We start from the raw sequence: 87224 nt of genomic DNA, 5'->3' as shown, positions 1-87224 counted from the left end.
TAATGGCAACTCGGATCCAAATGTTTCTTTAAACCTCCTGTTGTTCCGGCGCAGTTTGGTATCAGATCAAACGGATAGATATTTCCAAAAGCATCTTTAATCTCAGTTCTTGTTTTTGTGCGGTCTCCATCATCATCAACATCTAAAAAGTTGGGTATACCGTCTCCATCTGTATCATCATCATAATAATCACCGTTTCCATTTAAATCTTCTAAATACGACAAGATTCCATCTCCATCATTATCAGCATATTTTACCATATGCAGATTTATTGTAAATACCAAAGGCGAATAGGAAGACAATCCTGAACCCGCTGGTGCCCCATTAAAATAACCTAAACCAGAAGGTACAAATACAATTCCTACGCCATAATCTGTCAATAATGTTCCACCAGGATTAGACGGATCATCAACCGCATTGCCTGATTTAAATTCTGTCATTATATTTCTCCATCCGGAAACGACACTTTCCTGAGAAAACCAAACCGGATTTGGTCTGTAGTCAAACTGTGTTCCATCTAAAGCATGACCCCTGTAAGTCACCAAAGTAGAATCTACTCTTGTTGGAGATTGCCCCACACCTTCTCTTAATTTTATATAGTATAATTTATATTCGACCGGATCATTAATTGGCTTCCCTACAATAGGATCTGCATTCGTATAGGTTCTTCCATCATTTTTGACCGTCTTAAAATTCAGTGGATAGTCCTGCTGGTCCCATATAGAAACCTGGGTTCCTCCCTCAGGAATCTGAATAATGGTAGGTACCGGATTGTTATTGGCATCCATAGTAACGGTAAGATAATGCGTCTTTAAGTAGGTTTCGATATCCTGTATGTCTGATGCATATTGAGTCGCTCTGTCTCTTGGAGGAGCTACTTTTGAAGAATCATCGTCTTTTTTACAGGAAAAAAGAACCGTACTTGAAACTATAGCTATTAAAAAAAGCTTAATTCTGGTCATTATTATTGATTTTAGAGGCGCAAGATACAATTTTGATTTATTTTTGTAAATAAATTAACGTAGATTTTAGTTTTAAAATGAGAGTAGACAAATACCTCTGGTGCGTTCGATATTACAAAACACGCAACATGGTTACCGAAGCTTGCAAAAAGAACCATATTACTGTAAACGGGCAGGTTGCAAAGCCTTCGAAAGAAGTATTTGCCACTGATAAAATTACCTTCAGGAAAGATCAGATTACGCATACGATTACCGTGTTAGACATTCCCCAAAACCGTGTGGGTGCCAAACTTGTTGATATTTACAGAAAAGACGAAACTCCCATTGAAGCTTTCCAGCATTTGGAGCTTTTGAAATTATCAAAGGAGCATTACAGAAAACACGGTGAGGGCAGGCCTACAAAAAAAGACCGCAGAGATATTGATGACTTTAACCTGGACTTTGAAAATGACGAGGACGAGACCGATTATTAAAATATAAACCGTCATATAGCACAAACAAACAAAGCGTTTTTTATCTTTGAAAAAAATAAACAAAATGAGCAAAAATATCATCCTCAATAACCAGGAAATCGAACACAAAATCCTGCGAATCGCTTATCAGATATACGAAACTTTCGTTGATGAAGAAGAAATTGTTATTGCCGGAATAGCTAAAAACGGCTATATTTTTGCTGAAAAAATTGCCCAGAAAGTCACCCAAATATCCCCCTTGAAAGTAGCCCTTTGCGAGGTCTTTATCGACAAACAGAATCCGCACAATGAAGTAACGACTTCCTTAGGCAAAAACCAATACGAAAATAAAGGGCTTGTCCTTGTAGACGATGTGCTAAACTCCGGCACTACCCTAGCGTATGGCGTTAAGCATTTTTTAGACGTTCCTTTGAAAAAATTCAAGACAGCGGTACTTGTAGATAGAAATCATAAAAAATACCCTGTAAAGGCAGATTTTAAAGGAATTTCACTTTCCACCTCTCTACAAGAGCATGTGCAGGTAGTTTTTGAAGCAAAGGAAGACTATGCTTATTTAAGCTAATATACGTTTTATTTCAGCCGATACTTCTTCTGGAGACTTGCCATCAACAGAAACAATATGTGTAGCCTGATTGTAATAATAACTACGATCAAAAAGGTGCTTTGCGATATATTCTTTCATTTCCTCTTCCTCCTGTTCTGCAATCAATGGACGGTTATCCCTGACAGAAAGTAATCTGCCATACAGTGTTTCTATCGAAGCTTTCAAATAAAAAGAAACCACTCCATCACCATTAAGCAATTCGTGGTTATTGGCATAACACGGCGTACCACCGCCCAGACTTAGGATCATTTCTTTTTCTGAAGAGATCAATTCTTTAAAAATCTGGTTTTCCAACTTCCGGAAAAAGACTTCTCCTTTCTGTTCGAAGATATTTTTTATAGACAATCCTGCTCTTTCTTCGATAATTTCATCCAAGTCAAAAGCTTCGATTTGAGTTTTTTCAGACAACAAATGGGCAATTGTTGACTTTCCTGAACCCATATATCCCAATAAAACAATTTTTATCATTAAAGTAAAACCTTATAAATTAAGGCATTATAAAAGATTAGTAAAAAAAGACAAATTTAAAACAAAATTGCTTTGAAAAATAAATAATAAGAACGTATATTTGCACCCGCATTCAAGAAATTAATGACTCGATAGCTCAGTCGGTAGAGCACATCACTTTTAATGATGGGGTCCTGGGTTCGAGCCCCAGTCGGGTCACTACAAAATTTTGAAATTTCATTGAATGCAATGACTCGATAGCTCAGTCGGTAGAGCACATCACTTTTAATGATGGGGTCCTGGGTTCGAGCCCCAGTCGGGTCACAAAAGTTATTCGCCAAGCGGGTAACTTTTTTTGTTTACGGCCACGTGGAGAAATTGGTAGACTCGCCATCTTGAGGGGGTGGTGCTGCAAGGCGTATGGGTTCGAATCCCATCGTGGTCACTTTAAAAAAGGGAGAAATCTGAATGATTCAGATTTCTCCCTTTTGAATTTGATAAAAGCATAACTTGCCAAATGTCAGCAGTTTTAAGATACTCTAACCGTTAAACAATTTTCTTCGCTTTATTGCTCTCCCTTTTCTAAGCTGTACCGCATGATATAATGAAGGAACATCATTTGTCCATTCTTTTAGCGTTAAGATAATGCCTATAATTTCAATTCGTGTAATCATTCCAACCCAAAAACACATTTGGAACAGATAAACCGATTGGCATTCCAGTATTACCTGAATCAACGTGCCGAAAAGTAGTAATGTCCAAAATTTTGCCCCAAGTGAATGCGTTGCTATTTCTTTTTTAAATTTTAAAAAACTGACTGCATAAGTCAGAATTTCAGTCCCAATAAGAATAGAAACCAATAATATATTATTTTTAAAAAACTCCGGACACTGGATATAGGTTGCCAACGCAACACAGATGAAAAAAATCTGGTCAATGGTAGAATCCAGCCTTCTTAGCAGTTGTGTAGAAATATTTAATTTTCTTGCTATGATTCCGTCAAATATATCTGTCAAAAGACCAATTGTTAGTAATGACACTGCTATTGGCTTGTAGTTTTCAATGTTTATACAACTAAGAATAACAATTAAAAATCCAATTACTAATCTGGAGAATATTAAAATTTTGGGAATTTGATTCTTCATTGATTGATATAAAAGTTAGCTTTTCAATAATTTTCTTTTTATGGACTTTTCGCCTCTGCGTCTTTGAGAATAATTTCATTTTTCCACAAAGACGCAGAGACGCAAAATATTAACAACGTTCCAACAATCGATTTAGTTTAATAGCGACACTAAAATTGGATTGAACCCGTGATTTGAGTTTTATTTTTTCCAAATAACTGATGTTATCTTCATTTTTGAACCCTAAAAAAAATTTGTTGCTTATTTAAGGACAACTCTATTTTTAATTACTGAACTGTTATTCTTTTATGATGAGTCATTCTACATTTCAGATTACACAACGTTTCAACTACTCAAAAACAATAATAATCAACAGTTTACATTACTACAAGTACTTAAAATTCATAAAATTTCACAAATCAAATATGGAATAGTACAACAACACACCAACTCCAAATTCTGAATTTTGACAATAAAATGTTTATCTATGTTACTATTAATCAAAGGAATGGTTTGTAATAGATGCGTCTATGTACTGGAACAGGAGTTCAACAACCTTGGTTTCATGGAGCCGGATATTCAACTAGGGCGTGTAGTTCTTAAAACCAGCGGGATTCAAACATCAGACTTAACTATTATCCGGTCAATGCTGATAAAAAATGGTTTTGATCTTTTATACAGTAGAAATCAGATACTAGTCGAAAAAATAAAAGTACTGGTTGAAAACGGAATCAACATACAGCTTACAACCAATACTGCTCTAAAGTTTTCAACATACATCAGTGATAAACTGAATAAAAATTACGATACCTTGAGTGCTATATTTTCTTCAATAGAAGGAAATACACTTGAAAAACATATCATCCTTCAAAAAATTGAAAAGGTTAAGGAATTGTTGGTTTACACAGATCAGTCCTTATCCGATATTGCCTTTGCTCTTGGCTATAGCAGCCCCTCCCATCTTTCCAACCAACTAAAAAAATATACCGGTTTTACTTCTTCCTATTATAAGCAAATCAGGCAGGATAAAATTATCATTCAGAAACAAGCTAACAAAAATTAGTCTTTATTTTTCAATGTTAATAACTCTATTTCAACGAGTTAATCTTTAAGCAATACTTCCATGTAAATTTCGCAATTCTTAGCTGTAATTGTGCTAAAACCGCCTCCGGTTCCTCTTCTACATTTGCCAATAAAATCAATTGTTTGTTACATAATTTTAAAAAAGGACATGTACAGAAACCATACACACAAATTAGGAATCCTGATTCCATTAGTAAGCATTTTGCTTACAGCATGCCAGAACAAACCTAAGGAAGCTGCGGCACCAACTGTTGAAAACAAACTCCCTGTAGACATTATCGTTGCGCAGGAAAAAGCACTCGACCAAAGGGAAATATTTGTAGGCACCATCATGCCTCTTCGTGAAGTGGCAATTGTAAGTGAGACAGCACAAAAAATAACCAAAGTGGCTTTCCAAGACGGCGGCTATGTCAGTCAGGGAGCTGTACTTTATACACTCAATGATGCCGACATCAAATCCAAACTCAGGCAGGTACAGGCAGAGTTACAGCTTGCCAGACTAAACAAAGACAGGATGGCCAACCTATTGAAAACCGAAACCGTAAAACAGTCAGAATACGACGAGGCGTTGATGCGTTTTACCTCGCTCGAAGCGCAGCAAGATTATTTGCAGACAGAATTGGCCAAAACGGTGATCAGAGCACCTTTCTCAGGCAAAATAGGTATTTCTCAGGTACATCTGGGAGCCTATGTCTCACCTGGTACACCGTTGGTAAATCTACAGGACCAAGGCAATATAAAAATCAACTTTACACTTCCCGAAAGATATCTACCGTTACTAACAAACGGTACTCCCATTAAATTCAGCACAGGACTTTCAGAAGAATATTATAATGCCACCGTTACTGCTACCGAACCCGGACTTGATGCCCAAGGCAGAAGTCTACTGGTACAAGCCACAACAAGCAATAACAGTGGTAAACTCCGTGCCGGACAATCTGTCAAAGTCTACTTCAGCACAGAACAAAATGGCGCAACAGGTGTCATGATACCTACTGAAGCATTAATGCCCGGCGAAAAAGGTTATAATGCCTTTGTCATAAAAGGCGGTATAGCCAAACCCATACCTGTAACTATTAGTAACAGGACCGAAACAGAAGCCATTATCACTTCAGGCATAAAATCCGGCGACAGCATTATTGTTTCCAATATGTTACGTATTGGTGACGGAACTCCGGTACAAGCTGTTGTAAAAAAATAATCCATCTCAATTTGCAATATCATGAGCATATCCTCTTTAAGCATAAAAAAGCCGGTTCTGGCCGGTGTGTTTTCCCTTCTTATTGTCATTTTGGGCATCGTTGGATGGAAACAGCTCGGAATTCGGGAATTTCCGCTCACCGAGCCACCTGTAATCTCCGTTATTACCTTCTATCCCGGTGCCAGTCCTGATGTAATAGCGTCCAAACTCACCCGCCCAATGGAAGAATCCATTGCTGAGGCAAGTGGTATACGCACCATATCGTCCGAATCTAGAGAACAGGTAAGTGTTATTTCTATAGAATTCAATCGTGAAATAGATATTGAAGATGCCCTGAACGATGTCAGAGATAAGGTATCCAAAGCGCGGAAACAGCTTCCGGCAGACGTTGACCCGCCTATTGTACAGAAAGCATCCTCAGCAGACAATCTTGTGGCTTTTCTTGAAGTAGAAAGCGACACTAAAGATATTAAAGAAGTAAGCCATATCGCTTCCACCGTCATCAAAGACAGGGTACAATCCATTCCCGGTATTAACAACGTAGCCATTGTAGGCGAGCATAAATATGCCATGCGGTTACGCTTTGACCCGGTAAAGCTGGCAGCCTATAAGCTAACTCCGGAAGACATTCGACAGGCATTACTCCGGGAAAACATTGACCTCCCATCCGGACGTATAGACGGTAACAGCAGCGAATTAAGTATACGCACACTTGGAAGGCTGACTACCGTAAACGATTTTGAGGAAATGCTCATCAAACAAACCGGCAATACTGTTATACGGCTCAAAGATGTAGGTTCGGCAGAACTGGGTGAAATGAATGAACGTACCGCTATCATCAACGAAACCGGAAACCTCAACCGTGTTGGTGTTGGCGTAGCTATACAAATACAACGCGGAGCCAACGCTATTGAAGTAGTCGACGAATTTTACAAACGTCTTGAGCAATTGCGTAAAGACATTCCATCCGACTACCGACTTATTGTTGGATTTGACTTTACACAATCCGTCCGTGAGTCTATAAAAGAAGTAGAAGAAACACTTTTTATTGCCTTCGGGCTTGTAGTCATTATCATCTTCCTGTTCCTGCGTGACTGGCGTTCTACTATCATTCCGGTAATTGCCATTCCGGTATCCATATTATCGGCCTTTTTCATCATGTATATCGCAGGCTTTTCCATAAATGTATTGACTCTTCTGGGGTTGGTACTCGCCATAGGATTAGTAGTAGATGATGCCATTGTGGTGCTCGAAAATATTTATAAAAAAATAGAAGAAGGCATGCCTCCTATACAGGCCGCCTTTAAAGGTTCCAAAGAAATTTATTTTGCCGTAATCTCAACTACCATAACACTGGCAGCCGTATTTCTACCTATTGTATTTATGGGTGGTATTAGCGGACAGCTATTTAAAGAATTTGCCATCGTCGTATCTGGTTCTGTATTGGTTTCGGCATTCGTTGCCCTAACGCTTACGCCTATGCTCAGTGCTTATTTCCTTAAAAAGAAAGAAGGGCCGGGTTGGTTTCATCGGGTTACCGAACCTTTCTTTGTGCGTATGAACAATGGATATGCCCGTCTGCTAACAACCTTTATGCGCTTCAGATGGATGGCATGGGTATTTCTGCTCATAACCTCCGGTCTCATTTACTTTGTTGGCCAAAAACTGCCTTCGGAACTGGCACCTGTAGAAGACCGTTCCAATATGAGCCTTATTGCCGTGGCCCCGGAAGGTGTCTCTTTCGATTACATGAAAAAACACATGATGGAAGTCGGTAAATATGTTAATGACTCAACAGACGGACTGTATCAGACTTACTCCATGGTGGCTATTTCCTTTATTCCAGCTCCGGCCCCTGTTAATGTTGCCGTACAGAGTATTTATCTAAAAGACCCTAAAGAAAGAAAAGCCAGTATACAGGATTTGTATAACCAATATGGTGCTGCATCTGCCAATTTCAGAGGATTCCTTCTGTTTCCTTACCTGCCGCCAACCATCGGTACGCGGTATGGTGGAGGTATGCCGGTACAGTTTGTATTGCAGAGCCAAAATCTGGATACCCTTACCGCTGCGCTTCCTAAATTTCTGAATGCCGTTCGACAGAGTAAAAAATTGATGTTTGCCGATGCCGACCTCAAAATCAACAAACCCGAAATAAAAATAAACATTGACAGGCAAAAAGCAGCCTTAATGGGCGTTTCTATGGAAGAAGTAGCCAGGACATTACAATTAGCACTTTCAGGACAACGTTATGGATATTTCCTGCGTAATGACAGACAATATGAGGTCATTGGACAAATGGAACGTGAATATCGAAATGATATCACAGACCTTAATTCCATTTACGTACGTTCTTCAACAGGACAACTAATTCCGCTAAACAATCTCATCGCTACCGAAGAAGCTGTAAGTCCGGCTGCCATATACCGTTATGATCAGTATACTTCAGCTACCATATCTGCAGCTCCGGCTCCGGGTGTGAGTCTTGCTGAAGGCATAGAAGAAATAGAAAGAATAAAAACCAAAGTATTAGGTGATAACTTCAAAACGTCATTAGCCGGCCAGTCTCGTGATTATAGAGAAAGTCAGGGCAATATCCTCTTTACTCTTATCCTAGCCCTGGTGATTATTTACATGATTCTGGCCGCACAATTTGAAAGTCTACGCGACCCGCTGACTATTATGCTTACCGTTCCGATGGCGGTTACAGGAGCCATCCTCAGCCTCCATTGGTTTGGTCAAAGCCTTAATGTATTCAGTCAGATTGGCATTATCACTCTCGTAGGACTCATTACAAAAAACGGAATTCTGATTGTGGAGTTTGCCAACCACCTGAAAGATACCGGACTCTCCAAATATGAAGCAGCCATACAAGCGGCAGAACAGCGATTCCGTCCTATTCTGATGACCTCTCTCGCTATGATATTTGGTGCATTGCCTATCGCATTAACCGCCAACAGCCGTCAATCACTGGGTATTGTTATCGCAGGTGGCCTTGTATTCTCAGGTATACTCACACTGTTCATCATTCCTGCCGTATACTCCTATCTGTCCAGTAACAAACGTAAAAAGGAAATTATGGAAATGGATGAGAGCGAAATAGCAACGGACCATCAATAATGACAGATATAAAAAAAGCCCATTTATCGCCCCGCAGTTGTCCCCATCCAACTGCACGGGTGATAAAAATGAAATTAGAAACAAATTTCGGCTAACCTTATATGATTATAAATATTTTTACGATGAAAAAAGCATCACATATACTCATAATAACGCTACTGCTTTTCATATGCAGCAGTCCATTATTCGCCCAGAAAAAAGAGCTTTCGCTACAGGAAGCACTGAGTATGGCAAAACAAGGAAACAAAACACTACAGGTGCAGGTACTGGAAGAAAAACATGCCATAGAACAGACACGGGAAAGCAGAGGCAGACTGTTGCCCGATATTTCTGCCGGGGTGGCCTATTCGCGTTACTTTGACCGACAAAATATCTTTCTTCCGGGGCCGTTTGCCGGAACTAATAAAGCTGTACAGGAAGTAGCCGTAGGTGGGAGAAATGCGTTCAACGGATTCGTATCACTGTACCAACCTGTTCTGGATATTGCTTCATACAGGCTGACAAAAGCATCCAAAATCAATGAAAAAATTCAGACCGAAAAAACAGAAGACCTAAAAAGCCAGGTGGCATTATGGGTGTCAACGCGTTATCTCGACATACTGATGATGAAACGCCAGCTCATTCTTTTACAACAAAGTCATGAGCGAAACGTACGTGCCTTAAAAGACTCCCGTGCTTTATTAGCTCAGGGCAAGGGACTGAAATCCGACACATTGCGGAGTTTTATAGCCGTAGAAAACTTAAAATCTTCTGTTTCCTATCTGAAAAACAGCATTGAAGTGTCTGGTATGGAGCTCAAAAGACTGATTGGAATGGAAGATGCACAGGAGTTGGAATTAACCGATGAACTGGAATCCGACATTCAGGCAAACCAAACCGAATTTCTGACCGTTAGCAAAGCATTGGAAATTGCCGAAACCAACCGTAATGACCTTAATGTACAGGAATTGACCCTCGAACTGCAACAGCAAAAATTATCAGCGGCCAAAGCAGCATTACTGCCCAAGCTTTCGTTAATCGGGCAATATCAGATACAGGCACAGGCAGATGATTTAAAACTTAATGATTATGTCTGGCCGAGGACTTCTTTCCTGGGTTTACAGGTTAGTATACCCATATTGAATGGCGGGCAAAACAAATCAAGAATTGGTCAGGCTAGAATTCTAGCACAACAGGAACAGATACGGCTGAAGGACCTGAAGGAAGAAGTAAAAACAACCCTGGCAAGTATCATCAGTAAATGGAAAGAAGCCACTTCTCAATTGGAAATCCAGATAACAACCGTACAATCTGCGGAACTAAATCACCAGATGACCGAAGACCGTTTCAAAAATGGATTAGGCTCCCGACTGGAACTCACAGATGCCGAACTGGCACTCACCCAGGCTAAAATCAACTATCTGCAAGCCATATACAATCTGCGTAGACTACATACAGAATTACAATATGCTTTGGGTGTGTTGGAGTTGTAGCAAATGTTTTCATTATTAAAAATGATTAACCCCGAAAAATTAAAATCTTTCGGGGTCTCCTAAAAAAGAGCAAACCAGATTATTGAAAATCTTTATCGCATTAAGATTATAATGACTGAAGGTTATAATTCAATCAAAATAAACTCATTATTTTCCGGCATATATATCATGCTGTTTTTACAGATAGTACTACAGCCGTCATCTTCAAGACAGTCATAAATCACGGAACCACATGAAAACTTACCATCACATTCTTTAGTCCAAATGTCTTTGCCTCCCTTAGTACAGGTTATCTTATATTTTTTTCCAGGTGCTATTAAATCCGGGTTTGTTGGATTTTCTTTACTTAACAACCTTTCAGATATTGGAAAAAAATCAAGTTCTTTTTCTACTACTTTAATAATCTCAATAGTTTTATTTTCTTTGTCCCATAAGTAATCAATATAAAAAGCATTATCCTCTTTTTGTGTTGTTACATTTTCTGCTATAACTTTCTCAAAGAATGAATCTATAGGAATTTTTTTATGCTGCATATTTTCCAATGTGGTATCCTCTTGTTGACAGCTTACTGTTATCAAACAAATTGCTAAGATTCCGTAAACATTGTTTTTCATGGCTTAAAATATAACGATTGATTTCTTACTCTTTTAAGGATTTTCGAATTATCCCAATAAAAGTTCGCTTTTTGATGTAATAATCTTCATTTACAAAAGATTAATTTAAAATTACTTATAAAAGAAATTATAGCCGCTACACAAAAGGATAGAATTTAAGTATATGTTTAAATTCTATCCTTTTGTGTAGTATTTAAACAACAATTTATATAGATCAAACACTTAGCTCTATGATTAAACGACGCCAAAATCAATGTCGCTACAGAGTGCTTAATTACCATTCTATCTTACCAAGTTACACTCTCTTGACTCAAAATTGTGGCGGTTATTTCTAATAAATGTTTTACATATAAAATATACCATAGAGCCAGTGAGTGGCAATATCGCTAATACAAAAGACCAATTTACTTTTTGTCGTTTCGTAAATGTTTTTTCCTTGTTTAAATCGTAAAATGAATACGCTATAAACAAAACTAATGTCACAAGAATTGTAATTGCCATTTTTTCACTATTTAGATGAGACTACTTCTTCTAATATTATTTTTTTCAATTCCTTTTCAGCCAACCTTTTCTTGGAGTAAAAATCAAAGCAAGACCATTGTAATTTCCTTTGATTGTATAAACTCCCGTTTTTGTCTGATTTTTATCTAAATAAAATTCATAAACCCCTGTTTTAGGATAGGATAAAAGTTGTGAATTATTAAAAAACTCTATCTGAAACAAGCCAATGTTAGTTTTATAATTCACTCCTAACGAAACATCCAACGAACCTGTTACTTGCTGTTCTGTTGAATTTACATTAAAGAAAATCCGTTCTTTTTGCTTACTATAATCAAATACAACAGCTGATAATTCATCATCCCCTCCTCCTCCTGTTCTTATATCCAAACTCATCCCTAAACCAACTGCAAAGTTTAAATTATTGCTCATGGGTATAAGGTATTCTGTCTTCACAGTTTGTGAAAAAATGAATTGATTTGCTATCTCAAAGCCGCTTAAATATTCAGAATAATTGTATCCTGCATTTAAATCTTCATTTGAAATTTTGATATTGAAGGTGGGTTTAAATGTTTTTACTATAACTCCTGCTTTAAAGTTAAAATTATTCTTTTGATAAAAATTATAGAAAAAACCAAATTGAGCTGAGAAATCCTTATTAAATGAGATACTGGGCGAGTTCCCTTCATAGCCAGCACCAACTTCGTATCCTTTCAGTAAGGAAGGCTGTAACACCAAACTAATTTTAGATAAATTTTCTCCAAATAATTTTTCGGCAGTTTGGGAATGTATTTTAGTAGGAATACATAATATAAAAATCAAAACGCTAATAATTCTAGTACATATCATAATAGTCTAATCTTAAATTTATAGAACCTTGTTTATGATAGCTATATGCTTTTTGAGGCTTTATCCCTATAATTAAGCTCGCCCCATCAAATCGCTGCCCTCTAATTTTAGCCTTCACCCTTCTCCTCCTCTTTTCTTTAACTTTGTGTTTTTCAAAAGCTATCCCACAATTTTGATACAAAACACTATTATTTGCTATATCGCTTCCTGTTACTCCGGCAGCAATCCGCGTTCTGGCTCTTTTCCATTTGCCATTTTTCTTTTTATAACCTACAGTTAGAGCCGATATTTTTCTTGCTCCCCAGGAATCATTATTAATGACTTTTGATTTTATTTTTATTCTATTCGTACCGTTCAGGTAATATCGTGTTTTTTTTATGTGTGTTTTACATTCTGCTGAACTTTGCAAATTTTCATTTGTTTTTATCTTCTTCACAACTATTACATTTGGATTATTGGTAGGTATTAAGCCTCTACTGACCTGTTTTATGGCATTTATGTCCCAATCATGAACCTCAATCCAGTTAAAATTGTCTATTAGTTTATAATAAATATATCCTGTCTTTTTTTCTCCAATGATAACTTCGTTATTAACACTAAATAAAGCTCTTTCCGTTTCATCATATATGAAATGATTGTCAGGATCTTCATTAATGTTCCAGTCGCCGTCTCCTTGAGATTCAATCCATTTATTTTCTAATATTTCTACTTTTTTGCGAAGAGAACAGAAGGCCAAATCATCCTCAAATCTTACCAAAACATTATCTTCATCAAATCCTGCAATATCTGCTAAATCATCGTACTTTTCATCGGTTATGTTATCAGGAATTGTGGCATCAAATAGGTCACACTCCTTATCAATCATTTCATCCAACTTATCTGCTGTTTCCCAAAGTTTTTCCCAAGATGGAAAAATTAAAATATCACTACCGCAATCACTGCCTTTATCTATTTTAATGGATTCAATATAACTAAACATTGAACTTCGTCTTTCTCTTCGTACAAAGGAATTATTATTTTCTACATTTTGTTTTTGAAATGAATCCGGATTATCACAAGATAAAATCGTAATGCCTACTAATAGCAGTAACTTTTTCTTCATGGCTTTTAAAATTTATTTTTTCTAAGGAGCTCTTATTACAGATGAGATAATTTTAATCATCATAACACAGAAATCCACTTTTTTTGATTTTTTTTAAAGTTATTTTTTAAGAAACAAATAACTGCTACACAAAAGGATAGAATTTAAGCTTAAATCTAAATTCTATCCTTTTGTGTAGCAACAGACATATCTTCAAAATCCATTTTAATCCTTTCATCTTCTTACCGACCTATTCTACTTATGCTTTTAAATTCAAATAAATTTTACAACACATAGCCGTAATTGTGCATAAACCTTAATGACAAGCACTTATACATTTGCCTATACAATCAATTGTTTTCAGCCTACAAATTATTTCAGGCAACTAACAATTAACAGACAAATTAAAACACTAACTAAAATAAATATGGAAACCAGTACTGCAACAGCACAGTCAACACCTTATAGCAAACGATGGGCGGCCCTTTTCTTATTATGCACCGCCGAGTTCTTAGTAATCATGGACACCTCAATTATTGGAGTAGCATTACCGGCAATAAAAGAAGATTTGGGCTACTCGCAAACCGGCCTGCAGTGGATTTTTAACGCCTATGTTATTCTGTTTGGTGGTTTTTTATTACTCGGCGGACGCCTATCGGATTTGTTTGGTGCTCGTAAAATATTTATGTGGGGCTTTGTCATATTGACCGCAGCTTCATTGCTGGCAGGTATGGCCTGGTCTGAATCCGCACTCAATACCGGAAGAGCCCTTCAGGGATTAGGTTCTGCATTCATTGCACCGGCAGCATTAACCTTAGTTATCTCCAAGTTTACAGACCCAAAAGAACTGAACAAGGCACTGGGATTTTGGGGAGCATCTGCCGCAGCAGGCGGTTCTGCCGGAGTTTTCCTGGGTGGTGCCATCACTGAATGGCTTTCATGGCATTGGATATTCCTTATTAATATTCCAATAGGCATTATTGTGCTGCTTCGCAGCCGGAGCCTGCTATTTACCGGTGATACCCGAAAGGGAAAAGTGGATATGGCAGGTGCAATTCTGGCTACAGCCGCTCTTATACTAATGGTATATGCTATAGTAGCGTCAGAAACCGCAGGTTGGGACTCGGTTCAGACTATCGGTCTTTTAATCGTATCATTGGCATTGCTATTTGCCTTTTATTTAACTCAAAAACATAAAAGCGAACCTTTGGTGTCGATGTCAATTTTCAAAGTTCCCAATCTTTCGGCAGGTAACATCGTGATGGGATTACTGGCAGCAGCATGGATACCGTTATGGTTTTTTCTTAATCTGTATTTGCAGCAAACCTTACATTATTCAGCATTCAACAGCGGACTTGCACTATTGCCGATGACATTGGCTATTATGTTCCTGATGGTTGGTGTTACAGGAAAACTGGTCGCGAAGTTTGGTTTTAAATCCAATATGATTGTAGGATTGCTGGTGCTTGCCGCATCACTGTTTTTATTTAGCATAGCCCCAACAAACGGAAACTTTGTAACTCATGTATTGCCTGCATCATTACTTGGTGCGATAGGCATGTCACTTACCTATATTCCCGGAACAATAGCCTCCATGTCTGGTGCAAAACCAGAAGAAACAGGATTGGCATCAGGGTTAGTCAACACGAGCTATCAGGTAGGTTCGGCTCTGGGATTGGCAATCATAGTAACCATTTCTGCCGCTAAAACGAATGCTCTTAAAATGGCCGGGGAAGTAGAAACCACAGCTCTCAATTCCGGTTTTCAAACGGCGTTTTTCTCTGCGGGAGTGGTTTGTATTGTCGCTGCTCTTATTGCTATGGCATATATACGTTCACCAAAACAGTAACCTGTACTTTTCTATATTTCAATCACCCTCACCATCTTAAGTTGCAAAACCCGCCTTGTAGGCGGGTTTTGTAGTTAAACTATATAGTTTTTCACTTAAATAAAATAAGCGATGCCAGTCATGATTTACATCAATTTGATAAATTGATAGTAACAAAAGATTTACTTTTTAGAATTTATTTTCTTTATCAGGAGTACTAACAAAAAGAAAATAATCAGGAAAATAAAGAATGGAAACAAAATATTTTAACTTTGAGAAGGGGGAATCAAATCTTTAATAAATGCTGCCGCTGATGCTGCCGCTCCTGCCAATACAGTAGCTTCGAAAGAAGCTGATGGATTTTTCTGTTTTTCTTCTTGATATGCTGCAGCATCTGTTTTCGCATATTCTTTGATTTTACACCAGGCACGTCGAAAGAATTTTCCTTCGCTACATCTCCTCTCTGATAAACCAATTGCGTTGCGATTGATTAATATAGTCCACCTTTCCAGATTTGTTGACCAATAAATAACTGAATATGAAAATACATCTGTATAATTTTGCCAAGCTATTAAATCATTCCTTTCTCTTATATATAGGGGCCTGTAGGATGAAACAAAATTTTTAAATTCATCTAAGTTTCTGAAATCAGAATTATCAAGTCTTCGATTTAAATTTTCTATTTCAAGATTTAATTGCCTTGAAAAATCATATCTCACATTTGGGGTATTTATTGTATATCTATATCTTTTTAATGCTAAATCATAATATTCAAATGCGGAAAAGAATTCTCTTGAATAAACATGAATATTTGAGGTATTTATATTTCCTCTTCCTCTCAAATAAGCATACATCTCATCTAAATAAGCATTATGCAGTTGTCCTGCGGTCATTGTAGACAATACTCTTCTTTCTAATTTAGAATCTTCCTTTTCATTAGAAATTGCCTTTTCTTCAATACTAGAATCAGAACTGTCACACGATACGAATGTAAGACTGCTAACTAAAAATAAAAACAATACTTTTTTCATGGCTTTAACATTTAAAATTGTTCTCTACTCTTTTTAAGGATTTTCGAGTACCCTCCATAACAGATCACGACTATTTTGCAATAATTATGATTTGTGCCTATACATTAGGCTTTAATTTTAATATTCATTCTAGAATAACAAATCGAGTAAAATAAATTCTGTAATTATTATTAAAGAATTCATTCTTTCTTTTGAAAGTATTTTTGGGACAGATAAGCTCCCATCCCTCCACCTATAAAAAAAGAAATTATTACAATTAATGTGGCGTTTATAGAATGCATAATTATTTAATTAGGGTATCTACCTAATTACTCTACATATCATAAAAATCCTTGTTTACAGTTATATTATACAATCTATGATAACTATATAACTTATTATCCCGTATTCCAAAATATTGTAAAGAAAAAAGAGGATTAGTTGTTTTAACGGATACTAAACGCCTTTTTTTCTCCTTAAAAAGATGAAGGGTTCGTTCCTGATTACAATTGGCATATGTTGTACCTGAAGTATTTGAACTTTGTCCATTAATTCCAACCGCAATCAATAACCTCCTTGGTCTCCATACTCCATTTATCTTTTTATAACCTCTGGTTTTAGATATAATCTTACTTGGGGAAAACCAATGAGGATGTTGTACCCTACTGCTTCTTTTTATTGCATAAAGACCTGAAAATTCATATGAATCTTCATAAACCATAGTTTTGCACCCATATGATGCTCTTGTTGTTCCAGGGGTAACCACTATTACATTTGGATTGTCTGTTGGAATTTTTCCCTGACTTACCTGGGAAATCGCTTTTAAATCATTATTGATGACTTCAATCCTGTTTCCTTTATCATTCAAGAATTTATAATATACATAACCTCTTTTTTCATCATTAACAATGACTTCGCCATTAGAGCTTAATAAAGCTCTTTCAGCCTGATCCTGAATAAAATGATTATCAGGATCTGCATTTGCATCCCAACCCCTATCACCTTGTCGACTCAACCAAACCCTTTCTAACGATTCAATTTTACTTCTTAAAGAGCAAAAAGCCAAATCTACTTCAAATCTGCGCAGTACGTTATCTTCATCAAAACCTGCAGCATCAGCTAAAGTATTATACCTGTCTTCAGATATATTATTTGGAAGATTTGAGTCAAATACATCACAATCCCTCTCTACCATCTGGTCTAATCTATCAACTGTTTCCCAATAATGATTCCAACTTGGAAAAATTAAAATGTTGTTTTCACAATTTACCCCATTATCAATCCGTGTTGATTGAATGTAGTTAAACATTGAACTTTGCCGCTGTCTTCGCATTAATGAATTATCATTGTTTGCATTTTGTTCCTGTGGCAAATCCGCTCGTTCACAAGAAACAGCCATTAATCCAACTAGAATTGATAGGCTTAAAATAATTTTCTTCATAAGTGTTTAATTAAATTTTGATAAAATTATTCGTAAAAGAGTTAATAGTCGCTACACAAAAAGGCAGAATTTACTTTCAAAATTGAATTCTATCCTTTTGTGTAGTATACTGATTAACAAAAATTAAGGAGAAAAAAAGGACGTCTTATAGACGTCTTTTCTTTAATTTTAATTACCTGGCATATCATAATAGTCCTTGTTTACAATTAAATTTCCTCTTTTATGATAACTAAATAATTTATTATCCTGTAATGAAAAATTGTATCTCCTTGGAGTCCCGACAGGAGCTATATTAGTTGTACTTTTTACAACAACCTTTACTTTACGCCTTTTTTGTTCTTTAAAATGACGAGGGTTATTTTCTTCAATACAATCTATATATGCTGAACCTGGAACATTAGGAGTTTGTCCATTAATCCCAGCAGCTATCAACAGTCTTGCTCGTTTCCAACCTCCATTTTTTTTCCTTTTATAACCATTAGTTTTAGAAACAATTCTACTCGCAACAAGACTTGTACAAGAATTATTTGAACATATTGTCCCAAAAGCAGGTCTTACCTTACTGGTTCTTTTTAATCTGTTAGCACCGGAAATTTCATAAGCATATTCTGTAACTTTACGTTTACATTTATTGGAATCACTTTCTTTCTCCGGACGAACAACCACAACATTTGGATTCCCTGTTGGGATTCTTCCACGACTCACCTGAGAAATCGCATCCCTATCATTATTGAGAACTTCGATACGGCTTCCTTCATCGTCTAAAAATTTATAATAGACATAACCTCTTCTGTCGTCACCAACAATAACTTCAGCATTAGGGCTTAGTAAAGTTCTTTCAGCCTGGTCATCAATAAAATGGTTATCCGGATCTGAATTAGCATCCCATTCCCTATCACCTTGACGATCCAGCCAAGCTGTTTCCAGCGATTCAATTTTACTTCTTAACGAACAAAAGCCCAAGTCGGTTTCAAATCTGCGCAATACGTTATCTTCATCAAAACCTGATGCGTCAGCTAGGATATCGTACCTTTCTTCAGATATATTATTAGGAACAGTTGAGTCAAACGCTTCACAATCCCTATCAACCATCTGGTCTAATCTGTCTATAGTTTCCCAATAGTGTCTCCAGCTCGGAAAAATTAAGATGTTGTTTTCACAATTAGCATCACTTTCGATTCTTGTAGATTGGATGTAGTTAAACATCGAACTTTGTCGCTGTCTTCGCATTAATGAATTATCATTGTCTGCATTTTGATCTTGCGGCTGGTCTGCACTTTCACAAGAAACAAGTACCAAACCAGCTAAAAATGATAGGCTTAAAATAATTTTCTTCATAATTTATTTAATTAAAATTTTGATAAAATTACCCGTAAAAGAATTAAAAACCACTACACAAAAAGGCAGAATTTACTTTCAAAAATAAATTCCACCCTTTTGTGTAGTATTTTGACTAACAATCAATTAAAACTATTTCTTTATTTTTGTAAAAAGCCCATAAAAAAAGCTCCTGACTCAAGCAGTAAGGAATATATGCACTTAACTTTTTAGCCATGCAAAACACCTATACTAAACTTAACCCTACAGAACAAGCTTATGTAAAAGCCTATCTTGAAATAGCCAAAGCTTTTGACAGACTCACCTATAAAAACATTTATATATTTGATTGCATTCAACGAAAAATTGAATATATATCCAATCATCGCTTTTTCTTACACAATCACACACCGGAAGAGATTATAGGAATGGGTGAAAAGTTTTTCCACACCTTTATCAAAATGGAAGACCAACCTATCGTAAGTCAGGCAAATAAAGCGGGTTTTGCCTTTTATGCCGAACTACCCGAATCTGAGCGCAAAAGCTATACATTGGCATATAATTTTCATCTGGTTGATGAAAACCAAAATGCTTTACTTGTTAACCACAGGCTTACCCCATTATTAATAACCAATGAAGGTAAGATATGGAAAACTTTAGGTATGATTTCATTGGCCACAAATAATTCGCCTGGAAACATAACACTTACCAAAGATGGAGACAATTCCATTCTGAAATATGATATGGAAGCAGACCAATGGATAGGCCATAGTAAAATAGTGCTTTCTGAAAGAGAAATCCAGATTCTTCGTTTTTATGCCCAGGGACTCACAATCAATGGAATTGCTTCTGTACTAAACCTGTCCGCCGATACCATCAAATTTCATCGCAGAAACCTGCTTCAAAAGATGGAAGTAAACAATATTAATAAAGCACTGGCATATGCGACGGCACGTAAGCTTATATGAAGATTATCCCAACAGGGCATCATCCTTATTTACTACAATCAGTAAATATTACAAATCTAATTAGCAATACCATAAGGATAAAAATTCATGATTACGGAAATTTGGCTATATAAAAAATCAAATTATGAATACACATCAGCACACAGCCAAACCGATAGTAAGAATTACTTCTGAGCCACAAATCATAGCCGCTGACGAACCGGCATTCTTTGTCATTTCGGTTACCGAAAATTATAAAAATATTCCTTTGGAAGAAGTACACACCATGAAAATGCATCTCTTGCTGGTAAACGAAGAATTAACATGGTTTGACCATATTCATCCCGAAGAACAGGTGGACGGAACTTATTATGTTTCCGAAACTTTTCCATCTTCCGGGAAATATCTTTTGTTTATGGATTACAAACCCATTGACCATCCGGCAGCTATTGCAAAACATACTATTGAAGTAGCTGGTAAATATCTTTACAAAAGGTCTGAATCGGATACAAAGTTGGCATCCGTTATTGATGGCTATACGGTAATCTTAGTCAATGGAAAAGACTTAAAAACAAATACCGGACAAAGTCTGCAATTTTCAATTGAAAAAGACAGTATCCTTCTTGAGGAAAAAGACATGCAACCTTATCTTGGAGCCAATGCACATATTGTAATGATAGGCAAAGCTGATAAAGATTTCCTTCATATACATCCCATGTCTGACAATCGCTTTCCAATCTATGCTGAAACCTATATTGAAAAAGCCGGTTTATACAGGATGTGGGTACAGTTTAAAATAGACGGAAAAATCCATACCACAGATTTTACAGTAGAAGTTTCAGAAGGTGATGAAACGGAAGGAAACCATAACAGCCACGGTGCTCATCATTAAGAAAAGAAAAGAAGCATCAACTCATTGGTGTACAAATTTCAATTAAAAAGCCATCAAGGTCTCTTAGATAAGCAACGATTTGTCCCCACGGTTTTGTTTTTGGATTTTCAACAACAGTGGCACCAGCATTTACAGCTTTTAAAATAGTTTCCTCTACATTTTCTGTTGTAAAACCAATTTCAATTCCAAATGGCCTTGTTGCTAAATTGCTTTCTATAAAACCATCTGTCAAGTTTGATTTTGCTAATACTGTTGAAGCAAACGAAAGTGTCGTTTCTCCAACTAAAAGTTCACCATAATCGTTTTCAGGTGACACAAATTTTCTTGAAAAGCCGAATGCGTCTTCATAAAACTCAATGGCTTTTGTCACGTCCTGAACGTATAAAATGGTGTAAGCAAATTTTATCATTTGTCGTTTTTATTATTTTTATTCGTTAATGTCAAAGCTCTGTATTGGTAGTTTGGTTGGTTAAAATTACGACTAATGGTTGTACCTTTGATGTAATAAATTTAGTATTGATTTTGATGAAATCCTACTTTCAAATTTGTACAGATGTTTTATAGGAGCATTCCCAAAATCGTGTTTATTATTGCTTCAATTGCCCTAATTTCTTTAGTATTTCGGTTAATTCATCGGGTTTATTTGTTCCTATGAGCAATTTCTTATTATCTGTAAATTCAAGTTGCAGGCCTTTGTTACCAGAAACATTAAGTGCCTTTCCTTTTCCCATAAAACCGTAACGCAAACCCCATCCCCCATACTCAGCAATGGGAGCATATTGTCTGACATAACATTTTGTCAATGTCTCCCAGGCATAATGCCGGAACTTTAAATGAAAAGGAAAAAAACGGACATAAATCCCGTCTTTCCTTATTATGGTCTCAAGCCGGAAGCTAACAAACAGAAAGGTAAGGAATACCGTTAGTGCCGTTGTTATTATAAGTCCTGTATTGCTCATCGGTTTGTCTCCATAGGGTTCTCCGCCAACAACCTGCTTAATTACACCAAACAAAAAAAGTCCGTTAATGCCTAACAGGATGAACCAAAGCCACCATTGCCTGAACCTTTGTCTTTCTGTAAATAGGATTTCATCTGCCATAGCTTTATTTAATATTCTTTTTTATTGCAATTGATTTTCAAAATAAATAGTACCTAAAAATGAAATATAAGATTTAAAAAGTCCTAGAAAAAAAGTTTTTCTTATCAGTTTGATCTGAATCTTTCAAACGATTGCCAATATTTATCTTTGTAAATATCATGTGTCAGATTTAAGATTCCAGAATAGTTTTTTTCTAGTTCATGAAGTACTTTAGAAGGCTTTCTGAAGTCTTTACATGCAAAATAAATTATTCTTTTACTATCAGCGGTTTGTCTTCCAATATTTAAATAACCTTCAAAATCTTTGAGTTCTGACAATATTTCATCTTCAAACCTGTCTAATAGTTCATGAGTACTGTCATCTGGCATACCCTTATTATTCCCATCAAATTGAACAGTAACACTTAAAATCCATGGATGGGATGCTTTGCTGTCCCAATCAAGAAGTGTTGTATTAATAATTGCTAATAAGGGAAGACCATTATCTAGTATTGCTTCAAAACCTGAGTAATTATCATTTTCTGTGTTATAACGAACTCCATTATATTTTTCAATAAATTCTTTTTCTCTCCAAATGAGATAGTCTTTTAATTTTGCAATCGGAATTAACTCTTTTTCTGCTTGGGCTTTTGAAATAATGGTTAAGTTATCAATAGTTGTGACAGCATTTAATTCTCCAAGATAATTGTCAAGGAATATGTAAACACCACTGGTAATAGTTGATATGTGTTTTCCTTTATAGTCATTATAGACAATGACTATGTCAATTTCATCAGGATAATTTTTATATTCAATTGAATAGAAAGATAAATTTTCAGTACTAAATGTAAAATCCTCCATTTTAATACTATTACTTCCCATACTTGTGGCAGGCTTTAATGCTGTAAATTTCCAATTTGGAATCATTGGAGCCATACTTACGAGTTCCTCAACAAATACAATGTTTTTTAATACTCCATCGGCTGTAAATATTAATTCAGCAACATTATCATCATACATGCCAGTTAGATAGAAAAATCCTTCTTTCAGCTCTCCAAGTTTTGGGGATAGCTTATTAAAGAATTTTTTTTCAATATTATCTCCTTTTCTTACAGATTTATAGAAGGTCATTTCGTTTGCCCGAAACCAATTCCAGAAATCCTCGTATGTCTGTATTTGCTCTTCTTTTTTACCAAAAATTTTATCCAGGAGTCCCATCGTTAGTATTATTTTTATATTTATAACCAAATATTTCGCAAATAAGAAGTTATACCTCTAATTTCTTTAAATTAAAGAAAATTCATGAGAAAAAATCAGATTTTTACTAAAGTCAAATTAAAGATTACCAATTCATAAATATTTACTACCCCCATGTTACCGCAAAACAACATTATTATAAACAGTTGCTTATTTGCTGTTTAATGTCTCATCCACAAATTTTATCCAATTGTATTCTGATACTGAACCGTCAATAAAATAATCCGGTTGTAAACCGATATCGTCTATGGCAAAATCCGGAATTCTGTAACTTCTTGACAAACCATAGTAAAGTTCAAAATCTTTACAAGGCGATTCAATAATGTTGACATTAGAAATATCCAGCATTCCGTGGGTAGTCTTTCCGTATAGCTTGACCTTCTTGCTTTGTTTTGCGGTCAATAAAAACTGTTCGGTCGTACTTCCGTTTTTTTCATTAATTACAATACCAATGTTTTCCGGGTATCTTGTTATTTCTTTACGGGTCTGTATAAAAACATCTTTATTAAAAATATCTACAAATTTTCCAAGTGATGCGTTTAAAGTCTCATAATATTTTTTGAAGCCTTCCTGTGATTCTTTGTCAAAGTCAGGATTTTGGGAAAGCTCCAGCATTCTCTGGTTATTAAGAGGCGTAGAATAAAACAGGGTACCCACTGTTCTTATTGGGTTGGTGTATAAAAATGGGATTAACGAACTGTAACTTGCATCGCTACCTCCCGGATTATTACGGACATCAATAATCAGGTTTTTTGTTGCCAAAATTATATCCTTGTTTTTCTCAATAATGCTGTCGATGTGCTTCTTTTCTGAAATTTCAAAATCAGGAATCCTCAAATAAGCAGTATTCTCATTTAATTTTTCAAACAGCGGCTTGGCAGTATCCAACCATTGAATTTCTTTTGAAATAGTAGCATTTTCCTTAATATCAGGATACTTCTTCTGTAAAATCGTGGTATTAAGTTTTAGATAAGTATTTCCTATGGTTGTAATTTTACTAATCTTTTGGGGAGACTTGTTTCCTAAATAAAGAGTTCCGTCATTTTCAGTAAAAACAGTTTTTACATCACCAACTTTCCAGTTTTTATTGGTGGAAGAAAGGATTGTGCCTATATATTCGTTGTTTCTGCGTTTTATTGCGATAACATAACTGCCAAAACTCCAAATCCCTTCATACTTATCCTGTGTCTTCTTTTTACTCAAATATTTTTTAAAATCTTTTTCATTAACGGGGATATTTTCAACCGTGAAATTGGTTTCCTGAACTGGCTCTTTTAAATATTTAATCCCAATATGTCCGTCACGAAAAAACCGAACCCATTTATCTATTACTATGGCACATTCTTTATCATTTGGAAGCTGTTTTGCTTTTTGCAAATACATTTGGCTATGAAGTTCATAAGCATCTCTTCCTTTTTTACTGATTATATATTCAAATCCTGCGTCGTTTTCTTCAAATGTTTTTTTCACCCAATTAAAATTGCTTTCACAATCACAGTTTTGGGCATAACTAAAGGTGGAAAAAGTTAATAATAGAAGTGGTAGAATTTTTCTTTTCATTATGATAGTATGTAATTTTTATATTCTGAACATGAATCTGCCTGGTGCAACGGTAGGATTGCATTACAGTGAAATTCATGGGGGTATTTTATTGTCTTTTTTGATTGTTTTTATAGTTTCTCACCAGGACATAGACTGAAAATAGAAAAGTAATGCTATAAATAACAGCTAAGCCTGTATGCTCAAATTTTAGTGTTTTAAAATCGAACTGTTTAAATAAGACACTTCCTAGAATGATTGCTATTATACCAAAAATAAACGATGACGCTTTGTTTTTTTCCATGATTTTCAATGTTTTATCAAATACCAATCAGGTACTCCGATTTTGTATCTAAAATACTTATTTTTAGCTATATTTTATTTCCGTTCTTATCAAAACTATCGGAACAATAAATGTTGCGACTGCAGTAAACCGGCTCTATTTCTGCACTGTGTTATAGCTAGCTTCTCTTTCTGTATATTTTGACTCCTAACCAAATAGTAATGCTGATGATTAATAGCAGTATAATTACCAAACCTGTCAGGTATCCTAAACCGTAATCGGTTAGGCGATTGTAATCACATATAAATATTCTCCCTATTTTATAAGTCAAGATTAGACCTATTATCAATAGAAGGAAAAAAAGTATTTTTCTCATTATTTTGGGTTTTATTTTAAAAATCGCAGAGAGGGGAAATATTTCATCCCACTCTCTGCTGGAATTTTCAGCTTACTTTTGAACTGTTGTAGTTGTTGGTGTGTAAATACCAAAAGTCAAACCAGCAATTAAACCGTTAATAAACGAATGTTTTGTAGTAACAGTATAGTCAGTTGCTCCTTCAGCCATTGCTTTAGCATCCGAAACTCCAACCGGAGCCAAACCATAAATTACATAGTGATTCCATTTTGAAACTTTTTGCTCTCCTTTAGCTCCTTTTCCTACCACAGTAGTGTAAGTATAGCATGAAGTAAATAGTGTTGAGCATAGCAAAGCTCCAACTGCCAGAGTGAAAACTCTTTTTTTCATAAATTATCTTTTAAGTTAAATTTCCTTACTCATAAGGCTTTTCAGTAACGCCCCGTTTTTTGAGTGGTTTCTGGTCTCCACTATATTTTAATTTATTACACACTTCGTTTTTCACAGATTTTTGATTACTGCCAATCCAATCTGATAACAAATTCATCCGAAAGAGAATAATTTTTGAACTTTTTTTACCTTGAACCTTTATTGAAATATGTTCATTTCTTCATTATAGACAGGACTCTGTATACCCAGGAAATTCAATACACTGTGAAACACGTGGTGTTGCGTTAGTGACTTGTTGGGCTTGAGTTGTTTTGAGCCGTCAGACACCCAAACCAGAAAAGGAATTTCATACTGTTCCTTTGGAGCAATGCTCATAGGCATTCCGTGCATGTACAGGTTTTTCTCTCCCAAGGATTCACCATGGTCTGAAACAAAAATCATCGAACTTTTATACTCTTTCAACTGTTTCAGGTTTTCTATCACACCGTTCAGAATATAGTCCGTATAGACGATGGTGTTATCGTAGGCATTGATAAGTTCATCCTTTGAACAGTTACCCAATTCGACACTGTTGCATACGGGCTTGAAATTCTCAAACCGGGACGGATACTTTTTACTATAAGTAGGTCCGTGACTTGTACTGGTGTGTAATACCACCAACACCTTATCTTTTTTGCTGGCAAGTATCTGTTCTTTCAACCCTGACAATAAAACTTCGTCATAGCCACATCCTTCACCCTGGCAATCCGGCAGGAGAGCATCACGCTTCTCGTAGTTTTTTATATGAACCGGAGGTTCTCCCCAATTAGTTGTTCTCCAGATGACCTCTGCCTTGTTCCTGTAAAGATAGTTTGGCAGTATTTCATACAGCTTTCCCGTATCGGCATGCTCCAGAATACATTTCACTCCCGCGGTAGTATAGGTGGCACAGGAAGTCGCTTCAAAATGGTAGAGGTTTTCCACTTTGGAAAGTAGCGGATTAGTATTTCTCGCATATCCATAGAGTGAAAAATTCTGCTTCCTTGCTGATTCTCCGATAACCAAAACCACAACCGATTTTTTGGTATCTTTTATAGTAGCATCCGGCAACAGAATTTCTTTCTTGTTCTTCTGGTATTTGTGAATATAAAACAAAGAGGTGTTTACAGTATAAGACCAGGGCATTGCAAGTCCTCCCAGTTGTTTTGAGTTTTTATCAATCCACAGCAAGTTACTGGCATTGGCAAATGCCATACCTACTATAAACAACAGTGTAAGAGACAAAGTGGTTAAAAATTTCTTCAGCGGCACACTTGCTATTTTTGTTTTGACAATAAAGACAGCGGGAATAATTCCTAGAAAGATGACATATAGCACCAATTTAAAAGAAAAAAAGCTGCTGGATTCTTCATAATTGGTATTGAGGACATTGCCAATCATACTTTCGTCTATAATGACACTGTAGGTATTGACAAAATACACTGCAACTGCGCTAATGATAAAAAATAAAACCAATAAAAATTTCCCGACCGGACGAGAGAGATAAAGTATCAGGTAGAAAGCAAAGGCATTGGCGACCAGCATCAGCACCACGAGACTTACAATCAGAAGAATGCCGTTTCCACTTTTGTAGTCAACATTATTAAAGACATAGCCATAGAATGGAAAATGGAAAAACACAAAGTTCAATAAACTCATCAGTAAGGCAAAATGGGCTAACTTCAGGTTATTTTTTATCTTTAACATAGACCGTGAAAATTTTATACAATGAGACAACTAAGCTAAGGAATGCGAGGTAAAACACTATCAAATTTTCATTAATTATTTTGGTAATTAATAAAATAGCACTAACCAGAAATAGAAGAAGAATGACGTGATAATATTTTTTATTGCCAATCCAGGACAGAATTTTATATTTCCGACTGATAAAAATACCTAAAAGCCCGCAAATATATCCCACAATACTACCTACAATGACATCAATCGGGTAATGGGCTCCTACTCCAACTCTTGTAAAAGCAAGCCCAAAGCCTATAATGATTAAGAAAAAAATCCATCCCATTTTGTACCATAATCTTTTAGGCATAAGAGCAAACATCAGCACGGTTAGAACTGTAAATACTGTGATAGAATGTCCGGAAGGCAGGCTGGTACATCCGGAGAGCCTTTTGCCAATGATAGTAAAACCCTCATTGTCAAATACTGCCGCTGGCCTGGGTACTGCAAATATATTTTTTAGCAAGCTGCAAAATACAAGTGAAACCAACGAACCGGATATTATCGCCTCCCAAATTTTAGGAGCATATAGAACAAAAATACCCAGAAGCGATAAAAAGACCAACGCATCCCCAAATTGAGTAAAATTATGCAGCAGGTTTGGGTATGGTGCCAGTTTACGATTAATAAAAAGAAAGCTGTTTTTCTGTATTTCCGCATATTCATTAATACACAAAGCATTCTGTCCATACAGAAACAAAACAATCAAAATCAGTAAGAAGAAAGGTAAAAGGAATACAGGTATTTTGAGCCTGGAATAATTATTAATAACTTTTGTGTTCATAAGCCCTATTTATTTACATACGAGCCTCACTAAAATCACTTCAGCAAGGACGGAATTAAAATTCAATTGGGCTTTTGAACGATTTGACTCTTAAAGTGTCAAATACGCTTTTTGGTAAAACACTCCATAGGAGTATCTTACCGATTTCTTTTATCGTGTTCTTTTATTCTATAAGTTTTTTTATTTGGATTTTTATTTATAAGATAGGTTCTCATTTTTAGGAAAAAGAATCTGCCTAAAAGAGAAACGAAAAAAATAATTGCAGTAAGAAACAATAACAAAAATTGCTTTTCCATAAGTTTTTTAATTGGCGTTTAAATTTGAAATACTACGTTTACAAAAATTGTATTCTCGACAAACATAAAAATTATTTAAACATTTACATAATCATAATTTACATTTCACTTAAAATTATTTTTTTTATAACATTTATTTATCATTGAATTATTTGCACTATTTTTATAAAAAATAAATTTGTTTGAATTAGATTTTTTTTTTAGATATAAGCCACTTAATTCAATTTTACTCATGGACCAGTTAAAAACACGAATCAAGAAATTCAATGAAATAATTGACCGCACATTTGATGACGATGAAGGAGAATCAGAATATCGAATAGAACAGGCAGAAACTTCCAGCAAGGAAGAACTTAAAGAACTATCAGCTTTTTTTGACGCTGAAATACCGCAGGAATTATTGGCATTTTATCTACAGATTGGAGGCATACGAAACCATGCATTTGATGTTTACGGTTTAAATATCCCGCCAGCTTATGGTTTACTTAAACAACTAAAAGCCGAACGGCGTTACGAAAAGCGACAATCTATGAGGCTTATTGATGGTATTAAGCATTCCTGGAGCAATGACCGTCCGGAATTTAGCCATATACCGGAATCTCAAATCAACTACATCAATGCCAATTATAAGTGCATTGGTTTGCATCATTACGATTGGCAATTTGAAGAAGCTTTTTATATTTATTTTGACAAAAACCACCAGTTTGGGCTGTTGCGTTACCATCAGGATAAATTTGACACTTTATGGCAGGAACATCTTACTCCCTTACTCACTGAAAGCCAGGCCAATCAAACTCTGGAACAATTGCTCATACAGGTTTTAGACCGATTGGAAGAAGGAATACTTAATGATTTCAATGGGAATTAACAGTAAACTTTATATGGTTTCATTCAATTTTATACATCTGGTTTCTACAATCCAAAATCATTTTTCGATTTAGAAACAGTTTATTTCCAATCATTCCCTGCATGCCTGAAAACTTCATCAAAAAGTTTTGCGCTTTGGATGTGCCTTCAATATAAGTCACTTCTGAAAGTTGTAACGTTTTGCTTCCAAATCTTATTTTTTGATGGGACGCTGCTGTCATTACCGTTAGTATTTTTCCCCATGAATTTCCTTTATCAATTTTTACTTCACCACCTTTTCTGTACTTTTCCCATTTATCCTTATTCATAATAAGTTCATAGCCACTTGTTCCGGAATCATACATCAGCTTCAGGTTTTCATTACCAATCACTGCCGGAATGAGAATCCTTCGTTTCTTAAATTCAAATCTTTCAAAACCACTACCTTCTCTTTTTTTAGAAAAGGAGCAGCGGCTGTTTTTAAAGTCCAATGTGACAATCCTTTTTTCCAACAAATCCGTTCCAAGGGTTCCTATTATATTTTGGGCATCGGGATTTTCAAAATCTGCTTTAGTTCCATAATCTAATACTTCAAAAAACTTTGATGAAACCTTCATATCCCGAAGCGAAAAATCCAGTGCTATTTTTCCTTTTTCTGTCTCTTCCGGAATCCTGTCAGGAAACCTGGCCTTTACAGATTGCAAAGAGTTCTTATAAAATACCGTTACAGGCGAACCCAAATCCAACTGCATATAAAACAACTTATCAATTCCATCAATTCTGACAGGTAAAAGAATGGCCCCATATGGATTTTCATCATTTCCCTGCCACACCATAGGAATACCTTCAGATAGGCCCGAAACGGTAAGATAATTTTGAGGTGGCGAGAATTTCTTTTCAAAATAGAAATAACCTCCAATTAACGATAAAGCAATAAGCGCCAATAGGCCCAACAGGATTTTTTTTAAAGTTTTCATTCCGATTTCTTTTTCATGCAAGATTCGGAATCAAAGTTGAATTTCACCCTAAAATCAATACGCCATTATTGTGACAATTTTACGACACAATCATAACATTCTTTATTTCAAATAAATACAAACCTTTTTCTTTCAAACACATGACTCAAAAATTATCTATTATTTAATGTGACATTCGCGGCTCTTCTTTATTTTAGTACTTTTATAAAGATTTTTTCTTACAATAAATAATCCTGACAGACTATTCGCGTTTTATATCCTGATGAAACCCTATTTCTTCCTTCTCTTCTTTTTTATGACGTCCTTTTCGTGGGCACAACGCGACAGCACCTATATCAGACCTTATGAGCATAATTTCTCGGTAAGGACCTATCTGGCCGTTAACTTTCTGTCGATGGAGCAACAAACCGGCACCGAGGAATATAAAAAATTCATGCCCAATAATCCTCCTAATATTGGTTTGGGATTCTCAATGAACAATACGATTGTAAATGTCAGTTACGGACAGGGATTCAATTTTATGAGAGATAAGGAAAAGGGAAGAACCAAGGCGCTGGACCTGCAAATACACAATTACGGAAAGAAATTCACCTTTGATATTTTTATACAGCGATACCGCGGATTCTATGCAGAAGACGAATCGGGTAATGTGCTTGCCCTTTATCCTGACCTGAAAATCCGGCAATATGGCGCTTACGGACAATACATCTTCAACAACAAAAAATTTTCATACAGGGCTGCCTTTAACCAAAATGAAAAACAGTTAAAATCGGCAGGAAGCTTTCTGATTGGCGGAGGTGTTTATTTTTCAAAGATTGAATCAGACAGTTCATTTGTACACAAAAAAAGAAATTCGCTGCATAATTTCCAATTTGGCGTAAGCGGTGGTTATGCTTATCTATGGGCAATCAACAAAAAATGGTTTGCGAGTATCTCGACTACTGTTGGTGTCAATATTGGTTCCGAAAAATTCAACACCTTTGGTAAAGAAAAAATCGAGGTCTATCCTACCTTATTTCCGCGCGTAGCTTTAGGTTATGATACTGAAAACTGGTCGGCGGGACTTTCATTTGTCAGCAATACCGTATTTTCGGCCTTTTCAGATAATGAGCATTCAAATGTAAGCCTGTTTTCCGGAAATTTTAAACTTTCCTATATCCGAAGATTCGATTCTTTTGACTTTCTAAAAAAGAAGAAAAAACAGATTGATTGATAGTAATGTCCTACTATAATAAGGTCTGGCATCTTTGCAAGGAAATAATTTCCCGCAAAGACGCCAGGCCACAAAGAGAAAGTAATTTGAAAAATCTTAAATCTTAAATCTTAAATCTTAAATCTTAAATCTTAAATTTTTTATTCACACGAAACAACCTTCACAGGCTCTGCTTCTAATTCCTGTTCTACTTCCTTATGCTTCTTCTCCAGTGTAATAAACGTAAATCCAAAAGCCAACAGCAATAACGGAACACTCAACCAAATAACTTCGTGCACGCCATACTGTGCTATGACAAAACCGCCAAGCAAAGTTCCCAATGTGATACCGGCATTAAAAAAAGAAGGCATCAGGCCATTTACACTTTCAAGTGCCTGTTCCGGAACACCATTTATGATGTGGATATTCGCAGCCAGGAAACCTCCCGTGTGAATGAAACCCCATATCGACAGAATAATGACCATCGGAACAAAAGCACCACCAAATTGATACGCCAATAAATGGATTCCTATCAGGGACAGTAAAAACAATCGGTTAGTTAGCATTACATTTTTGCTGAGTGCGATTCCCATAAGCCAGTTTCCAACAATACCGGTCACACCAAAAACAAGCAGCATAATGCTGATTTCCGTGCCATTCATATGCGAAATCTTATCCATATACTCGGCCAGATAACCATAAGTTGCAAACATTCCCGCCACTATAATCAAAGACGTAAAAAGCTTGAACCATACCTGAGGTTTGTCTAATACTTTTACCTGATTTTCTGTAGGCAGTTTTTCTTCCACAGGCATTGAAGGAACAAAAAGAGCTAGGGCTATAAAAGCGATAAGGTTAATGATTCCCGCCAAAGCGAAGGAAGCCCTCCAATCAAACAAATCTGCCATGTAAGTTGTTATTGGAACACCCAATACAGTTGCCACACTAAGGCCGGCCATCACAACAGAAATTGCTTTTGGAGCATCTTTAGGTCCGGCCTGTTTTGCTGCTGCCGACATAGATACTGCCCAAAAAACAGGATGCAAAAAAGCCGGAACGATGCGGGCAATCATTAGCATTGTGAAATTAGGAGAAATAACAGAAAGCAGATTCGATATTACAAATACAGCCAAAACGGCACACATTATGGTCTTGCGGTTAATCTTGGCCGTTAGCATTGTAGTAAACGGACCCGCTACAGCAACAGTCAGTGCAAAAGCACTTAACAGCCAGCCTGCCGTATCGATTGAAACCTGAAATTCTTTTGCCAGCGTTGGCAAAATACCTATAACTCCAAATTCTGTGGTAATAATACCGAAGGCTCCCAAAGCCATTATATAGATTGACTTATTCATTAATTCAAATATTTAAATGTTTCTATTAATAATAAAGGTTAAAAAATTCTGTAAGCAGGCAAAGCTAGCCTTTCAGGTTGTTGAGGCTGGCGATATACTCGTCAAGTACTTTTTGGTTGAGCGAATATTTTAGGTTTCTTCCTTCTTTTTCAGGAATAAGAAGGTCAGCATCTACCAATTGCTTGAGGTGGTGCGAAACAGAAGGTTGTGTAAGGTCGAGCATATCATTAAACTCGGCACAGTAAACACCATCATGCTTTTTTTTGAATTGCTGCAGAATAGCAATCCTGCTCACATCGCTCAGGGCTTTAGATATTTTCTCTATTTTTTTGTTATCCATCATAGCAATTATGATAACGATTCATTTGGTAAATCTGTTACAAAATTACAAAACATATAGAAACATATAAATATATGCATGGATAAATTTGATTTAAATATCAACAATATCTATTCTGTAAGGTTAAGCCCGCGGAGAAGTGACCTTTCCTGTTAACCTACAAACAGTTGATTACGGAACTTTCTTTAATGCTCCTGATAACAAAAGCACTTTTGATATTGGAAATAATTTCAAGTTTTGAGATTTTATGTACGGCGAAATTCTGATAATCTTCCATATCATCCAGTAAAAGTTTTAGGAGAAAATCATAAGTACCGGCTATATAGGATGCTTCCAAAACCTCATCAAGTCCTAAAACATACGATTCAAATTCTTCAAAAAGCGATTCCTGATGCCTAACAAGCGTTACCTGGCAATACACCAATAATTTTTTTCCCAAAGCTTTGGGGTCGATTATGGCAGCATAATTCTGAATGACACCTGCAGATTCCAACTTTTTGATTCGCTCATGAACCGGAGTAATTGACAGGTTTACCTTCTCTGCCAGCTGTTTTATAGATTGTTTTGCATCTTTTTGGAGTTCCAGCAGCAATTTTCTGTCGGTTGCATCTAATGTTATCATAGTATGATTTTCTATTTTGGATAAAAAGTCTAATACAAAACTATACAAAAATACTATTAAAAATAGATTAAAAAGAAAAACATACTGATTTTTATGTGTTTTACAGAATTAAAGTGTTTTATTAAATACATTTGCCACAGAAATACGGACTAAAAAATTTGATACCAATCAAATAATAAAATCTACCCAATGAATCAGTTTACAAACATCAGCAAAAACCCAACTTCAAAATCTAAAAACTTTTTTGGCTTTTTAGAATGCATGATGCTATGTAAAAATTGTTGGCATAAAGCCACAACCTGCTGTACAAACAGTACTTCAATGTATGGCGCATCAATGGATTATTGGTGCATGAACATTTCATAAAATCGTAAGACCTCGACTTTGTATAAAACAAAGGAGGCTTGTGCGAGCCTCCTTTTTTTGTGCCGTTTTTTATAGCAGCTAAAAAACGATACGTATAAGTGTATGCTGCTAAAATTAATCAAATCTTTTAAAAATGAAGAGTAAACTATCAAAAATTCTATTCGGATTTTTGCTTCTCAATGCGCTAATAGCAGCAGCGCAGGAAAAGGAAATTTCCGGATATGTTACTGATGCGAACAGTCTTTCGCTGCCCGGCGTTACCATAGCGGTAAAAAATACGACACTGGGAACCCAAACCGATTTCGATGGAAAATTCACCATCAAAGCGACCCCGGAAGACATTCTTGTTTTCACCTTCCTGGGATACAAAACCCAGGAAATTAAAGTAGGCACCCAATCCCATCTGACGGTACAGCTTTTGGACGAAAGTGTTGGTTTGGACGAAATTGTAATCGTTGCTTACGGAACCCAAAAACAACGTGCGGTTGTGGGTGCCATTGGAAAAGTGAGCAGTGAGGTTTTAGAAAAGCAGCAGGCCACTTCTGTAATTTCTGCCTTACAAGGTTCTGTTCCGGGTGTCAGCGTTATTAATTCCAGCGGTCAGCCGGGTGAAAGTCCAACAATACGAGTGAGGGGAATCGGCTCAATAAACGCCTCCGCTTCTCCGCTGATTATTGTAGACGGTGTTCCTTTTAACGGAAACATCAATTCCATCAGTTCCGACCAGATTGAATCTATGAACGTCCTGAAAGATGCAGCGTCAACCGCTTTATATGGTTCCCGTGGTGCCAACGGCGTTATTGTCATCAAGACAAAATCAGGCAAGAGAAATTCCCTGCCGCAGGTAAGTTTCAGGGTTTCTTCGGGAATCTCCGGTGATGCGGTAAAAACCCATGAAGTTTTAGGCACTAATGACTATGTAAAATATTTATGGGAAGCCCGAAAAAACACCTATCAGTATGTTCAGGGACAAACTCCTGAAAATGCAGCCAGCAATGCGGCTTCAGGATTGGTTAGCGCTTTGGGCTACAACCCATACAATGTTTCAAACATTATCGATTCGAACGGACAATTAAATCCGAATGCCCAATTAAACTGGGAAACGAATTGGAAGGACGAACTGTTCCGGAACCAAAGCTTTAGGAATGAGTACAATTTCAATGTGAGCGGCGGTAGTGAAAATACCACCTACTTCTTATCCGGAAATTACCTGAATCAGGACGGATTGGTCAAAACCTCGAAGTTTGAACGTTCCACATTCCGATTAAATGTTGACACTAAAGTAAACGACTGGCTTGAAGTGGGAAGCAACGTTGCCTATTCAGCCTCACGGCAAAACTTTCCTGTGCAATCCGGCACTTCCTTTACCAGCGCCATGAGTTGGATTTATGCCATGCCAAGCGTATACCCTGTCTACAGACGAAATCCAGACGGCAGTCTTGTATCAGGGAATATTTTTGACTACGGAAACACAACGCAATTGGTGAACGGAGTACGTCCTTTAATGAGTGGCGACAATGCTGTAGGTTCGCTTTATAACGACCAGAACCGCAACAACAGAAGCAATGTAAATCTTAACGGATATGCCAAGTTTTTACTGACGGATAAGCTTTCCTTCAAAACCAATCTGGCGTATGAGGATTATAATTATGATGCCAAAGAATATATGAACTCTGTTTACGGGCAGGCATCAAGCGTCAATGGAAGAGTGAGCCGTGAAAAGACCAGCACAAAAACCATAAATTTCATCAATGCATTACGCTATGACAATAATTTTGGAGACCATTCTGTTGGTGTTGACGTAATTTACGAAGCCTATCAATCCAAAAATGACCTGTTTGCAGCTTCATCGACCGGATTTTTGCCGGGCGTAACGGTTATAGGCGGCGGAACTACTCCTGAATCTGTAGATGGTTATGTTTTGGAAGACCGTTTAAACAGTTTCTTAGGAAGAGTGAGTTACGATTTTGCAAACAAATACTTTCTGGAAGCTTCCTATAGAAGAGACGGTTCTTCCCGATTTTCACAGGACGTACGTTGGGGTAATTTCTACTCGGTTGGAGCTTCCTGGATTATTTCGGATGAGAATTTCTTAAAAGACAGTAACGTGGTCAATCTTCTGAAATTAAGAGGTTCTTATGGTGAATTGGGTAATAACCAGACTTCTTCCTATTTCCCGTATATCCAGAGTTTTGAAACAGGTTTCAGCCAACTGGAAAATCCCGGCGTTTTGCTAGGCGACCGTGTTGATAAAAACCTGACCTGGGAAAAAACGGCATCGTTCAACATTGGACTGGATTTCAGCCTTTTCAACAGCCGACTGGAAGGTTCTGTAGATTATTACAACAAGAGTTCCATCGACCTTTTGTACAATGTTCCGATTCCGTCATCAACCGGAAATACAAGCGTATTGACCAATGCAGGTTCTCTAAGAAATTACGGTCTGGAGGTTAGCCTTACATCACATAACATCAAAACCGATAACTTCTCGTGGGATACGAATCTGAATTTTTCTTTAGACCGAAACAAGATTACGGAACTGACGCAGGATTCTTTTATCACAGGCCTGAATCGTTGGGAAGTAGGACGCTCGCTTTATGATTTTTATCTGAGAGACTATGCCGGTGTCGACCCGAATGACGGTTATGCTATGTGGTATAAGGATGTAGTTGATGCCAACGGAAATGTTACCGGAAAAGAAACGACTAAAAATTATGACGAAGCAACAAGATATTACAACAAATCGGCCCTTCCTGCAATCATTGGAGGTATTACGAATTCAGTACAGTTTAAAAGATTTGATGTAAGTGCCTTGTTCAATTTCAGTTTGGGCTCCTATGTCTATGATTCCGATTATGCAGCCCTGATGGGTGGTATTTCAAGAGGAAGGCAAAGCTCACCCGATATTGAAAACCGCTGGACAAAACCGGGTGATATTACCAATATTCCGGTATTGCTCAACTCGACCAATAATTTTGCGGCGGCTTCCACCCGATTCCTGTACAAAAATGATTATGTGAGATTGAAAGCACTGACATTAGGATACAGCCTTCCAATTGAAAGTATTCATAAACTGAAAATTAATCAGGCAAGGATTTATCTTCAGGCAGACAACCTGCTGACATTCCAATCGCATAAAGGAATCGACCCGGAACAAAGCATTAACGGAACAACCAATTTCAGGTCGCCGCTTTCAAGAACCGTGACATTAGGATTCAACCTTAATTTTTAACACCTAAAGACATGAAAAAAACATATATTTTACTCGTTCTTCTATCTGCAAGCCTTTTGCAGACCGGATGTTCTTCCGATTTCTTAGATGAGCCTAAACCTACAAATAATGTCACTCCTGATGTTATTTTCAGCAATCGCGCAGGTGTCGATGCTTTTATTGCAGGAATCCTTCGATTGAACCGCGGCCAGTTTCTAAACAATGAAGCAGCCGGCTTGCAGTCTATTTATTTTGCAAGAAGCGTTAGGGGCGAATCGTTAATCCAGAAACAGATTTGGTTTGGCGACGACTACGATTTCCAAAACCGGGAAGCAACTTACACGCGCCCCAATTTCACCTGGAGATTTTCCTATAAGATTATTGACCAATTGAACAACCTGATTAAAGGAATAGAATCAAGCAGCCAGCTTTCGGAACAGGACAGAAGGGAAACCAAATCACAGGCATTGGCATTGAGAGGATTTTATTATTTCCAACTGGCCCTGGAATTTGGCGATGCCTACCAGTCACCTAAAAACCTGCAATTCCCTCCTATTTATACAGAGCCTACTTCTGAAGGAAAAGGAATGTCGACAAAAGCTGAATTTTTCGGTCAGATTTTATCCGATTTAGAAACGGCAGTCGCCGGCTTGTCTGAAGAACGAATTGACAAATCGTATATCAACAAACAGGTTGCACAGGCTTTTTTGGCCCAGGTATATCAATATACCGGAGATTGGAATAATGCAAAAACAACTGCCCATGAAGCCTATGGCGGAAACACCAGTGCCGTTTTGGATGCGGCAAGCTATTCCAAAGGTTTTAATGATTTTAATGCCAGAGAATGGTTATGGGCATTGCCACAAACCGCAGACCAGAGCGCTTATTACATGTCTCACCCGCATGCCATGATGGACCATGTTGCCGTAGCCTATCACGGAACATTTATTAATGATGATTTTGTCAACCTGTTTTCCGGAACAGATGTCAGAAATTTATTTTCAAATCTTTATAATGCACCTGTTGGCGACTGGCAGGAATTTGTAACTTCAAAATTCAAGTTTACGTTTGATGCCGATATCCCTGTCATCCGTTATCCGGAATTAATTTTGATTGAAGCCGAAGCCGAATATCATTTGGGGAACGAAAGCAGGGCACGCGAACTGCTGAATGCCATTCGTTTAAACAGAGATAATCAGGCGCAAGCTTCAACAGCTTCAGGTAATGCTCTTTTTGAACTTATCCTAACGGAACGAAGAAAAGAATTTTACGGGGAGAACGGCATCGAATGGTTTGATGCAAAACGTCTGCTGCGTGGCATTACACGTACCGGAAACCACAGAACACATATTAATCTGACCGCAGATGATAAAAGGTTTGAGCTTAAAATTCCGCAAGAGGAAATTGACGCGAACCCGAACATCACAAATTCCGTAAACAGTAACCGATAAATCATCGCAGCAGAAATCCTAAAAACGCAATCTAAAACATAGGTTGCGTTTTTTTATATCCTTTATCGTATTTCCAATGCTGATTTATTTCATTATTTTTGTTTAATCAACTCTAAAAAACGATGAACAGCAGTAAAAGTACTTTTAGCATTAAGGACCTGGAAAATTTATCCGGCATAAAAGCCCATACCATACGTATCTGGGAAAAAAGGTATAATATCCTGAAACCCATGCGTACCGTATCAAATATCAGGCTATATGATACTGAAAATCTACAGAAACTGCTCAACATTACGCTTCTGCATAGCCACGGCTATAAAATATCCAAAATCTCAAAATTCCCTCCTGAAAAGATTCCGCAGCTTGTGAGTGAAATCATTTCCGACAAAAACATTAACAGTCAGGTTATCAGCTCCTTCAAGATGGCCATGATGGATTTTGACCAAAGACTGTTTAATACCACCTATGAAAACCTTCTTGTAACAAAATCATTCGGAGAAATTTTTAAAGAATTGTTCATTCCGCTGCTAAATGAAATTGGAATGCTTTGGCAAACCGGAACAATTACACCTGCTCATGAACATTTCATCAGTTATCTTATCAGGCAAAAACTATTAAGCAACACCGAACAGTTACAATTGCCGGACCCGTCCAAAAAAGAAAAAATCTTTGTACTGTATCTACCGCAAAATGAAATCCAGGAACTCGGACTGATGTATCTCAACTATGAAATCCTTTCACGTGGTTATCAGACCATTTATCTGGGACAATCTATCGCTATTGAAAACTTAAAAGGATTGGCTACCCATTTTGGTACTATAGTGTTCCTGTCTTATTGGACTACGTTCCCCGAAGCAGACACCATTCCGGAATATCTTGAGAAGATACAACACGAAATTTTGAGCAGCGGTCATTCAGAATTTTGGGTTTTGGGAAAAATGGCGCACTATATCCCAACGGAAAACCTTAATCAAAAAATTTCCATATTTACTACTTTACAGCACGCCCTAAACAAACTATAATTATTTCTTAAAAACTAAATTTTGTTTATCATTTCACTATATTTGTTAAACAATATGAGCAAAAACATCAAAATCATAGGTTCCGGCTTTTCTGCCCTGGCAGCATCCTGCTATTTGGCAAAACAGGGCCACTCTGTCACCATTTATGAAAAGAATGCGACAACAGGGGGGCGTGCGAGGCAATTAATAAAAGACGGTTTTACATTTGACATGGGACCAACATGGTATTGGATGCCCGATGTTTTTGAGAGGTTCTTTGCAGATTTTGGAAAAAAGCCTTCAGACTACTATGAATTGTCGAAGCTATCGCCAGCCTATAAAGTATATTTTGGAGAGAAAGACAGTATTACTATTGCCGACAATCTCGATGAAATAGCCGCAACGTTTGAAAATACAGAAAAAGGCAGTTCGCAAAAACTTAAGGAATTTATTTCTGAGGCTCAGAGCAATTATGACATAGCCATAAAAAATTTGGTCTACCGTCCCGGAGTTTCACCTTTGGAACTGATAACTCCCGAAACCATGATGAAAGTGGGGCAATTTTTTGGCAATATTTCAAAAGATGTCAGGAAGCGTTTTAAAAACAGAAAACTTGTACAGATACTCGAATTTCCGGTTTTGTTTTTAGGAGCCAAGCCTTCAGACACGCCATCGTTCTATAGTTTTATGAATTTTGCAGATTTCGGGCTTGGAACCTGGCATCCAAAAAATGGAATGTATGCCGTAGTCGAAGCTATGCAAAAACTGGCAGAAGAACTAGGTGTAATAATAAAGACGGACGCTGTTATAGATGAAATTATTGTTAAAGACGGAATAGCAGAAGGGCTTATTGTAAACGGAACTAAAACAGAAGCCGACATCATTGTAAGTGGTGCCGATTACCATCATACAGAAACCCTTTTGCCTCAAAAATACCGGGTTTATACTGAAGAATATTGGAATAAGAAAACATTTGCTCCATCCAGTCTGCTGTTTTATGTAGGGTTTGACAAAAAAATAGCCAATGTAGAACACCATACGCTGTTTTTTGATGTGAATTTTGACAAACATGCAGAAGCGATATATGATGACCCAAAATGGCCGGAAGAGCCTTTGTTTTATGCCAGCTTCCCATCAAAAACCGACAAGAATGCGGCACCTGACGGAAAAGAAGCCGGAATATTCCTGATTCCTCTGGCTCCCGGAATAACTGATACTGAGGAGTTAAGAAATGTTTATTTTAATAAAATCATGGAACGTTTTGAAAGGATTACCGGACAAAGCATCCAAAATAATGTTATATTTAAGGAATCCTTTTGCATCAATGATTTTGTAAAAGAGTACAATTCCTTTAAAGGAAACGCATATGGACTGGCTAATACGCTTTTACAGACCGCTTTTTTAAGGCCCAAACTTAAAAGCAAAAAAGTCAATAATCTATATTTTACAGGCCAACTGACGGTTCCGGGTCCCGGTGTTCCTCCTGCTTTGATTTCAGGAAAATTGGTTTCGGAACTGATTCAGAAGAACAAATCTTAAAATTGCTAAAAATCTTACCCCTATGAAAGCTATTTTTGACCAAATTTCCTTTGATTCCAGTAAGTGTGTGACCAAAGCTTACAGCACTTCTTTTTCTTCTGCCGTAAAAATGATTTCGCCAACTATACGACAGGATATCTACAATATTTATGGTTTTGTACGATTTGCGGATGAAATTGTAGACAGCTTTCATGACTATGATAAGGAAAAACTATTTGATTCTTTTGAGCAGGATTTTTACCGTGCATTGCAAGACGGCATCAGCCTTAACCCGATATTAAACTCATTTCAGCATACGGTCAGAAAATACGATATCCCTGTTGACCTTGTCAAAACTTTTTTGGAAAGCATGCGATGGGACCTAACCAAAACAGGATGCGATAACAAGGAGGAATACCACAACTATATTTATGGGTCTGCGGATGTTGTAGGACTAATGTGTTTAAAGGTATTCGTAAAAGGAGATACTTCAAAATATGAAGAATTAAAGCAGAGTGCAATGAGACTGGGTTCTGCCTTTCAAAAAGTAAATTTTCTGCGGGACCTGAAAGACGATTTTGAAAACCTAAACCGTACCTACTTCCCGAATGCCAATCTGGAAAAACTGGATGAAGCATCAAAAAAACAAATCATAGAAGAAATTGAAGCCGATTTTAAATACGGTTACGAAGGCATTGTAAAATTGCCTATCGAAGCCAAACTGGGTGTTTATACTGCTTATGTCTATTATAGAAAGTTACTGCACAAGCTAAAGAAAACACCTTCGGCTAAAATCCGAACTACACGCATACGGGTTCCCGATTATGAAAAGCTGAGCCTTTTTGCCAGATGCTATTTCAATTATAAGTTAAACATTTTATAATCTGTAGTATGTGGATCCACCTGATTGTTTTTGTCCTTACTTTCTGCATCATGGAATTCATGGCCTGGTTTAGCCATAAATACATCATGCACGGTTTTTTATGGAAACTGCATGCAGACCATCATAAAAAAGACCACGATTCGTGGTTTGAGAGGAATGATGCTTTTTTTATCATCTATGCAGTTATCAGCATTATCTTTTTTCTTTTATGGCAAAACGATATTCTTGAAATAGGACTGGCTATAGGGTTAGGAATTTTTGTTTACGGCTGTGCTTATTTTTTGGTACATGATATTTTTATCCACCAAAGATTTAAGCTTTTTCGAAACACAGATAATCCCTATGCCAGAGCTGTAAGGCGGGCACATAAAATGCACCACAAGCACATCGGTAAAGAAGATGGGGAATGTTTCGGAATGCTGTTGGTTCCTTTTAAATATTTCCGACAGGAATTCCGTAAAAAATAAAAGCGCCCAAAACCGGACGCTTTATAACTAACTGTAACAACCTAATCTAATTCGGAATCATTTTTTGTAACGGCTTTAACTGTTCAATATCCAGATTTGCCTTATTCAATACAGAAAGCATTGTCATTATGGAGTTTGGTGACATGTTTTTGCCCAACACTCTGACTATTGCAAATCCTGCATCGTTTTTATTCGCGAAAAGCACAAACTCATCAATCTTATCTTCTTCACCTACAAAATAGACGGCACCGCCTTCTTTCCCAGAATTGACCTTAATAAGCTCCTGATATTTTTCGTTCTTCAGGATATTCTTGATTTTAGCACGTTCTGCTTCAAACTTCGCCGGATTTTTTGCATCTGCCTGATAGGCCAGAATGTTCATCTTTTTTAAAGTTTCCAGCGCTGCGTTTTCTTCTGCAGAAATCTCGGACTTGTTCAGTCTCAATATATCCGTCGTAAGGTCAAGGGCAATAAAATCTTTCGATTCTGAGTTTTTAACAAAATACTGCTGTAAGGTCGGTTCTGAATTGCAGCTCCATAACATAAGGCTCAAGGCCGCTACTATTGCAAGTTTTTTCATGGCTTTCATCTTATTTTGGGCCTTTCGGTCCTTTTGGTCCCTTAGGACCTTTTAATCCTTTTTTCAATGCATCTCCACCCGGAAGATTGTCTGTCAATGCTGATACGTCGTTAAGGTCAAAATCCCCTTTTAAAGACATCAGGACTGTCTCATCCTTGCCGCCGCCTTCAATGAACATCAACAATTCTTTTACTCTGGTGGAAGAACCTCCGGACTTGACATAAATCTTGATATTTTTTCCTCCATCGTTAACTCTCATGAGTTCTTCCAGGGCTGCAGATTTAAGATACTTGTCAGAAGTCAGTTTCATATCAGACGTTACCTTTGGACTCGAGGTAACGAATACCCTCAGGTTATCAAGTTTTTTGACCAGATTCATATATTGTTGAGCCTCTTTGTCATTCGACTTGACGTTTCCCATCATCTCAAACATCTTTTTGTTTACGATGACTGCTGTTACTCCTTCAAGGCCGTCATACTTGTCAAAAGCAGACTGCGCAAAAAAGCTAAGCGGCATTATTGCTAGGATTGCTGTTATTAAAAACTTCTTCATTTTAGTTGTATTTATTGATTTTTGTATGCATTTCTTATTTTGACAAACCGTCCAGACTTGCCAGGTCAATATCACCTATCAGTGAAATCAAAACTGTTTCATCTCCTTTTTTATCTCCTGCGTCGATAAACATAAGCAATTCTTTTACTTTAGAAGAACTTTTTCCGGATTTCATGTAAATCAGAACATTTTTACCGTCGTCGTTTACTCTCACCAACTCTTCAAGACCTTCTTTTTTTCTGTATGAATCGAAAGTCGATTTCATTTCTGCAGCCTTTTTGATACTTGATGTAGAGAACAGTCTGAAGTTATCAATGTTATTAGCCATTTTCATGTATTTGGCCACTTCTTTTTCCTTTACGTCAGTTTTGATTTCTCCAAGCATTTCAAATGCTTTTTTGTTTATCACTACAGAAGTGATATCATCTTGTCCGTCAAATTTGTCAAATACTGATTGTCCGAAAAATAAAGTTGGAACTAAAGCTAAAGCCAGGGTAATTATAAATCTTGCCATTTTTTCTAATTTTTAAATATTAAGTTTTTTGATTGTTGGTACTCATTAACATATTGCATACTTTCAACGCCTACATTCACATTCTTTGACAACAGGTTCAGGGCTTTTTGCGTTTCTTCAAACGCTTTTTCAGGATCATTATAGGTACCTAAATCCTCGCTCTGACTGATGTTTCGGTTATAAAATGTAAACATGCCCAACAAAATCACAACTGATGCTGCAACCGACAGCCACGCTACCTGTAGTTTTTTAGATTTTAGCGGTATCTGCTGCTCAAACTTTTGCTCTTTTGCTGAAGAGAAATAACCAAACATTGCCTTGTAATGCTCCAAATGCTGCGCAACATCTGCAGATGAAAAATAAGCTTTTAACTCGTTTTCTTCGGCAATAGAGGTTTCTCCCTCAAAGTATTTTTCTAATAATATTTCTATTCTATCCAATTCCATAATTGTGTGTTTTTGTCATAAATTCTCTAATCGTCTTCCTTGCTCTTGAAAGCGCAACTCGCACTGCGGTTTCATTCATATCCATCATTTTGGCAATTTCTTCAAATTCATATTGTTCGACATCTCTAAACTGAACTATCATTCGTTGTTGTTCCGGAAGTCCGTCGATAATTTTCTCGACCCATCCTAAACTATCCCGGTCTTCAAGCTGTTTTTGCATTCCGGCCTGTCCGTCTGTATAATTATTATGTACAATCTGCAGATTTCCGGCTCTTTTTGATTTTAGCTGGTCCAGACAATAATTTTTTGTAATTGTCATGGCAAAAGCTTCAACACTGTTATACTTATCCAACCCGTTTTTTTTGTCCCAAAGCTTGACCAAAACTTCCTGAGTTGCATCTTCTGCTTCCTCCGTACTAACAAGCAGACGCTTGGCCAGCCTAAAGACTTTATCCTTAAACGGAGTTATTATTTTTACAAACTCAGATTGGTTCATTTTTGACTTTTAATTGGTCGGTTATATAATCAAGACGAGTCACTTTATTTTTTGTTACAAGAAAAAATTGAAATTAAGACTAAAACCTCTAAATTTACGTTAATTATATTGCTATCCCTATAAGATATTTTGTTTATGAAAAAGACTTTTATTTTCGCAATCCTTTTATTCATCGGAATTTCAAGCTTCTTTGCTTGTCAGGATGACCTTGATGACATTGAAGTTCCAAAAGAATTAAAAATTAACGATTTTATTTGGAAAGGCCTTAATTTATATTATTACTGGCAGGCAGATGTAACGGATTTATCAGATAGCCGATTTGCCAATCAGGGTGAATTAAACGCATATCTTAATGGTTTTAGCTCACCGGAAGATTTATTCTACAGTCTATTAAACAATTATCCGAATACCGACAGGTTTAGCGTAATTTTTAGCGATTATACCGTTTTGGAAGGTGTTCTTAGCGGAAATACAGCAAACAACGGAGTCGATTACCAACTGTTGCGAAAAGCAGAAGGTTCTGATGAAGTTTTTGGCTGGGTACGCTATATCATTCCTAATTCTGATGCTTCTTCTAAAGACATCCGACGCGGTGATATTTTTTATGCCGTAAACGGAACTCCGTTAAATGTCAATAACTACAGAGAACTGCTTGCAGGGCAGAATTATACTTTAAATTTAGCCGATTATGACAGCGGAAACATTACTCCAAACTCCCGTTCGGTAGCATTGACCAAAACAGAACTGGCTGAAAACCCAATCCTTATTAATAAGGTTTTGACTTATGATACGCACAAAATAGGCTATTTGATGTACAATGGTTTTTATGGCGAATATGACAATAACCTGAATACTGTTTTCGGACAATTCAGAGCCGAAGGTGTAACTGATTTGGTTTTGGATTTGAGATACAATTCCGGAGGTGCCGTAAAATCTGCAACTTATTTGGCGAGTATGATTACAGGCCAATTTAACGGGCAGGTTTTTGCAAAACAGCAATGGAATGCCAAGATTGAAGATTATTTTAATGATAATGACCCGGAACAGCTCATCAACCGATTCTCAAACAGTATTGGAGGTAACGCTATAAACAGCCTGAACCTGACCAAAGTGTATATACTCACCTCAAAAAGCACCGCTTCTTCCAGTGAATTGGTCATCAACGGGCTGAAACCTTACATTGAGGTTGTTCAGATTGGAGACGTTACCGTTGGAAAAAATGTAGGTTCCGTTACTTTATATGACTCGCCTTCGTTCGGAAAGCAGGGACGTTCAAACCGCCATAAATATGCCATGCAGCCTATCTGTTTCAAAATTGTAAACTCGGCAGGATTCGGAGAATATCAAAATGGAATATCTCCTCCTACACCTCAACCTGAAAACCTGGGTGACCTTGGAGTTTTGGGCGAACCAACAGAACCTCTTCTGAGCATGGCAATCTCACAGATTACAAGCGTAGGACGAAGAAGAATGCAACAGCCGGATAAAACATTCGAACCTTTCAAAGACCGCAAGTCGATGCAGCGATTTGGTACTGAAATGTATATCGACAAAGTTCCGGATGGAATTAAAGATTTTTTCAAATTTTAATCGATACAAAAAAAGGCTTCCAGATTGGAAGCCTTTTTTATTTGCAAACGATGGTGATTATTTCACAACCAAACGTTCATTAACCTTTTTTGTTCCTGTGGCTATTTCGACAATATAAATGCCCGGATTTAATTCCGAAACAGGAATAGCTTCTGCCTCCTGAATGTTATTTTCAAAGACAATCCTGCCAGACAGGTCATAGATTGTTATTCTGGCGGTTTCTTTCAAATTTTGGATATAGAATTTTTCTGAAGCGGGATTGGGATACAGCATCATTTTCTTTTTGGCAGTATCGCCAATACCCAATGTTACCTGATGGATTACGCCAACAGCATCCAGGTCAAATCCTCCCGAATTAAACGGCGTAGGAAAAGAATCGTTTACCGCATTACCGTAGCTGTCATAAGTAGCATATAGCGGGTCTATCGAGCCTACTACATCTATTACTTTTATATGCGTGATTTTGTTCTTGTCCAACAGCTCATTATCAGGGATGTCTGTCAAATCAAAAGGCACTCCCTTACTTCCGTATTTTCCTGCAAGGTTATTCAGATAAGGTGCAGACGGTGTTCCAAATGTTCCTATCTGGGTGGCGGTTTGCGTTTGGCTATGGGCCGGAAATCTAAAAAAATGGATCCCGTCAGAACTTACTTCCACAAACCCTAACTCTAAAAAAGAAGGACCACCGTTTTCAAAAACAGCAAAATCAAATCCCGGTCCGTTAATGATGGGCAATTCAAATGTAAGGATTGCACTGCCTTCATCTCCCAGACACACGACGCTTCCGTTGGCAGGCCCTAGCGCGTTTTGAGGAACGCCTGCTGAAGCCCTGTTGCTTCCGGAAACAACAAGGCCCGGATTAGCCTTGTTGACATAGCCTCTTTCAACCGTAACGCCAGTAGCCCAGGCAACAAAAAGCGGGCTGTTTGGCTCCATAGCTGTTGAGCCCGCCACACCTGCTTCCGGAGCATACGACTGTCCCAAAACAGGAGAAAGAACCATGATAGACATCAGGGATAAGATTCTTTTCATCAGGTCTTATCTTTTTATTATTTTCTGAACGCTTGTCGCATTATCAATTGTGATTTCAACAACATACATACCCGGATTTAATTCCGAAATACCAACTCCAGACGTTGTATAAGACTGTTTTTTTATCAACCTTCCTGCCATGTCATACATTTTTACCGTAGCCTGCTTGTCTGTATTTACATATAAATAGTCGGTTGCCGGATTAGGATAAAGCACAATATTCTGTTTTGTATGTTCTCCGGTTCCCAGATTACTGTCAACAGCCTTAACAAAACCATTTGGCAACTTTCCTACCGTATAGGTATTCGACAAAGTGCCGTCTGTTGTTGTGTAAACATATACTTTACCATCTGAAACATAATTAACGGCATCGCCAACATATATTTTGTTGTTTATAACTTCCATGCCGTAAATTCCGTATTGGTTTTGCGGAGGCAGTGTAAAGAAAGGTGTGGCTGGCACGGCTGTATCTGCTATTGACGCTTTGAAAACGTCTGCATTAATACTATAATACACATTGCTGCCATCAATTTTCAAATTCGATGGATGCTTCTGAGGAAAATCAACCTGTCCGATAACCGTTTGGGTTTCTGTATTTATTTTAACTAAAGCACCAAATGTTTCAGTTCCTGCCCAACTTGGTTTTCCTCCGCAAAGCACATATAAAATCCCGTCTTTTTCAACCATCGAATTTGGAACATCACCTACCTGAATGGTTCGTTCCAATGTATTTGATGTTGGGTCAATTACAGAAACTGTATTTCCGTAACCATAACCTCCCTGGTGGGCCACATAAATTTTTCCGTTTATTTCAAGAATTCTTTCAACACCTTCAGCCAAAGCAATATTCGTTTCGATTGTATTGGTAGAAAGATTAATTACTGCCACATAATCATCTGTTGTACTCCCTCCACTTCCCCAGTTGGTTACATAGGCTTTTCCGTTACTAAAAGCCATATATCTTGGGTTATTAAGTCCTGTATTGATGGTCGCTACATGCTGAAATGTCTGGCTGTTGACAATCTTAATCGTGTTCGAAATATTCAGAACAATATAAGCATAGTCGCCATGAATAGCCATATTCTGGGCTGTATCTCCAAGGGCACCTACTGTAGGATTTACAGTTGCATAAATATTATTTTGCAGGTTTCCCGTATTAGAAAGAAAAGAAACCGAAGCGTTGTTAGAACCGGCGCCACCTTCGTTCAGGATAAAAACACCATCATTAAAAGATTGTCCAAAAACCGGCAATGCGGTAAAAGATAATAAGCTGGCTGCAAGGAAGCCGTAAAGTTGTTTCATGGAATTGAGTTAAAAAAAAATTGATATTTAATTGAAATAAAAGCTGTTTGGTCCTACTCCTACTGTAATTGTGCTTAATAAACTTCCTGTTGTTGAATAAATATAAGCCTTGCTGTCTGAAGAAAAATCTCCTCCATCAGCAATATAAATCTTACCATCGTTTACTGCAAAACCGTACATTCTTCCGTATTCTGACTGAGATTCATACGTTAGCAATGGAGCAGACGGAGCTACAGTTGCATTAAGCGCCATGGCGTAAACAGCCGTATCTACAGTGTAATAAATCTTATTGTCTTCAACATTCAGGTTTTTGGCCCCTGCCGAAGTTGATGCTGCCACAGTAATTGGGGTTCCAACAACCATATTGGTAGCCAGATTGATTTTGGCAAGTTTTTCAGAACCCAAAACATATAAGATACCGTCTTCTTCTTCAAAAGAATTAGGATTGAATCCTAACTGAATAGTAGCCTCTACATTATTGGTTGCCGGATTGAAAACAGTAACAGAAGTAGCATCACCATAAGCATAGCCGTTAGTGATATACAGCTTATTATTTTCTTCAATAATACGTTCAGACCACACACCAAGGGTTTTAGTACTCGTAGAATAATCCGAAAGATTAATTACCGTTAAGTAATCGTCTGTTCCTGTCATCCAGTCTGCGGCATTGGTTACATAGGCCTTGCCATTAGCTACAGCTCCAAATCGAGGATTTTGCAGGTTGGTACTGATAGTTGCAATATATTCAAAAGTATAACGGTTAACGACCGTAATTTTATTGGCCGAACCGGAAATGATAAAAGCTCTGGTATTATCAAAGAACATTGGCTGAAGGTAGGTTCCTAACTCCGCTGCTCCCGGATTAACATTTCTGAATACATCCTGTTCAACAGCACCTGAATTACTGATAAAAGTGATAGAACTGGTAGTAATGGTTGAATTTCCTTCATTTACTACAAACACTCCATTGTCATATTGCCCTAATGACACATTTGGAGAATTGTCATCGCTGCTACAGGAAGCCAAAAAAAGTGAACCTGCAAACAGCATGAAAAAAAACTTATTTAGCTTTTTCATATTTTAAAAATTTAAAGTTAGATACATATTAAAATTCCTTCCGGGTAGAAACCGGCTTTCTACGCTGGCATAGTTTTCATTCAAAAGATTCAGCACCTGAAAACCTACAATCCGGGAATTCTTCTTTCCAAAATCGTAACTGACAGAAGCATTGCTTACGAAATAAGCATCGATATTATATCTGGAATTGTTGTCAGACCTTGTAAAGACTTCGCCATTATATAAGCATTGGTAATCCACAGCCAGTTTCTTCCATGAATAACTCAATGACGATGTAGCTTTATGGTAAGGAACATAAATCAATTGCTTCTTTTTTTCCATGTCTTCCGAAACGGTATAGGCATAAGTCCCATTCAACAGCAAGTGATGATTTCCAAAATTTTTAGACCAGGTAAGCAGTGCTTCACCTCCATAGGTACGTACTTTGTCGGTGTTTTGAGGCGACCAGACAGAACCGTTTGGAATCCAGCGCAGCATGTCTTTAATATCGATATAATAACCGGTTAATGTAAGTTGGAAACCTGCAAAACGGAACTCATTCCCTATTTCTGCCTGATAGGAAGATTCTGGTTTTAGGTTTTCATTTCCGCCCGGTTGCCAATACAGGTCATTAAAAGTGGGCACCCTGAAGTTTTTGGAACCATTTAATTTTAAGGTATAAAAATCAGAAGCAGCCCATTTCGTCCCTAAAGAAAATAAGAACGGACTTTTGTAATTATTGGTAAATTCTTTTCTGACACTGAGTTCATAAAGTATTTTTTGTGTCAGCTTGTGCTTAAACAGCAGGCTGGCAGAACCAATGTTTCTCTGTTCATTTTTAATATCGGAACCTTCTCCCTTGTTCTGTGTAAAATCGACAACCGCATTCAACTTAATGGCATTACCGGCATCAAAAGCAAGGTCATATTTCCCGATATAGGTTCTAACCTGCCCAAAGGTGTAGGCATTGGAATTGATATTGCCAAAATATTTATATTTTTCGCTTAAGGCTGCAAATTTTACTTTGGAAACAAATTGCCCAAAGAAACTATCCCATTCCAGTAAATTTCGGGTATTCAGGTCCTGGTATTTGGTCCTGATTTCAGAAGGAAAAATCAGCGAAAAATGCCTCTCGCCTTCAAACACCTGACTATATAGTTTTAAAAAATTGGCATCATTAATCTTATAGCCAATCGCCGCATTCAGGCTGGTATTATAATATTGGCCGTTCAGGTTTTTGCCATCAGCATCTACATAATCATAATCGTTATCCGAACTATTTCTGGACAGACTTACCTGAACACTGAATTTCCCATCAGAAGCATCAATCTTGTAGTTTCCACCATAGGTGTTGAAACTCCCGTAATTCAACCGAAGTGTATTGGAAAAATGCTCTTCAAAACTAATAGTGTTATTGAGATGGATACTCCCGCCAATAGCACTACTTCCATAAATTGAACTTCCTCCTCCGGCACGAACAGCAATTGAATTAAAATCTCTTGTGGTAATAGTATTGAAATCAGTCTGCCCGTTCAATTGCGAATTGATATTGATTCCGTTCCAGACAACGGCAGTTTGTTGCGCAGTTGTTCCCCTGAAAGAAGGAGAAGAAACCATACCAAGACCGTTTTCTTTAAAATAGATTACGGAATTGTAATTCAGTAATGAAGTAAGCGAAGATTGGTTTTTGTTGATAATCGAATCCGTTAATTTCAATACAGACTGTGAATCCGAATAATCCTTAAGCTGTAAATCTGAAATCTCTACAACTTTTAAATTATGGATGCTGTCATATTGTGCCAATGCAGATTGGCAGATACAGAAAAACAAAAACAGGTATAGCTTTCTAAAAATCATAATTTTCGAAACCTTTTTCCCGAAGGTTTGATAATTGTTAAGAAGAAAGGCAGGTCTCCTGGCTTGCGTCTTGCTGTTTACCTTCCCATCCATGCAGGACAGTGGTTTGTAGATAACAGCGAGCTAAATAGCTTACAGTTGCGGGAACAGCTTTGGTTTTACACCAAATTCCCTTTTAATGTGATTTGTAACATTTCAATCACAACCTTAATTCGAATGCAAATATAAAGCATTTGATTTTATTTTTTCAAAAAACCGTAATGGAATGCGTTTTTGAGTGGTATTTTTTGTTTTATTTTTATTTTTTCATTCGATTACAAAGCATTTTTACAATGCAGAAATTTTTTATTAATCAATTATCTTATCCCAGGTACAAACACCAATAAGTTTATATTTTTCTTGCTTTGCAGCTCTGCGCCTTTGCGTGAAATAGATGCCTGCAGAGCCGTAAAGTTCCTCACAGGATTGAAAAATCAAAAAACTGCTGTCGGTTCAATACAATAACTTTTATCTTTGCGGTCTTCACAAAAACTTTTTTATGAAATCATTTCTTTCAAAATATTCTTTGTTCCTGTTATTGCTTTTTGCCGTAGCATGTAAAAAAAATGAACCTGACAGTTCCGGCATTTCTGAAGCAAAAACCCAAAATAGCATACGTTACGCCAAAGGATTTGAAATTTACAAATATGAAAATTTTTCTATCGTAAAAGTTTCAAATCCCTGGCCGGAGGCGAATAAAACCTTTACCTATGTACTTCATAAAAAAGGAGTTTCATTGCCGGATAGTTTAAAAAATTATACTTCACTTCAAGTCCCTGTCAAGAGCATTGTGGTGACTTCAACAACGCACATCCCCTCTTTAGAGATGTTGGGAGTTGAAAATACTTTGCTTGGTTTTCCTGACACCAACCTCATTTCGTCAGAAAAGACCAGAAAACTTATTGATACCGGTAAGGTTACCGAAATTGGAGCCAACCAGAGCCTCAATACGGAAAGGCTGATTGACCTTGACCCGGATGTCCTTGTAGGTTACAGTAGTGGCAGTGATACCAAAACATATGACAATTTGCAAAAAAGCGGACTGAAAGTTTTTTTTAATGGAGACTGGATGGAAGAATCTCCTTTGGGCAAAGCCGAATGGATTAAGTTTTTTGGTGCCCTATATGGAATGGACGAAAAAGCGGACCTTTTGTTTACAGAAGTAGAAACAGCCTATAAAGAAGCGACAGAATTGGCCAAAAAGGCAAAAACCAAACCTACAGTTCTGAGCGGTGCCATTTATAAAGAGCAATGGTATATGCCACGGGGCAACAGTTGGGCAGCATCATTCCTTAAAGATGCTAATGCGGCTTATCTTTGGGCTGATAGCGAAGGAACAGGAAGTCTTGCACTTTCTTTTGAAACTGTTATGGAAAAAGCCGAAAATGTTGATTTCTGGATTGGTCCGGCCCAATTTACCACCTTTAAGGAAATGGTAGAAAGCAATCCTAATTATGCGCATTTCAAAGCTTTTAAAGATAAAAACATCTATTCTTTTAGCAGTAAAAAAGGGAAAACAGGAGGCATATTGTATTATGAACTGGCGTCCAATCGTCCTGACCTCATCCTGAAAGACCTCATCAGGATTTTACATCCTGAACTCCTTCCCGACTACGAACTGTATATTTTTGAAAAATTAAAATAAAATCAACGATTTTGCAGCAAGATAACCGAAATAGGATTCTTTTCACAGCTTTGCTTGTCTGCCTGGCTGTTTGTTTTTTGCTGAACATCAGTTTAGGTTCCGTCCATATTCCTGTTGGCGACATTGCCAGTTCTCTTTCCGGCGGGCAAGCCGGTAAAAATTCATGGGAAATCATTATCTGGAACTACAGATTGCCTAAGGCCATAACAGCTATATTAGTGGGTATGGGCTTATCAATAAGCGGCTTGCTGATGCAGACATTATTCCGGAATCCGCTGGCTGGTCCTTATGTTTTAGGATTGAGTTCCGGAGCCAGTCTTGGTGTTGCCTTTATAATATTAGGTTCGGGCTTGCTTCCCTCTTTTTTAAGCGTGTTTTTTCTTTCTTCCTACGGAATTGTTTTGGCCTCCTGCTTAGGCAGCCTTATGGTATTGTTAGCGGTATTGGTTGTTTCGCAAAGGCTTCGCGACACGATGGCTATTCTTATCGTAGGCTTAATGTTTGGAAGTTTTACCAGTGCAATTATTGGCGTACTCTCTTATTTCAGCACAGCAGAAGAACTGCAAAAATTTACTTTCTGGTCATTGGGCAGCCTTGGTAATCTGTCATGGACTAACATTCTGATTTTATCCGTATGCTGCTTAATCGGACTCCTATTGAGCGCCTTGTGCATCAAACCTTTAAATGCCCTGCTTTTGGGTGAGCGTTATGCCAAAAGCCTCGGTATTAATTTCAAAAAAACACGACTGATTATTATTATTGCCACAAGCCTGCTGGCAGGTAGCATTACTGCCTTTGCAGGTCCAATTGCTTTTATTGGGCTTGCGGTTCCGCATATCTCAAAAATGGTTTTTCAAACCAGCAGCCATTATATACTATTTTGGGGCACGCTCCTTTTTGGCGCCATTATCCTGTTAGTCTGCGACACGGTTTCACAAATGCCGGGAAACGACTTTACTCTACCCATCAATGCGATAACGTCTATTGTAGGCGCACCAATTGTAGTATGGCTTTTAGTTCGTAAACGAAAATTTATGATTTGATGGATAAAGGAAAGACTATACTAAAAGCGGAAGAATTGAGCATTGGATATATTTCAAAAAAGGAGAAAAAAACCATTGCTTCTCATATCGATTTGGATTTAAAAGCAGGAAAACTGATTTCTTTAATTGGAGCTAACGGCATAGGAAAATCGACTTTACTCCGTACGATAACCGGAATCCAGAAAGTGCTTTCAGGCCATGTGATACTGAACGAAAAAGATATCAGGAACTACAGTCCGTCGGCTTTAGCGCAACAGCTTAGTATTGTATTGACCGAGAGCTTGCCCCCTAGCAATCTTACCGTTTTTGAGTTGGTTGCTTTGGGCAGACAGCCCTATACTAACTGGATTGGAAAACTAACAGCAGACGACAGGGAAAAAATAAGGGAAGCCATGGAACTGACACAGGTCAGCCATCTGGCTCATAAAAAACATTATGAAATCAGTGACGGACAATTACAAAAAGTTCTGGTAGCTAGAGCACTGGCTCAAGGCACTCCCCTGATTATTCTGGATGAGCCAACAACACATTTAGACCTTCTTCACAAAATTTCTTTATTAAAACTGCTCAAAAAACTGGCTATAGAAACGCAAAAATGCATCTTGTTTTCAACCCACGATTTAGACCTTGCCCTACAACTGAGTGATGAAATGATTGTAATGATTCCTGAGAAGACGTTGCAGGGAACACCTGAATTCTTAATCCGGACAGGAATACTGAATTCTCTATTTAAAGACGAAAACATCATTTTTGATACAGAAAAGGCAAAATTTATTCTTAAAAATCTATAAAATCATTGCTGTATGAACTATCTTTGATAGGACACTAAAAGCAGATTCTATGAAATTTTGTCTTTCTATCTTATTGTTATTCACCTCAATTATAACCAATTCCCAGGTTCGGTTGGAGTTGACACCAAAAGGATTTGAACCTAATCCATTGCGCGGAAAACTTCCTGCTATGACTAATGAGAAATTTATTGAAGGTACACAGCTTTGGATACAGGAGTTCAGCCGTGGTGAGGCAGATATTTCAGAAGTAACTGAAAATTCACTGACAATTGATGCTTTCAGAGACAATGCCTTTTTTTACAGAAGCCTTGGAGACACCTTTTTTCAAAAAGTAAAATACCGCATCAAAGTTGCCAAAGAAGGAAATGAGTATGTACTCTCTTTTCAGATTACTGAAATTTATTCCAAAAAAACATTATTGAAATCAGGCATTACTGATTATCTCACCTCCGATGGAAAAACAAAAGATGGCTTTCAGGATGTAAAACCATCCATTGAGAAAACCGTAGGCATTATATTGGATTCTTACTTCAGGTATATGAATTATTTTGCCAGGACTTAATCTCCTTTCAGGAGGTTAATACTTACCGTAGCTATATCCGAATCAGGAAATTTTCTAAAAACAGCCTTGTCCGGAAACAAGCCTGCTTCTGCCGCTATTTTGTTAAACACGTCTATTTCTACAATATATTGGTCTGAAAATCCATGTGTGGCATCATAAGCAGTTGCTGCTGTTTTTCCAATGTTTTTAGCCGCAAGTGCCGGATTGATGGTATGCAGTTCTATTAGCAAAAGCCCAAATTTCTTAACGTAAGGTGACCATTTTTGCAAATGTTCCAAAAGATTATCTTCCACTTTGTTGTTCGGGATTCTGGTTCCCCTAAAAGCAAAAGCTCCGGTAGAGCTACTTACTCTGTCTTTTGAAATATGCCTGGGTTCTTCCCAAATACGGTTATGGTCAAGAAAGGTCCTGACATTCAGCAAATCTTTCAGGTCGATGGCATAATTTTCCATCAAATCCTGCGACAACAGGTCGGGTCTTCCAATATCACCCCAAATTACCTTAGCCCAGATATCAGCCTTAATCAGGTTGGCCCGGGTTACTTTCAAGGCCGCTTGATTATAGTCGGCTCCCACAAGAAACAACGGATATTCATCAAGCATTTTTCCTCGTAGTGTTTGCCTGTCAATGACTTCAAAAATATGCTGTAAAAAAGCACCGTTTCCGCAGCCCATATCTAAAATTCCCTTAGGCTGTTCTTCAATCGGGCGATTGAAAAGCTGTATGATGATTTCATCTACAATTTTAAAATAAGTATCATGTGCTCCACCGCTTCCCCAAACATTCATTTCGCGGTCAACATGAATTTCATTTTCACCATCACCTATCATTCGCAATATGTTCGGGTCACCAAAAATCAGCTCTTCAATTTTGGCAAATGTAGGCAGGTATGAAACCGTAACGCCATAAGCACTCGCTCTTTTGGCAAAAAACAGTCCGGTTTCCGTAAATTGATAGTTCCCGTTCTTTTCCCGAAACCAATCCAAATAGGTAAAAAAGTTTAATATTTTTTTGAAGCTTTCGGGGTTCTTATGAAATTCTTCCGGCCTGAAAGAAGTTTCCATGAAATATTTGTGAAACATGCCGTTCATGGCCAACCGCACAATTGTTGGTCCTATGAGGTAGCCTTCAATATGTTTGAGGATTTGTTTCTGTACCTCATTTTCCAGAACATCATCAGAAAAATCAATTCCATAATTAAGCTTAAATTTTTCAAAAATCTGGTCCAATCTCTCAAATGGGGCATCTTCAAAAATTCTCGGATGGAATTGTGTTGAAAATTGCAAAAGGTCAACCGCATCCTGATAAAGAGGTACCATTGAAAATGCTGTTGGTGTTTTATCATTTATAGTAAAATGAATGCCATCCGTAGCATTGTCAATATGATAATCCAGAAAACCCTGCGAGCACAATACACGCAAACCAACATTCAGGTAACCTTCATTGGCTTTGAATCTGGTTTTTAATTCGGTCAGGTTGGCCTGCCTGTTCTCCAATATATATTCGAGAACTCCCTTATTTTTTAAAGCAATAGCAACAGGAGCGACAGCCAGGCCGTCGAGATGTCTGAAAATAGAACTGCGAAGGTAGGATTTGTCAATCATAGATATTTGAAAAAGCTTCCTTCAAATATACTGTTTTTAGATGGAAATCTGTCTTTTGGCTTCACCTATTGCAAAGGCTACTGAGTTTGCAAGGTTATAGCTCCTTACCAAAGGCGATATAGGAATAGTCAGATGGTTTTCGAATTTATCCAGAACTTCTTTACTTAACCCCACTGATTCTTTTCCAAAAACCAGCCAATCACCATCCTGAAAAGATTCCTTCAGATATGATTTTTCACTATGGGAACTAAACAGAAAAACCCTGGACATGTCTGGTATTTGCTGCATCCATTCTTCAACAGACTGGTATTCTTTCCAATCCAGGTGTACCCAATAATCAAGACCGGAGCGTTTCAGATTTTTATCCGTAATCTGAAAGCCAAAAGGATGGATAAGGTGGAGGCGACTGCCTGTGCCAACGCACAAACGACCTATGTTGCCCGTGTTGTTGGGTATTTCTGGTTCTACAAGAACAATATTCAGCATATTTTCAATTTTTAATTATAGTGAGAATTGGTTGACTTCTTTGACTTCTCCCGACTTTAGATTGTCGAGATACACATTGCCTACCCTAATCCTTACCAATCTGAGTGTTGGAAATCCTACGGCTGATGTCATTTTTCTGACCTGGCGAAACTTTCCTTCATTTAACGTAATGGAAATCCAACTGGTAGGGCCGTGGCGTTCGTCTCTTATTTTTTTAGAGCGGGGTTCAAAGCCGGGATCCTCTATTTTAAAAGCATCACAGGGATTGGTGACATATCGTATTCCGTCAAAACCTATCTCAACTCCTTTTTTAAGCTGTTCGATGGCTTCTTCTGTTATTAACCCGTCAACCTGTGCATAATATTCTTTGGTTACTTTTTTGCTTCTCACCAATTCACTCATCAATCCGTCTGTTGTCAAGAGCAGTAATCCTTCGGAATCTTCGTCTAGCCTGCCAATTGCCATTGTGCCTTCCGGAAAATCATACAGTTCTCCCAACAGTTTTTTCTTTCGTTTTAACTCATAGATGAACTGGCTGAGATAGCCATAAGGCTTATGCAATAAAAAATGCTTGTGGGCGGACATAAAATATTTTTGCTGCAAATTTACTATTAACTGCAAATTAAAGCAATGTTAAAGCTGTGGCTTTTGTTTTTATATCGTCGTAAATTAACAAGTAGAACCAAAAAATCAAGTTATGGCAACATCAGGCAAAGACATCGGAAATAAAAAATGGAACGGTGAACAGGAAAAACAAAAAGGAGAAATCAACGAAGGTTTTAGCGGAAAAAATCTTCCGGAGAATTACAATCCCTCCAAAGGGAAATTAAAAACAGAAATAGAAAAAGATGCGGATGGCAATACTGATATTGTACAAAGAGCCCGCCCAGGCAAAGACCTCAAAACAGATAAAGACCTGAAAAACAAAAAAAATCCGGAGAACCGGGATAAAAACTCGGATATTGATCCAAACCGTTATCCTTCGTCACATCCGGAAAATAAGAGAAATCGGGGCAATATGAAATAAAGCCCTGATTAATCTTCTTCTTTGTCAAATTCAATATTGGCATGGATTTTTAATTCCTCGCCTATTATCAGATGTCCGCTTTCAGTCACATCATCGGCCAAAATCCCGAAATCTTTTCTGTCAAGCTTTCCACTGATTTCAAATCCGGCTTTCATTTTACCAAAACCATCTTTTGCCTGTCCGCCAAAAACAGCATCCAGTACAATTTCTCTGGTTACAGATTTAATGGTTATGTTTCCTGTTAGCTTATAATGGTCACCTTCTATTTTTTTGAGGCTTGTTGAGCTAAAATTAATTTCAGGAAACTGGTCGGCATCCAAAAAATCTTTTGACTTGATATGTTCATCTCTTTCGATGTTGTTCGTATCAAAACTATAAACATCAATAGACAGCGCTATTTCAGCCGTTTCGAAATCATCATTTTTCGTAGTCATCTTTCCATTAAAAATCTTGAAAGCTCCTGAAATATGCGAAATCAGCAAATGTCTGATTCGAAATTCTATGTTGGAATGATCGGGATCAATAAACCAGTGTGTAGTAAAATTCATAATTATATTCTTTAGTGTGAAAATGGCTAAGTATAAATTTACGCATAGGCATTTTCATTTTATAAAAATAAATCGTGAATTGTTTGTTAAAGTTTATACCCGGTGATAGTCAGGCTTCCAGTTGATTATGCTTTTTTTGATGCTATTACCTGAAAGATTTTCCTGTAACGCCCTTTTTAAAAGACCCGGCAATTCATCATCTGGCGCAAATCTGAGCGCAAACAGCTGACTTTGGGATAATTGATTTTCGAACAATTCAAGTCTTTCACCCGTCAATGCAAAATACCGATAGCGCAATTCCAGCCTGACAATCCTGTCTTGTAATGTAAGGGCATAATGCTGCCGCAGCATAAAAGCCAGCCAGAAAATCAGGAACAATCCAATACTGATAAAAATCCAGATTGCCCTTTCTGCTTCTCTGCTAAAAATAAAATAAATCGCTGTCCCCAACAAAATCAGAAGCAGGGGATACAAAACGAAATGGTGCGGGGCATAGTAACGGATATGATTGGAATAGCTTTGCGTTTTCATAGGATAGTGAATTGGTTACATCCTATAAAAATAATTAATTCCGGGAATAATTCCGAGATACTTTTAGCCTAAAACCGGATTCTCAAAATCCTGACGGGATGACTTTTTCAATTCAACACAGAAAGTACTGCTATCAATATATTCTGCAGCCGAAAAATCCAGCAGGTACATTTTTTTCCTAAAAAAACCGTAAACAGTAAGTACAATTTTTTGCGGCATCTCCGGCTTTTCAAGCAGGAAGTGTCTTTTTTCAGTAATCTTGTCTCCTACTTTATACCATAAGGCATTTCGGAAACGGTAGTCTAATATGATAAATTTATCTCCAAAGAAGTGTTTGTTGGAATAATTGGAGTAAATCAGCCTGATGGTTTTATCAGTTCTAAAAAAGATTTTGATAATACGCGTGGCAACGTTAGCTACAAATTCATAATTAATAGGGGAATCTGTAACTTTTTCTAAAGTCAAATTTTGTGGTTTCATTGATAAGAACTTAGGGGGTAGACCACAATAATAAGAACTATTTCTTAAAAATTAATTAAAAAATCGACAAAATACCAAAATAAACCCCCAAATAGCACAATTGTTCTAAAAGATACAGTTCGTATTTAAATTATCCTAAGATTTATATTACAAAAAAAACCGCCTACAGGAGGCGGTTTAGTATTTTAGAATTCCGGAAAAATTAATTTTTAACCAAACGCTTAACTATTGTTCCGTTTTCACCTTCCAGTTTCATAATATAAACACCGGTAGCCGCTTTTTGTAAATCAACAGTATAACTGTCTGATGCCGTATTAAATTGCTTAGAATAAACCAACTGGCCAGAAACAGAATATACATTAATTGCATCAACTGCCGTTTGGGTAGCAAATTGAACATTCACCAATCCGTTTGTTGGGTTTGGATATACAGAAACCGAAGCATTTTCAAATGCAGGAGTTGAAAGGGACGGAGCTATAGTTACCGTATAATCTTCCATTTCACCATAATTATTGTTAGCCGCTACAGGCCCGCAAGCAAATTGATGTCCGAAAGATTCTGCAGCAGATGCCGCAACAACAACTCTCATTCTGGTATTACCTACTACCGCTGTTGCAGGAATTGTTATGCTACCGGTAACAGCCTGATTCAAACCAGTACCAATATAGTTATACTCTGCTTCATCAAAAACTCCGTTTTTGTTATAATCAATCCAAACGCCAACTGACTCATATAACCAGCCATCGCCTGATGGTCCTACAGAAACAGAAACCGGGATAGTTGCCCCAATGTTAAATACCGGAGGTGTAACCGAACCGCTATAATTGGTATATCCTGTTGTTGCATTGCCACAAGTTGTACTATTATTTATGGTTCCAACAGTAACGTTAGTAATTACGTCCCCATCTGTACAATTAAAGTTGATCGTATTTATGCAATAGCAGGTATCAACCGCATTTTGTCCTACAGAAACTGCTGTTGAAGTTCCACTCAAACCGCTTCCTGTACAAGTTATGACAACTCTATAAAAAGTAGCCTGCGTTTGACCTGTTCTGGTGTAACTTAGAGAATTTTGTGCTGCACCCAAATTAGTCCATTGGTCTGTTCCTGTTGGAGACGATTGCCACTGGTAAGAATATCCCGCTGCCGGAGTGACACCAGATGCACTCAAAACAAAAGAAGTCTGACCGCATACAGAAGTTTGTGTAGAAGTTGCCGCTCCCACTGCCGGTGTACCTGTACATGCTGTTGCGGCAACAACATTTACAGCATAATCCTCATATTCTCCATATCCCAGATAAGGTTCAGCACAAGAACTTGTTGCTGTGATTGCTTGTGCATACTGTGCCTTAACTCTCATTCTGATATTTCCTGCCGGAGCCGAAACCGGAATTGCGATAGAAGCTGTCACCACAGAGCCTGCAGCCGGTGAAGTTCCTATTGCAAAAAATTCTGACGCATCAAAAACACCATCATCATTAAAATCGAGCCATGCAGCCACATATTGGGTTCCAAGGTGTGGAGGAATTGTTACCGAAATATTATACGATTGTCCTGCAACAACGCTAGCTGCTGTTCCGGCTGTATAATCTCCATATCCAAATTCTGAGCAGGCAGAAGAGTTGTTAATCCCGGCAAAAGTAACATTTACAATTTCATCGCCATCGGTGCAGTCTCCTTCCTCCGGCGTACAATAAGATTGTGATTGAGCTGTAATTGACGCCAATAAAAATGCGCCAAAAAATAAACCTTTGATTTGTGTAAAGTCTTGTCTTACACCTGACAGTAATGTAGTTTTTTTCATGAAAAATTATTTTCATGCAAATAACATCTTAATACGTGGACTAAGATTTGTATTAAATATTATTTACATCGTTATACTTCACTAAGATATGAATTTTATTATTAAAACAAAATCCTAAAAGCCAAAACAGGGAACAAATCCTTAAATTTTAACAATTATCAGGAATTACAAGTCAGCAGAAAAGGGCAATGAAAGCTGATAATTTATTCTTACTTTTATCGCTACAAAAAATTTAAAATGAACGATACAATCATCACTATCATTGCTTTCATAATTGCCTTAGCCATAGGTCTTTTTATTGGAAAAGCATTGTTTTCAGCCAACGCAAAATCAGAAAAAGCAAGCCTTGAAGAAAGGGTAAACGGACTGATGTCACAGATGGAACAATTAAGACAACAGCATCAGCACGAAATCAGAAATACAGAAAATCAATTGCAGCAAACTGCAATGGAAAGAGAAAACCTCCGGGCTGAAAAAGAAGCTCTTGCTATTCAGCTTTCTAAAAAAGAAGTTGATTTCGAAAACTTATGGGAGCGAAACAAGGAACAAAAACAGGAGGTAGAGCAATTACAGGAAAAATTCACAAAGGAGTTTGAAAACCTTGCCAACAAAATACTGGAAGAGAAATCTTCAAAATTCACAGAACAAAATAAGGAGAACTTAAAAAACATACTCTCCCCTCTTCAGGACAAAATCCAGCTTTTTGAGAAAAAAGTAGAAGATACACATAAAGAAAGCATTGACTATCATGCCGCACTTCGTCAGCAAATATTGGGTCTTCGTGAAATGAACGAACAGATGAGCAAGGAAACACTCAACCTTACAAAAGCCTTAAAAGGCGACAGCAAAATGCAAGGAAACTGGGGCGAGCTGATTCTGGAAAGAGTACTTGAAAAATCAGGTCTTGAAAAAGGGAGAGAATATGAAGTACAGCAAAGTTTTATAACCGAAGACGGAACACGTGTTTTTCCTGACGTTGTAATCAATCTTCCCGACGGAAAGAAAATGGTTGTGGATTCGAAAGTATCACTGATTTCCTATGAAAAATACATCAATGAGGAAGATGATACCCTGAAAGCTTCTTTTTTAAAAGAGCATCTAAATTCCATAAGGAGACACGTAGAGCAACTGGGCGCTAAAAATTACCACGACCTTTACCAAATAGAAAGCCCGGATTTTGTCCTGCTCTTTATCCCTATGGAACCCGCATTTGCCATAGCCCTAAACGAGGATGCCACGTTATACAACAAAGCTTTCGAGAAAAACATCGTGATTGTAACGCCTTCTACCCTTTTGGCAACCTTACGCACTATTGATAGCATGTGGACCAATCAAAAGCAACAGGAAAACGCTTTTGAAATAGCCCGACAAGCCGGAGCTCTCTATGACAAATTTGAAGGATTTGTGAGCGATCTGGTAAAGATTGGCAAAAAAATGGACGAAGCAAAAACAGAATATCAGGGCGCAATGAACAAACTTTTTGACGGAAAGGGCAACCTTATCAACAGCGTAGAACGATTGAAAAAAATGGGAGCCAAAGCCAAAAAATCACTTCCTGAAAATATATTGAGAAGAGCAGAAACTGACGAAACTGAAAATTAATTCCTTTTTATCATGGACAAGATTTACAAAACTCCAAAATCTTCGCGAATCACGATTTCCGAATTGATGTTACCTTCGCATTCCAACTTTAGCGGCAAAATTCACGGCGGCTATATCTTGTCTCTGATGGACCAGATTGCGTTTGCCTGCGCCTCAAAATTTTCCGGAACCTATTGTGTTACCGCTTCCGTAGATACTGTAGATTTTCTTAATCCGATTGAAATTGGCGAACTGGTCACATTAAAAGCTTCCGTAAATTATGTTGGCAACAGTTCAATGGTAATTGGCATTCGTGTTACAGCAGAAAACATACAGACCCGAAAAGTAAAACATTGCAATTCGTCCTACTTCACTATGGTCGCAAAAGATGATTCGGGCAAAAATGTATCCGTACCAAGATTAACGCTTACAACAGCAGAAGAAGTGCGTCGTTTTTGCGATTCCCTCAGGAGAATCCGATCCAAAAAAGAGCACAGGGAACAGGAGATTTTATTTGACCATACTTCACTGGATATGCTGCAGGAGATTCAAAACATGGACATCAAAATCCATTTATAAAAGGTTTCAAACATTTTAGTATCAAGGCCATAACTTTTTTATTATAAAGTTATTTTCTTTATAGTTTTATTATATATTTGCTATATTATTTCCTAATTTTTTGACAGCAAATCTATGAAACAAAACTATTTTTTAAAGAAATCACTATTATTACTACTTTTCTTTGCCTTTCTTTCATGCGGTTCCGACAATGATTATGTGCCTCTCCCAGAACCCACTTCACCGGTTGTAGTTGATCTTGCTGCCGTTCCTTATTCAAAATTATCAGACTATAAATTCTTTGAAGGAACGATGAAAAATCAGGTTCCGTCACTTGACGTATTACCTTATGAGCCAGCCAGCCAACTTTTCACAGATTATGCTCACAAAAAGAGATTTGTATGGATGCCAAAAAACAAAAAAGCTGTTTATGACGGCGACGGAAAAACATTGGTTTTCCCTGTTGGCACGGCATTAATAAAGACCTTTTATTATGATAATGTACAGCCTAACAACACCACCCGTATTATTGAAACCCGGGTGATGATCCGAAAAGAAGAAGGCTGGATTTTTGCCAATTATGTATGGAATTCGGAACAGACCGAAGCAACACTTGATCCAAACGGCAGTTTCACAGAAATTACCTGGAGAGAGGGGGCAACTATAAAAACTGCGAATTATCGCATTCCGTCATCTGCAGGAGGTGAATGCCTGACCTGTCATAAATCTGTTGACAAGGCACTCCCAATTGGACCAAAACCTCAAAACCTGAACTTCGCAATAAATTATGGTTCAGGCAGTAAAAATCAATTGGAAAAATGGGCCGAAGTAGGCTATCTGGATAATAATTATCCTAGAAATATTGTATCGACTGTAAGATGGAACGATACATCACAACCATTAGAAAAAAGAGTACGATCCTATATTGACATTAATTGCGCCCACTGCCATCAAGAGGGCAGCCATTGCTCCTATCGTGATATGCGTTTTGCCTTCAGTGAAACTTCTGACATATCTAATATGGGGGTTTGTATGGTTCCCGTTGACAATGTCGGCAGTGGATTATCACACATTGTAGCGCCGGGAAGCCCTGGAAGATCTGTAATGTCTTTCCGACTGGAATCTGTAAACGAGTCAACACGAATGCCTTTACTCGGAAGAACGATTGTACATGAAGAAGCTGTCGAAATGATCAATCAATGGATAAGCTCTTTAGATACAAGATGTAACTAATAAACAAACAAAAACAACAATTATGAAAAAAAAACTACCCCTAATTATCTTAGCCTTTTCTGCATTTTTTGCTCAGGCACAAGATAATTGTCAATCTGCCCTGACTATTACAGCGGGAAGATACACAGTTGATCAGATCAACGGAAGTGCCAACACCTATGGTATATGTGCAGGAAACGGAACCGCACCAAATTCTGAATGGTACAAATACACACCAACTACCAGTACTTCTGTGACCGTAACAACAGACCTGTTGGTCAATATTGGCGGCGACACCCGATTTCACATTTACAGAGGCACATGCGGAGCCTTGACTTGCGCCGGTGGAGATGATGATAGTGGAAATTTAGGAAACGGATATTTATCTGCTCACACTTTTAACGTTACGGCCGGAACCACCTATTATATCGTTTTTGATAACAAATGGCAAAGCACCGGTTTTGATTTTGTTCTTGCAGAAGGCCCTTATACTCCGGAACAGCCGCAAGTTCCCGGGCAGATTGTTAGATTTAATGCTCAATCTATTACCCTTATTGGAAGTTATAAAAATTGTGTGGTAGACATGAATGGTGATTATTTAGATGACATTGTTGGTATCAGCAGTACCAATCTCAATATCCTTTACCAAAACGCTGCCGGCGGATTTACTTCTGCAACCGTACCTACTACAAATGCCACTTTTATGCCTTCATGGAGCGTAACAGCTGGTGATTTTGACAAAAATGGTTATAATGACTTATTATTTGGTGCCGGTAATGGTGTGACTTTCCTTAAAGCGAACAGCACAGGAACAGCCTACACTGCAATATCAGGTCCTCAATCTATTTTCAGTCAGCGTTCCAATTTTGTAGACATTAATAATGACGGTCATCTTGATGCTTTTGTCTGCCATGATGTTAACCCTAACGTTTATTACCTCAACGACGGAAACGGAAACCTTATCTTCCACCAGGGAGGTATGGGCGATTATCCAAACGGAGGAAATTACGGTTCAATATTCGTAGATTATGACAACGATGGTGATCAGGATCTTTTCATTGCAAAATGTAGAGGCGGTAACCCGGCAGCCAGTACTGATGAACTTCACAGAAACAACGGAAACGGAACTTTTACCAATGTAGCCGCTGAAGCCGGATTAGCGGATCCTGATCAATCATGGTCAAGTGCTTTCGGAGATTTTGACAATGATGGCTATATGGATGTCTTAATTGGTTCAAATGCCGGAGGAACAGCACAAAAACTGATGCGTAATAATAAAAACGGAACGTTTACAAATGTAACTGCGGGTTCCGGTTTTGACACATACAATAACATGGGAAGAGAATATATTGCCCGTGATTTTAACAACGACGGATTTATTGATGTATATGGTCCGGGCGGTATTATTATGATTAACAATGGTGACTGGACCTTTACAAAATCTGGTGGTGCGCCACCTAATGGTTCCATTGGAGACTTAAATAACGACGGTTTCCTTGACGTACAATCAGAAAATACCATTTACCTCAACCAGGGAAATGACAATAACTGGATTACAATAAACCTTAAAGGTGTTCAAAGCAACGGAAACGGTATTGGAGCCAGGGTAGAACTTTATGGAGCATGGGGCAAACAAATCCGTGATGTTAGAAGTGGCGAAGGTTTTGAATTTGCCAATACGCTAAACACTCATTTTGGAATAGGAACAGCTACAGCTATTGAAAAAGTAATTATCAAATGGCCTTCAGGATTGGTAGATCAGATTATGAACCCAACTAAAAACACCAGACTTCTGGTAACCGAGGGTTCTACTTTAGGCGTATCTGAAGCAAACAGCGCTATGTTTGTAATTTACCCTAATCCGGCATCCAATCAAATCCGAATCCAACTGAATGAAATGAAATATGACATTACTGATGCAAAAATTTATGACTATAACGGAAGAATGGTTTCTGATGTAAAAATCAAAGACAATACTATCGATATCCAGTCATTATCTGTAGGAAACTATATGATGGTTCTACAGAACAGCAACGGTGAAAAATTCTCCCAAAAATTCATTAAAAAATAAAATACACATTAATCAATAAAAAAATCCCGAACGATGTTCGGGATTTTTTTATTCCTTATAATCAGTCTATCCTGTTTAAACTTACGAATTGGACTTCTAAATTATTCCACTATTAAGGTTTTCGTTGCGTTTCCATAATCTGTCCTCACAACCACCATATACGATCCTGTAGTCAAATCTGAGGTATTTATTGTAACTTGAGATTCCGAAATTGCCTGTACTCTTACTACCCTTCCTAAATTATCATATACTTTAATTTCACCGCCTGACACAAAATCAGGAAGCTCCAATGTTGTAAAACCTTTGGCAGGATTGGGATACATCTTAAACGATTCAGCAGTGAAATTTTCTGTACCCAGTGTAAAATTAGCTACAGTGGCACCACTATTTCCAGGGCCATGATAGCCCATTGCCAAACTTCCCGGTCTGTGTGCCCAAGCCAGATTGAGTGGCTGTGCCGAAGTGCTAAAAGTATAATCGTTAGAATCGCCGGTATCACGGGCACGTGTAGCTGTTACGGTCCTTACACCGGTATTAATCACATTTGAAGTTACCGTCCAGTTTTGACTGGCATCCAATGGCGGCGTAGCTCCTATTCCGGCAAAAGTCCTGTCTGTCATAGCGGTTCCGTCAAAAATCACTACATCACTTCCGTTGTCATTCATAGATGTAGCATTAAAAGACAAGCCGAGCCAATCAGTAGACGGCCCTACAAGAGTAAGCGTAACTAAACTGCTGTTTACTTCTATAGCAGCAGTAAATCCGGAGGTCAAAGTGACGGTTCCGGTGCTGTAAGTCTGGGCACTCAAACCGAAACCCGAAAGTAGTGTTGTAAAAAAGGCCAAAGTAGTTTTTCTCATATTATTTTGTTTTTAGGATTTGTATCAGCTTGTCATCATTAGACAGTATAGCATAATCAAGTGCGGAGTTTCCCCTGTTGTCCTTAGCATATGGGTCTGCTTCCGCTTTTATCAGGAAAGCGGCAATTTCATAGTTCTTAAAAATCGAAGCGTATATCAAGGCTGTAGTTCCGTTAGAATCCGGTATATTCGGATTTGCTTTTTTTTCAAGCAGCTTTTTTACTATTGCTACATTTCCTTTTACGGAAGCCGCCATCAGGGCTGTACCCATACCGCTAACAGCATTAATATCTTTGACGTGTTGTATCAAAAAATCTGCAACCGACGTATTGCCTCTGTAACAGGCCAAAATTAACGGGGAATAGCCTTCGGGCGATAAGTCATTTATACAATCAGGGCTATGTTTCATCAATGTCTTTACCTCATCAACTGTTCCGGTTCGGGCCACATTGAAAATATCTTTCTGGGAAAAGACAGTTGTGGATAAAAAGAAAAGAAAAAGAAGAAAAGTAGTTTTTTTCATAAGCGGCTTATTTAAATCCGGAACAGATATTCTTAAAAATTTATCCTTTGAATTTAATATTGTTTTACAAATCAGTTAAATACAAAAGAAAGATAAGTATTTTTAATAAAAATATATTCGGTTTTAGAATAATTTTAAAACAATAAAAATATTTAAAAATTAAAAAGCCCCCAATCCGGGGGCTCACTCATTACGATTCAGCAACTATTATTTTGAATTCTTTAGTGTTTCCAAATACAATAAAACATCGTCTTTATAACTGGCTCCAATAGGAATTTCAATACCGCCAACTTCAATTTCATTTAATGTAAAGGCAGTAATTTTTGAAGTATTTATAATAAAGGAGCGATGAATTCGCAAAAAATTATCCTGATTTAATTCCTGCTGAATGTCTCCTATTTTATATTTTGAGGTAATATTCTTATCGCCCGTCGTATTGATTTTTATATAATCCTTCAGGCTTTCAATATAGATAATATCGTTGGTATTAATTTTATAGTTTTTAATTCCCGATTTCACCAAAATAAATTCATCCGGAACAGATTCTTTGGTTTTTACTTCAATGTTAGCAGTATTTGTGCTTAAAAATTTGTCAACAGCTTTGAAAAAACGCTCAAAAGTAATTGGCTTTAGCAGATAGTCCACAACTCCCAAATCATAGCCTTCGAGGGCATAATCCCGGTAAGCGGTGGTTAATATGGTTTTGGGCGGATTTTTTAGATTTTTTAAAAATTCTATTCCCGTAATGTTAGGCATTTTTATATCCAGAAACATCAAATCAATCTTTTGCAAATTTAATATCTCAAAGGCTTTCAATGCCGTATTACAGGTGGCAACAACTTCTAAATTGTCTATTTTTGCGATATGCTTTTCGATTAACCGAATTGCCAGCGGTTCGTCATCAACTACCAGACATTTAATCTTCATATGCTATTATTTTGATTGATTTGTAAAACTACTGAAAACAAATTTGAAGCCTGTTTTATATCCAATGAATAATTACCGGAATAGATCAGGTCAAGTTGTTTCTTTATGTTGTTCAACCCTATTTTTTCTCTGTCCTTGCTTACATAATCGCTTGAAACCGTGTTTGAAATTTCAAATGAAAAATGATTCCCTTTTTGAGTAATAGAAATCCTTATTTTTGGAGAACCGCTATCTTCTCCCGCACCATGTTTAAAGGCATTTTCTACCAATGACAAAAGCAACAATGGCGGTATTTCAATATTATTTTCAATAACAGTATCAAAAGTAATTTCTAACCTATCGTCATATCTCAATTTCTCCAGTTCGATATAGTTTTTTATCAGTTCTATTTCGTTTGACAAGGAAACGAATTGACCATTGCATTTATATAAAACATGATCCAGAATATCAGAGAGCTTTCCAATAGCACTGGCTGTCTTAGGCGAATTATCTAAAGAAAGCGAATAAATATTGTTCAGCGTATTAAACAGAAAATGCGGATTCAATTGTGCCTTCAGCATTTTTAGTTCCGATTCTGTTTTTTTTTGCTCTAACTGCCTTGCCTCGTTTTTTTTCTGCTCGTTGTTGACAAAATATTTCACAAATAAAAACTGAAAGGATATTGAAAAAACGGCAGGAAAATATTTAGCCACCAACGAATGGATGTCTGTAAGAATTTCATAAACTGATTCCTGTTCAAAAGGTCGTGTTCTGACCAGTTCCTCTCCTACATGAACTGTCAAAATTCTGGCAAGGGCAGAAAATAAATAAAACGAAAGCAGAAATAAAATTACGGACAGGAAATATTTCTTTTTCAATATAAATTTTGGAAGCAAATAATACGCAAGAAAATAAGCTGCCAGCATTTGCGGAATATGAATGCAAAAATTGAATAACAAAATTACTCCCAGCGGATCGTGACTCTCATCTAACAAACCCACCGGAATGTAGGTTATTACTATAATAAACCAGAATAGGAGATGCTGTGCTAATCTGTGAGTCCGGACATATTCCGATATTTTTTTAAAATTATCCATCGCTAAAAAGAAATAAAGATAATCAAGAACCTTTTAATTTCAACCGCTGTCGACAAAAACGCCATTTTCACTCGTGAATACTGTTTTTTCGCTCCTAAAGACCATTTTAGCGCTATAAACCGGGTATTTACCTGCAAAAAAGCTGTTTCTGTCATATATCACTTTTACGCTTCATAAAACATCCAATCTTTGCCCTGTAATTGTAAACAAAATCATCATGAAAAAAATAGTATTCATAGCAATCCTGCTTTCTTTTACAGCCCTCTATTCTCAGGAGATACAAAAAGCCATAACTGTTAGCGGAAGAGTAATTGAGAAAAAGACCGCTGTCGCACTGGAATTTGCAACGGTTACTTTTACAAATAGTCCGGACGGCGAATCGGTTGCAGGGTCAATAACAGATGACAAGGGAAATTTCAGTCTTAAAATAGTACCAGGAAAATACCATATTAAAGCGGAGTTTATTGGTTTGGAAAGTAGCATCATAGAAAACATTGACCTGCAAGCCGATCAGGTATTGCCAACATTTTTGCTGGACGAGATTCCAACCCAATTGGAGACCGTAGAAATCCAGACCGAAAAAACAACCATAGAACACAAACTGGACAAAAAGGTGTTTAATGTGGGCAGTGATTTGGTTTCAAAAGGAGGCAATGCAACCGACATTTTAAACAATGTACCCTCAGTAAGTGTTAACTATAATGGTACTGTTAGTTTACGGGGCAATACCGGTGTCCGAATTCTTATTAATGGGAAACCTTCCGTTTTGACTGCCAATAACGGGTTGGAACAAATTCCGGCAGAGAATATCGAAAAAATAGAAGTCATCACCAATCCATCCTCCAAATATGACTCTGAAGGAACAGCCGGAATTATCAATATCGTATTAAAGAAAAACAAAAGCAAAGGATTTGGCAGTTCCGTTCAGGTTACGACAGGAATTCCTGACAATCATGCCTTAGGTTACAACGTAAATTATAAAAACAAAAAAATCAATATTTTTTCAGATTTGAGATACCGATACATCTACTTTCCGGGCAACGAATCTACCTCAAGAACCATTTATGACGGTAATGTTATCGATTCGTATTTGGACGGAACTGTGGACAGGGAAAGAACAAACAGAACATTTACGGCTTACATGGGTGGTGATTATTATTTCAACGACAAAAACATGATTACGCTGAGCTATTTTTACAGAAACAACACCAGCAGAAGAACCGTTGACTATGCTTTTAATTATTTGGACGAAAACCGCAATCCCGAACGGAATGTCAATGCTAAAGAAGCTTACAGAGAACCGCAAACTGCCAATCAGATTGAATTGAACTACATCAAAACATTTGCTAAAGAAGGTCAAAAGTTCACAATCAACCTACAATATGATTTTTGGAATGATGACGAAAACGAATCGATTGCCGAGCAGGAATTTTTTCCGGTTGCCTTGCCGGTGAGGGCGTTAAAAAGCAGAAACATTGAAAGCAGCAAAGACTTCCTGTTTCAATCGGATTACAGCTTACCGATTAACGAAAAGTCTAAAATCGAATTTGGATTAAAAGGTGAAATCAGACGAATCAACAGCGATTATCAGGCCTACGACAATAATATTGCTATTGACAGCCTAAACAACTTATTGCATTATGATGAAAGAATCATCGGGGCCTATGTGCAATACGGAAGCAGCATCAAAAAGTTCAGCTATTTATTAGGACTTAGAATCGAAGATTCAAAGACGGGAAGTAACGACAGAATCAATTTGTTCAATATTGATAAAAAATATACCGATTTCTTTCCAACCGCCCATTTTACTTATGAAATCAATGATGTTTTCAATGTTCAGTTAAGTTATAGCCGCCGTATTAGCCGTCCCGGTTTTTGGCAACTCAATCCGTTTGGCGGAATTGCAGACCGAAGAAACATCCGAATCGGAAATCCTGATTTGGATCCGGTATATACCAATTCGTATGAACTCGGAACTTTAATCAAATGGGGAAAAGTAACCATCAATCCTAGTATATACCATCAATATTCAAAGAACATTTTTGAAGACATCCGCTTTACAAATTCTGATGGCTTTTTAGTAGAACAAGCTATAAATTCCGGAACAGAAAGCAGAATTGGAGCCGAAATCAGTTTTACTTATTCTCCTTTAAAATGGCTGACACTTACCGGAGAGGCAAACTATTATACTTTTGAGCAAAAAGGAATGTTTCATGTTTCGGATAAAAATTTTCTATCCAAACAAAGCACGCGCATCAAATTTTCAACATGGAATTTCCAGACCAACCTGAATTATCTTGGAGCTACAAGCAGCGGCCAATACAGTTCGAAATCGCAATATTGGTTTGATTTGGGCATGGGAAAAGATATCTGGAATGAAAGAGCTACCATAACCTTAAAAGCAGATAATATTTTCGACTCCCGGATTTCAAAAGGTTCTGCCAGAGGAGATGATTATGCCCTTAATTATAGTTACAGAAGTCCCGGCCCAAGAGTATATGCCACATTTACGTATCGATTGAACAGAAAAAAGAGCGATAGAGAACGTTTGCCTGACTAGCGAAAACAAAAATCCCGACTCATGGTCGGGATTTTTTATTATTTACTCAAGTACATTTTGCGTCGGCTGTACAGCTCATAGAACTGATCGTCTTTCAGGTCATCGATAAACAAAATGCTTTCTCCTGTAGATTTCATTTCCGGACCAAGCGCCTTGTTAACTCCTGAAAATTTGCTGAAAGAGAAAACCGGCTGTTTTATAGCAAATCCTTTTAAGTGAGGATTAAAGTCAAAGTCCGTCACTTTATTATGCCCTAACATTACTTTAGTCGCATAATTTACATAAGGCTCGCCATATGCTTTTGCAATAAACGGAACCGTTCTGGATGCTCTTGGGTTAGCCTCGATGATATAAACCATATCATCTTTAATAGCAAACTGGATATTAATCAGACCTACCGTTTTCAAAGCCAATGCAATTTTCTTCGTATGGTCTTTAATCTGCTGCATCACGAACTCACCTAAATTGAATGGTGGCAACGTTGCATTTGAATCTCCCGAATGCACTCCGCAAGGTTCAATATGCTCCATGATTCCGATGATGTAAACATTTTCACCGTCACAGATGGCATCTGCTTCTGCCTCAATTGCTCCATCCAGATAATGGTCTAACAACAGCTTATTTCCAGGAATACTACGCAACAAATCGATTACGTGCTCTTCCAGTTCTTTTTTATTGATAACGATTTTCATTCCTTGTCCGCCAAGCACATAAGATGGTCTGACCAGCAAAGGAAAATCTAATTTATCTGCCAAAGCCGATGCTTCATCAGCAGTTTCGGCAATCCCGAATTTAGGGAACGGGATATTCAATTCCGTGAGGAGTTCTGAAAAACGCCCTCTGTCTTCTGCCAAATCGAGTGCATCAAAGCTGGTTCCTATAATCTTGATTCCGTATTTGGAAAGCTTTTCTGCCAGTTTTAATGCCGTCTGTCCTCCTAACTGTACGATTACACCTTCCGGTTTTTCATGCTGGATAATATCATAGATATGCTCCCAGAACACCGGCTCGAAGTATAATTTGTCTGCCGTATCAAAATCGGTAGAAACGGTTTCAGGATTACAGTTAATCATTATCGTTTCATAACCGCATTCTTTAGCCGCCAAAACACCATGTACGCAGGAATAGTCAAACTCAATTCCCTGACCGATTCGGTTTGGACCTGAACCAAGGACAACCACTTTCTTTCTATCGGTTACGGCACTTTCGTTATGGACATATCGTTTACCGTCTGCCGTTTCAATTTCGGCTTCAAAAGTTGAATAGTAATACGGTGTTTTTGCTTTAAACTCTGCAGCACACGTATCAACCAGTTTGTAAACGCGGTTGATGTTCATTTCTTCACGTAGCTTGTGCACCTGACTTTCAAGACAGCCCATCATGTGAGCAATCTGCCTGTCGGCAAAACCTTTCTGTTTGGCTTCCAACAATAATTCTTTTGGAAGCGTATCTATTTTAAAGTTGGAAATTTCTTTTTCCAACGTATATAATTCTTCGTATTGTTTCAGGAACCACATGTCAATTTTAGTGATTTCATGAATCCTGCTCAACGGAATACCCATTTGGATGGCATCATAAATCACGAAAACGCGATCCCAACTTGCAAAAGTCAGCTTTTCGATAATCTGCTCGTAGTTCGTATAGCCTTTGCCGTCAGCACCCAGACCATTTCTTTTGATTTCCAAAGATTGTGTAGCTTTATGCAAAGCCTCCTGGAAGGAACGGCCAATACCCATCACCTCTCCTACTGATTTCATCTGAAGCCCCAACGTTCTGTCTGCACCTTCAAACTTGTCAAAGTTCCAACGTGGTATTTTTACGATTACATAATCCAAAGTAGGCTCAAATAAGGCCGAAGTCGACTTGGTAATCTGGTTTTGCAATTCGTCCAGGTGATATCCCAAAGCCAGTTTTGAAGCAATCTTGGCAATAGGATAACCTGTTGCTTTTGATGCCAGGGCCGAAGAACGGGAAACACGCGGATTGATTTCGATAGCTACAATATCTTCTCTTTCATCCGGAGATACTGCAAACTGCACGTTACATCCACCTGCAAAATTTCCAATGCTTCGCATCATCTTGATGGCCATGTCACGCATCTTTTGGAAAGTAGCATCAGATAATGTCATTGCCGGAGCTACCGTAATAGAATCACCTGTATGGATACCCATCGGGTCCATATTTTCAATAGAACAGATGATTACGACATTGTCATTTTTATCTCTTAAAAGTTCTAGTTCATATTCTTTCCAACCAAACAATGCCTTATCGATAAGTACTTCGTGTATTGGAGAAGCTTCCAATCCTTTGGTAAGCAAATCATCAAAATCTTCTTTTTTATGTACGAAAGCAGCTCCGGTTCCTCCTAAGGTAAACGAAGGGCGTATTACCAACGGAAAACCAAATTCCTGTGCGATTTCTTTTCCCTGAAGGAAAGAAGTAGCTGTTTTTGCAGGTGCTGCCGGAATATCAATTTTCTGAAGCAATTGCTTGAACTGTTCACGGTCTTCGGTAATATTAATGGCATTGATATCCACACCAATTAATTTCACGCCAAAATCTGCCCAGATTCCTTTTTCATCGGCTTCCAGACATAAATTCAAGGCAGTCTGTCCTCCCATTGTTGGCAAAACGGCATCAATCTGCGGATGTTCTTTAAGGATTTCGATGATAGACTTGGTTGTCAGTGGCTTCAAATAAACATGGTCGGCCATTGACGGGTCTGTCATAATTGTAGCGGGATTGGAATTGATTAAGATAACTTCAATTCCTTCTTCTCTGATAGATCGTGCGGATTGTGAACCAGCATAATCAAACTCGCAGGCCTGTCCGATAACGATTGGACCTGAACCGATGATTAAAACTGATTTAATTGAATTGTCTTTCGGCATGTTGTTGTGTGTTGTTGTAGTTAATCCTGGCAGGGCTGACACCCTGAACCTATTTAAAATTTAGCGACAAGGTATAAAAAAAGGCGGTACTGAAATTAAGTAACGCCTTTATCGATGTTTATCTAAACATTATTTTTTGTGTCTTGGTTCAGAAGAAACAGTAAGTTTATGTCTTCCTTTAGCTCTTCTACGAGCAAGCACTTTTCTTCCATTGGCTGTAGCCATTCTTTCCATAAAACCGTGCTTATTTCTTCTTTTTCTTTTCGATGGTTGAAACGTTCTTTTGCTCATTGCTTTATATCTTTAAAAATCTTAATTAAATATCTTTTTATAGGTTCGAAATCAATAGCTGTTCCAAAACCGAGTGCAAATATACGAAGTCTTTTTTTTCTGGCAAGTAGTTTTATAAAAATATTTTTAATTGATTTTATTACCTTTGCGACTCAAATATACAAAATTATGTTCCATAGAAATATTAAACTCATCTTAGCCGGACTAATTATCGCTACCGGAATTTGGCAATTTACAGAAAACAACATCGGAAACGGGATTTTCCTTATCCTGTTATCACTGGTCTTTATATTACTTTATTTTAAAAATGAATTTATACTTCTGGCTTTCCTTAAATTGAGAAAACAGGATTTTGCCGGAGCTCAAAAATGGCTGGCCTACATCAAAAATCCTGAAACGGCTTTGGTCAGAAAACAACAAGGATATTACAACTACCTTCACGGACTGATGCTTTCGCAAACCAACCTGATGCAGGCTGAAAAGCATTTCAAAAAAGCGGTGGAATTAGGATTGTCAATGGATATGGACCTTGCCGTTGCCAAATTAAACCTTGCCGGTGTTGCTATGTCAAGACGAAGAAAAATCGAAGCTACGAACCTGTTGAACGAGGTTAAAAGATTAGACAAGCAGAACATGCTTAAAGACCAGGTGAAGATGATGAAGGAACAATTGAAGAAAATCTAAAAAGAAATACCTACCATAAAAAAGCCATACTTTTCAGTATGGCTTTTTTATTTAATATCCCTCTGTCGGAATTTCTATTACATATTTCTTTTTCGCCGGATTTGTCAACTTCCTGTCGCGAAGCCATGGATTATGGATTTTCAAAATCTTATAATTGATTCCCTGTGATTTTGCGAAAGAAGCCAGGTCAGTAATCGAGCTGTCTATTTCCAGCTTTCGGGTTGGAATTGCCTGATATAATTCTGCCGGCGCCACATTGAATCCGTATTGTACCGGGTTTTGCATAATTTGCTTCAAGGCCAGAATCCTGAAAACATAACGCGCTGTCTCATCCGTCAAAAGGAGGTCATAATAATTTGTAACTCCCTGAATCGTTATTTGCTTATTGACTCCGCCAAAACCTCCATTATAAGAAGCCGCAGCCAATGTCCAGCTACCAAACTTTTTATAGGCATCCAACAGGTATTTGCAGGCTGCTTCTGTCGATTTTTCAAGATGGTATCTCTCATCAACAACATCATTTACCTCCATACCTCTTTCTTTTGCCGTGTCTGCCATAAACTGCCAGAATCCTTTGGCTCCCGCAGAAGAGGTAGCATTCATCAATGCACTTTCTGCTACGGCAAGATATTTAAAATCATCAGGAACCCCATTTTTTTTGAGGATGGGTTCTATAACCGGAAAAAAGCGGTTGGCCCTTTTTATAATCAAAAGCGTAGAAGCGTCCAGGTTTGCATTAACCAGTAACTCCCTATCAAAGCGTTCTTTTACATCAACAATATTCAGAGGTGTTTTTTCTCCGGCAAAATCAATTTCTGCAGGAAAAAAATAACCTTTTTCTACCGGAGCCTTATCTCCTATTTTTTCATCGGAAACCGCATGGATTAAAATGCCGCTTACCAAAACAACCGAGGCTATCAAGCCAGTCTTCTTCATCAATTTCATAGTCTTAGTCTTTAGTCTTTGAGTGTATTTTGTAAACCTACAAACATTTTTTAATATTTACGCTCCTAATATAATTTTAGGAAGGTGTTCGTTCAGCCATTTGAACTTATTAATAATCATAATATGTGTCCCGCCTTTTACAGGGATAAATCCCTTAATGTATTTAGGAGGAAAAACTTCATCCGCATCACCATGAATATGAACCACTTGCTCATCCGGTATTGCCCTATCCCATAAAATAATCTGCTCCAGAGCCCAGTCCAGATATTTTTTGTCTCTCATGGAAAGAAATTTTTCATAAAGCTTCAGCTTTTTGTTCATCTTATCGTTTCCAAAAGAAAATTTCGCAAAGGCTTCCACGTTCTGCATCAGTCCGGTAGGGAAAAACTTGTAGGCTCTTATTGATTTTGCAACTTTCATCCTTCTCGGAAACTCTGCATTGCATTTGACACTTGAAATAATAATCACTTTTCTTGCCTTTACAAATCGGGCCATTTCCTGTACTAAAACTCCGCCAAAAGACACACCAATAAGTACGGGATTTTCATGTTTTATTTCTTTCGCCATTCGTTCTGCATAACCTGCAAGACTTTCTCCTTCCAACGGAATCGTCCATTCTAAAAGATGGGTTTCGAACTGGTCTTCAGGCAGATGAATCCTTTCAAAAATTGTGGAGCTAGCGGCCATACCCGGCATAAAATATACTGGAATTTTTTCCATCAGAATTGTTTTAACGGTATCATAACAGCAACAAAAGGTTTTTATTACGAAATTTGTATAAAATTATGGTTTTTATCCCAAACACCTCTTCTCAACATTTTAAATAATCGATAAGTTATAAAACGACAATGTTTTCAAAATCAAAACTCATGCCGTTTAAACCATCGATACCACTACAATATCTTTATTTGAATTATGGAAATTAAAGACAACACTTTTTCAAGACAGTTTGAAGCCCATAGTGACGGAAAACTAATTGCGGTTGAATACTCTTTTCAGGAGAAAAAAATTTTTCTCACTAAAATACTCACTCCTGAACAATTTGAGAATGACGATTTTATAAATGACTTCCTAAAAGAAATCATGTCTATTGCAGAACAACGGAAATTAAAAGTAGTACCTATACATCCGAAAATAGCAGCCTTTTTCAGAAAAAATCCTGCTTACAAAGAATTGCTTCCTCCGGGAATCCGCATTTAATTTGATTCGTCTGGCAAAGTTTTAGCCACAGATTAGAATAATTACGCTGATTTATGTTTGCTCCTGATTAAACTTCGCGGCTTTGCGGCTTTACGAGCAATGATTTTCACGCAAAGACGCAGAGGCGCAAAATTCTACAATAGAAATATTGAACGTTATCATCGGGGAGATAAACCTCTAATGGTCATTTAAGTTTTTCAGCCACAGATTAGATAATTACGCTGATTTATGCTTGCTCCTGATTAAACTTCGCGGCTTTGCGAGCAATTTTTCACGCAAAGACGCAGAGGCGCAAAACAATATCAACTGTATTTTTGTTGTAAAGTTTCCGGCAATCCATTATTTTTATCGAATGACAGAAGAAAACCTTAAAATTCTTAGCTTCTTCGAAAACATCGAAAAATATTACGGATGTAAAACCGAAATTACGGAAGGATTGTATAGTCTCCAGGAAAGTTTTGACAACCACTCAACTACCTGGAATTTGTCAGAGTTTACACTTATCCGTTCCGGCTACAGGAAAAGCGGCGGACGGATGATGATGGAAGGCGAAAAGATGTATTTTGAAATTTCTGCCGCCCTGATTGTAAGCTTTAAGCAAACAGGCAGGAATTCTTTTGAGTTTATAGAAAAATATGGTGAATCCGTTTTCAGAATTACTAAAATCCGATTCCACTACAGGTATTAAAACATCTATTGCAATTAGGCTTCTACATTTAAAAACTCCATCCTAACCAAACCGTCTTCATCAATTTTGGTCAGGTTGATTTCATGCAGCGTATTTACCAATTCCGGATTCCATGGCGTTTTTACCTTTACATAATTCTCGGTAAAACCATGAATATAGCCTTCTTTGTTTTCTCCTTCAAACAAGACCGTTCTGTTGGTTCCTAACTGACTTTCATAAAAAGCCCTTCTCTTCTTAACAGATAATCCTCTCAACATCTTGCTTCTTTTGGCACGTATGTTGGCAGGAACAGGATTTGGCATTGCCGCTGCTTCTGTATTGTCTCTTTCTGAATAGGTAAAAACATGCAGGTAGGAAATATCCAGGTCATTCAGAAAATGATAGGTTTCCAGGAAATGCTCATCGGTTTCACCGGGAAATCCTACAATAACGTCAACCCCTATACAGGCATGCGGCATTACTTCGCGGATTTTATTGACCCTGTTGATATATACTTCTCTCAGATAGCGGCGCTTCATCTTTTTCAGAATATCGTTGCTTCCGGATTGTAACGGAATATGAAAATGCGGTACAAATGTTCTTGATTTTGAAACAAATTCGATAGTTTCATCACGAAGCAGGTTTGGTTCTATAGACGAAATTCTCAAACGCTCAATTCCTTCTACCTTGTCCAATTCCTGAACCAGTTCGTAAAAAGTGTGCTCGTGCTTTTTATTTCCGAATTCTCCTTTTCCATAATCTCCGATATTGACTCCGGTAAGGACAATTTCCTTGATGTTTTGCTGTGAAATTTCTTTGGCATTTTTCAATACATTTTCCATCGTATCGCTTCTTGAAATTCCTCTTGCCAAAGGAATCGTGCAGTAAGTACACTTGTAATCACAACCGTCCTGTACTTTTAAAAAGGCACGGGTCCTGTCACCAATAGAATAACTGCCCACATAAAAATCTGCTTCGGCTATTTCGCAGGAATGTACTTCGCCGAAATCATTTTTCGACAAATCGTTTATATAATCTGTAATCTTGAACTTTTCTGTAGCACCCAAAACTAAATCCACACCATCAACTGCAGCCAATTCTTCCGGTTTCAATTGCGCATAACAGCCAACTGCCGCTACAAATGCCTTTTCATTGAGTTTCATCGCTTTTTTTACGACCTGCTTGAATTGCTTGTCCGCATTTTCTGTTACCGAGCATGTGTTTATAACATAAATATCGGCAACTTCTTCAAATTCGACACGGTCAAAACCTTCATCCTGAAAGTTTCGGGCAATAGTAGATGTTTCTGAAAAATTCAGCTTACATCCCAGTGTATAAAAAGCAACTTTTTTTCTGTTCTCTGTCATTATAAATTTTCCCGGAAATTGGGGAATTGGTATCTTTAGTTATATTTACATTTTGCAAATAGCCTGCAAATTTACATACAATATTTTTCAAAATGAAATCAATAATATACTACATATCAATATTTTGGATAACGTTAACTTTATGTTCCTGTGGAAAAAGAGCAGAAGAAAATCGTGACTATGAAGTTTTTCGCTTTAACCAGGATGCCAATGTCAGTTCTCTTGACCCTGCTTTTGCAAAATCGCAGGACAATATCTGGATGTGTAACCAGCTTTATAATGGCCTGATACAATTGGACGATAGCCTGAATATTAAACCAGACCTTGCCAAATCCTGGACGATTTCTGAAGATGGGAAAACCTATAATTTCAATTTGAGAAAAGATGTTTTCTTTCATAAAAGCAGTGTATTTGCCAACAGTAAAGATTCAACCCGTACCGTAAATGCCCATGATTTTGAATACAGCTTTAACCGACTTTTAGATGAAAAAATAGCATCACCCGGAGGATGGATTATGCAGAATGTAGAAAATTTCAAGGCTAAGAATGATACCGTGTTTGAAATACAGTTAAAGAAACCATTCCCGGCCTTTTTAGGGCTGCTTTCCATGAAATATGCTTCTGTGGTTCCAAAAGAAGCTTTTGCTGTTCCCGGTTATGACTTTAGGACAAAACCTATTGGCACCGGTCCTTTTCAGTTCAAATTATGGGAAGAAAATGTGAAACTGGTCCTGAGAAAGAATCCGCTGTATTTTGAAAAAGATGAAAACGGAAATCAATTGCCGTATCTGGAAGCCGTTGCGGTAACTTTTCTGCCTGACAAACAGAGCGGTTTTCTTTTATTCGCACAGGGTAAAATCGATTTTGTATCCGGACTCCATCCGTCTTATAAAGATGAAATTCTGACACAAAGCGGGGAACTTCAGGAAAAGTACAAAAAAGATGTCACCATGATTACGGGACCTTACCTCAATACGGAATATCTTGGTTTCCGCATGGATGGAAATGACAAGGTATTACTCGACAAAAGAATACGACAGGCAATGAATTACGGATTTGACAGGCAAAAGCTGATAACCTATCTCCGAAACGGAATGGGAACTCCGGCCATAAACGGAATGATTCCTGCCGGGCTCCCTAGTTTTGATGCCTCAAAAATTGGCTATGATTATGATATTCAAAAAGCAAGGGATTTGGTTGCTGCTTATAAAAAGGCTACGGGCGACAAAAATCCAAAAATCACCTTGAGTACCAATGCTACCTACCTTGATATTTCAGAATACCTCCAACGGGAATGGAAAAAAATAGGTCTTGACGTTGCCATAGACGTCAATCCTCCGGCTACTTTAAGGCAAGCCATTTCTACAGGAAAAGTTTCTTTTTTCAGGGCAAGCTGGATTGCGGATTATCCGGATGCAGAAAACTACCTTTCATTGTTCTATAGTAAAAACTTTGCTCCTAACGGCCCTAATTACACACACTTTAAAAATGCTGAATATGACAGGCTGTATGAAAATGCTTTCTTAGAAACCGATAATGCCAAACGTTTTGAATTGTATCAAAAAATGGATGATTTAATTATCAAAGAAGCCCCGGTTATTCCTTTATTTTATGATAAGGTTGCCCGTTTTACGCGAAAAAATGTTACCGGTCTTGGCATAAATCCTTTAAATATGCTGGATTTACGCCGGGTTAAAAAAAGTAAAATATAGCGAATTCTCCTATTCCTAATTGTTTCCAAAATCTGATTCTATTTTGGCCACCAATTCATACATTTAAGCTATAAAATCGGAAAGCATGAAAATCTTAATCATTGAAGATGAGGCCGGACTCCGGGAAGTAATCCAACAATCTTTAGAAAAGGAAAAATACATTGTGGAAACTGCCCATGATTTTATTTCCGGACTGGACAAACTCGGTTCCTATGATTATGACTGTGTCCTGATTGACATTATGCTGCCTAACGGAAGCGGTCTGGATTTGCTGGCTGAGATAAAAAAACAACGAAAACAGGAAGCCATCATTATCATATCGGCAAAAGATGCGGTAGACGATAAAGTAAAAGGACTTGACCTGGGTGCCGATGATTACCTTAGTAAGCCGTTCCATCTCGCGGAATTGCACGCGCGCATCAAATCAGCCATTCGTCGGAAAAGCCACAATGGCGACAATCATATCGTATGGAAAAACCTGACCCTGTCACCGGAACAGAGAAGCGTTACAGTTAATAATGAAAATCTGGTCTTAAACCGCAAAGAATTCGACTTATTGTATTATTTCGTTATCAATCCCAATCGGCTAATCAATAAAACTGCACTCGCAGAATATGTCTGGGGCGACCATACCGACCAGGCTGATAATCTTGATTTTGTATATTCGCAGATAAAGAATCTTCGTAAAAAACTGAAGGATGCCGATGCCGAAATGGACATACAGGCAGTATATGGTATTGGTTATAAAATGAGCTGATGAAATTACAAAACTATACGCTTCGCTATCTGGCAATAACGCTTCTTGCTGTCATCCCAATCTGGGCAGGCTTGTTTTATATGCTTATTCTGGACGAAGTGTATGACAATATTGATGATGACCTTAAAAATTCCAAAATCATTATTATCAGGCAAGCTTTTGCTGACGAAAAACTATTAAATACTCCGGAATTCGGTATTAACAAGTTCACTATAAAACCACTCCCAAAAGGGAATTATTCCTATAAAGACGAATTTTCTTCCTCGTCTGAATTTATGGAATATGACGATGATGATGAGCCTATCCGAACCCTGACCACTGTTTTTAATGATAAAAACGGCAATCCGCATGAACTCATCATAAAAGCTTCTATTGTTGAAGAAGACGAGTTGCTCGAAGATCTGGCTGTAGCTCTTTTGGGACTGTACGTCATGCTAGTTATCAGTATTTTGGTTGTAAACCATTTTCTTTTAAAAAGAATCTGGAAATCGTTTCATGCGATTCTGGACAACCTTAAAAAATTCAGATTGGGAACCGGAATGCAGCCAAAACCCATCAATTCTCCAATTGATGAATTTAAGACACTTGCCAAAGAAGTGGAAGAAATGTTGCAGCGCAACGAAATCATCTATTCCAGCCAGAAACAATTTATTGAGAATGCTTCCCACGAATTGCAGACTCCATTAGCCATCAGCATCAACAAGCTGGAACTATTTGCAGAAAACAATACATTGCCGGAAGAACAAATGTCCGAGATTGGAAAAATTACAGATACTTTAAACCGATTGGTTCGCTTAAATAAATCCTTGCTCATGCTTTCAAAAATTGAAAACCAGCAATTTGCGGAAGAAGAACAGGTTCATTTTAATGAGCTGATTCACCAACTGGCAGACGATTTTTCTGATTTGGCTGCCTATAAAGAAATCACTATTTCTGTTACTGAAAATACTTCGCTATCCTTCAGCATGAACAAAGGACTTGCTACCGCATTAATTAGCAATCTTCTTAAAAATGCTCTGGTCCACAATCATCAGGGCGGGAAGGTTACTTTTGAAATTGATGAAAATAGCATTACGATTTCCAATAGCGGGGCAACAACTCCTTTAAACCCGGAAATTATTTTCAACCGATTCTACAGGCATACTAACACCAACGAATCCACCGGATTAGGCCTTGCCATTGTAAAATCGATTGCCAATACTTATTCTCTTTCGATTAAGTATAGTTTTGTTGACAGCCATCAGTTTAAAATAATTTTTCCGAAAAAATAAACCTTTTTTTATTATTCCTAATTGTTTCCAAATTCTGCTTGTAATCTTGTAGTAGAAATTTAAAACAATTAGCCATGAAAGTACAATTTATCCTGGGATTGATAGCAAGCACATTTTTCAGCCTGTCAGTTTCCGCACAAAAAACTACAATTACAACTGCCGAGCTTCCTGCCAATGCACAGACATTTTTAAAGAAACATTTTCCAAACGAAACTCCTACTTATATCGTTAAGGAAAAGGAAATTTTTTCTACAGAATACAAAGTGCAGTTTTCCAATACTACCGAAATTGAATTTGATGGCAAGGGCAATTGGGAAGAAATAGACGGAAACCATAATGCAATTCCGGTTACAGCCATTCCAGCCAAGATTGCTGCCTATGTCAAAGCAAATTATAAAGACGCAAATGTTACAAAAATAGACAAGAGTCGTTGGGGTTATGAAGTTGACCTTAGTAACGGTTTGGAATTGGAATTTGATTCCAACGAAAAGTTTTTAAGAATAGACTACTAATTTAAATTTTAAGATGATGAAAAGTATGAGAAACTTACTGGCAACTGCATTTTTAGCATCCTTCACAGCAATCTTAGTAGGGTCATGCTCTAATGACGATAACAATGACGGCAATACTTCAACAGTAATAGAATTTAGCGCACTTCCTGAAAACGCAAGAACTTTTTTAACGACCCATTTTCCCGGTGTTGAATCCAGAATCATAAAACAAAATGCCATAGCAGATGATGATGGTTCCATTTATGACGTTTATCTTAACAATGGTTTTGAGATTGATTTTGACAGTAATGGAAACTGGACCGATGTAGACGGCAATACCCAGGCAGTTCCTACCGCAATTGTTCCGGAAGCCATCACAACCTATGTTACTGCAAATTATGCCGGACAAACTATCAACACTATTGAAATTGAAAGAACAGGTTATGACGTAGAACTTTCAAATGGACTGAACCTCGTTTTTGACAGCCAGGGACAATTCATCAGAATTGACAGTTAATTACATTCTTTTTTTATAAAAATCCAAAGGGAGCTCCATAAATAAAACGGAAGCTCCCTTTTTCAATCAAAATAACCTAAACAAAAATATCTTTATCTCTTCAGCGAGAAGTGAGCCTTGAACTCCTTGCTCGCGTTGTTCTCCTTGT

At 37.5% G+C, this 87224-nt stretch carries 81 protein-coding genes, 3 tRNA genes and 1 riboswitch; of the genes, 39 read left to right on the top strand and 45 right to left on the bottom strand.

The annotated features are described in order from the left end of the window. Nucleotides 1-962, bottom strand: a 962-nt coding sequence (locus tag BGO88_RS00865) for an FKBP-type peptidyl-prolyl cis-trans isomerase (RefSeq protein ID WP_286705622.1), incomplete at its 3' end; no start/stop codon positions are given. Between the two features lie 77 nt (nt 963-1039). Here BGO88_RS00865 and BGO88_RS00860 point away from each other — a divergent pair. Together BGO88_RS00860 and BGO88_RS00855 are read left to right on the top strand one after the other, a co-directional pair. Beyond that, nucleotides 1040-1435: an RNA-binding S4 domain-containing protein gene (locus BGO88_RS00860; protein ID WP_056072620.1), complete on the top strand. Its 396-nt coding sequence runs from the start codon at nt 1040-1042 to the stop codon at nt 1433-1435. Nucleotides 1436-1499: 64 nt separating this feature from the next. Further along, nucleotides 1500-1997, top strand: coding sequence for a phosphoribosyltransferase family protein (locus BGO88_RS00855; RefSeq protein ID WP_286705621.1), 498 nt, complete (start codon nt 1500-1502; stop codon nt 1995-1997). On the opposite strand, the gene BGO88_RS00850 is transcribed toward BGO88_RS00855, so the two are convergent. Then, nucleotides 1989-2507 carry a shikimate kinase gene (locus BGO88_RS00850; protein WP_273235970.1) on the bottom strand — a complete coding sequence of 173 codons (519 nt, stop codon included), beginning with the start codon at nt 2505-2507 and terminating at the stop codon, nt 1989-1991. The two genes, BGO88_RS00855 and BGO88_RS00850, sit on opposite strands and share 9 nt — an antisense overlap. A 125-nt stretch (nt 2508-2632) precedes the next feature. Here BGO88_RS00850 and BGO88_RS00845 point away from each other — a divergent pair. The 3 genes from BGO88_RS00845 (at nt 2633) to BGO88_RS00835 (ending at nt 2931) form a co-directional block, all read left to right on the top strand. Next, nucleotides 2633-2705: transfer RNA gene (locus BGO88_RS00845), tRNA-Lys, on the top strand. Between the two features lie 32 nt (nt 2706-2737). Continuing rightward, nucleotides 2738-2810: transfer RNA gene (locus tag BGO88_RS00840), tRNA-Lys, on the top strand. A 39-nt stretch (nt 2811-2849) separates the two neighbouring features. Then, nucleotides 2850-2931: transfer RNA gene (locus BGO88_RS00835), tRNA-Leu, on the top strand. A 94-nt stretch (nt 2932-3025) separates the two neighbouring features. Here the strand turns inward: BGO88_RS00835 and BGO88_RS00830 are convergent. Continuing rightward, on the bottom strand, nt 3026-3631 hold the full coding sequence (locus BGO88_RS00830) for a CDP-alcohol phosphatidyltransferase family protein (protein WP_286705620.1): 606 nt from the start codon (nt 3629-3631) through the stop codon (nt 3026-3028). 466 nt (nt 3632-4097) lie between these two features. On the opposite strand from BGO88_RS00830, the gene BGO88_RS00825 reads away from it, so the two are divergent. The 4 genes from BGO88_RS00825 to BGO88_RS00810 all read left to right on the top strand — a co-directional run bounded on the left by BGO88_RS00825 (nt 4098) and on the right by BGO88_RS00810 (nt 10486). After that, entirely contained in the window at nt 4098-4673 is a 576-nt protein-coding gene (locus tag BGO88_RS00825) for a helix-turn-helix domain-containing protein (RefSeq protein WP_286705619.1), read from the top strand. A 168-nt stretch (nt 4674-4841) separates the two neighbouring features. Beyond that, nucleotides 4842-5894: an efflux RND transporter periplasmic adaptor subunit gene (locus BGO88_RS00820; protein WP_286705618.1), complete on the top strand. Its 1053-nt coding sequence runs from the start codon at nt 4842-4844 to the stop codon at nt 5892-5894. Nucleotides 5895-5915: 21 nt separating this feature from the next. Further along, on the top strand, nt 5916-9014 hold the full coding sequence (locus tag BGO88_RS00815; RefSeq protein WP_286705617.1) for an efflux RND transporter permease subunit: 3099 nt from the start codon (nt 5916-5918) through the stop codon (nt 9012-9014). A gap of 122 nt (nt 9015-9136) precedes the next feature. Continuing rightward, complete coding sequence (locus tag BGO88_RS00810; RefSeq protein ID WP_286705616.1) at nt 9137-10486, top strand: TolC family protein; 1350 nt, start codon at nt 9137-9139, stop codon at nt 10484-10486. A 122-nt stretch (nt 10487-10608) separates the two neighbouring features. Here the strand turns inward: BGO88_RS00810 and BGO88_RS00805 are convergent, their stop codons facing one another. From BGO88_RS00805 to BGO88_RS00795, 3 genes are all read right to left on the bottom strand, one after another. After that, entirely contained in the window at nt 10609-11100 is a 492-nt protein-coding gene (locus BGO88_RS00805; RefSeq protein WP_286705615.1) for a hypothetical protein, read from the bottom strand. 546 nt (nt 11101-11646) lie between these two features. Then, nucleotides 11647-12447: a hypothetical protein gene (locus BGO88_RS00800; protein WP_286705614.1), complete on the bottom strand. Its 801-nt coding sequence runs from the start codon at nt 12445-12447 to the stop codon at nt 11647-11649. Next, nucleotides 12434-13549 carry a hypothetical protein gene (locus tag BGO88_RS00795; RefSeq protein WP_286705613.1) on the bottom strand — a complete coding sequence of 372 codons (1116 nt, stop codon included), beginning with the start codon at nt 13547-13549 and terminating at the stop codon, nt 12434-12436. The genes BGO88_RS00800 and BGO88_RS00795 overlap by 14 nt, the downstream gene beginning before the upstream one ends. Before the next feature lie 406 nt (nt 13550-13955). Here BGO88_RS00795 and BGO88_RS00790 point away from each other — a divergent pair, with 406 nt between their 5' ends. Next, a complete protein-coding gene (locus tag BGO88_RS00790) occupies nt 13956-15377 on the top strand; it encodes an MFS transporter (protein WP_286705612.1) in 1422 nt (473 codons plus the stop codon). Between the two features lie 245 nt (nt 15378-15622). Here BGO88_RS00790 and BGO88_RS00785 read toward each other — a convergent pair whose 3' ends face one another. The 3 genes from BGO88_RS00785 to BGO88_RS00775 form a co-directional block, all read right to left on the bottom strand. Continuing rightward, nucleotides 15623-16387: a hypothetical protein gene (locus tag BGO88_RS00785; RefSeq protein ID WP_286705611.1), complete on the bottom strand. Its 765-nt coding sequence runs from the start codon at nt 16385-16387 to the stop codon at nt 15623-15625. A gap of 313 nt (nt 16388-16700) precedes the next feature. Next, on the bottom strand, nt 16701-17807 hold the full coding sequence (locus tag BGO88_RS00780; protein ID WP_286705610.1) for a hypothetical protein: 1107 nt from the start codon (nt 17805-17807) through the stop codon (nt 16701-16703). Nucleotides 17808-17975: 168 nt separating this feature from the next. Next, nucleotides 17976-19145: a hypothetical protein gene (locus tag BGO88_RS00775; RefSeq protein ID WP_286705609.1), complete on the bottom strand. Its 1170-nt coding sequence runs from the start codon at nt 19143-19145 to the stop codon at nt 17976-17978. A gap of 215 nt (nt 19146-19360) precedes the next feature. Here BGO88_RS00775 and BGO88_RS00770 point away from each other — a divergent pair, with 215 nt between their 5' ends. Together BGO88_RS00770 and BGO88_RS00765 are read left to right on the top strand one after the other, a co-directional pair. Further along, nucleotides 19361-20092 (top strand): response regulator transcription factor, encoded by a 732-nt coding sequence (locus tag BGO88_RS00770; protein ID WP_286705608.1) that lies wholly within the window; start codon nt 19361-19363, stop codon nt 20090-20092. Between the two features lie 124 nt (nt 20093-20216). Beyond that, nucleotides 20217-20963 (top strand): DUF8832 domain-containing protein, encoded by a 747-nt coding sequence (locus BGO88_RS00765; protein ID WP_286705607.1) that lies wholly within the window; start codon nt 20217-20219, stop codon nt 20961-20963. A 16-nt stretch (nt 20964-20979) separates the two neighbouring features. On the opposite strand, the gene BGO88_RS00760 is transcribed toward BGO88_RS00765, so the two are convergent. The 7 genes from BGO88_RS00760 to BGO88_RS00730 form a co-directional block, all read right to left on the bottom strand. Further along, a complete protein-coding gene (locus BGO88_RS00760) occupies nt 20980-21372 on the bottom strand; it encodes a VOC family protein (RefSeq protein WP_286705606.1) in 393 nt (130 codons plus the stop codon). 178 nt (nt 21373-21550) lie between these two features. Beyond that, on the bottom strand, nt 21551-22063 hold the full coding sequence (locus BGO88_RS00755; RefSeq protein ID WP_286705605.1) for a hypothetical protein: 513 nt from the start codon (nt 22061-22063) through the stop codon (nt 21551-21553). A gap of 104 nt (nt 22064-22167) precedes the next feature. Next, on the bottom strand, nt 22168-23259 hold the full coding sequence (locus BGO88_RS00750) for a DUF695 domain-containing protein (RefSeq protein WP_286705604.1): 1092 nt from the start codon (nt 23257-23259) through the stop codon (nt 22168-22170). A 189-nt stretch (nt 23260-23448) separates the two neighbouring features. Then, the gene (locus tag BGO88_RS00745) at nt 23449-24858 is read right to left on the bottom strand and encodes a S41 family peptidase (protein WP_286705603.1); all 1410 of its coding nucleotides are present in this window, start codon (nt 24856-24858) and stop codon (nt 23449-23451) included. A gap of 710 nt (nt 24859-25568) precedes the next feature. Further along, a complete protein-coding gene (locus BGO88_RS00740; protein WP_056072690.1) occupies nt 25569-25865 on the bottom strand; it encodes a Bor family protein in 297 nt (98 codons plus the stop codon). Between the two features lie 198 nt (nt 25866-26063). Continuing rightward, on the bottom strand, nt 26064-27590 hold the full coding sequence (eptA, locus tag BGO88_RS00735) for a phosphoethanolamine--lipid A transferase EptA (protein ID WP_286705602.1): 1527 nt from the start codon (nt 27588-27590) through the stop codon (nt 26064-26066). After that, nucleotides 27571-28404 carry a phosphatase PAP2 family protein gene (locus BGO88_RS00730; RefSeq protein ID WP_286705601.1) on the bottom strand — a complete coding sequence of 278 codons (834 nt, stop codon included), beginning with the start codon at nt 28402-28404 and terminating at the stop codon, nt 27571-27573. Before BGO88_RS00730 ends, eptA begins: the two co-directional genes overlap by 20 nt. 528 nt (nt 28405-28932) lie before the next feature. On the opposite strand from BGO88_RS00730, the gene BGO88_RS00725 reads away from it, so the two are divergent. Further along, a complete protein-coding gene (locus BGO88_RS00725) occupies nt 28933-29568 on the top strand; it encodes a hypothetical protein (protein WP_286705600.1) in 636 nt (211 codons plus the stop codon). Nucleotides 29569-29587: 19 nt separating this feature from the next. Here BGO88_RS00725 and BGO88_RS00720 read toward each other — a convergent pair whose 3' ends face one another. After that, complete coding sequence (locus BGO88_RS00720) at nt 29588-30523, bottom strand: hypothetical protein (protein WP_286705599.1); 936 nt, start codon at nt 30521-30523, stop codon at nt 29588-29590. Between the two features lie 295 nt (nt 30524-30818). On the opposite strand from BGO88_RS00720, the gene BGO88_RS00715 reads away from it, so the two are divergent. After that, nucleotides 30819-31736 carry a DUF4421 family protein gene (locus tag BGO88_RS00715; RefSeq protein WP_286705598.1) on the top strand — a complete coding sequence of 306 codons (918 nt, stop codon included), beginning with the start codon at nt 30819-30821 and terminating at the stop codon, nt 31734-31736. 140 nt (nt 31737-31876) lie between these two features. Here the strand turns inward: BGO88_RS00715 and BGO88_RS00710 are convergent, their stop codons facing one another. The 3 genes from BGO88_RS00710 to BGO88_RS00700 form a co-directional block, all read right to left on the bottom strand. Beyond that, complete coding sequence (locus BGO88_RS00710) at nt 31877-33070, bottom strand: MFS transporter (RefSeq protein ID WP_101472944.1); 1194 nt, start codon at nt 33068-33070, stop codon at nt 31877-31879. 64 nt (nt 33071-33134) lie between these two features. After that, entirely contained in the window at nt 33135-33413 is a 279-nt protein-coding gene (locus tag BGO88_RS00705) for an ArsR/SmtB family transcription factor (protein ID WP_286705597.1), read from the bottom strand. Nucleotides 33414-33567: 154 nt separating this feature from the next. Then, nucleotides 33568-34032 carry an Lrp/AsnC family transcriptional regulator gene (locus BGO88_RS00700; protein WP_286705596.1) on the bottom strand — a complete coding sequence of 155 codons (465 nt, stop codon included), beginning with the start codon at nt 34030-34032 and terminating at the stop codon, nt 33568-33570. Between the two features lie 499 nt (nt 34033-34531). Here BGO88_RS00700 and BGO88_RS00695 point away from each other — a divergent pair, with 499 nt between their 5' ends. The 6 genes from BGO88_RS00695 (at nt 34532) to BGO88_RS00670 (ending at nt 42929) form a co-directional block, all read left to right on the top strand. Beyond that, nucleotides 34532-37630, top strand: coding sequence for a SusC/RagA family TonB-linked outer membrane protein (locus BGO88_RS00695; protein WP_286705595.1), 3099 nt, complete (start codon nt 34532-34534; stop codon nt 37628-37630). A gap of 11 nt (nt 37631-37641) precedes the next feature. Next, the gene (locus tag BGO88_RS00690) at nt 37642-39060 is read left to right on the top strand and encodes a RagB/SusD family nutrient uptake outer membrane protein (protein ID WP_286705594.1); all 1419 of its coding nucleotides are present in this window, start codon (nt 37642-37644) and stop codon (nt 39058-39060) included. 122 nt (nt 39061-39182) lie between these two features. After that, a complete protein-coding gene (locus BGO88_RS00685; RefSeq protein WP_286705593.1) occupies nt 39183-40082 on the top strand; it encodes a MerR family transcriptional regulator in 900 nt (299 codons plus the stop codon). Nucleotides 40083-40136: 54 nt separating this feature from the next. Further along, the gene (crtID, locus tag BGO88_RS00680; protein ID WP_286705592.1) at nt 40137-41600 is read left to right on the top strand and encodes a bifunctional phytoene desaturase/3,4-desaturase; all 1464 of its coding nucleotides are present in this window, start codon (nt 40137-40139) and stop codon (nt 41598-41600) included. A gap of 22 nt (nt 41601-41622) precedes the next feature. Then, on the top strand, nt 41623-42462 hold the full coding sequence (locus tag BGO88_RS00675) for a phytoene/squalene synthase family protein (RefSeq protein WP_286705591.1): 840 nt from the start codon (nt 41623-41625) through the stop codon (nt 42460-42462). Nucleotides 42463-42470: 8 nt separating this feature from the next. Next, the gene (locus BGO88_RS00670) at nt 42471-42929 is read left to right on the top strand and encodes a sterol desaturase family protein (RefSeq protein WP_286705590.1); all 459 of its coding nucleotides are present in this window, start codon (nt 42471-42473) and stop codon (nt 42927-42929) included. A 46-nt stretch (nt 42930-42975) separates the two neighbouring features. Here the strand turns inward: BGO88_RS00670 and BGO88_RS00665 are convergent, their stop codons facing one another. From BGO88_RS00665 to BGO88_RS00645, 5 genes are read right to left on the bottom strand one after another with little or no spacing between them, the layout of a single operon-like run. Then, nucleotides 42976-43509, bottom strand: coding sequence for a GFO_1091 family lipoprotein (locus BGO88_RS00665; protein WP_286705589.1), 534 nt, complete (start codon nt 43507-43509; stop codon nt 42976-42978). A gap of 10 nt (nt 43510-43519) precedes the next feature. Further along, a complete protein-coding gene (locus tag BGO88_RS00660) occupies nt 43520-44062 on the bottom strand; it encodes a GFO_1090 family protein (RefSeq protein WP_101472951.1) in 543 nt (180 codons plus the stop codon). Nucleotides 44063-44096: 34 nt separating this feature from the next. Next, nucleotides 44097-44576 carry a GFO_1090 family protein gene (locus BGO88_RS00655; protein WP_286705588.1) on the bottom strand — a complete coding sequence of 160 codons (480 nt, stop codon included), beginning with the start codon at nt 44574-44576 and terminating at the stop codon, nt 44097-44099. Between the two features lie 5 nt (nt 44577-44581). Beyond that, nucleotides 44582-45022, bottom strand: a complete 441-nt coding sequence (locus BGO88_RS00650; protein WP_056072737.1) for a PG0215 family putative anti-sigma factor — start codon at nt 45020-45022, stop codon at nt 44582-44584. After that, the gene (locus BGO88_RS00645; RefSeq protein WP_056072740.1) at nt 45009-45518 is read right to left on the bottom strand and encodes a GFO_1088 family ECF-type sigma factor; all 510 of its coding nucleotides are present in this window, start codon (nt 45516-45518) and stop codon (nt 45009-45011) included. The genes BGO88_RS00650 and BGO88_RS00645 overlap by 14 nt, the downstream gene beginning before the upstream one ends. 135 nt (nt 45519-45653) lie before the next feature. Here BGO88_RS00645 and BGO88_RS00640 point away from each other — a divergent pair, with 135 nt between their 5' ends. Beyond that, entirely contained in the window at nt 45654-47108 is a 1455-nt protein-coding gene (locus BGO88_RS00640; RefSeq protein ID WP_273235910.1) for a GFO_1087 family putative carboxy terminal peptidase, read from the top strand. A 57-nt stretch (nt 47109-47165) separates the two neighbouring features. On the opposite strand, the gene BGO88_RS00635 is transcribed toward BGO88_RS00640, so the two are convergent. The 4 genes from BGO88_RS00635 to BGO88_RS00620 are packed head-to-tail and all read right to left on the bottom strand — an operon-like array spanning nt 47166 to nt 52355. Continuing rightward, a complete protein-coding gene (locus BGO88_RS00635) occupies nt 47166-48140 on the bottom strand; it encodes a T9SS type A sorting domain-containing protein (protein WP_286705587.1) in 975 nt (324 codons plus the stop codon). Between the two features lie 6 nt (nt 48141-48146). Then, nucleotides 48147-49442 (bottom strand): DUF5074 domain-containing protein, encoded by a 1296-nt coding sequence (locus BGO88_RS00630; protein WP_286705586.1) that lies wholly within the window; start codon nt 49440-49442, stop codon nt 48147-48149. Between the two features lie 27 nt (nt 49443-49469). Further along, the gene (locus tag BGO88_RS00625) at nt 49470-50519 is read right to left on the bottom strand and encodes a YncE family protein (RefSeq protein ID WP_286705585.1); all 1050 of its coding nucleotides are present in this window, start codon (nt 50517-50519) and stop codon (nt 49470-49472) included. A gap of 3 nt (nt 50520-50522) precedes the next feature. Then, entirely contained in the window at nt 50523-52355 is a 1833-nt protein-coding gene (locus BGO88_RS00620; protein WP_286705584.1) for a TonB-dependent receptor plug domain-containing protein, read from the bottom strand. A 31-nt stretch (nt 52356-52386) separates the two neighbouring features. Beyond that, nucleotides 52387-52580, bottom strand: a riboswitch (cobalamin riboswitch). A 313-nt stretch (nt 52581-52893) separates the two neighbouring features. Here BGO88_RS00620 and BGO88_RS00615 point away from each other — a divergent pair. From BGO88_RS00615 to BGO88_RS00600, 4 genes are read left to right on the top strand one after another with little or no spacing between them, the layout of a single operon-like run. Continuing rightward, complete coding sequence (locus BGO88_RS00615) at nt 52894-54039, top strand: ABC transporter substrate-binding protein (protein ID WP_286705583.1); 1146 nt, start codon at nt 52894-52896, stop codon at nt 54037-54039. Between the two features lie 11 nt (nt 54040-54050). Beyond that, nucleotides 54051-55082 carry a FecCD family ABC transporter permease gene (locus BGO88_RS00610; RefSeq protein WP_273235900.1) on the top strand — a complete coding sequence of 344 codons (1032 nt, stop codon included), beginning with the start codon at nt 54051-54053 and terminating at the stop codon, nt 55080-55082. After that, nucleotides 55082-55873: an ABC transporter ATP-binding protein gene (locus BGO88_RS00605; RefSeq protein ID WP_286705582.1), complete on the top strand. Its 792-nt coding sequence runs from the start codon at nt 55082-55084 to the stop codon at nt 55871-55873. The genes BGO88_RS00610 and BGO88_RS00605 overlap by 1 nt, the downstream gene beginning before the upstream one ends. A gap of 49 nt (nt 55874-55922) precedes the next feature. Beyond that, nucleotides 55923-56435 carry a hypothetical protein gene (locus BGO88_RS00600; RefSeq protein WP_056072767.1) on the top strand — a complete coding sequence of 171 codons (513 nt, stop codon included), beginning with the start codon at nt 55923-55925 and terminating at the stop codon, nt 56433-56435. On the opposite strand, the gene BGO88_RS00595 is transcribed toward BGO88_RS00600, so the two are convergent. Genes BGO88_RS00595 through BGO88_RS00585 form a run of 3 tightly spaced genes read right to left on the bottom strand, consistent with a single transcriptional unit; the run spans nt 56432 to nt 59110 of the window. Then, nucleotides 56432-58039: a class I SAM-dependent methyltransferase gene (locus tag BGO88_RS00595; RefSeq protein WP_286705581.1), complete on the bottom strand. Its 1608-nt coding sequence runs from the start codon at nt 58037-58039 to the stop codon at nt 56432-56434. The genes BGO88_RS00600 and BGO88_RS00595 overlap by 4 nt on opposite strands. 36 nt (nt 58040-58075) lie before the next feature. Next, nucleotides 58076-58525 (bottom strand): tRNA (cytidine(34)-2'-O)-methyltransferase, encoded by a 450-nt coding sequence (locus BGO88_RS00590; protein WP_101472961.1) that lies wholly within the window; start codon nt 58523-58525, stop codon nt 58076-58078. 15 nt (nt 58526-58540) lie between these two features. After that, nucleotides 58541-59110: a pseudouridine synthase gene (locus tag BGO88_RS00585; RefSeq protein WP_273235893.1), complete on the bottom strand. Its 570-nt coding sequence runs from the start codon at nt 59108-59110 to the stop codon at nt 58541-58543. A gap of 112 nt (nt 59111-59222) precedes the next feature. On the opposite strand from BGO88_RS00585, the gene BGO88_RS00580 reads away from it, so the two are divergent. Next, nucleotides 59223-59552, top strand: coding sequence for a hypothetical protein (locus BGO88_RS00580; RefSeq protein ID WP_286705580.1), 330 nt, complete (start codon nt 59223-59225; stop codon nt 59550-59552). A gap of 8 nt (nt 59553-59560) precedes the next feature. Here the strand turns inward: BGO88_RS00580 and BGO88_RS00575 are convergent, their stop codons facing one another. The 4 genes from BGO88_RS00575 to BGO88_RS00560 all read right to left on the bottom strand — a co-directional run bounded on the left by BGO88_RS00575 (nt 59561) and on the right by BGO88_RS00560 (nt 62915). After that, entirely contained in the window at nt 59561-60100 is a 540-nt protein-coding gene (locus BGO88_RS00575) for a YceI family protein (RefSeq protein WP_056072783.1), read from the bottom strand. Between the two features lie 93 nt (nt 60101-60193). Next, entirely contained in the window at nt 60194-60631 is a 438-nt protein-coding gene (locus BGO88_RS00570) for a DUF6526 family protein (protein WP_286705579.1), read from the bottom strand. Nucleotides 60632-60694: 63 nt separating this feature from the next. Continuing rightward, nucleotides 60695-61111, bottom strand: coding sequence for a hypothetical protein (locus BGO88_RS00565; protein WP_056072788.1), 417 nt, complete (start codon nt 61109-61111; stop codon nt 60695-60697). Nucleotides 61112-61313: 202 nt separating this feature from the next. Continuing rightward, on the bottom strand, nt 61314-62915 hold the full coding sequence (locus tag BGO88_RS00560) for a T9SS type A sorting domain-containing protein (RefSeq protein ID WP_286705578.1): 1602 nt from the start codon (nt 62913-62915) through the stop codon (nt 61314-61316). A gap of 237 nt (nt 62916-63152) precedes the next feature. On the opposite strand from BGO88_RS00560, the gene BGO88_RS00555 reads away from it, so the two are divergent. From BGO88_RS00555 to BGO88_RS00540, 4 genes are all read left to right on the top strand, one after another. Then, nucleotides 63153-64517 (top strand): DNA recombination protein RmuC, encoded by a 1365-nt coding sequence (locus BGO88_RS00555; protein ID WP_286705577.1) that lies wholly within the window; start codon nt 63153-63155, stop codon nt 64515-64517. A 12-nt stretch (nt 64518-64529) separates the two neighbouring features. Next, nucleotides 64530-65075, top strand: coding sequence for an acyl-CoA thioesterase (locus BGO88_RS00550; RefSeq protein ID WP_056072798.1), 546 nt, complete (start codon nt 64530-64532; stop codon nt 65073-65075). A 114-nt stretch (nt 65076-65189) separates the two neighbouring features. Continuing rightward, nucleotides 65190-66287, top strand: coding sequence for a hypothetical protein (locus tag BGO88_RS00545; RefSeq protein ID WP_286705576.1), 1098 nt, complete (start codon nt 65190-65192; stop codon nt 66285-66287). Nucleotides 66288-66309: 22 nt separating this feature from the next. Then, the gene (locus BGO88_RS00540) at nt 66310-68337 is read left to right on the top strand and encodes a T9SS type A sorting domain-containing protein (RefSeq protein WP_286705575.1); all 2028 of its coding nucleotides are present in this window, start codon (nt 66310-66312) and stop codon (nt 68335-68337) included. A 101-nt stretch (nt 68338-68438) separates the two neighbouring features. On the opposite strand, the gene BGO88_RS00535 is transcribed toward BGO88_RS00540, so the two are convergent. The 4 genes from BGO88_RS00535 to BGO88_RS00520 all read right to left on the bottom strand — a co-directional run bounded on the left by BGO88_RS00535 (nt 68439) and on the right by BGO88_RS00520 (nt 71723). Beyond that, entirely contained in the window at nt 68439-69197 is a 759-nt protein-coding gene (locus tag BGO88_RS00535; protein ID WP_056072808.1) for a T9SS type A sorting domain-containing protein, read from the bottom strand. Between the two features lies 1 nt (nt 69198). Beyond that, nucleotides 69199-69720 carry an ankyrin repeat domain-containing protein gene (locus BGO88_RS00530; protein ID WP_101472971.1) on the bottom strand — a complete coding sequence of 174 codons (522 nt, stop codon included), beginning with the start codon at nt 69718-69720 and terminating at the stop codon, nt 69199-69201. A 207-nt stretch (nt 69721-69927) separates the two neighbouring features. Beyond that, nucleotides 69928-70647 (bottom strand): LytR/AlgR family response regulator transcription factor, encoded by a 720-nt coding sequence (locus BGO88_RS00525; RefSeq protein ID WP_286705574.1) that lies wholly within the window; start codon nt 70645-70647, stop codon nt 69928-69930. Then, complete coding sequence (locus tag BGO88_RS00520) at nt 70644-71723, bottom strand: sensor histidine kinase (protein WP_286705573.1); 1080 nt, start codon at nt 71721-71723, stop codon at nt 70644-70646. The genes BGO88_RS00525 and BGO88_RS00520 overlap by 4 nt, the downstream gene beginning before the upstream one ends. A 217-nt stretch (nt 71724-71940) precedes the next feature. Between BGO88_RS00520 and BGO88_RS00515 the strand changes: the two genes are divergently transcribed. Further along, nucleotides 71941-74283 carry a TonB-dependent receptor domain-containing protein gene (locus BGO88_RS00515; RefSeq protein ID WP_286705572.1) on the top strand — a complete coding sequence of 781 codons (2343 nt, stop codon included), beginning with the start codon at nt 71941-71943 and terminating at the stop codon, nt 74281-74283. A gap of 38 nt (nt 74284-74321) precedes the next feature. Here BGO88_RS00515 and carB read toward each other — a convergent pair whose 3' ends face one another. Then, nucleotides 74322-77174 (bottom strand): carbamoyl-phosphate synthase large subunit, encoded by a 2853-nt coding sequence (carB, locus tag BGO88_RS00510; protein WP_101472987.1) that lies wholly within the window; start codon nt 77172-77174, stop codon nt 74322-74324. Between the two features lie 129 nt (nt 77175-77303). Further along, entirely contained in the window at nt 77304-77465 is a 162-nt protein-coding gene (rpmH, locus tag BGO88_RS00505) for a 50S ribosomal protein L34 (protein WP_056072822.1), read from the bottom strand. Between the two features lie 168 nt (nt 77466-77633). Between rpmH and BGO88_RS00500 the strand changes: the two genes are divergently transcribed. Next, nucleotides 77634-78149: a hypothetical protein gene (locus BGO88_RS00500; protein WP_056072824.1), complete on the top strand. Its 516-nt coding sequence runs from the start codon at nt 77634-77636 to the stop codon at nt 78147-78149. A gap of 51 nt (nt 78150-78200) precedes the next feature. Here BGO88_RS00500 and BGO88_RS00495 read toward each other — a convergent pair whose 3' ends face one another. Together BGO88_RS00495 and BGO88_RS00490 are read right to left on the bottom strand one after the other, a co-directional pair. Further along, the gene (locus tag BGO88_RS00495) at nt 78201-79094 is read right to left on the bottom strand and encodes a lytic transglycosylase domain-containing protein (RefSeq protein WP_056072827.1); all 894 of its coding nucleotides are present in this window, start codon (nt 79092-79094) and stop codon (nt 78201-78203) included. Between the two features lie 57 nt (nt 79095-79151). Next, the gene (locus tag BGO88_RS00490) at nt 79152-79814 is read right to left on the bottom strand and encodes an alpha/beta fold hydrolase (protein ID WP_286705571.1); all 663 of its coding nucleotides are present in this window, start codon (nt 79812-79814) and stop codon (nt 79152-79154) included. 195 nt (nt 79815-80009) lie between these two features. On the opposite strand from BGO88_RS00490, the gene BGO88_RS00485 reads away from it, so the two are divergent. Then, a complete protein-coding gene (locus BGO88_RS00485; protein ID WP_101472974.1) occupies nt 80010-80294 on the top strand; it encodes a GNAT family N-acetyltransferase in 285 nt (94 codons plus the stop codon). A gap of 352 nt (nt 80295-80646) precedes the next feature. Further along, nucleotides 80647-80982 (top strand): hypothetical protein, encoded by a 336-nt coding sequence (locus tag BGO88_RS00480; RefSeq protein ID WP_273235868.1) that lies wholly within the window; start codon nt 80647-80649, stop codon nt 80980-80982. 14 nt (nt 80983-80996) lie between these two features. On the opposite strand, the gene mtaB is transcribed toward BGO88_RS00480, so the two are convergent. Next, nucleotides 80997-82328 carry a tRNA (N(6)-L-threonylcarbamoyladenosine(37)-C(2))-methylthiotransferase MtaB gene (mtaB, locus tag BGO88_RS00475; RefSeq protein ID WP_286705570.1) on the bottom strand — a complete coding sequence of 444 codons (1332 nt, stop codon included), beginning with the start codon at nt 82326-82328 and terminating at the stop codon, nt 80997-80999. Between the two features lie 92 nt (nt 82329-82420). Here mtaB and BGO88_RS00470 point away from each other — a divergent pair, with 92 nt between their 5' ends. From BGO88_RS00470 to BGO88_RS00450, 5 genes are all read left to right on the top strand, one after another. After that, a complete protein-coding gene (locus BGO88_RS00470) occupies nt 82421-84040 on the top strand; it encodes an ABC transporter substrate-binding protein (protein ID WP_286705569.1) in 1620 nt (539 codons plus the stop codon). A gap of 85 nt (nt 84041-84125) precedes the next feature. Beyond that, nucleotides 84126-84797 (top strand): response regulator transcription factor, encoded by a 672-nt coding sequence (locus BGO88_RS00465; RefSeq protein ID WP_101472978.1) that lies wholly within the window; start codon nt 84126-84128, stop codon nt 84795-84797. Beyond that, nucleotides 84797-86068: a sensor histidine kinase gene (locus BGO88_RS00460; protein WP_286705568.1), complete on the top strand. Its 1272-nt coding sequence runs from the start codon at nt 84797-84799 to the stop codon at nt 86066-86068. Before BGO88_RS00465 ends, BGO88_RS00460 begins: the two co-directional genes overlap by 1 nt. Before the next feature lie 74 nt (nt 86069-86142). Then, nucleotides 86143-86580 (top strand): PepSY-like domain-containing protein, encoded by a 438-nt coding sequence (locus tag BGO88_RS00455; protein WP_286705567.1) that lies wholly within the window; start codon nt 86143-86145, stop codon nt 86578-86580. A gap of 25 nt (nt 86581-86605) precedes the next feature. Continuing rightward, nucleotides 86606-87076 (top strand): PepSY-like domain-containing protein, encoded by a 471-nt coding sequence (locus BGO88_RS00450; protein ID WP_286705566.1) that lies wholly within the window; start codon nt 86606-86608, stop codon nt 87074-87076. Nucleotides 87077-87224: the final 148 nt, after the last annotated feature.

This window comes from Flavobacterium sp. 38-13 (assembly GCF_001899155.1).
Taxonomy (GTDB): Bacteria; Bacteroidota; Bacteroidia; order Flavobacteriales; family Flavobacteriaceae; genus Flavobacterium; species Flavobacterium lindanitolerans.
Note: the sequence above shows the minus strand (reverse complement) of the source record. Positions and strands in the feature narration are given on the sequence as shown.

Excerpts from the sequence above, each read along its gene's own strand:
- BGO88_RS00860 (WP_056072620.1), top strand. The coding sequence starts at position 1,040 with ATGAGAGTAGACAAATACCTCTGGTGCGTTCGATATTACAAAACACGC.
- BGO88_RS00855 (WP_286705621.1), top strand. The coding sequence starts at position 1,500 with ATGAGCAAAAATATCATCCTCAATAACCAGGAAATCGAACACAAAATC.
- BGO88_RS00850 (WP_273235970.1), bottom strand. The coding sequence starts at position 2,507 with ATGATAAAAATTGTTTTATTGGGATATATGGGTTCAGGAAAGTCAACA.
- BGO88_RS00830 (WP_286705620.1), bottom strand. The coding sequence starts at position 3,631 with ATGAAGAATCAAATTCCCAAAATTTTAATATTCTCCAGATTAGTAATT.
- BGO88_RS00825 (WP_286705619.1), top strand. The coding sequence starts at position 4,098 with ATGTTACTATTAATCAAAGGAATGGTTTGTAATAGATGCGTCTATGTA.
- BGO88_RS00820 (WP_286705618.1), top strand. The coding sequence starts at position 4,842 with ATGTACAGAAACCATACACACAAATTAGGAATCCTGATTCCATTAGTA.
- BGO88_RS00815 (WP_286705617.1), top strand. The coding sequence starts at position 5,916 with ATGAGCATATCCTCTTTAAGCATAAAAAAGCCGGTTCTGGCCGGTGTG.
- BGO88_RS00810 (WP_286705616.1), top strand. The coding sequence starts at position 9,137 with ATGAAAAAAGCATCACATATACTCATAATAACGCTACTGCTTTTCATA.
- BGO88_RS00805 (WP_286705615.1), bottom strand. The coding sequence starts at position 11,100 with ATGAAAAACAATGTTTACGGAATCTTAGCAATTTGTTTGATAACAGTA.
- BGO88_RS00800 (WP_286705614.1), bottom strand. The coding sequence starts at position 12,447 with ATGATATGTACTAGAATTATTAGCGTTTTGATTTTTATATTATGTATT.
- BGO88_RS00795 (WP_286705613.1), bottom strand. The coding sequence starts at position 13,549 with ATGAAGAAAAAGTTACTGCTATTAGTAGGCATTACGATTTTATCTTGT.
- BGO88_RS00790 (WP_286705612.1), top strand. The coding sequence starts at position 13,956 with ATGGAAACCAGTACTGCAACAGCACAGTCAACACCTTATAGCAAACGA.
- BGO88_RS00785 (WP_286705611.1), bottom strand. The coding sequence starts at position 16,387 with ATGAAAAAAGTATTGTTTTTATTTTTAGTTAGCAGTCTTACATTCGTA.
- BGO88_RS00780 (WP_286705610.1), bottom strand. The coding sequence starts at position 17,807 with ATGAAGAAAATTATTTTAAGCCTATCAATTCTAGTTGGATTAATGGCT.
- BGO88_RS00775 (WP_286705609.1), bottom strand. The coding sequence starts at position 19,145 with ATGAAGAAAATTATTTTAAGCCTATCATTTTTAGCTGGTTTGGTACTT.
- BGO88_RS00770 (WP_286705608.1), top strand. The coding sequence starts at position 19,361 with ATGCAAAACACCTATACTAAACTTAACCCTACAGAACAAGCTTATGTA.
- BGO88_RS00765 (WP_286705607.1), top strand. The coding sequence starts at position 20,217 with ATGAATACACATCAGCACACAGCCAAACCGATAGTAAGAATTACTTCT.
- BGO88_RS00760 (WP_286705606.1), bottom strand. The coding sequence starts at position 21,372 with ATGATAAAATTTGCTTACACCATTTTATACGTTCAGGACGTGACAAAA.
- BGO88_RS00755 (WP_286705605.1), bottom strand. The coding sequence starts at position 22,063 with ATGGCAGATGAAATCCTATTTACAGAAAGACAAAGGTTCAGGCAATGG.
- BGO88_RS00750 (WP_286705604.1), bottom strand. The coding sequence starts at position 23,259 with ATGGGACTCCTGGATAAAATTTTTGGTAAAAAAGAAGAGCAAATACAG.
- BGO88_RS00745 (WP_286705603.1), bottom strand. The coding sequence starts at position 24,858 with ATGAAAAGAAAAATTCTACCACTTCTATTATTAACTTTTTCCACCTTT.
- BGO88_RS00740 (WP_056072690.1), bottom strand. The coding sequence starts at position 25,865 with ATGAAAAAAAGAGTTTTCACTCTGGCAGTTGGAGCTTTGCTATGCTCA.
- eptA (WP_286705602.1), bottom strand. The coding sequence starts at position 27,590 with ATGTTAAAGATAAAAAATAACCTGAAGTTAGCCCATTTTGCCTTACTG.
- BGO88_RS00730 (WP_286705601.1), bottom strand. The coding sequence starts at position 28,404 with ATGAACACAAAAGTTATTAATAATTATTCCAGGCTCAAAATACCTGTA.
- BGO88_RS00725 (WP_286705600.1), top strand. The coding sequence starts at position 28,933 with ATGGACCAGTTAAAAACACGAATCAAGAAATTCAATGAAATAATTGAC.
- BGO88_RS00720 (WP_286705599.1), bottom strand. The coding sequence starts at position 30,523 with ATGAAAACTTTAAAAAAAATCCTGTTGGGCCTATTGGCGCTTATTGCT.
- BGO88_RS00715 (WP_286705598.1), top strand. The coding sequence starts at position 30,819 with ATGACGTCCTTTTCGTGGGCACAACGCGACAGCACCTATATCAGACCT.
- BGO88_RS00710 (WP_101472944.1), bottom strand. The coding sequence starts at position 33,070 with ATGAATAAGTCAATCTATATAATGGCTTTGGGAGCCTTCGGTATTATT.
- BGO88_RS00705 (WP_286705597.1), bottom strand. The coding sequence starts at position 33,413 with ATGATGGATAACAAAAAAATAGAGAAAATATCTAAAGCCCTGAGCGAT.
- BGO88_RS00700 (WP_286705596.1), bottom strand. The coding sequence starts at position 34,032 with ATGATAACATTAGATGCAACCGACAGAAAATTGCTGCTGGAACTCCAA.
- BGO88_RS00695 (WP_286705595.1), top strand. The coding sequence starts at position 34,532 with ATGAAGAGTAAACTATCAAAAATTCTATTCGGATTTTTGCTTCTCAAT.
- BGO88_RS00690 (WP_286705594.1), top strand. The coding sequence starts at position 37,642 with ATGAAAAAAACATATATTTTACTCGTTCTTCTATCTGCAAGCCTTTTG.
- BGO88_RS00685 (WP_286705593.1), top strand. The coding sequence starts at position 39,183 with ATGAACAGCAGTAAAAGTACTTTTAGCATTAAGGACCTGGAAAATTTA.
- crtID (WP_286705592.1), top strand. The coding sequence starts at position 40,137 with ATGAGCAAAAACATCAAAATCATAGGTTCCGGCTTTTCTGCCCTGGCA.
- BGO88_RS00675 (WP_286705591.1), top strand. The coding sequence starts at position 41,623 with ATGAAAGCTATTTTTGACCAAATTTCCTTTGATTCCAGTAAGTGTGTG.
- BGO88_RS00670 (WP_286705590.1), top strand. The coding sequence starts at position 42,471 with ATGTGGATCCACCTGATTGTTTTTGTCCTTACTTTCTGCATCATGGAA.
- BGO88_RS00665 (WP_286705589.1), bottom strand. The coding sequence starts at position 43,509 with ATGAAAAAACTTGCAATAGTAGCGGCCTTGAGCCTTATGTTATGGAGC.
- BGO88_RS00660 (WP_101472951.1), bottom strand. The coding sequence starts at position 44,062 with ATGAAGAAGTTTTTAATAACAGCAATCCTAGCAATAATGCCGCTTAGC.
- BGO88_RS00655 (WP_286705588.1), bottom strand. The coding sequence starts at position 44,576 with ATGGCAAGATTTATAATTACCCTGGCTTTAGCTTTAGTTCCAACTTTA.
- BGO88_RS00650 (WP_056072737.1), bottom strand. The coding sequence starts at position 45,022 with ATGGAATTGGATAGAATAGAAATATTATTAGAAAAATACTTTGAGGGA.
- BGO88_RS00645 (WP_056072740.1), bottom strand. The coding sequence starts at position 45,518 with ATGAACCAATCTGAGTTTGTAAAAATAATAACTCCGTTTAAGGATAAA.
- BGO88_RS00640 (WP_273235910.1), top strand. The coding sequence starts at position 45,654 with ATGAAAAAGACTTTTATTTTCGCAATCCTTTTATTCATCGGAATTTCA.
- BGO88_RS00635 (WP_286705587.1), bottom strand. The coding sequence starts at position 48,140 with ATGAAAAGAATCTTATCCCTGATGTCTATCATGGTTCTTTCTCCTGTT.
- BGO88_RS00630 (WP_286705586.1), bottom strand. The coding sequence starts at position 49,442 with ATGAAACAACTTTACGGCTTCCTTGCAGCCAGCTTATTATCTTTTACC.
- BGO88_RS00625 (WP_286705585.1), bottom strand. The coding sequence starts at position 50,519 with ATGAAAAAGCTAAATAAGTTTTTTTTCATGCTGTTTGCAGGTTCACTT.
- BGO88_RS00620 (WP_286705584.1), bottom strand. The coding sequence starts at position 52,355 with ATGATTTTTAGAAAGCTATACCTGTTTTTGTTTTTCTGTATCTGCCAA.
- BGO88_RS00615 (WP_286705583.1), top strand. The coding sequence starts at position 52,894 with ATGAAATCATTTCTTTCAAAATATTCTTTGTTCCTGTTATTGCTTTTT.
- BGO88_RS00605 (WP_286705582.1), top strand. The coding sequence starts at position 55,082 with ATGGATAAAGGAAAGACTATACTAAAAGCGGAAGAATTGAGCATTGGA.
- BGO88_RS00600 (WP_056072767.1), top strand. The coding sequence starts at position 55,923 with ATGAAATTTTGTCTTTCTATCTTATTGTTATTCACCTCAATTATAACC.
- BGO88_RS00595 (WP_286705581.1), bottom strand. The coding sequence starts at position 58,039 with ATGATTGACAAATCCTACCTTCGCAGTTCTATTTTCAGACATCTCGAC.
- BGO88_RS00590 (WP_101472961.1), bottom strand. The coding sequence starts at position 58,525 with ATGCTGAATATTGTTCTTGTAGAACCAGAAATACCCAACAACACGGGC.
- BGO88_RS00585 (WP_273235893.1), bottom strand. The coding sequence starts at position 59,110 with ATGTCCGCCCACAAGCATTTTTTATTGCATAAGCCTTATGGCTATCTC.
- BGO88_RS00580 (WP_286705580.1), top strand. The coding sequence starts at position 59,223 with ATGGCAACATCAGGCAAAGACATCGGAAATAAAAAATGGAACGGTGAA.
- BGO88_RS00575 (WP_056072783.1), bottom strand. The coding sequence starts at position 60,100 with ATGAATTTTACTACACACTGGTTTATTGATCCCGATCATTCCAACATA.
- BGO88_RS00570 (WP_286705579.1), bottom strand. The coding sequence starts at position 60,631 with ATGAAAACGCAAAGCTATTCCAATCATATCCGTTACTATGCCCCGCAC.
- BGO88_RS00565 (WP_056072788.1), bottom strand. The coding sequence starts at position 61,111 with ATGAAACCACAAAATTTGACTTTAGAAAAAGTTACAGATTCCCCTATT.
- BGO88_RS00560 (WP_286705578.1), bottom strand. The coding sequence starts at position 62,915 with ATGAAAAAAACTACATTACTGTCAGGTGTAAGACAAGACTTTACACAA.
- BGO88_RS00555 (WP_286705577.1), top strand. The coding sequence starts at position 63,153 with ATGAACGATACAATCATCACTATCATTGCTTTCATAATTGCCTTAGCC.
- BGO88_RS00550 (WP_056072798.1), top strand. The coding sequence starts at position 64,530 with ATGGACAAGATTTACAAAACTCCAAAATCTTCGCGAATCACGATTTCC.
- BGO88_RS00545 (WP_286705576.1), top strand. The coding sequence starts at position 65,190 with ATGAAACAAAACTATTTTTTAAAGAAATCACTATTATTACTACTTTTC.
- BGO88_RS00540 (WP_286705575.1), top strand. The coding sequence starts at position 66,310 with ATGAAAAAAAAACTACCCCTAATTATCTTAGCCTTTTCTGCATTTTTT.
- BGO88_RS00535 (WP_056072808.1), bottom strand. The coding sequence starts at position 69,197 with ATGAGAAAAACTACTTTGGCCTTTTTTACAACACTACTTTCGGGTTTC.
- BGO88_RS00530 (WP_101472971.1), bottom strand. The coding sequence starts at position 69,720 with ATGAAAAAAACTACTTTTCTTCTTTTTCTTTTCTTTTTATCCACAACT.
- BGO88_RS00525 (WP_286705574.1), bottom strand. The coding sequence starts at position 70,647 with ATGAAGATTAAATGTCTGGTAGTTGATGACGAACCGCTGGCAATTCGG.
- BGO88_RS00520 (WP_286705573.1), bottom strand. The coding sequence starts at position 71,723 with ATGGATAATTTTAAAAAAATATCGGAATATGTCCGGACTCACAGATTA.
- BGO88_RS00515 (WP_286705572.1), top strand. The coding sequence starts at position 71,941 with ATGAAAAAAATAGTATTCATAGCAATCCTGCTTTCTTTTACAGCCCTC.
- carB (WP_101472987.1), bottom strand. The coding sequence starts at position 77,174 with ATGCCGAAAGACAATTCAATTAAATCAGTTTTAATCATCGGTTCAGGT.
- rpmH (WP_056072822.1), bottom strand. The coding sequence starts at position 77,465 with ATGAGCAAAAGAACGTTTCAACCATCGAAAAGAAAAAGAAGAAATAAG.
- BGO88_RS00500 (WP_056072824.1), top strand. The coding sequence starts at position 77,634 with ATGTTCCATAGAAATATTAAACTCATCTTAGCCGGACTAATTATCGCT.
- BGO88_RS00495 (WP_056072827.1), bottom strand. The coding sequence starts at position 79,094 with ATGAAATTGATGAAGAAGACTGGCTTGATAGCCTCGGTTGTTTTGGTA.
- BGO88_RS00490 (WP_286705571.1), bottom strand. The coding sequence starts at position 79,814 with ATGGAAAAAATTCCAGTATATTTTATGCCGGGTATGGCCGCTAGCTCC.
- BGO88_RS00485 (WP_101472974.1), top strand. The coding sequence starts at position 80,010 with ATGGAAATTAAAGACAACACTTTTTCAAGACAGTTTGAAGCCCATAGT.
- BGO88_RS00480 (WP_273235868.1), top strand. The coding sequence starts at position 80,647 with ATGACAGAAGAAAACCTTAAAATTCTTAGCTTCTTCGAAAACATCGAA.
- mtaB (WP_286705570.1), bottom strand. The coding sequence starts at position 82,328 with ATGACAGAGAACAGAAAAAAAGTTGCTTTTTATACACTGGGATGTAAG.
- BGO88_RS00470 (WP_286705569.1), top strand. The coding sequence starts at position 82,421 with ATGAAATCAATAATATACTACATATCAATATTTTGGATAACGTTAACT.
- BGO88_RS00465 (WP_101472978.1), top strand. The coding sequence starts at position 84,126 with ATGAAAATCTTAATCATTGAAGATGAGGCCGGACTCCGGGAAGTAATC.
- BGO88_RS00460 (WP_286705568.1), top strand. The coding sequence starts at position 84,797 with ATGAAATTACAAAACTATACGCTTCGCTATCTGGCAATAACGCTTCTT.
- BGO88_RS00455 (WP_286705567.1), top strand. The coding sequence starts at position 86,143 with ATGAAAGTACAATTTATCCTGGGATTGATAGCAAGCACATTTTTCAGC.
- BGO88_RS00450 (WP_286705566.1), top strand. The coding sequence starts at position 86,606 with ATGAGAAACTTACTGGCAACTGCATTTTTAGCATCCTTCACAGCAATC.